Below are 115,343 nucleotides of genomic sequence, written 5' to 3'. Positions count from 1 at the left end.
GTAAGCCGGATCTGATTTCAGGTTCCCGTAAACGTCGTATCTGTGCAGGCTCTGGTTTGCAGATTCAGGACCTGAATCGTTTGCTGAAACAGCATAAACAGATGCAGAAAATGATGAAGAAGATGGGGTCAAAAGGTGGCATGTCTAAGATGATGCGTGGCATGAGTGGAATGCTGCCTCCGGGTATGGGCGGCGGCGGTGGTGGTTTCCCGCCTCGTTTCTGATCACTGACACGTTTTGTCTCTCCCTTTAATCTGTAAAAGCAGCTGCTTAAAGCTGCTTTTTCTTTTCTGAACCGGATACAGAATAAAATCATAGACATAGCAGCAAAAAATCTTGTTTTGTAGGGGGGGATATCTGCTTATTACTGATATCGTGCTCTTTTATACTTGCGTTTCTGTTCATCCTGCCTACAATATCGGCACATTTTCAGACCTGAGCATCCGCCCGGCCCGGTAAATTATATCGAGGTTGTGGTGGAATATTGTGCTTTTATGGTTCCAAAAGCTGGTATTTTCCCTTAGAATATGCCGCCTTTCGGGCCCGAAGGCCATAACGAAAGTCTGTAGCGAAATTCTGAGAACTCCGAACATAGGAACTGAAGGCAATGGTAACCATTCGTCTTGCTCGTGGTGGCTCTAAGAAGCGCCCTTTCTACCATCTGACTGTAACTAACTCCCGTAGCGCCCGTAACGGTCGTTTCCTGGAGCGTGTAGGTTTCTTTAACCCACAAGCTCGTGGTCAGGAAGAACGTCTGCGCGTTGATCTGGAACGTGTTGAATACTGGACTGGTCAGGGTGCAACTGTATCTGACCGTGTTGCTAAGCTGCTGAAAGACGCTGCTGCTGCATAATCCATTTTAAAGAGAGAATAAGACAGACTTATGTCCGATCAGAAAGCAGATTTTGTCGTTCTGGGCAAAATTACAAGTCCTTTTGGTCTTCAGGGCTGGGTCAAGGTTTATTCTTATACCGACCCGATGGACGGTATCTTCCAGTATAAAAACTGGTCTTTATGGCGCGATGGCAAACCGATTGGTGAGTTCGCGCTGGGTAAAGGTCAGAAACATAGCAAGGGCTTGATTGCTCGTCTGAAAGCGGTAGAAAACCGTAATCAGTCGGAAGCTCTGGCAGGTACTGAGATTCGTATTTACAAAGATCAGTTACCGAATCTGGAAGACGGTGATTATTACTGGCACCAGTTAGTGGGGCTGACAGTAATCACTGTGGATGGCGTTAATCTGGGCCGGGTTGATTACCTGATGGATACCGGAGCTAATGATGTGCTGGTTATTAAAGGCACTGAAAATAGCAAAGACAACGAAGAACGTTTGTTGCCTTATCTGGTTGATCAGGTAGTAAAAGAGGTCGATCTCTCTGCTGGCACTATGCTGGTAGACTGGGATCCGGACTTCTGAGAATAATACTGTGTGGTTAGGTGTTGTCTCCCTGTTTCCAGGGATGTTTGATGCGGTTACCGAGTACGGGGTAACCGGGCGGGCAGTTAAGAAAGATCTGCTTCAGCTGGAATTCTGGAATCCTCGTGATTTTGCAACAGACAAACACCGCACAGTGGATGATCGTCCTTATGGCGGCGGTCCGGGCATGCTGATGAAGGTTGAACCTTTGCGGGATGCTATTCTGGCAGCAAAGCAAGCTGCCGGACCGGATGCTAAGGTGATCTATATGTCCCCGCAAGGACGCCCTCTTGATCAGCAAGGGGTGCGTGAGCTGTCCTCCCGTGAGCGAATGGTGATAGTCGCTGGACGGTATGAGGGCATCGACGAGCGTGTTGTGGAGACATTAATTGATGAAGAGTGGTCGATAGGTGACTATGTTCTCAGCGGTGGTGAACTGGCCGCATTGACCCTCATTGATAGCGTTTCACGCCTGGTTCCTGGCGTGCTTGGGCATGAAGATTCTGCCGAAGAAGATTCTTTTGCATCAGGCCTGCTGGACTGTCCGCATTATACCCGACCAGAAGAAATTGATGGTCGACAAGTGCCGGATGTCCTGTTGAGCGGGAACCATGAAGCCATTCGTCGGTGGCGCCTCCAGCAATCTCTGGGTCGGACCTGGTTAAGACGGCCAGATTTGCTGGATAGAATCGACCTGGACGATGAGCGCCAGGCATTGTTGGAAGAATTCATCCGCAATCATGACGGTTCGCGCTAACGCGCAAGTCGAGCGGCTTTAATCTAGGAGCGAGCTAATGAGCAGCAAAAACTCTGTAATTCAGGCTATTGAAGCCGAACAGATGGGTAAAGAAGTACCTGCATTTGGTCCTGGCGACACTGTTGTTGTTCAGGTTAAAGTAAAAGAAGGCAGCCGTGAGCGTCTGCAGGCGTTCGAAGGTGTTGTTCTGGGCAAGCGTAACCGCGGCCTGAACTCTGCTTTCACTGTACGTAAAATTTCTCATGGCGTAGGCGTTGAGCGTACTTTCCAGACTTACAGCCCACTGGTAGACAGCATTTCTGTTAAGCGCCGTGGTGATGTACGTCAGGCTAAACTGTACTACCTGCGTGAACTGAGCGGTAAAGCAGCTCGTATTAAAGAAAAGCTGTCCTGATCCTCGGTATCAGTTCGACTTGCTGAAAAAACGGGTATCCTTAACAGGGCCCGTTTTTTTAGTATTTGCTACCCTTATTTTATACTGACCTTTTCTCTTTTCTCTTTTCTCTTTTGCGCACGCTCTTCTATATGTGTCTCTTCTCATGAGCATAATCTTACTCTGATCTTCTGGTCAGAAGATGAGTCCTGATAGTAAATTTGCTATGGTCCGGATCATTAATAGCACTGGGGCTATAGGGTGAAGCATACTGAAGACATTATTCCGCTATCTGAACAAGATCTGGTGCTGACAAAAAAGTTTCAGCATTACCTGCTGCTTGAGCGGGGCCTGAGTAAAAATACTCTTTTGTCTTACGAAAGAGATCTGCGCCAGTTTATGAGCTGGCTGGTATATAGGGATATCGGGGTTTCATTAAAGGATGTGACAACAGAACATATAAAGGCATTTGTGAAATACAGGCATGAGCAGAAGAAAAACAGTCGCTCTGTTGCCAGAAGTGTCAGTGCTCTGAAAGGTTTTTATTACTGGATGATGGATGAAGGGCTGATAAGTGTTAATCCGGTGAGCCTGCTATCCGGTATTAAGCAGGAAAAAAAATTACCGGGTGTCCTGTCAGAAGATAGCGTAGACACTTTATTGGCTCAGCCGGATACGGATGATCCTGTTGAATCCCGTGATCTGTGTATGCTTGAACTCTTGTATGCTACAGGGTTGCGGGTGACAGAGCTGGTATCTCTCCGGGCCGGACAGGTCAGTTTGCAGCAGGGGGTGGTCAGAGTGACTGGTAAAGGACAAAAAGAACGTCTGGTGCCTATGGGAGAGATAGCGAGAGATCAGATGGCTTTTTATCTGAATAATGTACGTCCTTATCTGCCTGGTTCAGAAGAACCAGACGTTTTGTTTCCCAGCCGAAAAGGTGGTTTTATGACCCGGCAGGCTTTCTGGTATCGGGTTAAGAAGTATGCTCTCAGTGCAGGCATGGCAAAGGATATTTCCCCTCATCAGTTAAGACATGCCTTTGCGACGCACTTGCTGAATCATGGTGCTGATCTGAGGTCAGTACAGCTATTACTGGGTCATAGTAGTGTGTCAACTACACAAATTTACACTCATGTTGCTAACTATCGCCTTAAGCAGCTTTATCAGCAGCATCATCCGCGGGCCTGATACATCTGTTTGACGAAGAAATATCCTGACTCATTCAGGGTATAAATAGAGCCGTTGTTAAGGTCATGTTATCTTTGTCCGGTCTAATGGAATGCTGGAACCATCAGGATACTGTAGTGTCACAGCAAATAGAGCGGAGTTGGGATCTGCTCCTGATATCGGTTAATCTTCCGGGAATTGTATTTATGAAATTACTGAAACACGTTACTACTGGTTTATTGTTCGGTGCGGGACTGATGCTGTCAGCGGCTTCCTGGGCTGAAAATCCGGAAGATGTGATTCTGAAAAAACTTAAAGGTGCAGGTCCAGATATTCCTGTCAGTGAAATACGTAAAGCCAGTGTGCCAGCATTTTATGAAGTTGAGCTGACCAGTGGTGAAATTCTGTATGCTACAGAAGACGGACAGTATCTGTTTTCCGGAGATCTTTACCAGATTGCTGATCAGGGATTCAAAAATCTGACAGAAGAACGACGTATGACAGCAAGGGCTGAGCAGATGGCCAGCCTGGACGAAGATAAGATGATTGTCTTCCCGGCGGAAGGCGATGAAAAAGGGCAGATCACCGTTTTTACTGATATTGATTGCGCTTATTGCCGCAAGCTGCATCAGGAAGTGCCTGAACTGAACAAAATGGGTATTACTGTCAGGTATCTGGGCTTCCCTCGTGCGGGCATCGGGTCCGGATCTTATTACACTATGGTATCGGCCTGGTGTGCTGAAAATCAGTTAGATGCAATGACTAAAGCGAAACGAGGGGAATCCATCGAAGATAAGCGGTGTGATAACCCAATCGCTGAGCAATATCGTCTTGGACAGAAGCTGGGTGTCCAGGGAACACCGGCTATTTTTCTGGATGATGGACGTTTGCTGCCAGGTTATATGCCTGCTGCACGTATCGCCGGCGCGCTGAATATCTGATTTTTAACTTCTGTTCAGGAATTATTGCTGAGCTGAAGTGTGTTTTATACATAAATAAAGCCTGTGTTCCGTTATATTTATCAGAGCATGGGCTTTATTTATTTGTATCTTTCGGATAATGAGTGGTTGCTGATATTTTCTTCTGTTTTAGGTAAAGCCATTGCTTCAGCGGTTTACGCAGGTTTTTCTTGGCACAAAAACAGGCTAATATGAGTGGCTTTTCCGGAGATGCTGCAGCATCTCTGCCGCGCTGTACGCTGCTGATGCAGCAACAATATAACCACAGGAAATATGCAAGAGGGTTAATGTGTTGAAACCGGTAAAAGTGGGTGTGTGTGGATTAGGTACTGTTGGTAGCGGTACTGTAAATGTATTGCGTCGTAACGCAGAAGAGATTACCCGTCGTACTGGTCGCCCGATTATTGTTGAGCAGATTGGTGCCCGTCGTGACAATCCGGACTGTGATACAACAGGCATTAACATTACCCGTGATATTTTTGATGTGGTAAACAACCCGGAAATTGACGTGGTTGTTGAATTGATTGGTGGCTACGACATCGCGCGTGAGCTGGTACTGAAAGCAATTGAAAATGGCAAGCATGTTGTCACTGCGAACAAAGCCCTGATCGCAGTACATGGTAACGAGATTTTTGCTGCGGCCCGTGAACAAGGCGTGGTTGTCGCTTATGAAGCGGCAGTTGCGGGAGGTATCCCTGTGATCAAGGGGATACGTGAAGGTCTGACTGCGAATAAGATCAACTGGCTGGCGGGTATCATCAACGGTACTGGCAACTACATCATGACGCAGATGCGTGATTATGGTCGTGACTTTGCCGATGTATTGCAAGAAGCTCAGGAGCTTGGTTACGCAGAAGCAGACCCGACCTTTGACGTGGAAGGCATTGATGCAGCACATAAGCTGACTATTCTGAGCTCTGTGGCATTTGGTATTCCGCTGCAGTTTGATAAAGCCTATACCGAAGGCATCAGTAAGATCACACCACTGGATATTGAACAGGCCGATGAACTGGGCTATATCATCAAGCATCTGGGTATTGCCCGCCGCACCGATAAAGGTGTGGAGTTGCGTGTGCACCCGACACTGATCCCTAAAGATCGTCTGATCGCTAACGTACACGGCGTACTGAATGCGGTCATGGTACAGGGTGATGCGGTAGGCCCAACCATGTACTACGGTCCGGGTGCCGGTGCTGAGCCAACGGCTTCTTCTGTGATCGCAGATATTGTCGATGTCGCCCGCACCATGAATACTGAATATGGTGAGCGAGTTCCACCATTGGCGTTCACCGAAGAGTCTCTGGATGAAGATTCTGGCATCCTGCCAATGGAAGACGTGGAAACGGCTTACTACTTGCGGCTGCATGCGGTAGATCGTCCTGGTGTGCTGGCCCGTGTTGCCAGTATTCTGAGTGAAAAAGGTATCAGCATTGAAGCGATTATCCAGAAAGAGGATAAAGAGAGCGAAATGGTACCTATTATCCTGCTGACACATAACGCTCAGGAAAAACTGATGAATGAGGCGATTCGTGAGATCGAGTCTCTGGTGGATATCTGCAGTGAAGTGGTACGTATCCGCGTAGAAAGCCTGGACTAAGTCTTACTGAGTCCGTAATACAGGGGCGCTAAGGTGATTGCCTGCTGCCCCCTGTTAAGAGATCAAGCCTGACGATGTTACTTATATTGATTAAATAGCACCATCAGGCATCCTGCTTTGATTGGGTGTTTTGCAAGACCGGTAATAGAACCGGTTCTCCTTTAAGTAGCTTCTTTTAAACAGATAGCTTCTTTCAGGATGATACGTGCAGCGCCTGATCCCAGATAAATAGACGAGAAAAATCGTGCGTTATATCAGTACCCGTGGCCAAGCGCCCGCTCTGAACTTTGAAGACGTTGTACTTACCGGTCTGGCCAGTGACGGTGGCCTGTATGTACCTGAAAATATCCCTCAGTTCTCTGCTGAAGAGATCGCTTCCTGGGCCGGTCTGCCTTATACCGAGATCGCCTTTAAGGTGATGCAGGCCTTTATCGGTGATGAGATCCCGGCCGATAAGCTGAAGGCCATGATCGAAGATACCTACGGTACCTTCAAACATGATGCGGTAACACCTCTGAAACAACTGGATAGCAATCACTATCTATTAGAGCTGTTCCACGGCCCTACGCTGGCGTTTAAAGATGTGGCGCTGCAGATGCTGGGTCGTCTGCTGGATCATTTCCTGGGTAAGCGTAACGAACACGCCGTTATCATGGGCGCAACCTCCGGTGATACCGGTTCTGCGGCGATTGAAGGTTGTAAGCCGTGTGAGCATGTGGATATCTTTATCCTGCATCCACACAACCGTGTATCTGAAGTACAGCGTCGTCAGATGACCACCGTCCTGGCAGACAACGTATTTAACATCGCAGTAGAGGGTAACTTCGACGACTGTCAGGCGATTGTTAAAGCCAGCTTTAACAACCAGGGCTTCCTGGGCGGTAACACCCGCCTGGTGGCAGTGAACTCGATCAACTGGGCGCGTATTATGGCTCAGATCGTTTACTATTTCGTTTCTGCTGTGGCTGTGGGCGCACCACATCGCAAGGTGTCGTTCAGTGTACCATCTGCCAACTTCGGTGATATCTTTGCCGGTTATATGGCGTACAAAATGGGCCTGCCAGTGAATCAGTTTGTGGTTGCCACTAACGCGAACGATATCTTGCACCGTGTGATCAGCAAAAATGATTTCAGCAAGCAGCCGCTGCTGCACACGCTGTCGCCAAGTATGGATATCGTGGTATCCAGTAACTTCGAACGTCTGCTGTTTGATCTGTATGACAACGACGGTGCTGCGGTTGAAGATCTGCTGAACCGCTTTAACAATGAGCCGGTACAGCTGGATCAGGCCCGTTGGGATAAAGCCCGTGAGCTGTTCGACAGTCTGAGTGTGGATGATGACACCACCATCGAAGTGATCAAAGAAGCCTTTGAGCGCACCGGTGAGCTACTGGACCCTCATACTGCAACGGGTTATCGCGCGGCAGAAGCCTGCAACCGCGATAAGTCCGTACCCATGATCACGCTATCGACGGCGCACCCTGCGAAGTTCGAAGATGCGATTGTCAAAGCGGGCTTTAAAGGCGCGCCTCTGCCTCCGCATATGGCCGATCTGCTGGAGCGTGAAGAGCGCTATAGCGTATTGCCTGCCGATGCAGATGCCATTCAGCAGTTTGTTGTGCAGAATAAGCGCTAAGTTCATCTGGCCTGGATTCAGGTAAAACGGCAATCTGCTACAGATCAGAAAAAGGAGCCCCGGCTCCTTTTTTGATTTGTTTTCCCTTGCTTTATTAACGCCAGTCCGGAGTTGTAATGATCCCTGAAATAAGAGCCCGAGAACTGAATCCTGCTATTCTTGAACAAGCTGAGGCCCTGGGTGTCTCCCCCTTGCTGGCAAGAGTACTTGCAGGTCGCCTTAAACGAAGTGATCAGAATCTTAACGCCATTCTCTCTCCGACACTCAGGAATCTGGCATCACCTGAGCAGTTAAAAGATGCCAGAGTCGCAGCAGAACGGATTGCAAGGGCGATACAGCAGGGACAGATTATTGGTGTACTGACTGATTACGATGTTGATGGTATTACCTCCCATGCAGTGATGTATCGGGCGCTGACAGAAATTTGTTCTCATCCTGCAGGCAAAATCCAGAGCCTGATTGGCCATCGTCTGAATGATGGTTATGGTGTCAGTGCCGGGCTGGTTGCCCGTATTCTGCAGCAGGATGTGCTCCCTGATCTGATCATTACTGCGGATTGTGGCTCCAGTGATGAGGCGCGGATTGCACTTCTGAAGCAGTCTGGAATAGACGTTATTGTCACAGATCACCACGCTTTGCCTGCTGAGGGTGTGCCGGTATCGGCCTATGCCATTGTGAATCCTACTCAGCCTGGATGTGACTATCCTGATTCAACGATTGCCGGATGTATGGTTGCCTGGCTGATTATGTCGGCAGTGCGTAACACTCTGGTGGATCAGCAGTGTTTGCCAGTGGATACTCCGAAGCTGGGAGGGTTATTGTCCTATGTGGCTCTGGGAACGGTCGCTGACTGTGTGTCCCTGGGAGACAGTGCAATTAATCGAGCTGTGGTAAAAACAGGTCTGGAACTGATTAATCGGTTTGATCAGCCATGCTGGCGTGCTGTGCGTAAACTTTTGAAAAAAGAAGGGGAAATGTTCACCTCTGATGTGCTGGGTTATCAGTTGGGGCCAAGAATTAATGCCCGTGGGCGGCTTGATGATCCTTATGCTGCACTGCACTTTATTCTGGCCAGTCAGGACTATCTGGCTGAGCAATATCTGGCTGTTCTGGATCAGGATAATGAAGACAGAAAGCAGATTGAGCAGACGATGACACAGCAGGCCCAGAAACTGGCAGCTGCTCAGGCTGATAGGGGATTAGATGGGCTGGCAGTCTATTTAGATGATGGTCATCCCGGTGTGCAGGGGATTGTCTCTTCTCGGGTGACTCAGAAAACGGGTCGACCTTCTGTGGTACTGTGTCCAGCCATTAATCCAGACCACATGACTGGTTCTGCCCGAAGTGTGGATCAGGTTCATATTCGTAATGCCATACAGTGGATTGATGACAGAGACCCTGATGTGCTTGTGAAATTCGGGGGGCACCGAGGCGCAGCGGGACTGACTATATATCGTCATCGTTATCAGGATTTTACCGAACTCTTTCACCTGGCGGTAAAAGAGCAGTTACAAAATGATTCTCTTGGGCCTGTCATACTGACCGATGGTGAACTATTACCAGAGCAGATCAATGAAAAGGCATGGTCGGAACTGCAACAACTGCAACCCTATGGCAGAGAATTTGATCCGGCCAGCTTCAGTGCTGTTTTTCTGGTTGAGCAGCTCAGAGTGATCGGGGCTGATCAGACCCATCTGCAACTGTTGCTGAGTAGCGAATGCCAGCGTTTCAGTTTTCGTGCAATCTGGTTCAAAGCGTTAGCCGCTGGTCAGACTATTGACTTTTCTGAGGGGGATTATGTGACAGCTGTGTTTCAAATGAACATGAATCACTTCCGGGGACGCAGTAATTTACAGCTGATGTTTGACTGGGCACAAAAAATTACGAAATAGTTGTGAACTTTGCCATTGACTGTCGGATACCTCAGAAACGTAACCAGTATTTTATTCGATAGTTTTAATAAATGGGGTTTTCTGCATAAAATAAGCACTTTCAGCGCAATCCGATTGATAGGCGTTCTGGTCAGTAGTATTGATCGGATACCTAATATAAATCAAAAGTCAGTAAATTCATGTAAAAAAGGGCTGATTTGACTATTGCCATGCGCGCGCAGGATGTTTAAAGTAGCTCCTGCGATTGAAACAATAACGGTTTATGGGTGGCTAGTTGACCTGGCTGGCCAACCGAAAATTTTCTGCATTATTGCAGAGCGATTGAGTAGAGAAAGGAAATTAACAAATGAAAAAGACTCTGATTGCTACCGCTATCGCTGGTGCTATGAGCTTCACGGCTGTTGCTCAGGCAGCAGAAGTAGATTACGACCTGTATGGTTCCCTGCGTGTTGCAGTTGTTGACACTGACAACGGTGAGCTGGATGTAGCTGATAACTCTTCACGTATTGGTATTAAAGCATCTACTCAGCTGGACGGTGGTATCACTGGTATCGTTCGTTTCGAAACTTACGTAAACACTGAGTCTGGTGATTTCGGTTCTTCACCAAGCGGTAAAGGTCGTCTGGCATACATCGGTGCTACTGGTGACTTCGGTACAGTAACTGCAGGTCGTCAGTGGACTCCTCAGTACCTGTGGACTTCTGCTAAAGTTGACCTGCTGGACTTCGGTTCTAACCCTACTCACAGCTATGCACTGGCTGGCCGTCAGGGTAACACTGTAGCATACATCACTCCTGACCTGAGCGGTCTGCAGCTGGCAGCAGTTCTGGTTGCTCGTGCAGGTGGTGAAGTTGAAGCTAACACTACTGAAGATGGCGTAGACGCATACAACCTGGCTGCTCACTATGCAATGGGCGGTTTCTCTGTAGGTCTGTCTTCTATCATGTACCAGGGTAACATCGACGAGAACTACACTGCATTCGCAGTAGGTTACGAACAGGGTCCTCTGAATGTTGCTTTCGAGATGACTGACAATGGTATCGCTGATACTGAAACTTTCGAAGTTGCTGGCTCTTACTCTCTGGGTAAAGCAACAGTACTGGCTAACTTCGTAGATTTCGACGATGACAATGGTAACCAGGTTGCTGCTGAAGTTCAGTACAAGCTGGGTGCTAAGTCTCGTGTAGCTGCTACAGTTGTTGCTTTTGACGACGACGCAGAAGATGCAGGTAATGCTGATCAGATCGCTGTAAGCTGGCGTGTAGACTTCTAATCTGATTTTCAGTTAGAAGACTTTACGTTTGAAAACGCTAACCTTCAGGTTGGCGTTTTCGCGTTTCTGAGCTTCATAAATTTTCTTTTTGTTCATTTTTTACTCCTTCCCAATCTCCTGCTTTTCTGTATCTGTATTATGCAGTAATATCCCTCGCCTCTGGTCTGATACTGAATATGAGGCTCTTTTGGCTGCCCCTCGTCCTAAAATTACTACCGATAAGATTTTTGATGGTCTGGCGGAAAAGTTCCGACGGAATGTGTATGGCACATCCAAGGGCTGGTTACGTCAGCAGATTCTTTTCCAGGATTTACAACAGATACCGGGATTGAATGAAACGGGCACAGTATCTGAGCACGCTACGATTTCTGTAATGGATGTCGGTGGCGGACTGGGACAGATGTCTGACTGGCTTGCACAACAAGGTCATCAGGTCTGTTTTACTGAGCCTGCTGATGATATGCGGGCAGAAGCTTCAGCATTGTTTGATCATCAGCAGAGCCAGAACAACTATCACTATCCGGTGCAAGTGCATAATCTGCGTTTACAGCAGATTACGGAACAGCTGCCTCCAGCCGATCTGGTGGTTTGTCATGCTGTACTTGAGTGGCTGCATGAACCGGAAAAAGCACTGTCTTATCTGAATGCTATGATAAATCCAGGTGGATGGTTGTCGTTAATGTTCTTTAACGAACATGGTTTACGTCTCAGTAATATTGTTAAAGGTAATTACGATAAAGCCCTGAGAGATACTCTGGATGGTACCGGGCAGCGTTTACGTCTGACGCCCATTAGTCCGCAGGACCCGGATACTGTGCTGAAAGGCTTAGCAGACCAGGGGCTTGAAATTATTTCAGTGGCGGGTATTCGCGTTTTCAGTGATTATCTCAGGGATAAAGAACCCGATCAGGCTGACATGGATAAGGTGCTGGAACTGGAGTGGCGTTACTGCCATCAGGAACCGTACTGGCGTCTGGGACGTTATATTCATGTGATTGCCCGTAAGGCAGAATAATTTATCCACAAGCGCACAGACCCTAAGGTCTGCATATATTATCCACAAGCCTGATTTCAGAGAGAGTTTATGTCTTTATCGCCTGCCAGTGAACTGATCCTGCGTAACCAGAGTGACCTTAACGGACGAGTGTTATTTGCTCATGTGCCAGATGACGGCATATTGAATCAGTTGAGATTATCTGAGAAAGCGATGGTGCTGACAGATGACTGGCGCAGCTTCCGCTCTCTGGGGTCCTCTGTTCAGGCTGAGCCTTTATTTCATGCGGTGTTACAGAGTGAATCCACAGAGCAATTTGATCAGGTCGTGCTTTATATGCCTAAAGCAAAAGAACAGGCCCGCTTTCTTATTGCCCAATTGGTCAGAGTATTGAAACCTGCCGGGACTTTCTGGCTGGTGGGTGAAAATAACGGTGGCATTAAGTCGGCCGATAAATTGCTGATGCCTTTTACTGATAATGTGGTAAAGCATGACAAGGCGAAAAAATCTCTGCTGTTATCAATGCAGGTGGTTGTGGATAAAGTGCCTGAATTTAATCTGGCTGACTGGCAACAGAACTGGCTGCTGTCTGATGCTTTTGCCGCAGCCGATACGCCCTTTTCTGCTAATGAGCTGGAGTTGATCAGTCTGCCCGGAGTGTTCAGCCATGGTCGCCTGGATGAAGGAACTCTGTTGTTGTTGCAGCATCTGCCCAAAGTCAGACCCTCAGTGGGGCGTATACCGAAAGCACTGGATATGGGGTGCGGGTGTGGTGTCATTGCCATGAGTCTTCTGCAGCGTCAGCCAGAGCTGGAGCTGACAGCCTGTGACGTTAGTGCTATGGCAACAGAAGCGACCCGTATGGGGCTTGAGCATAATCATTTAACCGCGAGTGTTCAGCCCTCTGACATGTGGCAGGATATTGAGGGGCGCTTTGATCTGGTGATTTCCAATCCACCTTTTCACACAGGCTTGAAAACAGATTATGCGCCAACAGAAGCGTTTATCAGTCAGGCGAAAAAGCATCTGAACCGGGGTGGTGAGCTGCGTATTGTCGCTAACCGGTTTCTGAAATATCCTGACCTGATTGAAGCTGTGTTTGGTAATTGTGAGCGTATTGCTGAAACGGGCAAGTTCTGTGTCTGGTCAGCAAGAGTCTTATGATTACTGGGTTATATACTTCATCTGAACCGGAAGCGTAAGTCTCTGATTATCATCCTGATACCTTAATTGATCAGTCCGTTTTCGGGCAAGCATTGAGAATACCATGAAAGAAAACCAGAAAGATGCCATTTTTGCGAATCCGCTGGATAAGGTCGCAACTTTTTCTTTTGATGACCAGGTGGTTCAGGTTTTCCCGGATATGATTAAGCGTTCCGTACCGGGTTACAGTAATATGATAGGCATGACCGGTGTCATCGCGAGTCGCTACTGGCAACCCGGTACCCGAATTTATGATCTGGGATGTTCCCTTGGTGCCAGTACTTTATCCGTATGTCATCAGATCGAAGATGCCAGCCTGGAAATTATCGCACTGGATAACTCTCCGGCGATGATTGAACGCTGCCAGCAGGTGCTGGATCAGGAAGCCAGAATGTCATCGGGAGAACGTCGGCATATCCAGCTGGAATGTGCTGATATCTGTGAATACCCAATTGAAAATGCCTCGGTGGTTATTCTGAATTTTACTTTTCAGTTTTTGCCTGTAGAAAACCGTTTACCTCTGCTGAAAAAAATTCTGTCGGGACTAGCACCTGGTGGTGTACTGGTCTTATCTGAAAAGGTACGCTTTGAACAGGCTGAACAGCAGGATACGCTGTTTGACCTGCACCTGGATTTTAAGCGTGCTAATGGTTATAGCGAGCTGGAAATCAGTCAGAAGCGGGCAGCCCTGGAGAACTTTCTGCAAGCTGAGAGTTTTACCACGCATCAACAGCGTTTTGACGCCGCAGGCTTTGCCCAGAGCTCTGTCTGGTTCCAGTATCTGAATTTTGCTTCTATGCTGGCAATCAAAGCACGTTAACGGATTATAAATTGATCAGATCGGCTTGTTCGACAGAGATGATCCTCAGGAATATATCCTTCATGCCCCGTCTTCAGGTAAATAAAATATGACTCAGGTTGATTTTTATATTCTTCCTGCCTCAGAGCAGGAGAAGCAATTGTTGTTTGCCTGCCGATTGACCGAGAAAGCCTGGCAGAAAGGCCATCAGGTCTTTATTCAGGCCAGAGATAAAGCTCAGGCTGAACATCTGGATCAGTTACTGTGGCAGTTTCGTCCTGACAGCTTTATTCCGCATTTTCTGATCGATGATGACAAGGTGGACTCTGTTCCGGTTGCTATTGGGTTTGACAGCCATTGTGGTCAGCATCATGATGTCATGATTAACCTGTGTGATCATGTGCCGGATCATTTCAGTCGCTTTGAACGGGTTGCTGAGATTGTCTGGCAGCAAGAACAGCTGCTACAAGCGAAGCGTAATGACTGGCGTTTTTATCAACAGCGGGGGTATCAGCTGAATCGTCACGATATGAGACGTTAATTTCCCTGAACCTGTGGTGATACCCGGTTATCACAACCCCCCCAGCCATGTATAATCGACCGAATATTTAGCCCATTTTCTGCTATTTGCCCAAGCCGTTGACGCTATATCGCCAGAACAGGCCTCGCCTCTTCGGCCTCCTGGCAGCTAGCTTATCTAATTAAGTGACGTATTGAGCCTCATGGATAAAACTTACCAACCTGAATCGATTGAACGCGCCTGGTATAAGCACTGGGAAGAGAATAAATACTTCACCCCAAGCGGTGAAGGTGAAGCCTATTCCATCATGATTCCACCGCCAAACGTCACCGGTAGCCTGCATATGGGCCATGCGTTCCAGCACACTATCATGGATGCGCTGACCCGTTACCGTCGTATGCAGGGTCGTAATACACTGTGGCAAGTGGGTACTGACCACGCCGGTATCGCGACGCAGATGGTTGTAGAGCGTAAGCTGGCTGCTGAAACGGGCGAGAGCCGTTACGATCTGGGCCGTGAAGCTTTTATCGAAAAAGTATGGGAATGGAAAGGTGAGTCCGGCGGCACTATCACTAAGCAGATGCGTCGTCTGGGTAACTCCGTAGACTGGGACCATGAACGTTTCACTATGGATACCGGTTTCTATAAAGCGGTACAGGAAGTGTTTATTCGTCTGCACGACGAAGGCCTGATTTATCGTGGTAAGCGTCTGGTGAACTGGGACCCTAAACTGCACACGGCAATTTCCGATCTGGAAGTTGAAAATAAAGAAGTGCAGGGCAAGATGTGGTACCTGCGTTATCCGCTGGCGGATGGCGTAAAAACTGCAGCTGGTGAAGATCACATCGTGGTTGGTACCACCCGTCCAGAAACCATGCTGGGTGATACCGGTGTAGCAGTGAACCCGGACGATGAGCGCTATAAAGACCTGATTGGCAAGTTTATTGAGCTGCCATTTGTTGGTCGTCGTATTCCTATCGTCGGCGACGAGCACGCCGATATGGAAAAAGGCACGGGTTGTGTGAAGATCACCCCGGCGCACGACTTCAACGATAACGAAGTCGGTAAGCGCTGTGGCCTGCCGATGGTAAATATCCTGACGCTGAACGCCGATATCCGTGAAGCAGCGCAGACCTTTAACACTGACGGCAGTGTTAATGACGAGATGGATACTTTCATTCCTGAAAAATACCGTGGCATGGAGCGTTTTGCGGCGCGTAAAGCCATCGTAGCGGATATGGAAGAGGCGGGTCTGCTGGTTAAGATCGAAGAAAACGCCATGACCGTACCTTACGGTGACCGGGGTGGGGTGGTGATCGAGCCGATGCTGACCGACCAGTGGTTCTGCGATGCGAAGACTCTGGCTAAACCAGCTATCGAAGCGGTAGAAAACGGCGACATCAAGTTTGTACCTCAGCAGTATGAAAACATGTACTTCGCCTGGATGCGTGATATTCAGGACTGGTGTATCTCCCGTCAGCTGTGGTGGGGCCACCGTATTCCTGCATTCTACGATAACGAAGGCAATGTTTATGTGGCAGCTTCTGCCGAAGCTGCCCGTGAGAAATACAACCTGGATCTGGAGCTGGAACTGCGTCAGGACGATGACGTGCTGGATACCTGGTTCAGTTCTGCACTGTGGACCTTTGGTACTCTAGGCTGGCCGGAAGATACTGAGCGTCTGAAGCAGTTCCACCCAACTGATACTCTTGTCACCGGTTTTGACATCATCTTCTTCTGGGTTGCGCGCATGATCATGATGACCATGCACTTCTGTAAAGATGAAGACGGCAAACCTCAGGTTCCGTTCAAAAACGTTTATGTTACCGGTCTGATCCGTGACGAAAGCGGCGACAAGATGTCCAAGTCCAAGGGTAACGTACTGGACCCTCTGGATATGATCGACGGTATTGATCTGAAAGATCTGCTGGAAAAACGTACCGGTAATATGATGCAGCCGCAGCTGGCAGAGAAGATCGGCAAACGTACCGAGAAGCAGTTCCCTGAGGGTATTGCGGCACACGGTACCGATGCTCTGCGTTTCACTCTGGCAGCACTGGCGTCTACCGGTCGTGATATCAACTGGGATATGAAGCGTCTGGAAGGTTACCGTAACTTCTGTAACAAGATCTGGAACGCCGCCCGTTATGTACTGACCAATACCGAAGGTCAGGATTGTGGTCAGGACGGTGGCGAAGTACTTCTTTCACTGGCAGATCGCTGGATTATCAGCAGCCTGCAGCGTACTGAAGAAACTGTAACCCGTCATATGGACGAATATCGTTTCGACCTGGCTGCACAGGCTCTGTACGACTTTATCTGGAACCAGTACTGTGACTGGTATCTGGAACTGTCTAAGCCGGTTCTGTGGGACGAAAACGAAGGTGAGACTGACGAAGAGAAAGCTCAACTGGCTGCTCTGCGTCGTGGTACTCGCGGTACTCTGGTACGTGTACTGGAAGCGATCCTGCGTCTGGCGCACCCTATGATGCCGTTTATCACTGAAGAGATCTGGCAGTCCGTAAAAGGCCTGGCTGGTAAAGAAGGTGATACCATCATGCTGCAGACCTTCCCACAGCCTGTGGCTGAGCTGATCGATGAAGCGGCTGAGTCTGACATCGAGTGGCTGAAGCAGGTGATCATCAGCATCCGTAATATCCGTGGTGAGATGAATATCGCACCGGGTAAAGAGCTGCCGGTACTGATTCAGAACGGTAGTGACGAAGATTTCCGTCGCCTGAAAGAGAACTATGTCGCGCTGACCAAACTGGCTAAGCTGAGTGAAATCACCTGGCTGGAAGAAGGCGAAGAAGCACCGATGTCTGCCACTAAACTGGTCGGTAAGATGGAAGTGCTGGTGCCTATGGCCGGTCTGATTGATAAAGACGCTGAGCTGGCCCGTCTGAAGAAAGAGATGGACAAGCTGCAGAAAGAAGTCAGTCGTGTCAGTGGTAAGCTGGGCAACGAGAAGTTTGTTGCCAGTGCACCGGAAGCGGTTGTGGCGAAAGAGCGTGAGAAGTTGGCCAATGCTGAAGCCTCTGTAGCAAAACTGCAGGAGCAATACGGTAAGATTGAAGCACTGTAAGCTTTAGCTTTAAGCTGACAGAGTCTTAGAAAACCGGCCTGGGTTCAGGCCGGTTTTTTTATGACTGATGTGAATGACTGATAAAAAATAGCCTGTATTTCTGAGTAAAAGCACTTCAGCTTTCTCCAGCCGCTGGCAAGAGAACAGAGCTTCTTTCTGGCAGAGATATTTTTTCAGTGACTTATTCTGATTGACGTATTGCTTAGCAAGCCTTCTGAACTGGAAGGAGACAAGACGGGTAGCACAGAGGCATGAGAGAATAGAGCAGGGATCCTTCCCTGGTCTGTGATCCATCACAGGGTCCCGAGGAGTTCTAGCGGGATGGACAGACTGTAAATAGTTTCGCGACAGAATATAACCAGGGAAAACCATAGTTTTTTATGATATTCAGCTGGTTAAGCTTTTACAGGCACAAAAAAAGCGCACATCCTGTGCGCTAATGTTCATTACAGTTTATGGTGCCAGCTTTGGTTTCATATCCCATCTCTCAGTCTTTATTTCCCCCGAAAGAAATAAAGCAACGTACTGGAAATTAAGAAATTTTCTCTTTCGCTTTGCACACTTAATACCATAAGAAAATAAAGGTTTATTGTAAATGTATCTTTTGTTAATTCCTGTATTTTTATAGCCTGGAGCAATGGCTCATATAACAATTGTAATTCGGAATGAAAAAAGCCCGTCGAAACGGGCTTTTAATACTTGCGATGAGTCTTTTATACCTGCTGATGCTCAGGGTGGCAGGCTATAAAGTGGGCCAGAGTTTTGCGCAACACTTCAGCATGAGCGTAGTCTTTTTTACGTTCGGCCTGTTCAATGTCATCCAGGATCATTTTTCTGATCATGGGCTCACCATTATGGCATAGCAAATAACGGCCAAAAGCAGCAGCGATAATCGGGTTCTGGTGTTCATGTTCGGCAATGGCAGCGACTTCATCGATATTCAGGTCACAGAGGCCAACACAATCCTGATAGGCTAACATGGTTTTACCCTCCTGAGCCTTGCGGCTACTCAGCATCAGGTCTTTTTACGTTTCAGTACTTCCCTTTTCTTTCTTGTCTTCAGTATAGAAAATTTAGCGATACAGGTCTGAAGGATCGGAACGAAAAACGATCTGACTCAATAGTCACGAGGATATCGTCATAAGGGTGTCATGACCGTGTTTTCCTGGTACGTTTCTGGCGTGTCTGACAGACTTTCGGCAGATGCTGGCTACTCGTTCAGGCTTTCCAGCTGGGGTGTACCCGCTCGACTAAATAATCCGGATGGGTACTTAGCTCCAGCACTTTACGCCGGATCAGATCCAGACCGGCTCCGGCAGTCATTGTCTGGAATAGTTTACGAGGATAGGGCAGGTAGAGTCGGGCTGCTTCAATGGATGATGAATCCCCCCAGGCCAGCCAGACGGTACCCACAGGTTTTTCATCGCTGCCACCATCAGGCCCGGCGATGCCTGATACGGCAATAGCATAGTCTGCTCCACTTTCTTTCAGAGCGCCTTGTGCCATCTCCCTGACGGTGTGTTCACTGACCGCGCCATGTTGCTCCAGGGTTTGTTCCGACACGCCCAGCATACGGGTTTTCTGTTGATTGGAGTAGGTGACATATCCTGCTTCGAACACGGCCGATGCTCCGGCAACAGAAGTGATCATTGATGCGATCAGTCCGCCTGTACAGGATTCTGCTGTTGTCAGGGTCTTTCCCCGTTCTGATAACAGGCTAACCAGTGCCTGAGCCTGACTATCATTACCGCTACTGGTGATTGAGTCACGGAAAACCGCTAGCAGTTTTTCCAGATAATGTTCACGCAGTTCCGCATCCTGCTTCTTACTCTGAATCTTCACTTCCAGAGTAGGTGCTCCGGCACGGAAGCCCAGCTCCAGTGCATCAGGCCAGTCCGGAATCTGGTCTGTGATCATTTGCTGTAAACGGGATTCGCCAATACCAAAAACGTGAAATCTGTCTCTGGTACTGGCCTTAGCTGGGTCAGCCTGATCGTTTAAAGCAGGAATAATGGTCTGCCTGAGCATTTCACGCAGTTCACTGGGAACACCTGGGGTACAAACTACCAGGCTGTTATTCAGCAACATCTGAAAACCGACAGCAGTGCCTCTGGGATTGGGGATAACTTCACAACCTTCAGGAAGAAGCGTCTGTTTCAGATTGGCCTGATTCAGCTGGGCGCCACGCTTTTCACACCAGGTTGTCAGGTGTTCCAGTGCGATAGCATTTTCCACCAGTTCTGTACCTGTGGCCCGGGCCAGCGCTTCTGCCGTCAGATCATCCCGGGTTGGGCCAAGCCCGCCGTTAACTAACAGTAAGTCAGCACTCTGACTCAGAGAGCGAATCTCGTCGATCAGTGTATTCAGGCTATCTCCGACAGTGACTTTTCGAGTGACAGTAATGCCCAGAGGCTGGAGATGATCGGCAATCATTGATGAATTCGAATCGATAATATCGCCGCTCATCAGTTCATTTCCGGTCATTAATAACTGAATATTCATAGTTTTTCCTTTTGCTGATCACGATGTGGATACTCAGACTTATCCACTGTCTGAAGCATATCTGACTCTGCCTCTGGATGCTGCTTTCTGCGCTCAGAAAACGGATAGAAAATTAATCCGTGACTTTGAATTATGCACAGCTCTGTACTGTGTACGACATGCCGGATTTAATTATGATTAGCTTCAGTTATTAAGGCGACTTTTCTGATCTGTGTGGTAAAGCAAATTTAGCCGATGTGATAGAAAAAATTAGTTGGTATAGCTAGTGTTAATGCTGTTAGCCTTGGTTTCTTATATATAATTTTTATTTCGGAGCAGATATGACTATCGAGCGTATGGGTTCAACTGACCGCATGAGCAGAATCGTAAAGCATAACGGTACGGTTTACCTGTGTGGCCAGACGGCAGGTGATGCCGCATGGGATATTAAAGAACAGACTCAGCGTTGTCTGGATAAAGTGGATGACCTGCTGAAAGAAGCAGGTTCAGAGCGTAACAAGATTCTGTCTGTGACGATTTATATTCGTGATATGAAAGATTTTGCGGCAATGAATGAAGTGTGGGATGCCTGGGTTGCTGATGGTGAAAAGCCAGCTCGTGCCTGTGTCGAAGCTCGCATGGCCCGTGATGTTATTCTGGTTGAATTATCTGTGACAGCAGCATACTAGGATATTGCCTGCAGGCTTTCATCATAATAGCCATTGCTTCTCTGTGATCTGATGTTGCCTGTGCATGAAAAGCGAAGTTTCACTTTTCAGAACAGCCCTTCGGTATTCTGCGGTATCGAAGGGCTGTTTTTTTATCCGGCTTTCATCTCCTGGTAGACCTGATCTGCCCATTCGATGGATTGAGTAAACACCTGATTTACATCAGGTTTATACCAGCGGGATTGTTCCATTTTTTCCCAGTCTCCCTGTTCATATGCAATGACCAGGTCCAGCATCTCTCCCAGAGTACCTTTACCCTGAAGAGCTTCAGCGATCAGAGGTTCCAGTTTCAGCTGGGTCAGCATCTGATCGAACTCCATACCCAGTGCAATATGCAGACTGGAGAGAACACCAACAGTAAAGCTGGAACGAACTTCCGGCACTTGATAGAAGCGGGCCAGATCTTCACAGGCTTTGGCTCTGACCAGAATAACAGGTAACTGAGAGCTGGCTTTAAATGGGCTTTTACTCCATAGCAGCAAACTGACCATAGAACGCAGACGTTCCTGACCCAGAAGCACGACAGCCTGATGAATGCTGGTGATCTCCTGGTTAAACATATAGCCGGCAGAGTTGATATGGCGCAGCAGACGATAGGTCAGCCCCGGATCTTTAATAATGGTAGCGACCAGTTCTTCCACTTCCTGGTCATCTTTATACAGCTGCTGCATCAGATCCATCAGGACCTGCTGGTTGGTATTGGCTTTATGGCCTTTGAAGATACGAGGACGTGATAGAAAAAAGCCCTGAAAGTAATCAAAACCCATTGCTTCCAGTTCTTTAAAATCACGCCAGGTTTCAATTTTTTCAGCGACCAGTTTGACTGGATAAGCTTTTAGTACCTGCACCAGAGTCGCCAGCTCGTCCTGACTGTACTGATGAGTATCCAGTTTTATCCACTGGGCATGCTCAATCAGCGGATGTGTGCTGTCTGTCAGGGTAAAGTCATCCAGTGCAATTGTATAACCTTTTGACTTTAACTGTTTTAGTGAACCGAGTACCTCTGGAGTAACTTCGGTATCTTCCAGTACTTCAAGTACGACTTTACTGGTAACAGCAGGAAACAGCTCCGGCTTTTCCAGCCAGGATTGAGGTACATTAATAGAGATAGGAAAGCCTGAACCCAGATGAGCCGCTCCCAGGTCAAGTAATGCTGTAGAGTATACCCGTGCACTGGCTTCAAGTGGATTATCAATGTGGGCTGTTCTGGCAGTCTGATTCTGACGGTACAGGAGTTCATAGCCAATCAGGTTAAGTTCTTTGTCGGCAATCGCCTGGCGAGCCAGACAAAAAGTGTCGCTGTTTAATGAGGTGTCACCCACTTCCTGTCTCCGGGTAATAAACAAGGAACTATTTTAAGTAATTACTTAAAAGTGGAATAGTGCAGTTTATTCAGAATCAGGGACTTTATCGTGAAGAAATGTATCAGGTTAACTGCATGAATGCCTGTTCTGTCTGACTGGCCCAGATCAGAGCCTGACTGGTTAATTCCGGGGTTTTATCCGGGTCATACCACGGGTGTTGTTGTAGCTGTACCCAATCGCCTTTTTCCCATAGGCGAACCAGGTTAAGTAACTGTGCTCCGGGACCCTGATGAGCAATTAATGCCTGATGCATTTCATCCGACAAAGACATCTCTTTAAGCAGGTGCTCAATAGGCTGATCAAGAGCAACATCCAGCAATGACAGAAAACCCAGAGAGAAGTAACGGTCTGCGGGCGACATTCCCCGGTCACGGGCAATCAGTTCACAGGCTTTAGCTCTGGCCAGTAGCAATGGCAATATGGCCCAGGCTTTATGGCTGTTCCTCGACCAGACCAGTATAGAGACCAGGGTGCGCAGCGTGGTCAGCCCCATATAGACGATGGCCTGATGCAGGCTATCTACCTGATTCGGCAGGTTATATGCTGACGAGTTAACGAATTTCAGCAACCGATAATACAGAGAGGGTTCCTGAGCTATCAGCTCCTCTATCTGCTTAATGTCGCTGTTTTCATCCAGTAAGGTAGTGAGCAGGCGGGACATGATCATCCGGTTACTGCCGGGTTCGGCGGGAGGCAGATTTTCAGGCCGGGCCAGAAAGTAACCCTGGTAATAATCAAAGCCCAGTTTCTTCAGCTGATCAAATGTTTGCCAGCTTTCAATTTTTTCTGCCAGAATTTCAACGGGATAATGGCGAAGAGTGCTGACCACTTGCCTGATGGTACTCAGAGGTTGCTGAGTGGTTTCCACAATAACAATATCGATTAGCGGAAGCAGAGAAAACCTGGGGTCATCATGGCGATAATCGTCCAGTGCCAGCTGATAGCCCTTTTCTTTAATCGCTTTGAGATTTTGTTTTAACTCGTCATCAATACGCACATCAGAGAGGATTTGCAGTACAACCCGGTTACGAATACGCGCCACTGGCAGCAGCTCTTCATGATTCAGCCAGTATTGGCTCATGTTGATATAGATCTGTTGTTTAGGTGCAATCGCCTCCAGACCAAAATCCAGAAAAGCGGTACTGGTAACACGGGCTGTTGCTTCGTTCGGGTCCAGAATGCTGGCAGAGTCCGCATCACCGGATGCCCGGTACAGGAGTTCATAGGCTACCAGGTTAAGTTGCTCATCACAAATAGCCTGACGGGCAATGCAAAAATTGTTGTCTGGTTCCATTATTCTTCTCCTGATACTGAAGAGCTGATCATACCCTGTTGTAGTAATGCTGAATATCAGGAGATACGTGGTTTCGGATTATATTTTAAAATTAAGTAGTTAAAGCATTATTGCAAGGGGCATTGTCAGAAATATCCAGACAAACATGGCCATCAGCCAGCGCACCGTATGACGTACCAGTATTCTGATTCGCTGGCATTTCTGTTTGATAAAAGGGGCCGGGTGGCTCTGGTCTCTATATTGAATAATATAGTTAAACAGACTGATCTGGTGGCTGGATAATTCTCGCTGATTTGCGAAGTGCTCACCATCAATTTGTCGAAACCACTCCGGGTCGGTCTGGCGAATTCTGGTCAGCAGAGAGCGTAAAGCGGCCTGAAAGCGCAGGCCGCATAGTGCCGTCCCGGAAAACAATAGCAACAGTACTGTCAGAGCAATAGTAACCATAGGACAAGCCTCCGGCTCACTCTCCTGAACTGCCTGAATGATCAGGATATTAAGTACTTTGCTGGAAAGTTTTAATCTGTTTCAGCTGGTCTGTCAGGTGCTGGTGCAATTGTTCGAGTTGTCCGATAATCAGTTGCGGATAGTCGTAGCTCTGACAGCGGGCTGTCAGACTGATCAGGTGACGTTCCTGCTCTGCTCTTTCCTGTAACAGAATATGCTGTTCATCTATGACCAGACTTTTCAGTTTGCTCCAGAGATGATGGAAATCTTCCCTGTCGCTATCTGCCGCTCTGGGCCTCAGATGCAGATAACGCTCTGCATCCTGCTCCAGCTGACTCACCAGTTGGCAGCGTGTGTTCATTGCACCATTAAATTCTTCTGCAATTTCATCATGGTGCAGACGCTGGAGATTGTCCTGATAATCATCCAGTGATTCATGAAGGGCTTCTATCAGCTCGGACAGAGCCGCACTAGGCTCATCTAACAGCATAAAACTTCCTCGGCACTGTATTCTGCTTCGATATTATGGCCTGAATTCAGCATCTCCGCTATGGCTGTCAGTATTTCTTTTATAGCTGGTATATCTTTTGCGTTAACAGGTTATGGATAAATCAGAACTGTCACCGGGCCGTCATCAGTGCATGTTAGTTTGCGGCCTGATCTGACTTTGCTGTCAGTCATGATTATGAAGAGGCCTGTTTATGGAGTTGTATTCTCAAACCTGTCCTGTGCTCTCTATGGAAAAAAGCCAGGCTCATGTCCGATACAGTTTATTTGTGCTGGTATTGCCGGTCTTTTTTATCCTGCCTCTGGCGATGTTTTCTTTATGGGAAAGCTGGAGCCTGTTGAATAAGATGCCTGCAGTAAACACGATGAATCTGTATAGTTCACAGTTTTTCCGGGCAGACGGGGCGTCACTGTATGCCTGGAGTCTTCTGATTCAGGGATGTTGTCAGCTAATCTTTGTTCTGCTGACTGTTGCTGGATACTGGCTGGTTAAGCGGTCTCTGACACTGATGGCTTACCTGGTCCTGTTGAGCAGTGTCGTGCTGCAGTGGCAATTGCCCTCGTTAGTGGCTGGTGTATAAAATACACGCTCTGTCAGGGCTGGACAGCAGAACGCCGGAGAGCATCTGATAGCCGGGAGGGCTGTTCCGGGGGGAGGAGGTACTCTCCAGCCAATGGCCAGAGAGCATAGAAGAATATTTGTGTAGGGTATCCCCGTTCACTTTATTCGATTCCGCTCATCAGCATACCGATTGCTTCACTCAGGGCTTCACTGCGATCCGGATTACGGAACTGAGCAATGATCAGAGTTCTTAATCCGGGGACAAAGATAAGGTCCCGGACAATTTTAGTGAAGGCCATTTGTCCGGCGGAGCAGTTAGCCAGGCATTCCAGGTAAAGTACCAGCAGTTCCGGGGATTCCAGGCTCTCCCAGGCCCTGGCAGCAATAACCGTCAGGATCTCAATATCGTATCTGTGCAGTCCTTCCAGAGCAGCCCTTATCAGCTGATCTCTGAGACCGGTTGCCCGCGTGTGGCCAATAGCCCGGATGGCTGCAGCCAGTATCAGAGTATCAGCCTGCTCATCCTGATTCAGCGGCATTACTCTCTGTACAATAGCATCGGCCAGTCTGTGATCGATCTGTTCATTTTCCAGACAACGGCATAATGCACTGAAGGGGATATCAGGAAAACTGGCGATATGCTGACTCAGCGCCTGAGCATTGTCCTGTTTTTCCAGGCGGGCAGTAAAATCTGCAATGCCCTGTAATCCGATATCTTCCCAGTCATCGTTTTCTCTCTGACCGGTAAAATATTCTTCTGCCTGGTCATGAAACCGGGAAGCCGGTTGACCCAGTGCCAGTTTAGCTTTCGCATTAAAGACTGCGATGCGTTCCTGATCCGGAGTAAAAGCCAGGGGATTATCCTTCATCAGATTTCTGGGTTCTTCTGATGGCGCTTCATTTTCTGCGAGCTGTCGGGCGTTCTGCCCAACTGTTTCCAGCAGACGTTTCATAAAGTCATCTCTGGAGGCCTGGATAATAAAGCCCTGTTCGTCCAGAGGGAATTGCAGGAACCAGATGAAATGCTTCTCCGGCGCCTGGGGATACCAGAACAGAATGCCCAGACGTGCATGGTACATGTAGGGTTGCGGGTACGGGATCTCACATTGTTCAAACTTAGAAAATGTTTGAGGAGATACCACAGAAACCCGGCGTCCCATATCAAAAACGCGCAGACTGGCTCCGGTCTGGCTGAGAAAGTCGGTCAGAGTAACAATGTCGGACATGTTCTTCCTGTTTGTGCCTGTCAGTATAGAAGAGAAAGCAGGCTGTGAGGGTAAAGCTTTTATCTGAAATTCTCCAGTATGCAATAGCAGGAATTCAGCAGGGAAAAATGGATTGGTTAAAAAGTGATCAGTTGTGGCCAGAGGCCATGATTACTGAAGCAGGTTTATTTATGCAGAGATTGTCCACAACTGTTTTCAGCATAACTGTGAATTAGCCCTGAAGTGATGATCTTTTGTTCATAGAAAGCTGATTGGTCTGACCTTAAAATGCCCGTCTGGAAGATAACGGATGAAAATCAACTTTCTTTTATTGTAATTATATACAGGTTTAAGTGTGTTCCGGTGAAGATATCCAATCTGCAATCAGAGTTATTAACATCGCTTTTCTGGCAGATTCACAAAAAACTCCCTGCAAAGTCCCAGCTTACTAAAGAGTTATCCACAGAGTTTTTCATTTCCCGTCGGGCTGATAATTGCGTAACCTTATACACAGAAAACCACTTGTGAAAAAGGTGTACTAAGGTGTCCGGAAAAGCACAGCAGAAAGCCAGACAGCACATTCGTATTATTCTGCACGGTAAAGAAGCGCAGAATATTGCACTCCGGGATGCGGTGCGTTTGTTGCGAAGTCATGATTGTATGATTGATGTGCGGGTCACCTGGGAGGAGGGGGATGCCCGGCGTCTGGCCAGAGAGGCCTGTCAGCTGGATGTGGATACTGTGGTAGCAGCGGGTGGCGATGGCACGGTAAATGAAGTGGTCAATGGGCTGATGAGCAAACCACAGACATCCGGGCGTCCTTCTCTGGGGGTTATTCCTCTGGGAACAGCAAATGATTTTGCCCAGGCCTGCCGTATACCTCTGGCACCTCTGGAAGCTCTGTTGCTGATATCTGAATTACCGGCAGAGCCTATTGATGTAATACAGGTTGCTGACCGCTACTTTATCAATATGGCGACAGGTGGATTTGGCACCCAGATTACCACATCCACACCGGAGGAACTGAAAAGAGCTCTGGGTGGCGTGGCCTATTTTCTGACGGGTATGACCCAGTTCACCAGCATTGCTGCCGTTGCCGGTGAGCTGAAAGCGCCGGGATTTCACTGGCAGGGTGAATTTATGGTGCTGGGTGTAGGCAATGGCCGTCAGGCGGGGGGCGGACATGAGTTGTGTCCGGATGCTTTGCTGGATGATGGACTGATGGATGTCAGTATTCTGCCACAAAGTGATCAGAGAACGCTGGCAGATACGATGCAGTACCTGATGCTGGATGGTGGAGCCGCTTTACAGGAGGCGATGATTCATCAGAGAGTACCCTGGCTGGAACTCCGGGCCGCTCAGCTACTGAATATTAATCTGGATGGAGAACCCCTGTCAGACCAGAATATGTCATTCAGGGTCTGTTCAGAGGCTCTGAAACTGCATTTGCCACGACATTCTCCGGTACTGAGCAGAAATGCCGGTAAAGAAAATGAAATAAGCTGAGATATCAGGCTTTTTTATCGGATTCTTTCAGCTTCTGATTGATAAAGGTCACCGCTTCGTCAACGGCCTCGTTAACCTGTTTTTGCATCAGCAGGTGGTCTTCGCTGGAGAGAAAGAACCCCATATCCACTTCAAAGCGAATGTACTGAGTGGGCAGATTGTTGAGCGCAATGCAGGCAATATCTTCAACGTATCCCTGCTCATAGCCGGACATGAAGCCTCTTGATGTCAGGGCTTCCAGAACCAGCTTTTCGTAATAGTTTTGTACGTTCTGAAATAACATGAGAGTTCCTCCGGGCAGATTTCTGATCTTTTCTGACTAAGTGTAAGCTATCCGTTGCTATTCTATCATCTGATCCGACCAATCAGGGCTGAATTGATTCGATGGCAGCATATTCTTTGCTGATCAACTCACCCCCTCTCTTTTTTATCAGCCGCCATATAAACGGGATTCGGCCTGCTCAATGTGATCAGCCATGCCCTGCAGTATGAGAGTATCTCCGCTTTGAATGATAAAATTATTATCCGGAGATTCGATGACTGCGTTCTTGCGATGTACATTCAGTATCTCTACCTGACTGAGTTTAAGGTCGGCAATGGTTTTATTATGAGCAAAACAGGTCGGGCTAACCTGAACCGGATGCAATCTGAGCAACGGATTACCCTGTTTATCAATTAGTTGGGAATGGCCACCATGAAAATAACCATGCAATAGTTGATAACGTTGCTGACGTACGGTCTGAACCATACGGGCGATACGACGAAAAGGAATATGCATCTGAGACATCACGTGGGTGACCAGCATCAGGCTGCCTTCAAGAGCTTCGGGAATAACTTCTGTCGCTCCGGCTCTTTTCAGGTCTTCCAGATGAGAATCATCCCTGGTTCTGACAACCACAGGTACTTGCTGGTTCAGGTCCCGGATCGCCCGGATAATAGCCAGCGATTGCTCATATTCATTTACCGTGACTACGATTAGTCTGGCACGGCTGACGCCGGTAGCTTCAAGCACTTTTCGACTGGAACTATCACCATAAAAGATGTTTTCTCCCCCTCCGGCAGCTTCCTGCACCCGGATCGGATCATTATCCAGAGCAAGCAGTGGCAGGTTTTCTTTTTTCATAAAACGTGCCACAGTCTGACCAACACGGCCAAAGCCGCAGACAATGATATGTCCTTCCAGCTCTGATGTGGCCTCCGCCAGTTCTCTGGTATCGTGGGGCATGGAGGGCTCAAAAGGTTTATCTGGCAAAATCATCAGACTGATACGGCTGTTGAAGCGAATCAGAAAAGGCGTTACGGCAATGCTGACTACAATAATTGCCACAATCAGGCTGGCCAGCCCCGGTTTCAGCAGCTGATTGGCCAGTGCCAGTGTCAGCAGGGCAAAGCCGAATTCGCCCCCCTGAGCCAGTACCAGTCCCGTTCTCAGAGCCGAAGAACGGTCTTTACCCAGCATGCTGGCCAGCAGGCTGATCATGATGCCTTTACTGGCAATCAGCCCCAGACTGCCCAGCACTACCCAGTGCAGGTTGCTGATGAGTACCTGGTAATCCAGCTGCATCCCTACTGTAACGAAGAAAAGTCCTAGCAGGATATCCCGGAACGGACGGATATCGGCTTCAATCTGATGTTTGAAATGACTCTCTCCCAGCATCATTCCAGCAATAAAAGCTCCCAGAGCCATAGATAATCCTATGGCATGAGTAATCCATGCGGCGGTCAGTACTACGAGGAGCACCGTCATGACAAAGAGCTCTTCTGAGCGGGTTTTACTGACTTCATGGAAAATAAAAGGCATCAGCCATTTGCCGGTAGCCAGCATAGCGATAAAAAGTACAAACCCTTTAAGAATAATCAGGCCAATAGCCAGCGAAAAACTATGATCGCTGGTGCCAGCCAGTGCAGGAACCATAATCAGGAAAAGGACTGCTGCCAGATCCTGAAACAAGAGAATACCGATGGCCGAATGACCATGGACGCTGTTCAGCTCATTCCAGCGGGTCAGTTCCTGGGTCACAATGGCAGTCGATGATAATCCCAGAGCGCCGGCAGTAATTAGCGATGCTTCCGAACTCATACCGAATACATAGTGCAGTACAGACCAGAAGAACAGGCTGCACAAAGCAACCTGGGCACTGCCCAATCCAAATACGGTGTGCCTCAGTGCCGTCATCCTGGCCAGAGAAAACTCCAGCCCCAGTGAAAACAACAGAAAGACCAGGCCAAATTCAGACAGAAAATGAAGGTCGTCGGGCCCTGGAACTAATTGCAGGGCATAGGGGCCAATAAGCAACCCAACGATCAGATATCCCAGCACAGGAGGTAGCCGGAAACGACGCAGAAGGGCTGTCGATATCACCGATCCGCTAAGAATGATCATAACCTGATTAAAGTAGCTGGCACTTTCCAATCTGTTATTCCTTTTCATTTTATTATGCCGGATACGCTTGTCTGGCGATGTGTACTGTCCGGCATCTGTGTCCTGTATACTAACACCAGTATCTGGCTCAGTATCTGATACCTGTGCCATTCTGCACCAGTATAACCCTGATTCCCCGGAGGTAGATGTGTCTTCTCAGTATCGATTATCTCAGCTGCTGGATGAGCTGGAAGAAACGATGATGGCTTCAGGGTTATGGCAACAGCCACAACCGGATGCAGAGGCGTTTCTGAGTACAGTCCCTTTCTGTATTGATAGCATGAATTTCTTACAATGGCTGAGATATGTCTTTGTTGCGAGGATGCGAGCCATACTTGATGCGGGAGCTGAGATCCCGTCTCAGGTCAGTATCAGTCCCCTCGCTGAAGAATATTTCCGTACAGCAGCCCTTGATGGAAAACGGGTCACTGAGCTGCTGCGCGATATTGAGCAGGCCATGTCTGGCGCATCATAACGGATATTTTTACTGCAGGCTCTGGTTCGGACAGGGTTTCCTGCAGAACTCTGTCTGTGACCTGATGTAAGAACCCGGAGAAAAGGTTATGTGGTTACAAAAATCGTTTCAGCTAAAAGCCAGGCGTCGGGGGTTTCATCTGGTGACTCATGAGATTGAGCAGGCTATGCCAGAGATCGCCGATTACCGCTGTGGTTTATTAAACCTTTTTATTCAGCATACCTCGGCATCGCTGACTCTGAATGAAAATGCAGATCCGACTGTCAGGCAGGATTTTGAGAGTCATTTCAATCGCTTTGTTCCTGAAGATGCGCCTTACTACAGGCATACTTATGAAGGTAGTGATGATATGCCTGCCCATATTAAGGCCAGCCTTCTGGGGGCCAGTATCATGATTCCTGTACATCAGGGGGCTCTTGCACTGGGAACCTGGCAGGGGATTTATCTGGGGGAACACCGTAATCATGGTGGCAAGCGCCACATTCTGGCTACCCTGCAGGGGGAATGCTTTTGACTGGAGCGATGTGGAATTGAACAATCGTTTTCTCATGGGCCGTTAGATATTTCAGTATCATAAATTGGTACAGGGATACGTCATTAGTCGTGGTTAAGCCTGATTCTGAATGGTGCTAACATGGCGGGATAATTTGTGTTACTCAGTGCATCAGACTGTTATTTCAGATGCAGAACTGAACATCAATAAAAATAAGAATGTTCAGGAGCCTTATAACATGAAGATCTGTCTGGCATGGTAAGAGTTACATCGGTATCCGATGATGTATACCGGATGAAAAGTAAAAACAAATACATACTTCCCAGGGTTGATATGAACAAAAACAATAATTCATCAACTGCTGAACGCATTCTGGATGTTGCCCAGGATCTGCTTCAGCGTAATGGCTATAACGGATTCAGTTATCAGGATATTGCCCACCAGGTGGAAATACGCAAAGCCAGTATCCACTATCACTTCCCTTCAAAATCAGATCTGGTGATACGCCTGTGTGAACGCTATACCAATCAGTTTACGGAACGTCTCGTCTCACTTGATCAGAAATATGATGACAGCCTGTTAAGGATCCGGGAACTGACTCGCTTTTTTGCCCGTATGGTCCGGGATAAAGAAAAATTATGTCCCATGACTATGCTGACGGCAGAAATTGAAGCTTTGCCACCCAACGCCAAGGGACACTTGCAGCGCTTTGTGCAGGAAACAGAGTCCTGGCTGGAGCGAACTCTGGAATATGGCTCTCAGCATAAACAGCTGAGTGTGGCTGGCAGTTATCAGGCGCAATCCCGTCTGATGCTGGCTGCTATCCAGGGGGCTATGCTCCTGAGCCGGGCAACAGGGCAAAAAAGTCATTACCAGGGTATTGCCGATAATCTTCTGAGTCAGCTCCGGGTCACAGAGTCTGTGCGTTTAACGGCCTGAGTCAATTCATCCTGGCTAAGCATCAGTTCTGTTATGATTCAGGCTACTCCGTGTACCCTCCATCGGTTATGATGCTCATTTTTCAGGGTAAAATTGAGGTATCTGATGAGTAATCCGACGGTAGAAATGAAGATTGACTGGCAGAATGCTCTGGTGCAGGACGCTGCTCTGAATCTTTATCAGTCCGGGCGCATTCGCCGGAGCAATGACACTGCTTCTCTGATCGCTTTACTGGAACTTCAGGGTTGCCTGGCAGAAGAGTCCAGAGACCTTTATGCGTTGACTGCCCGTGGGCAGAGTACTCTCCCTAAACTACTGGATGCATTTTATCCTGATTGGGGAGCAAGGGCTGAAGCCAGACAGAGTATGTCGACAGTAGAAGAGGATGAGTTTCATCATAGACTGAATTTTATTCAGAATAATATTCGCTTTGATTTACCACTCTGGATCAATCAGGATAATTATAATTCTCTGTATGGCGGTAGCCCGGCCAGTGATATTAATGCAGAACTGAAAACCCATTTGCCTGATTTTAAGGTCTGTCAGGATACTGAATTGCGCCTGAAAGGCAGTATGGATATGCACTTGAAACGTAAACTGCAGAAGCCGATACGCCTGGGCCCTTTGCAGAAAATGTTCAGTTATGTTTCGGTGCCGCAGCGGGATTTACTGGATATTAATGAGGTAGATGGTGAACAGCCTTATATGGTGATGACGATTGAGAGTCTGCCGATGTTTTATGATCTGGATATTCCGGATCATCTGCTGTTGCTCTGGACCCCTCCTGAGAACCCTGAGCTGGCGATTCACCTGCTGCGCCTGATTCCTCATTATGTGCCCCATATCCACTTTGGTGACCTGGAATCTCAGAGTTTTGCTCTGGCGGAACGTATCGCTGAAGAAACGGGTCGTCCTCTGCGCCGCTTCCTGCCCTCATTCTGGGCAGAATACAGTGAACATTTCTCCGTCGCCTGTGAAGAAAAAGAGGGTAAGGGTTGTCATTGGTATCAACCGGTCAGCTCTGATGAAACGGTACGTAATATAATGCTGAAACGTAGCTGGTTGCCGCAGAATATTCTGTTGCTGGATGCCCGTATGAAGCAGGAACTGCAGGCCTTACTGAACTGATAATATTTCTCTGTTCTGTACACTTCCGATGAATATTGCACGGAGTGTACAGAAAACGGCTCCGAAGCATGATTTTCTTTCCATCTCTTAACAAATTTGTCTGTTGTCCTGAAATCTCTGCCTGATTCTGAATTCAGAAGAGTGACTGCCGAAGGCTGCGACGACCAATCTTTACCTGATCACCTGATTTTTCATTGTAATTATGCTTATATGAAATTTTGGGTTTGTCTGTGAGTGACTGCCCGACGTTCTTGATCTGATGTTTATTTCCGGTAACCGCTAAAGACCTTTTACCCTTTGCCGGAATCAGGTCTATCTTTAATGTTGTGTGGCTGCTATTCCGGGCATGTCTTAATATTTTCGGCAGGTCCGGGTTACTGAATAGCTTTAGGAGACATGAGGATGAGTGAAGGATTTCTGTTTGCTGAGGATGATCAGGCCAGTAATAGCAGGGATGTCGTTGTTACAGATAAACCATGGAAAGTGATGATTGTTGATGATGATCCTGCCGTACATCAGGTGACACGGATGGTTATGTCCGGATTCAGCTTTGACGAACGGCCTGTTCGTTTCCTCAGTGCATACAGTGGCCGTGAAGCAAAGGATATGATTGCCGAAGAGGATGATGTGGCTCTGGTTCTGCTTGATGTTGTGATGGAAGAGGATGATGCCGGGCTGGAGGTCGCTCGTTATATCAGACAGGAATTGCATAACAATGTGACCCGTATTGTGCTCAGGACTGGTCAGCCAGGGCAGGCTCCTGAGGATGATGTCATCCGGAATTATGATATCAATGATTACAAAGATAAAACTGAGCTGACAAAAACTAAACTGGTGACGCTGTTTTATTCTGCTCTGCGTTCTTACCGCGACATCAGTATGATTAATGAGAGCCGGGGTGGCCTGAGTCGTGTCATTCAGGCAATTAACAGCGTTCATGATCCGGACTCCATGAAGCAGTTTGCCTCTGCAATTCTGGAACAAATTCTGAATCTTCTGGGTTTGCAGGGGGATGCAGTCTTTTGTCATTCGCTAAGTACTTTTTCAGATACCGGTAATAATAGTTTCAAAGTGATGGCCGCTACCGGTGAGCTTAATGAGCTGCTGGACGATGATTTTTCTGTGGTTGATCCGAGAATTGCGGCCGCTTTTGGCGAGGCGATGGAGATGCGCCGTGGCCATTATGGTGAGGGTTACTTTATCGGTTTCTACCAGACTGCCAGAGGCAGTGAAAGCCTGTTATATGTCCGGGCTGAACGGGAAATTCCATTGGCGGATCGTCAGTTACTGGAGATGTATGCTGATAATGTTGCTAATGTTTATGATGGCCTGTTATTAGCAGAAAAATCCCGTCAGTCTCAGAAAAGCCTGCTGCATCTTTTATCCGGAGCGATTAATACGCGTTCAGTTAATCCTGTGGATCATGTGAGAAAGGTGGGCGATCTGTCAGCTATGCTGGCAGCTGAATCCGGGCTGAATGCATTTGAGGTCGAGCTGATACGTATGGCCGCTCCTTTACATGATGCAGGTAATGTTGTACTGGCTGATAGTATTCTGCTGCATCAGGGGGCCTATTCTGAGAGTGAGCGACAGCAGATGCAGCAGCATGCGGAGGCCGGAGCTGCGTTGCTGGTACAGTCGGATGACCAGGTTATGCAACTGGCGTCAATTATTGCACAACAACACCATGAAAACTGGGATGGTAAGGGGTACCCTGAAGGAATTCAGGGCAATGACATACATATTGCCGGGCGTATTACGGCTATTGCTGACACCCTGGATGCTTTATGTCGTGATAGGCCTGATCGCAAGGGTGTTTCTGTGCAGGAAGCTCTTGAACAGGTTCGAGGGTTGTCAGGGCAGCGTTTTGATCCTGTTCTGATCGAAATACTGATAGCAAATCAGGATCAGGTGACTGCAATTATGTCCTCTGATAATAATGAGTAGCTGAATCAGGCTGATGACACACTTCGATAGAGGTATCTCTGATGGCAGAAGATCAAGGGGCTGACGGCGTTGTTGAACAGGAAACCGAGTCATTACATCGCCAGCTAATGGAGCAGGAAGCTCTGGCTTCTATCGGAAGTATGGTGCCAGGAGTTACTCATGAAATAAACACCCCTCTGGGAGTGAGTGTAACCAGCCTGAGCTTTCTGAGAAGTGAGCTGTCTGAGCTACAGGATATTTTTGCCAGAGGAGAACTGACAGAGCAGAACCTGACAGACTTCCTTGATAATTGTGAAGAAGTCACTTTGTTGCTGGATAAAAACTTGCGACGTGCAACCCGGCTGATTCAGAGCTTTAAAGCGCTGGCAGCAAATCAGGCTGTGGTTGAAATCAGTGTTTTTTCTCTGGTTGAACTGCTTCAGGATGTCGTCAGCAGTCTGCGTCACGAAACGAAACGTTTTGTCAGCTCTGTACACGTAGACTGTCCTGAGGATTTACAAATTACCAGTGATGCTGGTGCTTTAACTCAGATTATCAGTAATCTGGTGATGAATAGTATCCGGCACGGTTTTGATGAACATCATCCATCGCCAGCTCAGGGCAAAATATCGATAGAAAGCCGGGTTGAGGGAGACACTCTGGTTCTGATATACCGTGATAATGGCAAAGGCATTCACCCGGATATTTACAGCAGGATTTTTGAGCCTTATTTTACGACCCGAAAAGGGCATGGTGGAACTGGTCTGGGGCTATGTATTGTAAAAGATCTGGTTGAAAACCGGCTGCATGGCTGTATTGAGTATATCCCGGAAACTTCCGGAGCCTGTTTCAGGATAGCCTTCCCTTTAGCTGCTGAAAAAAATATCCAGCGTCCTCCGGTTTAAACTTTTGGTTCGTTATTAAATAGTTAGCTATTGTTATAGTAATGTATTTCTGATCAGCTCATACCAAAGCATTAGACAATTGGTAGGGAGTATGGTTATCTGAATCTCCTTTCATAGTGTATTGAGGCAAGGAACGTCATGAGGCAGTGGTTTATGATTGCTCTGCTTCAGAGTAAAAAACATGGACAGGGTTCATCAGACTGTTATTCCCGGTCTGCATCTTTTGAGCCTGATCGTGAGATGCATTCTGATAAATCAGAATGGGCTATGTCTATATTATCTCTACGTCAGACCATTACGATTATTCTTATTGTTCTGACAACCATCATGACTGCAATCTGGTTTGTGCTTGATGGAAAGGAAAAGGCTGCAGGCATCACTGGCAGTTCCTTGCTGCCGGATGAGTGCCACTTTATGAAGCATCTGCATCTGGGGGCATCATCCTATCAGGCTATTATGCCGGGCAGACTGGCTTGTATGAGTCCTGTGCGCTATTTTGGTTCTCAGAAACAGCATGCCATTCGTTACACGGCATCCGGTTCCGTTGTTGGTATTGATGAAATGCGCTTATCTTTACGGCTGGGAGCTTTTGAGCAGCAGCATGCCATCAATGAGCTGGCTCGTTTTGGTAACAGTCTGTCATTACCTCTGACCGGGAGGGCCTTGCCTTTTTCTGTGATACAGGCTCTCAGAGAAGGCAGTACCGGATACTGGGATCTGGGTAAGGTCCGATTAGATCTTGAGCGGCAGATACTATCCCCATCTTTACATGAAATACAGCTGGTTATGCATCGAAAAGCCTATCAGTAGACGGCTTGTGTTGATGCTTTAATCTGCAGGCGGCGGAATATGAGACGCGGCCTGCAGCCTGTTCTGCCCATGTTATTTCTTCTGTTCTCTCTCTTTTTTACTGGCCAGAGTACCCAGACCATGATTAACGGCCTGAGACAGGCTTCTGAAGGTACCATAAGAGGATGGCGTTAGTTCTTTATCTCCATCCCGGCTATCGGCATAAAGAATTCCGGATGGCACCCCTCGAATACTGATCGTTGCCAGCATGAATTCATCGGGGTGTTCCAGGGCATCCCAGAAAGGCGCCGGAATCTCTTTGGCGTATTTTGCTGCTTTGTCGGGTTGAACCCAGAGTGCGGATGGTTTGCTTAACAGCTTGCCCAGTAAGTGATCGGCGTCTGCCAGCAGCTCCATAGTGGCAAACGGTGAATTATCGGTAAAGCCCTTAGCATACACCCCCTTGATAGCCCCTTTTTGGCTGCGGGATTTCATAAACAGAATACACCGGGTCAGCCCCAGATCAAAGTGCAGCACCTGACTGGCTCCGTCCATCAACTGGTGAATAGAAAAGACCTGTTGCTGTTTAACCGTTTGCAGATAAAACAGTTTGAACAGAGCCGTCTGTACCTCGCTCAGAGGCAGAGGTGGTCTTTTATCCTTTCTTACCTTCTGTTCTGCTGACGCAGCTCTGACAGGTTTAAGCTCAGCTTTCTTTCGAGTGTCCGATGACAGATCTTTGCGTACTCTCGCCTGTCTGGCTTCAACAGCTGACTTTGCCTGTTTTGCAGGGGCTGTTGGCCGGCCCGGAACATTTAATGCTGATCGTCTCGGTAATGGAGGATGTAATAATCGGGTGGCCGGAGCCAGTACACCAGGTAATGGATGGGCCCGGCTGAACTTGACAGCATCAATATGCAGTGCGGTAATCACTTCTTCTAATGGCTGATGCAGATAGGCTGAAACCATGCGAATCGTACGTCCGGTTTGTTGACTGTACCAGCTGACAGAGGCATTCATGGCCAGCCAGTGAGCCAGTATTGCACCATAGCCCGGGGTTTGCATAAACAGGCCCTGTGCTCTGGGTATCTCCGGCGCAACGGTCTCTGTCCAGGCGCAGTGGCTCAGCTTACCCAGCATACGGGGTGAAGGCGACAACAGCTGTTTCAGATTCTGGGCCGTAAATTCACTCAGTCTCCAGTAAGGCAGCATCGCCTGGGTCAGTTGCTGAGTGGTGCACCCCATAATATCTTTTTCAGCATGTGAACGACTTTCTCCCTGTTGAACACGTTGTTCTATCGCATGATAAGTTTTGGGAGAAGCAAGAGATAGGTACCAGTAAACAGAGCTTAGCCTGAGAGAGGTCCAGTAGCTGGCTTCACCGCTGCCCGGTATCTTCTTTTCGGCCCAGCCATGAGCGAGACTGGCTGCATGCAGGCTGGTACTCAGAGCTTGCAGGAAGGCATTATGCGCCACTTTTTCCGGGGAAAACTGAATATACTTAACATTTTTTAGTATGAGACGCAGCTTATCCATTCCCATTAACGACATACCATGGGATAAAGAAAGAACATCGTTATCCTTACTGGGGTTCATCTTATTGGCATGAGACAGTATCTGGAAAGATAACACTGGATCTTCGCCGATAATTTTTTCCAGATCGCTCAATGAACAGTCGGGCTTTTGCAATGCCTGGGTTATCAGTTTGCCTGTTCTTGCCTGAGCAGGTAAAGATACCTGAAGCAGTTGCTGACGCCATCCGGCAAGTCCTTTCGGCTGACTGTTTGCTTGAGCTTTTGATGTCGCGGCCATGAATACATCCAGTTAATCAGTTGCAGAATTCTGTCCCGGCGGAGCAAAGTATGTCCATTATGCTGACCGGACAAACTATAACTCTGATAAATTGTAACCTGGATTAAGGCAGGCTTTCAGTTAAGGTTATGAGTTTTTAAGTCACAAAAAAAGCCATGAGATTGTCATGGCTTTAAATGAACGGGAGTGTTGTGATCTGCTTAACAAATTCAGCACTCTTTTGACCGCTTTATAGCAGGCTGTAAAGCTGGCTGAATTGCTTTGGTCTCATCGTATCTGTGTGATCAATGTGTTGATTGAACCTTCATATCTGAGCAGAGCATTCGAAAGTGCAGGGGTTGCTGTATTGCGACAATCGATGCAGAACGGCACTTTATAAATTCGCGTCCGGCTCTTCTTGCAAAAAGCTCTGTTTTTCAGGAGAGAGCGAGTCGAGGCTTAGTGCTGTCGGCGAATTTGTCCGGGAGTTGTCTGATAGTATTTCTTAAACGCATTCGTCAGGGCGCTCTGGCTGGTGAAGCCTGTCTGAGCTGCGATATCGTTGACACTGACAGATGAGTTATACAGCAGATGATAAGCTTCTTTCAGGCGAGCCTGAATCAGATACTGATGAGGGGTCAGTCCGATGGTCTCCCTGAACAGCAGGTGAAAACGACTTTCGCTGATACAGGCGATTCTGGCCAGTTGGGCGACAGTAATTTTATCCGACATATTCTGTCTTATGTAATGATTGATCCTGTCTATGTTCAGTGTCAGTCGATCCGTTGGCTGAAGAGGTGGCAATTGACGAAAAATACGTTCGTGCAGGCGATGCATCAGGGCAAAGCTCAGAAAGTCAGAAGTTGATGGATCGTTACCAAATGCATCTATTTCTTTCAGCATAAAAGACAGGAACAGCTTCAGGTTGTTATCAATATTGAAATAACCCGGAGAGTCAAACAGGCGATTCAGCGCTGTCATTCTGCCTTCCAGTAACGGATGTTGTCTGGGCAAATCGATAATCAGGTGGGTATTGCTGCCAATACCTTCATAAAAGTGGGTATGCTCAGAGGGCACCAGGCAGCCTTTAACCGGACTGACCTGACCACAGCTGCCTTCTATCTCAAATTCGGCTCTGCCACTCAGCCCTATTACCAGCTGGTGATACTCGTGATCGTGACTCAGGCAGTTATTTGGCAGATGATTGACACGGATTGCGGTATTCATGATATCACCTTGCAGCCTGTTTCAGGCCGACGAGTCACAAAGTATTCTGAATGAAGGTTTTCAAGGCGGCCTATTGTACGGTTTAAGGCGTCAGCGTAAAGGACTTATTTGTGAATTATTCTCATTTGATTGAGGCTTGAGACGATCAGGCCTGAAACGAACTATCTGATTGTAGCTGTCTTAGAATCAGCTCCAGTTGCTTCAGACCTTCCCGGGTAAACATGCCACCGGGTTTTCCCAGCTGGACAGGGTGCCCTTTGTAGTATTCGGCTTCAATCGAAACACAGGCCTGTCGGAGTGTTTCCAGCTCCGGGTCATGACGAACCGGAAGATGAATAATACTACTCCACTGATCATAATCGGCCTGCCCGCTCAGAACCGCCTGCAGCAGAGCGATATAGTCCTGACGGTCATGGTGAAATTTAGGCGCATGGCGAAAGCTGGCCAGCCAGAGACTGATGATCACTATCACCAGACTCAGTATTACGGTGGTGATAAACAGGGCCATGGTAGAGGGCCTCCCGGTTTATTTTTATGACAGTTAATTTTTATGATGGTACGGACTGAATTGTTACCTGCTGATTTAAAAGACTTTCCATTATCCTGACTAAAAAGCTGAGTTTTTTATTCATCTAATTTTGTACTCAGAACGTAATGTTTTATTGACAGCTCTGTACTTCGTCTATGCTGTAAATGTGACCTGAGAGTTTTTGGTACCGCAGTACATAGTTACAACTCCCGCTGTCACGGCTGTATTGTAAGGAGGCCATATTATGAGCATCTTCAGTCATGTACAAAACCGTTTTGATCGGGTTCAGCAGGAAGAGTACAGCCTGCAGGAGTATCTGGACATCTGTAAAAATGATTCAATGGCCTATGCCTCCGCCGCAGAGCGTATGTTGAAGGCAATAGGTGAACCAGAAGTCATTGATACCGCAAAAGACCCGCGTTTAAGTCGAATTTTTTCTAACAAAGTAATACGTCGTTACCCGGCGTTTTCCGAATTCCATGGAATGGAAGAAGCTATTGAACAGATCGTATCCTATTTCCGCCACTCTGCTCAGGGACTTGAGGAAAGTAAACAGATTCTCTATCTGTTAGGCCCGGTTGGTGGTGGTAAATCGTCTCTGGCAGAACGCCTTAAAGCACTGATGGAGAGAGTACCTTTTTATGCGATTAAAGGTTCTCCTGTATTTGAGTCGCCTCTTGGATTGTTTGATCCGGAAGAGGATGCAGAAATTCTTGAGCAGGAATATGGTATTCCCAGACGATATATAAGTACCATTATGTCGCCCTGGGCGGTCAAGCGTCTGAAAGAATTCGGCGGTGATATTTCAAAATTCCGTGTCGTGAAACTATATCCATCGCGTCTGGATCAGATCGCAGTAGCGAAAACAGAGCCCGGCGACGATAACAATCAGGATATCAGTGCCCTGGTGGGTAAAGTGGATATCCGTATGCTGGAAGAGTTTGCACAGAATGATCCGGATGCTTACAGCTTCTCGGGTGGTCTGTGTCGGGCAAATCAGGGCCTGATGGAGTTTGTTGAGATGTTTAAAGCACCTATTAAGGTGCTGCACCCGCTGTTGACTGCGACTCAGGAAGGTAACTACAACAGTACAGAGGGTATGTCTGCTATCCCTTATCAGGGCGTTATTCTGGCACACTCCAATGAGTCAGAATGGACGACATTCAAAAACAATAAAAACAACGAGGCCTTCCTGGATCGTGTTTATATTGTCAAAGTGCCTTACTGTCTGCGGGTGTCGGAAGAGGTCCGAATCTATGAGAAATTGCTGGAGAACAGCTCTCTGGCTAATGCTCATTGTGCGCCTGATACTCTGAAAATGCTGGCTCAGTTCTCGGTGCTTTCTCGCCAGAAAGAGCCGGAAAATTCCAGTATCTACTCAAAAATGCGGGTCTATGATGGTGAAAACCTGAAAGATACCGACCCTAAAGCCAAATCGATCCAGGAATACAGGGATAGCGCTGGTGTCGATGAAGGTATGGAAGGCCTGTCGACCCGTTTTGCCTTTAAAATTCTGTCTAAAGTTTTCAACTTTGATGCGGTTGAAATTGCTGCTAATCCGGTGCATCTGCTTTATGTACTGGAAAAACAGATTGAACAGGAGCAGTACGCGGCTGATATCAGAGAGCGTTATCTGCGCTTTATTAAAGAATGGCTGGCACCAAGGTATGTGGACTTTATTGGTAAAGAGATTCAGACCGCCTATCTGGAATCCTATAGCGAATATGGTCAGAACATCTTTGATCGTTATGTCACTTATGCTGATTTCTGGATTCAGGATCAGGAGTTCAGGGACCCCGAAACAGGCGAGCTCTTTGATCGTCAGTCTCTGAATGAAGAGCTTGAAAAGATAGAAAAACCCGCAGGCATCAGTAACCCTAAAGATTTCCGTAATGAGGTGGTGAATTTTGTTCTCAGAGCCAGAGCCCAGAATAATGGGCAAAATCCATCCTGGCTGAGCTATGAAAAACTGAAAACCGTGATTGAACATAAAATGTTCGCTAATACAGAAGAGTTGCTGCCAGTTATTTCCTTTAATGCTAAGGCTTCTTCACAGGAGCAGAGTAAGCATGAAGACTTCGTTGCACGTATGAAGCAACGTGGTTATACAGAGAAACAGGTGCGCTTATTGTCGGAATGGTATCTGCGGGTGCGTAAATCCCAGTAAGAGGCGAAATGCAGACGATTCAGCCGTCATTGACCTGTAACGGCTGACTCTTCTTTCACAGCATCAACGTCTGCCTGTCAGGCTGGCGTTGATGATGTGTTTGCCGATGCAGAAGGAGAATCCGCATGAGTTTTATTATCGACCGACGCCTGAACGGCAAAAACAAAAGCGCGGTTAATCGCCAGCGCTTTCTGCGCCGCTATCGCGACCACATTAAAAAAGCGGTCACCGATGCGGTTAACCGGCGCAGCATCACAGACCTGGAGCATGGAGAAAAGATCAATATCCCGACTAAAGATGTCAGTGAACCCGTTTTCCAGCAGGGGCAAGGGGGGCACAGAGAGTTTGTCAGTCCGGGTAACAAAGAGTTTGAAAAAGGTGATCGTTTTAAGCGCCCTCAGGGTGGTGCTGGTGGTGGCTCTGGTGATGGCAAAGCCAGTAACCAGGGGGAAGGAGAAGATGAATTCTCTTTTTCTATTACAAAAGATGAGTTTCTGGAGTTCATGTTTGATGGACTGGAGCTACCGAATCTGGTTCGGAAAGAATTCCGGGACATGGAAGCGGTAAAGCTGGTCAGAGCGGGTATTGTCAAAGATGGCACACCTGCCAAAATGAATATTGTGCGCTCTATGCGTAATGCCCATGCCCGTCGCCTGGCTATGACAGGTAAAAGCCGTCGTCGCCTGAAAGAGCTGCAGGCTGAGCTGGAGCAGGAAGTCAGTAAGGATGAACTGCTCAGGAATCCGGTACGCATTGAGGCACTGGAGCAGGAGATTGCTCAGTTACAGCAAAAAATTGAACGGGTTCCTTTCCTGGATACTTATGACCTGAGATATAACAATTTCAGGCAGGAACCTCAGCCCAGTAATCAGGCGGTAATGTTCTGTCTGATGGATGTGTCCGGTTCTATGACTCAGGCCCATAAGGATATGGCAAAACGCTTTTTTATCCTGCTGTATCTGTTTCTGGAGCGGAACTATCAGAAAATTGAAGTGGTGTTTATTCGCCACCATACCAGCGCTAAAGAAGTGGATGAGGAGGAGTTCTTCTACTCGAGAGAAACGGGTGGCACGATTGTTTCCAGCGCGATTCGTATGGCTCAGGAAGTGATTGCTAAACGTTTCCCGACCAATGAGTGGAATATTTATATTGCCCAGGCATCCGATGGCGATAACTGGGATGATGATTCGACGAACTGCAGTCAGATTCTGATTAACGAGCTGATGCCTCTGGTGCAGTATTTCGCTTATGTCGAGATTACACCTCATGCCCACCAGGCGCTTTGGGAAGAATATACCGGCGTTATGGGGCGCTTTCCTGATCAGTTTGCGATGGAGCAGATTGTCAGTGAAGCGGATATTTATCCGGTATTCCGTGAACTGTTCAGGAGGAAAGAGGCATGACTGATAAAAAAAGAGAGCCGATCTCCACCGGATCAGAATGGACCTTTGAATTACTGGATGACTATGATCGTGAAATTAAGCGCATTGCCCGGGAATATAAGCTGGATACTTATCCTAATCAGATTGAGGTCATCACTTCAGAGCAGATGATGGATGCGTATTCATCAGTAGGGATGCCTCTTGGCTATAATCACTGGTCTTTTGGTAAACAATTTTTATCGGTGGAGCAGGGATATCGCAGAGGTCAGATGGGGCTGGCTTATGAGCTGGTCATTAATTCTGATCCCTGCATCGCCTACCTGATGGAAGAAAACACCATGATGATGCAGGCGTTAGTGATTGCTCATGCCTGTTATGGTCATAATTCTTTCTTTAAAGGCAACTATCTGTTTAAAACCTGGACTGATGCCGGGGCCATTATTGATTATCTGCTGTTTGCCAAAAAGTATATTACTCAGTGTGAAGAGCGTCATGGCGTTGAAGAAGTCGAAGCGTTACTGGATGCCTGCCATGCGCTGCAGAATTATGGTGTTGACCGTTATAAGCGGCCTGCCCCCATTTCTGCAGAAGAGGAGCAGAAGCGTCAACAGGAACGGGAGGAATATTTGCAGCAGCAGGTGAACCGTCTCTGGCGCACGATCCCTTTCAAGAAAGGCAGTGACGATAACGATGGCCTGGGACATGCCCGTTATCCCTCAGAACCGCAGGAGAATATCCTGTACTTTATCGAAAAAAATGCTCCCCTTCTGGAGCCCTGGCAGAGAGAGGTGGTGCGGATTGTACGCAAAGTGGCACAGTATTTTTATCCTCAGCGTCAGACCCAGGTGATGAATGAGGGCTGGGCGACGTTCTGGCACTATACCATCATGAACCATATGTATGACGAAGGTCTGGTCACTGATGGCTTTATTCTGGAGTTTTTACAGTCACATACCAGTGTCGTATTTCAGCCGTCTTATGACAGCCCCTATTACAATGGGATTAACCCCTATGCACTGGGTTTTGCCATGTTTACAGATATCAAGCGTATCTGCCAGGAACCAACTGAGGAGGATAAACACTGGTTCCCGGATATTGCGGGCAGTGACTGGTTGAAGACTCTGCATTTTGCTATGCAGAACTTTAAGGATGAGAGCTTTATTCTCCAGTTCCTGTCGCCAAAAGTGATGCGGGATCTTAAGCTTTTCTCTGTTGTTGATGACGATAGGGATTCGGAGCTGGAAATTGCAGCGATCCATAATGAAGATGGTTATCGCCATATCCGTGAACAGCTGGCTGCTCAGTATAATCTGGGTAATCGAGAGGCTAATATTCAGGTATTTGAAGCCAATATTCGAGGAGACCGGTCACTGACTCTGCATCATTATGCTTATAACCGCCGACCTCTGGATGACAATACGGAATCCGTGTTGCGATATATTCATCAGTTGTGGGGATTCCCTGTACAGCTACAGACTATTTCTGAGGGAGAGCTGAAAAAAACATGGCACTGGCCGGTTAAGGCGTCTGCTGAAAGTGAGAAACAGTCTTCACCTCCGGGTTATAGCAGTGTGATATAGCTAAGCCTGAATAATACAGAGTATAAAAGCCCGGTCTTCCGGGCTTTCTTCACTTATCTGATGCCGTAATGATGTTGCGGGTTCAGGGCAACTTATTCGTTGTTCTGACGGATTGAGTTCAGGGGAATATATCCTCCACTGTCTGAAGCGGGGGATATTGCAGACGGTGAATGTAAATGGGTTCCGGATTTCAGCTGCCACTGATCACACCAGCCAGAGGGACTGACGCTGTATTCGGGAAATAAGCTGCACCAGGCGTCCAGTGTGCGGAAACGGTCACAATTAAGACACTGCTGACCACCAATGTAGCGGGGATGGCGAACACGTCTCGCATCCTTCCGGTAACGGTATAATCTGGCCTGACGATGTTGTTCAGACAGAGCAGGAAACGCAGCCTGAACAGGCTGGCTGGCAAAGGGTACCAGAGGCAGGCTGGCAACCCATATCAGGCATTTTCGACGTGATAGCTTCACATGAACTCTCCTGTCAGTGATTTCTTTAAAAGGGCGTTGCCCGGTTCACTCTGTTCTGGTCAAAGGGATAACCCGTGTCATGTATGAAAGATAAGTAAGCTGCCATAACGTAAAAGGTCTGACACCTGGCCAGACCTTTCAGTTCCGGGAGTCATGAAACTCCGGATAAACTCTCAGACAATGAATTATTTCAGAGAGCTGTAGTATGCTGCCAGGTTCGCGATATCTGTATCGTTCAGAGGGGCTGCCATCCCGGTCATAATTGCAGACTGACCACCTTTACGCTGACCTGCTTTGTAAGCTTTCAGAGCGCTTTCCAGGTATGCTGCATTCTGGCCAGCCAGATTCGGGTAAATTGGTGCTGTTGCTTTACCGTCCATACCGTGACAAGCGGCACATACAGCGGCTTTGGCTTTACCAGCAGCGGCATCAGCTGCCAGAGCAGAGCCAGAGGCTGCCATTGCTACAACACCTGCAATTGCAAGGATTTTTTTCATCAGGTTTCACCTTATCGTTATGGTTCCAAGCTCAATCCAGCCAGTGCAATCAGTGCTGCTGGCTTTTCTTTTTTTAATAATGTCCGGATGATAGCCAGATCTTTTGCCTGTCTGCATTGGTGCAGATCATATTCTTCAGAAGAATACCCTGTTTGGCTCTGAAAAACAGCGACCTTTTGCCGCACCTGCTGTCAGTATCATTTTATTCGGATGCTTCGGTCTCCCGAATCAATTCATTGGCTTTCAGTAATACCGGGCCATCTTTCAGTTCTCCCTGAGTGGATGGCTCTGACTCCTGAGCGGCATTGGGCAGCAGACGATAGGACTGCATTGCCTGACGAGATATCCAGCTTTCAGCCAGAGGGGTGCCATCAATACCCAGTCGGAAACTCTGCAGTCCCTCAGGTTGTACGTAATAACGGAAAGTTCCGTTTGTATCCAGATGGTATTGTTCAATAAACCATACCGGTGTGACTGCAATACCTTCGTATGGAATCAGACGGTACGGATTGACGATATGCCCATTGCTATTTATTAACAACTGGTCGGTCATACTGTCCCGGTATTCTTTCTTCAGTTGCATGATCGCTGTCAGGTTCTGCTGGCGTTGTATATCTGTCAGATAGCGCAGACCAAGAGCAGAGGAAGGATGGTCGATAAACAATGTCTGAAAATTCTGCGCCAGAAAAGGGGCTGACTCGGGACGAGCATTAATATGAGTGACCTGGCTCAGATCGGGCGATACACCATAATGGAACTGACCAAAATACAATCGGTATTCTTCAGTATCGGGTTCAAAGTTGATCAGGACTTCTTTTAATTCTGTGCCGGGCAGTGTACGCAGAATGAAACTGTCTGACTGGGCATTTTCGGGAGATTCATTAAATAAAGGTCTGAAAACCAGTTCTTCAGGGCCGGTAACATACGCTCTGACCAACAGGGACTCGCCATCCCCCAGAGGATTAAATACCCGTTCTACTGTTGCTCGTGTCGGATTAAGCTGCTCATTAAGAAGAACTCTGAAATCTTTCAGGGGATCACTTTTATGATCACCGGTATCCCGTTTAAACATGTCCTGTGCCTGCGCAGACAATGGACAGATAATCAGTAAGATAAACAGATAGATCAGACGTAGCATGGCCATCACACAGCAGATGTATTTGCTCATTGACTCTACCCATTCTATCAGCGTTAGGCTAGCGATAATTAGCGTCTGGCCGGTATTTATTACAGTTAATATGATCTGGACACTGCTCTGAGCATTCCATGAGTCTGCTCTGGTATATTATGTATGGAATCTGATGCAGGAGGGACAGGCAATGATCAGTATTACCCGTTTCGGTGCCGCTCAGGAAGTCACCGGATCCTGCCACTTGTTGCAGGTTGGGCATTATCGGATATTGCTGGATTGTGGGTTAATTCAGGGAAGCTACAGGGATGAGCAGAGAAATACTGAGGACTTTCCTTTTGATCCGGCATTATGAGTTAATTGTCTGGTTACAGAAGTTTGATAAGGTTGCTGATGTCCGGCTGGTTCATGGTGAAAGCAGTGCTCAGCAGGCGCTGCAAAGTGAAATTGAGCAGCAATGTGGCTTCCGGCCAAAGATTATGAACTATGGTGAATCTGTTGATCTGATACATATGTTTGATCGGGAATAGACGCGCAGAAGGGTACAGGGAGGTACTGTGAAACAATATTCGATAAAAATCAGGGGACTGATGCTGATTAGCATACTCCTGGTTGCTGGCTGGGGTTATCTGGAGCTATTTCATAACCGGTACAGGATGACCGGTGGTTTACCGGAAGAAACTGGCGATAGCTGGAAGGACAGATATCGTGTGCTGAGGAATCAGGATTTTATCCTAGGATATTCTGATCTGCGCCTGAATCCGCTCTGGGTCAGTTATCGGATCAGGAAAATACCACCCAGGGTGAGTAAAAGGTCCTTTCCAAGACCTGGTCGCTTTCGTAAAGACTGGCGATTAATCTGGCCTGTCGAGCACAGTGACTTTACGGCTTCGGGCTATGACCGGGGGCATCTGGCACCTAATTATGCTATTTCCCGTTTATACGGTCGTGACGCTCAGCGTGATACTTTTCTGGTGAGTAATATCTCCCCTCAGAAACCCGATCTGAATCGTAAGCTCTGGCAGCGACTGGAAGAGTTGGCAATTACTGGTTTTACCCGCCGCTTTGATACTGTTGATGTGATCACTGGGCCTGTTTTTGATACGGATACTCAACGGCTGAAATCCTGGATCGAAATACCAGATCAATTCTACAAGATTTTTTTGGGTATTGATGAAAGTGGCCGGGTTAAGTCTGCACTGGCTTTTCTAATGCCGCAAAGTGCTACAGGGCGCGAGCCGCTAACAGAGTTTGTGGTGAGTATTGATGATATTGAACAGCAGACAAAGCTGAACTTTCTGACACAACTACCAGCAACTTCCGAGGAGCGTCTTGAAAAAAATACAGATTACTCATCATGGATGTCTGATGAAGAATCGAAAAAACAATCAAGATATTAACTTTAAAAGGGTAGTTCTGAAAAAAGAAAGGATCTTTTAGAAAGGATTGGTGCCCAGAAGAGGACTTGAACCTCCACGGCCATACGGCCACTAGCACCTGAAGCTAGCGTGTCTACCAATTCCACCACCTGGGCATAACACAGGTCCTAACCTTAACGGTTATCAGGATTATCCTGACTTAACACTGAGACATTTAATGGTGCCCAGAAGAGGACTTGAACCTCCACGGCCATACGGCCACTAGCACCTGAAGCTAGCGTGTCTACCAATTCCACCACCTGGGCGTCTCAGCGATGGGTGCGTATTATACGTAGGGGTTCGGGTAATGCAACTGTTTTTTTTAATAAAAATGCAAAAAGAGTAAAAAGTATCTCTATGCCTTATAATCACAGGCAATTTAAGCCCTTTACAGCGATGCTTACGTATAACGGCAAAACAGATTTCATTAAATTAAGGCGAAATATATGAAACCCTGGTCAGTAAAGCAGGACCCGCATGCTGATAGAGAGTCGGGTAAATATGATAATCCGGTGCCAAGCCGGGAATTTATCATGGACTGGCTCAGTAATTATGGCCGTCCTATGACGCATATACAGCTATGCGAGCGTATGGGGCTGGAAGATGATCAGGATATTGAAGCTTTACGCCGCCGCCTGAGAGCTATGGAACGTGACGGTCAGTTACTGAGTAACCGTAAAGGGGCGTATGGTCTTGTATCCCGTATGCAGCTGGTCAAAGGGCGCGTGGAGGCTCATGCTGATGGCTATGGTTTTCTGATACCGGATGATGGTTCTGATGACCTTTTCCTGGCTGCTCCTCAGATGAGAAAGGTGTTTCATGAGGATGTGGTGCTGGCTCGGGTGACTGGTACTGATCGCAAGGGACGTCGGGAGGGGAATATTGTTGAAACCCTGCAGCATAATACTCATAAAGTGGTCGGGCGTTACCTGGAAGATAATGGTATTGCCTTTGTCAGGCCGGATAATCCGAAAATTCACCACGATGTACTGATTCCTCCCGGAGAGCAACTGAATGCTGAAGCCGGACAGATGGTCAGTGTAGAGATTACCCAGCAACCTCAGCGCCGAATGCATGTTCAGGGCAAAGTAACAGAAGTACTGGGCGATGAAATGGCGCCGGGTATGGAGATCGATATTGCTATTCGCCAGCATGGAATTCCCCATGAGTTTCCGCAAGAGGTGCTGGATCAGATTGCAGGTATGTCTGCTCAGGTGGCCGAGGCAGATAAAGAGCGTCGGATTGATTTGCGTCATCTGCCCTTTGTGACGATTGATGGTGAAGATGCAAAGGATTTTGATGACGCGGTATTCTGTGAGAAGAAACGCTGGGGCAGCTGGAAGTTGTATGTCGCCATTGCCGATGTCTCTCATTATGTGGGGGTAAATACGCCGCTGGACCATGAGGCCCATCGTCGGGGGAACTCGGTTTACTTTCCGGGGCAGGTCGTCCCCATGTTGCCAGAGCTTCTGTCCAATGGTCTCTGTTCTCTGAACCCTCATGTTGATCGTCTGGTCATGGTATGTGAAATGAGCATCAGTGCAAAAGGACAGATCAGCCGTTATCGGTTCTGTGAAGCTGTGATTCGCTCCCATGCCCGGCTGACTTACACTCAGGTCGGGGCTTTGCTGGATAATCCCGAACATCCCGATGCAGTGATATTTAAACAGCCGGAATATCAGGGACTGGTAAAAGATATCCACACGCTGTACGACTTATATAAATTGTTGCGTATTGCCCGTGGTGTGCGTGGAGCGATTGATTTTGAAACCACTGAAACCCGAATTGTTTTTGATGATCAGCGTAAGATTGAGCGCATTGTGCCTGTTGTGCGCAACGATGCTCATAAGCTGATAGAAGAGTGCATGTTGTGCGCCAATGTGGCTTCTGCCCGTTTTCTGGAGAAGTACACATTGCCCGGATTGTTCCGGGTACACCAGGGGCCTAAGTCCCAAAGACTGGATAAACTGAAAACCTTTCTGGGTGAGCTGGGCCTGGAACTCGGTGGCGGGCTTAAGCCAGCACCGGAGGATTATCAGACTATCCTGCAGGCGATTGAGGGTCGAGCGGATGCTGAAACGATTCAGACGATGCTGTTGCAATCTCTGTCTCAGGCGGTTTACACCCCACAGAATGAAGGCCACTTTGGCCTGAATTATAAAGCCTACACACATTTCACATCCCCGATTCGTCGTTATCCCGATCTTTTGTTGCATCGGGCAATTCGGGCCTTGTTGCGTAGTGAACAGGAGTCTAATCATCTTCTCAGAGCAGAGGATGCCGTGACAGAGCCGCGCAGCCGCTGGTTGCCTTACTCAATGGAGCAGATGCTGGAGCTGGGTGAGCATTGCTCTATGACAGAGCGTCGAGCTGATGAGGCAACTTATGATGTGCTGGCCTGGCTGAAGTGTGAATATATCTCTGCTCATCTGGGAGAAAGTTTCTCCGGTAAGGTGACCGGGGTAACAGGGTTTGGGTTATTTGTGCGCCTGGACGAGGTCTATGTCGAAGGCCTGGTTCATGTGACGGGGCTGCCCTCTGATTATTACCAGTTTGATGCTGCTAAAGCCCGTCTGAGAGGAGAAAGAAGTGGACGTAGCTTTGGCCTGGGGGATGAGCTGAATGTGATTGTTGCCCGGGTTGATCTGGATGATCGCAAGGTGGATTTTGAGCTGGATCAGAGTGTTGCTGTAACTGCCGGGAAAAAACGTAAGCCCCGTAAACGTCAGATTTCACCAGAAGAACTGTCTCTGGCAAAAAGCATTGCTGAAGATATTGCCAGGGAGACAGATAAAAAGCCGAAGAAGAAAAAGTCAGATAGAAACAGCCGTAAAAAGAAGCTCAGACCGGCTGAAAAGGGACGTTCAGGCTTTAAGGGTAAGAGAGACAAGACCGGGATAAAAGATAAAGTCGGGGTAAAAAAGAAAAACGGTAAAAAACGACCTGCTGGTAAAAAAGATCGTAAGGCCAGTCAGTAATATTTATCGCAGATTCTCCGGTGGAATCTGTCTGGCCAGTTTGTGCGGGCTGGCCAGACAGATATAGATTAAAGATCAGGTCATCCCGGTATACTGCATATCAAAGGCCGGGGACTGCAATATTAACCCTGCCGGACTGGCAGAGTTATCAGGAATCATCAGAACGTGAAACATCAGAATGATCAGGGGCGTCAGCCACGAAAACATCAGGGCAATAAATCTCATAAGCGCAATGACCGTCGACAGGGGGATAAGCGTCCAGCGATAGAAGCTGCATTTGGTATTCATGCCGTCACCAGTATGCTGAAACGTCAGCCTGAGCAGATTATTGAGCTGAAACTGCTTGAAAACCGGGATGATGAAAAGATTCAGTATATTGTAAGCAGTGCAGAACAACTGGGGCTGAAGCTGAGCTATGCAGAGCGTGACCAGTTGGATGACCTGGCCGGAGAAGGGGTACATCAGGGGGTTGTTGCAATCTGTAAGCCTCTGAAGGCTTACACTGACAGCTGGCTGATGGCTATGCTGGAACAGACTGAGCAGCCTTTGCTGGTTATTCTGGACGGTGTGACGGATCCTCATAATCTCGGAGCCTGCCTGCGTACTGCCGACGCAGCCGGTGCCCATGCTGTGATTGTGCCAAAGGATAAGTCTGCCAGCCTGAATGCGACTGTACGAAAAGTCGCCTGTGGCGCAGCAGAAGTGATGCCTCTGGTGATGGTGACCAATCTGGCCAGAACTATGAAAGAGCTGCAGCAGGCCGGTATCTGGATTATAGGTACAGCGGGAGAAGCAGAGCAGAGTCTGTATCAGGCTGATCTGAAAGGGCCTGTTGCCCTGGTGATGGGGGCGGAAGGTAAGGGGATGCGTCGTCTGACCCGTGAGCAGTGCGATCAGCTGGTTAAACTGCCGATGGCTGGCGAAGTCAGCAGTCTGAATGTGTCTGTTGCAACCGGTGTTTGTCTGTATGAAGCGGTACGTCAGCGGCAGATTTGTGATAGCTGAACATTACATCGTCTTTTAAAGACTGATTTTGCTGTTTTAAAAGTCAGATGGCTGTTTGACTGAAATATTACTTGTATGCTCCGAGGGGTATCTGTATAATCCCGCGGTTCTTTAGAACAATGTTTCTTTCCACTCCTTGCTTTTCCGGGAATTTACCCTTTGGAGAAGCTGTAAAACCGTAAGGAGCTATAATGCGTCATTACGAAGTTGTGTTCATGGTTCACCCGGACCAGAGCGAACAGGTTCCAGCTATGATCGAGCGTTACACCAGCCTGGTACAGGAAAATGGTGGTGCGGTTCATCGTCTGGAAGATTGGGGTCGTCGTCACCTGGCTTACCCGATTAACAAAATCCACAAAGCACACTATGTTCTGATGAACATTGAATCTACTAGCGAAGTAGTAGATGAGCTGACTGGTATTTTCCGTTACAACGATGCGATCATCCGTAACCTGGTTGTTCGTACTAAAGACGCTGTAACCGAAGCATCTCCAGTTAAAGCTGAAGCCTCTCGCGAAGATCGTCGTGACGAGCGTAAAGCTGAGCGTGCTCCAGAAGCTGTTGAATCTAACGAAGACGAAGCTGACGAAGCTGCAGATTCTGAAGAGTAATCATTAAAGACTTTTGGGGAGTATATCCATGGCACGTTTTTTCCGTCGTCGCAAGTTCTGCCGTTTCACTGCTGAAGGTGTAGATCAGATCGATTATAAAGACATCGAAACTCTGAAAAGCTACATCACTGAAACTGGTAAGATCGTTCCTAGCCGTATTACTGGTACTAAAGCACGCTATCAGCGTCAGCTGGCTACCGCTATCAAGCGCGCCCGCTACCTGGCTCTGCTGCCATACACTGACAGCCACCAGTAATTCTGAAACGATATAAGGCAGGTGCATGCGGTTTATCGCAACATATGCACTGACATCGCGAACTAACGCGATTATCGCTACAGCGATGGGTGCAGCTATACCCATGTGTTTCTGGGTTGCTGCAGCTGTAGTTGGTTTGATTACCCTGAGAAAGGGGAGTCAGGAAGGCAGCACTGTGATGCTCTGGGGCTCACTGCCTGCTGTTTTCTGGTTAAGTCAGGGCGATCCAACCCCCGCACTGGTCATCATAGGCGTTATGCTGATGGCTATGGTGCTGAGGAGCACAGTCAGCTGGTCTCAGACTCTGGTGGCTGGTGCCGTGATGGGAGCTATAACCGGCAGTACAGTTGAATGGTTGCCGCCTGAGATTATGTCTCAGCTTGCAGAGCTGGGGCGTGAAATGATCAGTGGCAGTGAAGGGCTGGCTGAACAGGCCGGTATTCAGCTTGATCAGTTTCTGATCAATACCTTTACCGGTATGATTTCTGCTTTCCATACTCTGGTGATGGCGTTAAGCCTCATTCTGGCTAGGTGGTGGCAAGCAAGAGAGTTTAATCCCGGTGGCTTCCAGCTGGAATTCCATCAGCTCAGATTATCTGTATGGAGTGCACTGACTCTGGGAATCGTGATTGTTTTTGGCGCAGGTGTGACACCGGAGGCGCTGAAATGGATTCCCTCTCTGACTATACCGCTGGCGTTGGCCTGTATCGCTTTAGTCCATGGTGTTGTAACGATCAAACAATTGAGTAAGACCTGGTTAACTGTTTTCTATGTATTACTGTTTATCATGGGACACTCACTGTACGTATTTATGATTTTTGTGGCTTTTCTGGACAGTGCTCTGAATTTTCGTCAGAGGCTGACGACAGGTAAAACTGACCTGTAGCCATAAAATAAAGAGAGGTTTACGAGATGGAAGTTATCCTGCTCGAGAAAGTTGGCAAACTGGGTGGCTTAGGCGACAAAGTATCCGTTAAAGCCGGTTTTGGCCGTAACTTTCTGCTGCCTTATGGCAAAGCTGTAATGGCAACGGCAGCAAACATTGCTGAATTTGAAGCACGTCGTGCTGAACTGGAAGCTCAGGCTGCTGAAATTAAAGCAGCTGCTGAAGCTCGCGCTGAAGCACTGGAAGAGATCGAACTGTCTATCGTTGCTAAAGCAGGTGACGAAGGCAAACTGTTCGGTTCTATCGGTACTCGTGATCTGGCTGACGCAATCTGCGCAGCAGGCATCGATGTAGCTAAGAGCGAAGTTCGTCTGCCAGAAGGTCCTATCCGTACTGTTGGCGAATTTGACGTTGCTATCCAGCTGCATAGCGATGTGACTACTGCTGTTCGCATTATTGTTGAAGCAGAAGACTAAGATCAGATTATCTGATTCTTAAAAGGCACATGGCGTAAGCCATGTGCCTTTTTTTATCGCTGATCTTTGGTAGCCAGAGATGATTCTCTGAATACTTCCGGCTAAACTTCCACTGCACTTGCCCTGTCAGGGCCTCCTTGTCTGTATAACTCCCGGAGAAGTTCTGTCTCATGTCTGAGCGATCATCTGTCGATAATCAAACAGAAGCACTGAAAGTCCCTCCTCATTCACTGGAAGCTGAGCGTTCAGTGCTCGGTGGCATGCTACTGGATAATGAAGCCTGGGATGGTGTGGCTGAACGTATTACAGCCAATGACTTCTATCGTAAGGATCATCAGCTGATTTTTATGGCGATGGAAGGACTGGCTGAGAAGGCTCAGCCTTTCGATGTGGTGACGATTTCAGAGATTCTGGATCAGAAAAATGAACTGGAGCAGATTGGTGGGCTGGCCTATCTGGCAGAGCTGGCCAGAAACACGCCATCCGCCAGTAATATTGTGGCATATGCTGAAATTGTCCGTGAGCGTTCAACCCTGCGTCAGCTGATCAGAGCATCCAATAAGATTGCAGAAAACTCTTTTGATACTCAGGGGCGAACGTCTGATGAGTTGCTGAATGAAGCTGAGCGTCTGGTATTTGAAATTTCTGAATCCCGGCCAAAATTTGGCGGCCCTGAGGGCATGGTCAGTATTCTGAAAAAGACGGTTGAGAAGATTGACGAGCTGTATAAGCTCGACTCAGCCATGACAGGTATCAGCACTGGCTTTAAGGATCTGGATGGCATGACTTCCGGGTTGCAGCCATCTGATCTGGTTATCGTCGCCGGTCGTCCTTCTATGGGTAAAACCACCTTTGCCATGAATATTGTCGAGAATGTGGCGCTCTCTCAGGATAAGGTGGTTGTCGTTTTCAGTATGGAAATGCCCAATGATTCCCTGATGCTGCGTATGCTGTCCTCTCTGGGGAGGATTGATCAGAGCAAGGTACGTACTGGTAAGCTGGGAGATGAAGACTGGCCCCGCCTGATGTCTGCCGTGAACCTGTTACAGGAGCGGCCGATGTTTATTGATGATACGCCAGCACTGACACCGAATGAAATGCGTTCCCGTGTGCGCAGACTTTATCGGGAAAATGGTGACATCGGTCTGGTGATGATCGATTACCTCCAGTTAATGCGGGTTCCAGGGTTATCTGATAATCGTACGGCAGAGATTTCTGAAATCTCCCGTTCTCTGAAGGCTCTGGCAAAAGAGTTTAACTGCCCGGTAATTGCTCTGTCTCAGCTTAACCGGAGTCTGGAGCAGCGTCCGAATAAGCGTCCTGTCATGTCAGATCTGCGTGAATCCGGAGCGATTGAGCAGGATGCGGATGTTATTGCCTTTATCTACCGGGATGAGGTGTATAACAAAGAAGATGAGAATAATAAGGGCCTGGCAGAAGTGATTATCGGTAAGCAGCGTAATGGACCTATTGGTACGGTTCATCTGGCTTTCCGGGGACAGTTTACCCGTTTTGAAGATCTGGCACCGGAGCATTACAGCCAGTACGCTGCGATGAGTGGTTCAGATGAATAAATCGTCTATGCTTCATTTTACGGTTTAACTATTTGTCGGGTAAACAGAGTGAATTCAGGGTAAAACCTTGTCTGTTTATAAATACACTCTATAATCCCCTGCCTTAATTTCAGATGAAAACTAACAGATGCTGAGGAATCTTCATGGCTGGTAACTTCCGCGGTGGGCGTCGGGCCCGTACTCCAAAACTGCAGGGCAAGGGAACACTGGAATCGGTTTCGACGGAAGGGCCTTTCCAGGAATGGCTGGGGATGCCTGAGCTTTATCGCCATACCCTGCAAGTGGATGGCGAAGAGTTTTCCTATCAGACTGAAGAACCTGAACTGTCAGTATCTGTTGGTGATATTGTCGTTTTTCGTTATAAAGAAACGGCCAAAGGCCGCTGGATTGATCGTAACTCCCTGGGCGTATGGATTGACCCTGCTACCTATAATCAGTGATCGGATGCGTTTTCTGAATAAAAAAGCCTGCCATCTGGCAGGCTCTTTTATATCGTTCATCTGAACCCGTGCCACGACCTGACCGATAATCAGGATAGCGAACGTCCCTGCTGACGCCATGGATGAGGCTTATATGTACCCAGAATACGAATATCCTGGGCAAAAAATGCCAGCTCTTCCAGGGCGTTAATCATTCCCTGGTCCAGCTGATGGGCCTCTACATCCAGATAAAAAGAGGTGGCCTGGAAGCTGCCTGTATCCATGTAGCTTTCCATTTTGACCATATTGATATTGTTGGTTGCAAAGCCTCCCATCGCTTTATACAAGGCTGCAGGCAGGTTGCGTACGCGGAACATCAGTGAGGTCACATACTTCTGACCTGGTTGATAATCCGGTGTAGCCGCTTCACGGGACAGAATGATAAAACGAGTGGTATTGCCATCATGATCCTGAAAATTCTCTTTCAGAATATCCATCTTGTAAAGCTCGGCAGCCAGAGACGATGCAATCGCAGCCCGGCTCTTATCCTGCAGCTGCATAATTTCGTGAGCCGCACCGGCGGTATCTGATTTAACATCAGTCTCCAGACCCAGTTTCATAATATTGTTATCACATTGTGCTAAAGCTTGTGGGTGGGAGCAAACTGTGCGGATTTCATCCAGTGTGCTGCCTTTCAGTCCAATCAGACAGTGGTTAATACTTTCAAAATGTTCACCGATAATAGACAGCTGAGTTCTGGGCAGCTGGCGATAAATTTCTTCAACGCGTCCTGCTGTAGAGTTTTCGATAGGAATCATGGCCAGGGCCGCCTCCCCTTTCTCTACTTTCTGCATGGCTTCGGTAAAACTGCCGCATGGAATTGGGGTCATTCCTGGCCGGGCTTTTCGGCAGGACAGATGTGAATAAGCCCCCGGATGGCCCTGAAAAGCGATGATCTGATCGGCGTCGGCGGTAGAAATATTGATCTCTGACACGGAAATCTTCCTTGCTAGAACTTAGGTTACAAGACCCATACAAAAAACAAAGCCTGCTCTGTTCTTTTTTATGTACTTTGGTACAAGAATAACCGGGCTTGTAATATGTATGCTAAAAACATTATTAAATAACCCAATGACTTTTCAATCATATGGGTCTAAAACAAATATCAAATAATAAAAAAATTGCGCTTAATCAAATAATCATGCGGAGAGCAATATGAGTCAATCCTCCCCGGGAATATCAATACAGACCAAAATTACGGTCGCTCTGCTCCTGGTCTTTGCGATTGTGTTTGTAGTATCTATGGTGTTCAGTGTCAGGAATGAACGAGCTATGGTCGAGGAAGTGATTCTGCAGCACACGCAGGATACTGCAGATTCATACTTTGATGCCGTCAACATCATGATGATTACAGGTACATTGCAGAACAGGGATATTTTGCGAAAAAAGGTGATGAGCCAGCCTGATGTGGTGGATGCACGCATCATTAGAAGTGAAGAGGTCAATAAAGTATTTGGTCCGGGTTTCCCTGAAGAAAAGATATCTGATGATCTGGATCGCAGAGCCATTTCAGGTGAAAAAATTACGCAGATATCAGAGGGAGACAGTGGTCGTGTGCTGACGGTACTGAATCCTATTATAGCAAGTAAAGACTACCGGGGAACAAACTGTCTGATGTGTCATATTGTACCGGAAGGTACTGTGTTAGGTGCAGTCAGGGTCAGTTATTCGCTTGGCACCCTGGATAGTCATATCAGTGCCAATCTGATGCGTCTGGGCATCACGCAGGTTTTGCTGTTTACTGCAGGCTTTATCGTTATTCTGTATTTGCTGCGTCGTTTAATCGTAAAGCCGCTGAATAACGTCAGAGAAGTGATGCAGCATGTGGAAAGAAATTCAGACCTGTCGCTAGAAGTACAAAATACCAGCACTAATGATGAGATTGGCGCACTGGCCTCTGCATTTAATAACATGCTGGGTCGCTTCCGGGGAAGCATGCAGCAGGTTGCAGGTATGACGCACCAGCTTAAGTCTGCTGCGGAAAGTATCTCTCAGGTTGCAGAAATGACAGTATCGGCTGTCGATAGTCAGCGCAGGGGCACGGATACTGTGGCCAGTGCAATGCAGCAGGTCGAGACTAATGCTTTTGAAGTGAAGTCTTATGCTGAGAGTGCTTCAGAAGCCTCTGCCAGTGCAGACCAGCAGGCTCAGATTGGCAATCAGATGACAGAGAGAGCAATTCAGGCAATCAGCCATCTGACTGGAGAGATTGAACAGGCTTCTCAGGTTATATCTAAAGTTGGAGGTTACAGTACAGAAGTTGGTACGGTGCTGGATGTGATTACATCTATTGCAGAGCAGACTAATTTGCTGGCTCTGAATGCTGCAATTGAAGCTGCCAGAGCGGGTGAGGCAGGGCGAGGCTTTGCTGTAGTGGCCGATGAGGTACGTTCTCTGGCGAACCGGACCCATGAATCAACTCTGGAGGTACACAAAACCATTGAACAGTTGCAGCAGGAAGTTGCAGAGGCTGTTCAGGTTATGGAAGGTGCCCAGAAGAGTACGCATTCCAGCGTTGAAGAAGTGCAGAAGGTTTCTGATGCGTTGAGTGAGATTGCAGAAGCGGTATCAGGTATTAATGCTCTGAATAGTCAGATGACTATATCGGCACAGCAGCAGGAGCAGGCTTCTGCTGAAGTGAATAAAAGTGTTCAGGAGATTGGCCTGATTGCCGAACAGACTTCCAGTGATGCTCAGCAAGGGGTGGCGGTAAGTGAGAGCCTGTTGCAGCTGGCTGTTCAGTTGGAAAAAATGGTAAGCCAGTTCAGATTGAAGTAAAGCAGGCTTTAACCATGTAATGAAAAAACGAAACGGAGCAGAATGCTCCGTTTCTGTTTCTGGATGATCCGATGAATTCGTCTGATAACCCTGATGTGAACCAGCCGTTACTTTCCACCTTCAGCCGATAGCTTTTTTCGACTGGGTTTAATATCCCGTGCTTTGATAACACCAGGGCCACCGCCAACCCGTTTTGTTCTGACAATAACGCGCTTGGCAGGCTTATAAGTTGTACTCTGGCTGGCATTTGTCATCTGTTCTGGTTGAGCTACTGGATAGCTTTCCCGATCGATCTCTTTACCCAACAGAAAATCGGCGCAGGCATACATATCTGATGACATAAAGCGGAAAACGTCCATGCCACCAAACTGCTGGTACACTCGCTTTTTATAAGAGTTAAAGTGTCGTGTAATGGTCTGTATCAGTTGTTCTGAAAACAGAATATTAGAAGAGTTGATTCCGTTACCCTGCAGGCTGGACTTAGGTGCCTGAATAAACATCAGCTCAATTGGCAGGCCATCGAAGTTTTTCTGCACACCGTTGTGTTTGCTCATAATATCTTCGGTGTGTTTTACCAGATAATCTCTGAGCGCTTTACTGACGTGCTTATACAGTTCTGTAGGGTTTTCCAGAGGAATATCTCTGCCTTTTACGCTGCGTGACCATTCCTGACGATAGTTCACCTCAATCTTACCATACAGCGTCCGGCTGTTTATCAGGGTGATGCCATAGGTATGAATTACCGCCTGATCGACAGTAATTTTCCGATCATAAACATCAACAACCAGGTTGTTGATTACGATGTGATCCTGAACGTCGTTATAGGCCTGTTTCAGCTTTCTCGCGACATCGGCGCAGTTCTCTTCAGCCAGGCTGTCTGTGTCGGGACGAAAGGTATAATCAGTAAGAATCATATTCTTTACTCGAAGATTCGGTCATTGATACCCGGTTATACATACCCGAACAAAGCATTTCGGTACTATCCTGTTTATCGCAGGAGAGTGCGACAACTTTGAATAGCAGAGAAGCTTGTGCTCAGATGATCAGTCAGATACCGGAAGAAAAGAGTATACAGGGATTATCGGCCGATGCTGCTATATCTGAAGAAAACCGGACAGATAGTGCTGTAAGAATAAACAGATGTTAGACTGATATCAGAGTTTTTAACCTGTTATGGATTATATTCGCCAATGAGCGCACAGATAAACCACGAGGGTGTCGAGCAGATTTCGCTTAAGCAGTACACCGAAAAAGCCTACCTTGATTATTCCATGTACGTGATTCTGGATCGGGCACTACCCCACATCGGGGATGGCCTCAAGCCTGTTCAGAGACGTATTGTTTACGCGATGTCGGAACTGGGCCTGAAAGCCAGTGCCAAGCATAAAAAATCAGCACGTACCGTAGGCGATGTACTGGGTAAGTTTCACCCTCATGGCGACAGTGCCTGTTATGAAGCTATGGTGTTGATGGCTCAGCCTTTCTCTTATCGTTATCCGCTGATTGATGGCCAGGGCAACTGGGGATCGGCCGATGATCCCAAGTCATTTGCAGCGATGCGTTATACCGAAGCGAAGCTGGCGAAGTTCGCTGAGTTGCTGTTGTCAGAGCTGGGGCAGGGAACCGTCGACTGGTTGCCTAATTTTGACGGTACTCTGTCTGAGCCTGCCGTACTGCCATCACGCGTGCCTCATGTACTGCTCAATGGCTCTACCGGTATTGCTGTCGGTATGGCTACAGATATTCCGCCACATAACCTGAAAGAGGTGACCCAGGCCTGCATCCATCTGCTGCATCATCCTGAATCCGATGTAGCAGACCTGATGCGGTTTGTGAAAGCACCGGATTATCCGACCGATGCTGAGATTGTTACGCCATCTGCTGACTTGCAGAAAATCTATCAGACCGGACGTGGCGGTGTCCGCATGAGGGCTGTCTATCAGGTTGAGGATGGCGACGTCGTCATCACAGCTCTGCCTCATCAGGTTTCCGGAGCAAAAATCCTGGAGCAGATCGCTGCCCAGATGCAGGCGAAAAAGCTGCCAATGGTGGTTGACCTGAGAGATGAATCCGATCATGAAAACCCGACTCGTCTGGTCATAGTACCACGTTCAAACCGGGTTGATATTGAAGAGCTGATGGCTCATCTGTTTGCCACGACAGACCTGGAAAAGAGCTACCGTGTTAACCTGAACATGATTGGCACGGATGGCAAGCCTCAGGTGAAAGGCCTGGTTCAGATTCTGACGGAATGGCTGAATTTCCGCCGGGTTACGGTGCGTCGTCGTCTGGAGTATCGTCTGGAGAAGGTACTGGACCGCTTGCATATTCTGGCGGGCCTTTTGATCGCTTTTCTGAATATTGATGAGATTATTGAGATTATTCGTCATGAAGATGAGCCTAAACAGGAGCTGATTCAGCGATTTGATCTGACTGAGCGTCAGTCTGAAGCCATTCTGGAACTGAAACTGCGTCAGCTGGCTAAACTGGAAGAGGTGCGTATCCGGGGCGAGCAGTCAGAACTGGAAGATGAGCGTAAGCAGCTGGAACATCTGCTGGGTTCAGAGTCAGCGCTGAATAAGCTGATTGAAGATGAACTGTCGGAGGATGCGGATAAATTCGGTGATCTGCGACGCTCACCTCTGGTTGAGCGTATGGAAGCAAAAGCACTGGATGAAACTGCTCTGGTCAGCGCGGATCCGGTCTCTGTCATTCTGTCAAAACAAGGCTGGGTACGGGCGGCGAAAGGCCATGATATAGATCCTGAAGGTCTGAATTATAAAGCCGGGGATGGCTACCATATGATGTGTCGGGGCCGTTCTAATCAGCAGGTGGTCTTTATTGACAGCAGTGGACGAAGTTATTCGTTGCCAGCCCACACGTTACCATCAGCCCGTGGGCAGGGTGAACCTCTCACAGGAAGAATTAATCCACCTTCGGGTGCGACATTCCAGGGACTGATTGTGGCCGAGGAAAAGCGCCGTTTTGTGATGGCCAGTGATGCCGGTTACGGTTTTGTCGTTGAATCCTCTGATATGCTGGCGAAAAATAAAGCGGGTAAAGCGCTGCTGACAGTTCCTAAGGGATGTGAAGTCCTGCCTCCTGAAGCAGTGCCAGCCGATGATACCGATGCCAGAGTTGCCGTGGTGTCCACAGAAGGACGCTTACTGTTGTTCCGTATGGATCAGCTGCCTGTGCTAAGCAAAGGTAAGGGCAATAAGATGATTGATATCCCTACAGCCAAATCTGCTGGACGTGAGGAGTTTGTCAGGGACTTTGTGGTACTGGCTAAAGACGATCAATTGGTAGTTCATGCTGGTAAACGTCACCTGGTGCTGAAGGCTGCAGATCTGGAGCACTACCAGGGGGAACGGGGACGCCGGGGAAATAAACTGCCCCGTGGTTTCCAGAAAGTGGATCGGATAGAGATCCGCTCTGAAGACTAACCTGCATTCATGTGCTGATAATAAAAGGCTGATCCCTGCCTTTTATTATCAGCCCTTCTTGCTTCAGCCTGCTGGATTTCTGCTTTCTCTGTATCCGTTTTTGTTATCTGTCCTGGTTGTACCGCTTTTTCATACCGCTTCCTCTCATAGCGGAATAATGAGTGCTGAAGACGATGACCGATGTTCATGACAGGGCCACCCGTTCTAAAAATATGAAAGCGATCCGGGCTGAAAATACCCGTCCGGAAAAATATATTCGCAGCTTACTACATCGACAGGGCTTCCGTTTTCGTATCCATTGTCCTGAGCTGCCTTCTAAACCGGATATTTACCTTCCTCGTTATAACGCGGTGATCTGGATACACGGTTGCTTCTGGCACGGCCATGATTGTCATCTGTTCAAATGGCCCAAAAGTAACCCCGAGCGCTGGCGCGAGAAAATTCAGGGTAACCGTCAGAGAGACCGGAATAAACGTCTGGCTCTGCATGAACAGCATATCCGGATACTGACCGTCTGGGAGTGTGCACTTAAGGGCAAAGAGCGTCTTTCTGAACAGGAGCTGGTTGCCAGGCTGGAAGAGTGGTTACTGAATATTGATCATGACTGTGATATCAGTGGTGAGGGATTGTTTCAGACTGATGTAGTAGATTGATTTTTATCATAATTATTTTTCGTTTGTTCTGCTGTCATTTCTCAGACATAAAAGCTTCAAAAAACAGTTACTTCTCTGTCAGAAAGTGTCGCTTAAGTATTAGCCGAGCTTTTACTCAATCGCATTACATACCTGAACAAAAGTATTTCGATGCTATCCAGTTGTTGGCTGGAGAATACAGCAATCTTTTACAAATACATGGCTGTTCCGGTGCTTAATACGTTTGCTGTAATGATTTTCTGATGAATCCGAAGGATCTGTTATGCCTCTGTGTGCTAAAAAACTAATGCTTCCTCTGGCAGTATCCGCTGTACTGGCCGGATGTAATGGTAGTGGGTCAGATAATAATGATGACAACACTGCTTCTCCACTATCCATGACGCTGTTACACATGAATGACCACCACTCTCACCTGAGAGCAGATTCTTTTGATTATGACGTGTCTGCACTGGGGCTGTCTGCGACTACTGAGAGTGGGGAAAGTATCTCTGAAATTGAAGTCAGCTACGGGGGCTTCCCGATGCTGAAGAGTTTGTTTGACCAGAAAACGTCAGAAAGCAGCAATGTACTGAAGATTCATTCAGGCGATGCGATCACAGGTACTCTGTATTACACCCTGTTTAATGGTTCCGCTGATGCCACCATGATGAACCAGATCTGTTTTGATGCGTTTGCTCTGGGGAATCATGAGTTTGATGGTGGTGATGCCGGGCTGGCAACCTTTCTTGATAGCCTGAATTCTGGCAGTTGTGGTACCCCGACTCTGGCTGCAAATGTTGTGCCCGCTCAGACATCGGCTATTCGTGAAGGATATATTCAGCCTTATGTGGTGAAAGAGATTGAGGGCGAGAAAGTGGGCCTGATCGGCCTGGATATCGCTCAGAAAACAAAAGAATCGTCACGCCCGGATGACGGCACTGAGTTTCTGGATGAACAGATCACCGCTCAGCAATATATTGATGAGCTGAAAGGGCAGGGCGTTAATAAGATTATTCTGGTCACTCATGTTCAGTATGAGAAAGATCGTGAGCTGGCCCGTAACCTGAGTGGCGTGGATGTGATTGTCGGAGGTGACTCACATTCTCTGTTGGGTGACGACACTTTTACTCAGCTGGGCTTTAATACTGTGGGTGAGTATCCGACGATTGAAACCAATGCCGATGGTGATCGGGTCTGTGTGGTGCAGGCCTGGGAATATGCGCACCTGATGGGGAAACTGGATATTGACTTTGATGCTGAAGGGAAAGTCACATCCTGTTCCGGTATGCCGATGATGCCCATTGAAGCAAGCTACCGTTATGAATTTGCGGATGACGATACCCGAATACTGGACAGCGCTGATACTCTGCGAGTGAGTCAGGCATTGACCAGTCATGATGAACTGGTTGTCGTAACGCCGGATAATGCGACAGAGCAACTGCTGGTCAGCTTTGACAGTGAGCTGGATGCTCTGAAGCAACAGGTCATTGGCACTGTATCCGATAATCTGTGTCTGGAGCGCTGGCCCGGACAGGGACGTTCTTCGCTGTGTAATGTTTCTGAAACCTATACCAATGGCAGTGATATCTCTAACCTGGTTGCGAAAGCGTTCCTGACAGTGACGCCCACAGCGGATATTGCCATTCAGAATGGCGGTGGTGTGCGGGTTGATGTAGCTAGTGGTGATTACACCATTGCTGATGCTTATACTCTGTTGCCTTTCTCTAACACGCTGGTGACTCTGGAAATGACAGGCGCTCAGATTGTTCAGGTGCTGGAAGAAGCTCTGGCAAATACACTGGATAATGGCGGATCGTCAGGTTCTTATCCTTATGCATCGGGCCTGCGTTTTCATATTGATGCGTCAGCTCAGGGACGCAGGGTTTCTGCCGTTCAGGTTAACTCCCGGATAGCCGGGCTATGGACAGATATTGATCTTAATGCGACCTATACTGTGGTGACGAACGACTTTATCGCTTCAGGGCGTGATGGTTATGATACCTTTGGTACGGTATACAATGCCGGTCACTTCACTGATACCTATACCGAGTATGCACAGGGCTTTGTGGATTACATGAAGCAGCTGACGGAGCAGGGGCAGACACTGACTAAGCTTCCGGTATCCGAGTATAGCACTCAGAGTTACACCGGGCGGGATGGTTGTAACCATAGCCTGCAGAGTGATTGCTCCGGTTATTAATACGGCTGAATTTTCCATTTATCAGGCGTGGGTCATCAGATCCACGCTTCTGATTGTTGTAATCTCCGTTGTCATATTGTGATGGCTGTTTTTTCTGTCTCCGGCTACTTCGTTTATCACCTTTCATTATTTTTTCAATCGGATATTGATTATTATCTGAAGCCTGTCTGAATATCCCAGAGTTTTTTGATACCGGGATATCTGAACAATAGAGTCTGAATATTTTTCTGCTACTGGCAGGAAAATACTACGATGTCTGGCAGAGAAGCTTTTGTTCTGTTGTATATGTGAGTCTTATGTCTGATTTATCTTATCTGAAGGGATATCCCGAAAATATCCTACTGCAAGCCCGTAAACTGATCGATCAGAATAAACTGGATCAGTATCTGCTGAAACGTTATCCGCAGTGTCACGATATTGTTTCTAATGAACGCCTGTATGAATACTCGATGTCGCTGAAAAAGTGCTATATGAAAAAAGCGCCACCTTTAAACCGGGTATGTTTTGACCCTTCCGTAAGTGTCATTCATCATGCATTAGGTATTAACGCTCATATTACCAGGGCTCATGGGGGCAAGCTTAAAGCCCGCCGTGAAATCCGTATTGATTCTTGTTTTAAACAGTGCCCGGAAGATTTTCTTCGAATGATTGTTGTGCATGAGCTGGCGCACCTGAAAGAGCGGGAGCACAATAAAAGTTTTTATCAGTTATGCCAGCATATGGAACCGGAGTATTTTCAGCTGGAGCTGGATCTCAGATTGATGATGACATGGCAACAGATTTACCAGACAAACCTCTATATTAAGGATTAATTTACCAGGATATACAAAAAAACATATATTTTTGCTTGTACCTGCCTACAACTAAAGAGGTATATTGCTCAAATCACTGTACTGTCACAGGAATAAGATATCTTCTTTATTTTGTCCTACGCTTTAAATAAGCTGATATTTGAAATGCAGTGAACTAAGGGAATAAACAGGACGAAAATAACCAATAAAAAAAGGATCCATCAGGGAGGATGCGTAACGCAGCAAATAGATCTGAATACAGGTTGAGCCTTATGAAAGTTTCCCAGAAAGTCGCCCTTCTGGCGTCCGTGATAGTTGTTCTTACCTTTGCTATATACTCCTGGCTGCAATATCACTCTGTCAGGGATACCCTGATGGAAAAAACGCAGCAGTCCACTCAGGAATCTGCTTCTGTACTGGGTTTTCAGATTACGAACTGGCTGAATGCCAAATTGCGCCTGATTGATATGATGGCAGAAAACATTGATCAGAATTTTAGTGCAAAGACGATCCAGAGTACGTTTGATCTGCCTCTGCTGAAAAAAGAATTTATTCTGATTTTTGGCGGCCTGGATACCGATGGTAAACGCATTACTAATGACCCGGACTGGAACCCACCGAACTGGGATGCCCGTAAACGTCCCTGGTATCCGTATGCAAAGAGTAATAAACAGGCTGTACTGACAGACCCTTATGCGGATGCTGCAACTAAAGAGATCCTGATCTCTGCTGTGGCTAATCTGTACGACAAGGGCCGCTTTATGGGGGCTTTTGGCGGTGATCTGAGCCTTAAAACAGTCTCCGATGCGCTTAATAAGCTGAATTTTCATAACTCAGGCTATGCTTTTCTGGTCAGTGCTGATGGCAATATCATCAGTCATCCCAATGGGGATATGAATAGTAAGGATTATTCTGAACTCTTTGGTGGTCAGGCGCCTGCGATGACGACTGAACTTAAGGAAGCGTCTTCAGCAGGAGTAGATGTACTGACCGGCTTTTATCGTCTGGAAGGTTTGCATGGCAGTGACTGGCTGGTTGGTGTGGTGCTGGAAAAAGATAAGGTCATGGCAGAAGCCAGTGAGCTGGGTATGATGGCGGTGATTGCGACTCTGGTCAGTGCTCTGGTGTGTAGTGTGGCTCTTTATGCTGCCGTTACCCGGCAACTGTTACCTTTGCAGCATCTGAGACAATCATTGCAGGATATTAACCGCGGTGAAGGAGATCTGACCCGACGTCTGCCGATAGAAAGCAACGATGAATTCGGTCAGGTGTCTTCAGATTTTAACCAGTTTATTGAGTATCTGCAGAACCTGATCCGACAGGTGAAAGAGATCACCTCTGAAGTGCGTAGTAACAGTGATATGACAGCCTGTGCCGCTTCAGATGCTTCTAACTGCCTGACATCGCAATTGCATGAACTGGACCAGCTGGCAACAGCGATGCACGAAATGTCCGCCACCGCCCATGAGGTTGCACAGAATGCTCAGAACGCAGCAGATGCTGTGAACCGGGCTGATGAAGCAGCTGCTGTAGGGGCTGATGTGGTATCCCATACGACCAGTGCGATTGCTTCGCTGTCTGAAGATATGGACAACGTGGTACAAACCATTAATGAGCTGGCTGGTTACAGTAATAATATCGAGTCTATTCTGACCGTGATTACGGATATTGCTGAACAGACCAATCTGCTGGCGCTTAATGCTGCCATTGAAGCTGCTCGTGCTGGTGAAATGGGGCGGGGCTTTGCTGTGGTAGCGGATGAAGTTCGTGCGCTGGCATCCCGAACTCAGGAGTCTACAGAAGAGATCAAGAATATGATCCAGCAGCTACAATCCTGTGTTCGGACCGCCGAAAACACTATTGCTAAAGGCCGGGATAAAGCTCAGCAGACTCAGCAGGAAGCCAGTGAAGCCAACGAAGTGCTGATTAATATCCGGGGTAATATCTCTGAGATCAGTCAGATGACCATTCAGATTGCTACGGCAGCAGAAGAGCAGAGTGCAACGGCTGAAGAGATTAACCGGAATGCGTCCAATATCCGGGATCTGGGGCAATCAGTTGCTGATGGGGCAAAAGCTCAGGAAGGCAATTGTGTCACCATGGCAGAACTGACCGCACGTCAGGATACTGAACTCAGTAAATTCAGAGTCTAAGCCGCCATCATGCAGAGGCCGGTATTATACCTGCCTCTGTTAGCAGCCATTATCAGAATGGTGAGTGTTGCATCAGGACGCTGATAAAGGCTCATATTACCTGTTTTTCCGGGCCTTGCAGTAGGTTACCAGGTCATCAAAAGGTAATGGGCGAGAATAAAAGTAGCCCTGGATTTCATGGCATCCTGCTTTTTTCAGAAACTCCATCTGTTCCTGATACTCAACACCTTCTGCTGTAACGGCCAGGCTAAAATTCTCAGCCAGGCTGAGCATTGCTTTGACAAGGGCTATGCTGTCGTTGTCATGCGGGAGGCCATCAACAAAGGACTTATCAATTTTAAGCCGGGTAATTGGCAGTTTTTGCAGAAAGCTCATAGCGGAGTAACCGGTACCAAAATCATCAATTGCCAGTTGTAATCCCATGTTCCGGATTGTTTGCAGGATCTGTATCGCTTCTTGCTGGTCAGAAGCAATAAAACTTTCTGTCATTTCCAGTTCAAGTTGCTCAGGAGTAATACCTGTATCGGCGATCATCCCTTTCAGCTCCTGCAGAAAATCCCGGTGATTCAGCTGGATATTAGACACATTGATACTGATATGCTGCAGATGAATTCCCATGGACTTCAGGTGGATAAAATCCTGGCAGCCCTGTTTTAATACCCATCTTCCTAGAGCATTAATCAGGCCGGATTCCTCCGCCAGAGGGATGAAACGATCCGGTGGTATGAAGCCATGCTCAGGACTGACCCAGCGTACCAGTGCTTCCACGCCGGTTATCTGGCCGCTGACAGGGGAGATCTTCGGCTGATAATGAAGTACAAACTGATTTCCATCCTGAACAGCCTGTCGTAGTGCTCTATGCAGCCGGGCTTTTTCCTGAATATGTCTGGACATGTCTTCGGAGAAGAAGCAGAAGTTATTACGTCCGGCTTCTTTGGCCTGATACATGGCGATATCGGCATGTTTGATCAGGTCGGTTGCTGTATCGCCATCCTGGGGATATACCGCAATACCTATACTGGACGAAATCGACAGCATCTGTCCGTTAATATTGAACGGACTGCGAAACACATCCAGTAACTTTCTGGCTGTGCCGGATAAGTCCTGTAATATTTCCTGACGTTCAATCAGAATATTGAATTCATCACCACCAATTCGGGCGAGAGTATCCGTTAATCCAACATTGTCTCTGAGTCTCTCGGCCACCTGAGCCAGTAACAGATCACCCACATGGTGACCCAGAGTATCGTTGACCTGTTTAAACTGATCCAGATCCAGGTACATCAGTGCCAGTTGATGTTTATCTGTTCTGGCCTGTTCCAGAGCATAGCTGAGCCGGAATGAGAAAAATCGGCGATTGGGCAGCTGGGTCAGTACATCATGGTTAGACAGATACTCCAGGCGAGCTTTGGAGGTTTCCAGGGCGTTTTCTCTGTCCCGGATTGTATCGGCCAGCTGGTTCAGTTTGATCGAGATCGCTTCCAGCTCATCACCTGTTTCAAGTACATCCTGACCAGAATAATTCTGTTGTTCAATATGATGTATCTGTTGCATTAATGCTCGCAGAGGGCGCTGCAGGCTTCTGTTTACGGCCAGATAGACAAAGAACAGGCTGAGTAGTGCCAGAGTAATCAACAGTAACAGGAAACGATGGCGGTTATTCTGTAGCAGTTCGACCAGAGGGGCTTTTTCCATATAAGCCAGGGTATAAACCGGATCTTCCAGCCCGGAGAGCTGATAGCCCCCAATGTAGTACTCATCTGTTGTCAGTAAAGGAAAAAGAGAGTCTGTGTCTATTTCTGTCAGTTCTGGCAGGGCACTGAAACCAGAAGGGAGTTGATCTGTCAGGTGTAGTTCCAGGTTCAGGTTGGCAGATAGTTGATTAAAAAACTGACTGCCTAGTAAGCGACTCATCTCAATATGAGCAACCATTTTTTCCGGATGATCGGGGTTGGTAATACTCAGATGAGAGGTCATCATCAGACCATCAGGGTGACTCCGGTATGTGACCAGGCTGTTTCTTTTTACCTCGTCGCCGGGATACAGAAACTGATGTTGCAGGTCGATGCCATCCTGTTCCGCTCTGTTAAGCGGGACGGCAACATATTGGTGTCCCAGTTCCTGTTTTCGGTACAGTACTCTGCTGCCATCATGATACGAGATAACGTTCAGGCTGAAGCCCAGTGCTGTGCGGCGTACATAAGCGACCAGATCACCATTCTGATCATACAGGCATATGGTATCGTTAAATGATAATTTGACCCGGCTCAGTAATTCTTCCGCTAATAGTTTCTTTTCTTCGTCAATCAGAAAGGCATTGTAGCTGTGTTTATCCTGATAGTTGTTGATCAGCTCAATGGCTGCGATGCTGGTGTCATGACTGCGGATAAAGAGTATGCCTTCCTGTAATCCGGATTCAATCTGTCTGAGATTGTAGGCCAGACGCTGAAAACCATACTGCATTCTGATTTCTGTATTACGCAGAAAGCTTTGTTGCAGAAAGTGCTCAAAGTAAATACCCAGGGCCAGTAAAACAATCATACCGGCCAGGGTGACTAACATAGAGAATCGACTGGATAGCCGGTTGGAATATTTTTTCAGCCAGGAAAACGTACCCACAATATCCTCGTATATTTTTATGCTGCTCAGATCGCCCGGTTAAGATTCAGAACACGGGGGCTATATCGGGTGCATTGTCCCGTGTTACCAGAAGATCTGCGCCAATCAGATATTTATGGGCTACGGGCTGGCCTCTGATAATTCTGAGGGCCGCATCTATTGCTGCTTTTCCTCCCAGCGGAAAATAAACTGAAGCGGTTTGCTCTCCTTTCAGAATGGCGGCTTTCGCTTCCGATATGTAGTCGCAACCTACAGTAATAATAGAGGATGGCGAGATATGGTGTTTGTACAGAACGGCCCGAACACCACTGAGCATGCTGTCGCTCTCTGAGAAAATAGCATCGACTTCAATACCATCGTTTAACAGCTTTTCTGTTACTCTGAGGGCATCTTTGCGTAGAAAATTGCCCGTTCTTTTTATCACCTGAATCTCCGGGTAGTAAGACATTGCCGTCATAAATCCTCGGGTACGCTGATGGGTAACATCGGCAGACTGTATACCTTCCAGCAACAATACTTTCCCTTTCCCCTGGAGCTGATCTGCGATATAACGGCCAGCCAGATGACCGATTGCCGTATTGTCGGAATGAATAAAGGTAGTGTACTGGTCTGTATTCACTCCCCGGTCCAGAATAATCACTTTGATACCGGCCTGATGGGCTTTTTCGACGACGGGTACCACTGCCTGAGCATCGTTAGTACCGATGATGAGAACATCAACCTGTTGCTTGATATAGGTCTCGATCTGGTTTATCAGCAGTGATGTACGCCCTCTGGCATCCGAATAAATAAAACGTATTTCCGGGTAATCTGCCGCTGTTTTCCGGGCTTCCAGCACCTGATGTTTCCGGAAATCATTGGCCAGCGTATCCTGAGCAAAAGCAACAACGGCGGGTTGAGCGGCAAAGACCGGTAAGGTCAGTGGAAGCAGAAAAAGCAGCATCAGGGACAATATACGCATAACGGACTCTTATGGTTGGTCAATGTTGCAGCGTTTTTGTCTGAAGGAGCTGCAGGCTGACCGATTTTACATGTCGGCAATAGAATTTAATCAGATGGTTAACATTATAGGTATATTGGTTGCATGTAATGTAGTGAAAGTATATTTCTTAAGCGTGATTTGTGACTTGCATCAAACATCTGCGGGAGAGAGGGCTTCAGGGTACGGCAGAGCGTACAGCTCCATACATTATTCTGACATGGACAACGGGGCTGAAATAGCCCCTTGCACATACTTACATCACACTTCTTTCAGAACCAGTCGCGGCTCTGTCAGTTATTGAACAGATCTTGCTGTACCTGACTGAGAAACAGAGCGATATTCTGCTCCAGCCGGGAGAGTTCCGGGCTTATTGCTTCGACTCCTTTTTCTCTGACGGCTCCTTCCAGTCGGGTCAGTTGTTCTGTCAGTTGATCGGCTGAAACGTTTGCCAGCATGCCTTTACTCTGATGTAAGACTCTCAACAGGTTTTCAGTATCATTGTTATTCAGGTGCAGGCGAATTGAGGTCAGCTGAGCAGGCAGATCCTGCAGTACAGGTTCGATCGCAGCCTGCATCAGTAAAGGGTCTGCCAGCATGCGCTCCGAAAAACTACTGAAGTTAAATACTGGCAGATAGGGCTCTGAGTCACTGGTAACGGCAGATGTCACTTCTGATTCTGTTTCAGGCAACCACTGCTGCAGCATGGACTCCAGAGCACTTCGCTTAACGGGTTTGGACAGAAAGTCATTCATGCCAACCTGAATGCAGCGCTCAGATTCAGCAGCCATCGCGTTGGCGCTGAGCGCAATAACAGGCACATCAGCAGATGTAGCCGCCTGATTGAGCTGGCGAATATGCTGAGTTGCCTGATAGCCATCCATTACCGGCATCTGGCAATCCATAAAGATCAGATCAAAAGCCTGCTCTTTAACTCGTTCCAGTGCTTGCTGACCGTGTTCTGCTACCTGTACTGTCAGCCCATACTTCTCCAGAATACCCCGTGTGACAATCTGATTGGTTATATTATCTTCCACTACCAGTATTTTTCCAGAGAACTGAATACCCGGTGTTTTTTCTGTCTCTGTATTGAGGGGTGGAAGAACGCCGGTAACCTGAATCAGGCTGTTAAGAAGTTCGGATGGAATAATCGGATGCCGGATGACTGCATCGTATTTCTGATAAAAGTGACTATCCTGCAGGATGGCCGGATGACTAAGCAGAATACACCGGAGTCCGGTACAATCGGTCTGATTAGTGATCTGATCAATCAGACGCACTGTCTGCTTCTGTTCTGTTTTTTCATCTGCGAGAATCAGGTTGAAAGGACGGCCTGATAGACGAGCATTATCCAGTACTTCAAGCGCGGCGTCATAACTGGAAGTAACCTGATGGGCAATATTCCAGTGATTCAGTAGCTCATTCAGCAGCTGTTGATAACAGCTATGGCTGTGCATAACCAGTACTCTCAGATCCTGCAGTGAATCCGGGATACTAATTTCGGGTGACCGGGCTTTTTCCAGTGTCAGGGTAAACCAGAACGTTGTGCCTGTGCCAGGCTGACTATAAACCTCGATATTACCGCCCATTAACTCAATGAGTTGTCGGGAGATGGTCAGCCCCAGACCGGTTCCCCCATACTGGCGGCAGGTGCTTTGCTCCGCCTGCCCGAAACGCTGAAAGAGTTCAGATGTTTGTTCATCGGTCATACCGATGCCCGTATCGGCGACAGAAAACCGCAAGGCTAATTGATGTTCCGATTCGGAGATAATGTCTGTACTGACCCTTACCTCACCCTCAGACGTGAATTTTATCGCATTAGATAACAGATTGTTCAGCACCTGACGAATCCGCAGAGCGTCAGCCCGTACATGGCTATGGGCGATAAAGTTAGCTGGACAGATCAGATCCAGTTGTTTTTCTTCGGCTTTTATCGCATACACTGAAGCGACATCTGCCATCAGTTCCAGCAGGTTAAACTCGGTATAATCCAGTTCAATCTTACCAGCTTCGATTTTCGACAGATCAAGAACGTCGTTGAGAATACCCAGCAGTGATTCGGAGTTTTTCAGGGCCAGGTTAATCAGACTCTGCTGCGCCGGGTTCATACCGGAATCCTGCAGGAGTTCAAGCGTGCCGATAATTCCGTTAAGTGGTGTCCTTATTTCATGGGACATATCAGATAAAAAAGCCGTTTTATTTTCTCCGGCAACCTGCAATTGTTTGATCTTCTGACGTAACTCAAGCTGGGATATCACTTCACGGCTCAGAATCTCCAGAGCATTGCGTTGCTGATCATTAAGGATCTTAGGCTTATCACTGATGGTACAGAGGGTGCCTATCGCATATCCCTCCGGAGTGATCAGCTGAGCACCGGCATAGAAACGGATATTAGGTTCGCCTGTGACCAGAGGGTTGTCATGGAACCGGATATCTTGTGTCGCGTCGGGTATCTCGAAAATATGCCGCTGATGAATAGCATGTGCGCAAAAGGCAATATCCCGTGATGTTTCAGATGCATCAATCCCTCTGGCTGATTTAAACCACTGACGTTCCGGATCAATCAAACTGATCAGTGCAATTGGCGTATCACATATTTCAGATGCCAGTCGGGTCAGGTCATCGAAGACCTTTTCTGCTTCTGTATCAAGGATATCGTAATCAAACAGTGCCTGGAGCCGCTGTTTTTCGTCTGCAGGAAGGTCTGCCCTGATCATAAATGCTGTCCTGATATGTTACTGACGTATGAAGTGACCGGATCACTACATTCTGGAAGTCATATTTACTGTGTTTCTTACCTTATGTTAGCAGAGGCCCTGCCGGTTAAAGAATATAGCGTTTTGGCGTATATGACTTACCTCCGTTCTGATTCACACATTCGTAACATTGTAAGCTTGTGTTTCAAATAAAAATCATTATTATTTGCATTGCATTCGTAACTGTTTGAGAAAAATCAAATATATTAATAAGGCTGCTTTTAATATTTTTGCTTTATATCATTCGGTAATACCCATTCCAAAAAATATAAAGAACGATTCATGATGCAAAAAAAGCTGTTAGTAACCATGATCTCTGCCGCTTTGGCCGGCATATCATATAATGCGCAGGCAGACTCACATGAGCCTGTATTTAATGTAAGTGGTCTGGCCGAGGTGGCTTTAGCCTCTACAGATGAAGATGATGGCAAAACAGATCTGTATCTGGATGCTGTTGAGTTGACAGTAGATGGTACAGTTAATGAGTTTATTAGCTTTTCTACCACACTAAAATATGAAGATGATCCAGACAGCGACTCAGACTTTAATGTCGATGAGGCTATCATTATTCTGGGTGAAGAGGGTGGTAATGTCAGCCTGACGCTGGGTATGACAGGCATTCCATTCGGCGTGATTGATGGCTCAACGTGGACAGGTCCTCTGACAGATGACTTCTCTGATAATACTGATGATATTGCGATTCTGACGCTTGGTGCCGGTGCCTTTGGTCTTGAAGCCTACGCGTTCAAAGCAGATCAGGAAAATGATGACAATATTGAGAACTTTGGTGCCAACATTGGTTTTGAACAGAACGGGCTGGTTCTGGGAGCAGGTTTCCTGAATAACATTGGTAACACGGAAGCGTTCGGGCAGACTGAGAAAAGTGCTGCTTTCCGCATAAATGCATCTTATACCATGGGCGATATCATGGTTTCTGCAGAGCATCTGCAAGCCAGTAAATTTGATGATCTGAATGGCGCTAAGCCTTCAGCCAGCCATATTGCACTGGATGTTGGTACTGATGTAATCGGTGCTCCCGGTGTGATTGCTCTGGGTTACAGTACAACAGATGATGCTGAATCAATGGATCTGGGTGAAAGCTTACTGGTAGCTTCTGTAAGCCGTGAGCTGGGTGACAATGCTGAAACTATCCTAGAGTTTACCCGGGAAGAGCCATATGGAAATGGTGATGCGGTTAATACCGTAAACTTGGTACTATCTGCGTCTTTCTGATCAGATAGTCAACAGATTGCAGAGCTATTTCTTCGGAGCATATATCAATCGCATCGCATGGCCAGTTTTTTACTGGCCTGCTTCCTTTCTCTCTTATATGTTCCGGGGAATATCGGTCTGTACGAGGTGCTGCCAGATCCTGAGCTGGCACATCCCGTTGAAACCAGATTCGATCTGGCAAGATACTGATTGTTTTTCAGTGTTATCAAAAGTGTTTTTCAAGCACCGCTGTCCCCGGCTATGAGTTTTAAAACCAGGGCAGCGGCAGATTATCACTCTCAGACTGATCTGAGATCAGAATCAGTATTCAGCGTTGTGATAAACGTTCTGTACGTCATCCAGGAAGTTCAGCATTTCCAGGAATTTTTCCATCACTTCGATATCATCACCGGAAATCGGTGTTGTCGCGTGAGGGACGAACTGGATCTCTTCAACCTCAAAATCCACACCTTCAAAGGCAGCCTGCAGTGCAGTCTTAGCTTTAAAGTATTCAGTATGCGGCGCAAAGACGGTGACTTTACCATCTTCACATTCGATATCTGTCACATCGACATCTTCCATCATCAGTGCTTCTAATACCGCTTCTTCATCATCTCCGGCAAAAACAAAAATAGCACTGTGATCAAAACCATGACTGACACTGCCTTGTGAACCCAGCTTCGCTTTGGCTTTGTTGAAACAGGTACGCACATCACCAAAAGTACGATTCGGGTTATCTGTCAGGCAATCTACGATAACGGAGCAGCCACCCGGACCAAAGCCTTCATAACGTGCCGGGGAGAAATCTTCACCGCCACCGCCTTTGGCCTTATCAATCGCCTTATCAATAACGTGTCCTGGTACCTGATCCTTTTTCGCCCGGTCTATCATGCTGCGCAGTGCCAGGTTGCCATCAGGATCTACACCACCACTTTTAGCGCACATGTAGATTTCACGGCCGTACTTACTGTACACCTTGGTTTTAGCGGCGGCCGTCTTCGCCATGGATTCTTTACGGTTCTGAAAGGCTCTGCCCATTACCCTGTCCCATTTCTTACGGTTAAAAGCTTAATTCTACCTCTTAAGCCAGGGGTCTGGGAATATGCAGACAGGCTGCTGATCCGTATTGATCTGATTTCATTCACTGTCGGAGAAACAGCATACACTTATACATTGTCCCAATAATCACGTTACAATGCCGGAAATTTCGCTATGAGAAGGCTGAACAGACATATGAAAGGGCTGGAAAAGTTTTATCTGACTAATCTCTATACGCCGGAGAATAATAAGGTTCTGGCGGAGATCAGTACTATTATTCAGCCTCGCTATATGGATGTGGTCGATGTTTTCTACCGTGAGCTGCTGGGGGATACTTCTGCCCGCCAGTTTCTGGACAGTGAACAGGTTGAAAACCGTCTTAAGGGTAGTCTGAAAGACTGGCTGGCAGATATTCTGTCTCCTAAAGAGCGCTATGAAATGGAACATCTGATCGAGCGTCAGCTGCAAATTGGTCAGGTGCACGCCCGGATCGACGTACCCATGCCCCTGGTCGATAACGCCATGCTGATGGTGAAGAACGGTTGTTTTGAGATTCTGGTTGAGTCTGATATGGACCGGGAACATCTGGCAGAAGCTATTCGCCTGGTGAACAGTATTCTGGAATCCAGTCTGAGTATGATTAATCAGGCTTATATGCATGATATGGTCGAAAATGAGCGCAATGCGATGTCTCTGCGCCTGAACCTTTCAGGGCAGGATATTGCGCTGGAGATTGAGCGTATTCGCTCTGACCTGTTTAACTGGCTCAGTGATAGTATTTTCCAGGTGATGTCCGCTCAGGGACTGGCAGAAGACTCTTTGCAGCGTTCTGAGTTTGGTTTATGGGTGAATCACAAAATGGACCTGATCACACCTCAGGCAGATCTTTCCGGTAAAATTAAGCATCGGATGGATCTGCTGTCGGCTGATATTCGCCATCTGACTCATCAGGCGGATGATCCGGTTCAGCGGCAGAAAGAGATCTGTAACCAAATGAGTAAAGCGGCTAATGAAATTGGCTGGCTATTGTCTGAACTGGCTAACTCACTGTTAGCCAATTCTTCAAAAGAGGATTCTCTGACCCGGCTGATTGAGCGCAAACATATGGCCCCTGTGCTGCAAAAGGAAACCCAGATGGCTCTGGCTACGGGTAATGATTACTCTTTGATCATGTGTGATATTGATCATTTCAAGCGAATTAATGATATCTACGGTCATGCTGCTGGCGATCTGGTGCTGGAGCAGGCCGCGAAAGTAGTACGCCACGCGGTTCGGGTCAGTGATTACAGTTTCCGTTATGGCGGCGAAGAGTTTTTGCTGGTTCTGCCGGAAAGTTCGGCAGAGCAGGCTGCTGAAGTGGCAGAGCAAATTCGACAGAAAGTTGAGAAGCTGGTGGTTGAGCTGGAAAGTCAGCGTTCAGTTAATATATCAATGTCATTTGGGGTGGCACAATTTAATGGCCATCCTGATTATATGCGTAGCCTGAAAAATGCTGATATGGCGCTCTACTCGGCTAAGCATCAGGGGCGCAACCGGGTTGTTATGGCCTGAATCAGTATTTCAGGCCAAGGGTAAAGCTGCTCTTCGTCACAGTTGCTCAGGACTCACAGAGTGCCGGGTAACTGTTTTTCCATATTTCATAACCACCGTTCAGGCTGTAGACATCGGTAAAGCCCTGTTCAAACAGAACCTGAGCCGCACCCTGGCTGCTGTTACCATGATAGCAGCAGACAATAACCGGCAAACTTTTATCTGTATTTTCAATAAACTGCTGAACATTGTCGTTATTCAGAGCCTGCGCTGAGGTGATTCTGCCCATAGCGAAGCTGTTCGGGTCCCGGATATCAACGATCACGACAGGATCCTGGTTTTCTATGCGGGTATTCAGTTCATCCGGGTTTATAAATTGAAAGCTCATATGACACCTTTGGCAGGGATGTGAAAACTAAGTGTGAGTATCGAAGTCCGATAATATCTCTGACCTCTGTACTACTGATAGTGATTTACAGAGGGCAATGGCTCGTTCTGCAAATGATGTCTGGATTATAGAAATACCGGGCGGGAAAACCAATATTAGTATTGTCTTAGGTTTTGAAGGGTTATTATCCGGGCAACCCGTGCCGGGCTGCCAGGGTAAATGTTTAGTAATCAGTCCCGGTTCAGAGTGCTCTGATCAATGGCATTTTTCAGGCGATCAAACTCAATCAGGTTGTCTGGCAGAAAGTACAGAGTATAAAAAACCTTCTCAAACAGATGGCGTTTGCCATCGGCTCCTTTGATTTTCTCTTTTGAGCTGCTGAAATTACTGCTCATTGTGAAATGCAGCACTCGGGTTGCAGGCGGTATGGCCAGTATAGAGCCATCCAGCTGCTGGAGAGTTTTGGGTTCTTTCAGGGTATACGACGAGATTTCGGTGACCAGTTGCAGATTAACGTAGAAGTGGCTGGAGACGGGGGCAATCACCTTTTTACCGCTCTCATTATTCTGCATATAAATGCCGCAGTTTTTGCGAACTTTAACAAACATTTTACCCTCCCATAAGGGGTATGTCATAGATATGATCGAAGCGTCGTGAATATGGGTAACCTGAGTTACAGGCAGCACAATAAGACAGATATATGATGTTATTGTGACAATCCCCAGGCATAATCTTAATTGACGGGTATTTGTCAGGCTTATATTGGCCTGAGGCAGATAAATGGTAAAAAAATGTTTTTTTTACTGTCATATTTGCCATAGTCATTGTGCCGTCATTCAAACTGACTACAATATGCTGCACAGGCGAGGTAGCTAACCATTTCGGGCCGGAAGAGAGAGTAGGAATTTGCGAGTCATCAGAAAATACGCCAACCGCAGGCTGTATGACACTTCAGAAAGCCGCTATGTCACTCTGGAAGATATTAAGCAGCTGGTGATCAATAAAGAAGAGTTTCGTGTTGAAGACTCTAAAAGTGGCGACGATCTTACGCGTAATATTCTGTTGCAGATTATTACTGAGCAAGAAAATACTACTGGCGGTGGCAGCAACCCCATGTTCAGTAATCAGGTGCTACAGCAACTGATCCGTTTCTACGGTGATAGTATGCAGGGCACAATGAGTAATTATCTGGAAGAGAGTATCAATACTTTCCTGGAGCAGCAGAAATTGCTGCGTGACCAGATGCAATCGGCTATTACCAGTAATCCGATGACTTCGAATCCAATGGAGCTGATGCGCAGAGTGGCTGAACAGAATATGAAAATCTGGCAGACCTTCCAGCCTAAATCTCCGAAAAGCGATGACGATTAATCCATCTTATCGTCAGCAGATGCTTTAATACCAGATCCCTGTCGGAAGACTCCGTCAGGGATTTTTTATGCTTTCCGGTACTCTGGATATTCACGGACTATTGCGAGTGTCTGTGGTGTAGGGGGGGAGGGTGAAGCCTGACTGGCAGATATAAATATAAGCACCCAAAAAAGCTTCTTTTTAGCAGAAGGTTGCATTCCTCAGCCATTGGCTGAAAATATCGAAACACTTTTGTATAAGTGTGTACATTCGCACTGGTATGCAGAGGCGGGTTGTGGATATCCCTGAACAGAATAGGGAAGAGTAAGACACAGAATCCTTGGTAAGGGAGGCGAGAAAAGACTCTGTGCCTTACAGTGTGATACTTTGCCCGGAAGGCAGGGAGGCACTGTACCCCGCTATGCCTGTGGCGATTGAACACAGGGCAAGAATGTCTGAACTATCCTTCCAGAAAAACAGATTTTTTCATTTTAATTGTCAGATTTTTTCGATGATTTGTTCGCAGGTGCATTCTGAAGAATAGTCCGAATGGCCGGATGAATCGGGTCTGGCGTGCGGGTAATCGCAAAGTGCTCTACAAAGACAGACTGGATTTCCCCTGCTTCTTCTACCAGATATTGTCGGCAGACCTCATCTTTAATAACTGTTGGTGCGGCGAAGATTCCCATGCCTTCCCGGGCAAAAATTTTAATCAGAGCGCTGTCGCTGATCTCGGCAGAAACATTCATGGATACATTATGCCCGGATAACCACTGAGTCAGTTCAGAGAACCAGCCGGTCTCTGTATCGTTTGTCAGTAAAGGTTGTTGTTGTAATGATGCCGGGAAATTATGTTGTAATTTCCTGGCCAGTTCCGGAGCGGCAAACAAAGAGAGTGGCGAGCTGAGCAAATGGGTGCTGTGCAGATCCTGAATATCATCTGATAAAGGCTGATCACTGATGACGATATCAAGAGTCTGGCGTTTAAGGTCTTTCAGTAAGTTCGGAAAGCGGCCGCTGACGATTTTCAGTCGTATGGGCTGCGGGTCTGCTATAGCCGGTGTGATCAGATGGTAGGCGATCATTTTATGTACTGAAGCGGCAAACCCGACAGCCAGATCCAGAGGTTGGGTAATATCCGGTTGTTTCAGCACCTGATCCAGTTCGCCTGCCAGAGTAAAAATCTGACTGGCATAGTGACGAACCTGATCTCCTAGCGGAGTCAGCCTGAGTCCCCTGCCTTTGCGGAAAAACAGAGCTCCTGTTCTTGCCTCAAAAGCAGATAGCTGGCTACTGAGTGTTTGTGGTGCCAGGTCCAGCTGATCACTGGCTCGGGCAATAGATCCGGATTCTGCGATAACCCAGAAATAATAGAGATGTTTCAGGTTGAGGTCTTTCAGCATAGTCAGAAAGTTCTGATTCAGGATTTTTCTTGTTCAGTGTATCAGTAATGTCCCTGCAAAGGCACGGATAACGCTCTTTCAGGCCAGGCCAGAAGGCATCAAATTATTGCAGTTGATAAAAGTTTACTGCAGCGATATGCCAAAAAAATCTCAATATTTCCGCTATGAAGCAAGCAGGAGAACTATGCTGAATAAGTTATAGGCACAAGGGAGAGCAGGAGTTTCAATCATGCAGGAAAAAAAAGTGATAGCAATTGCAGATGATGATCCTGACACGCTGGAGTTGTTGCAGGAATTTCTGGGCGATTATCAGGTGAGATGTTTTCAGAGACCGGAAGATCTGCTTTTTGCACTGGAACCCGACAATCTGCCTGATCTTATTATCTCAGATGTCATGATGAACCAGATGGATGGCTATACTTTATGCCAGATGGTGAAAAAACGAGATGAATTGAAACATATCCCTGTATTACTCATCAGTGGATATGGAGATAAGGTTGATTTCCGTAAAGCTATTGAATGTGGAGCTAATGAGTATCTGGAAAAACCCGTCGCTATAGATGTGTTAAAGCGTCGAGTCTGCGAGCATCTCAGGGAATAAACAGGCCTTTTGATTGTCAGCCCGTTGAGCTGACAATCATCGCGATTGCTGTGGTTGTCAGTCACGCAGGGAAGGTCGGTATATTGGTGTCACCCGGTATCTTGTTGGTTGAGAGCGGCGCTGCCCCATACCAGAATGGCTATGAGTATGGGGATAGAAGTAATGATTATCCGGCAGTTGGCTATGTTTATGTTCTTTGTAAAGCAACGGCGCGTAGGCTTTATTGGCAGGTACCATATGACTATGGGCAGAGGGGGCATGATACCGGGGCTGGCTGGCGCAGCCTGCCAGAAACACTATCGCGGATATTGTCAGTGTGATAACTGACTGTTTTTTTGTAATCATGATTTCCTGCCTCCTGATCACGGTATTAAACAGAGCTGTGAAGGATGTGGGTGATATTTAAGGATTTTATCGTAATCAGAGGGATACTCAGAGAATTTATTAGTATTAATTTATACCTTGTTCTGCTTTACAGGCTGTGCTGTAAGTCTGATGCAGTCACAATCAGGAGAATCATATTTATGGCTAAGGTGAATAAAGTAGTCGCTGTTGTTGACGATGATCCTGATACTCTGGACTTTCTTGAAGAAGTACTTTGCTCGTATGTGACGGTATGCTTTGCCTGTTCAGAAGATCTGCTGACCTGGCTGGCCGGAGGGCATTTACCAGAACTGATTCTGAGTGATGTCATGATGGAAGATATTGATGGCTATGAACTGTGTCGCCAGCTTAAAAGCTCAGAAAAATATGCAGCGATTCCTGTGGTGCTTATGAGTGGTATGACGGCCGATATCGACTTCAGACTGGCGATAGAATCCGGGGCAGATGAATATATCGAAAAACCTGTTCGCCGCAAGCGTTTACTGGAGGTATTACAGAATAAGTTATGTGAACATTGTCTGCTTGATGATTGTCCGGCACCTATGAATCAAGAGTCTGACTCCCTTAAACCCTGTACCGGTTCAGATTGATCTGTCTCAGAGGTGAACATGCCTTTGTTAATAAAAGATATATCCCAGCGAAGTGTATAGTCTGCTTTACCGCAGGCAGATATGTTCACCAATCACGTTGGCGACAGAGCTTTTGGCCTGTGACAGGTTAAAGGGGATTATTTGCACTGAGAAGACCTGTTTTTTGACTTTTCCGTCATTGCTATGGGCAGTCTGTTTTTTTGCCAGTATGATCGCGCCCACAAAATCGTTGTTTATTTATTATGGTTCATGCCCTTGTGTGAATCCCGGAAACCGATGAGGGATCATCGGTTTTTTTTCGCTGCTTTGCCTGTAATGAGGCGACAGATAGCTGACGCTTCATTTCATACTGGTTCTGCACTGACTATAAGGGTAGTTGTCAGGTATGCAGCCCCAGTTGCTGCATCCGCACTTCTGTCATCTGGTCAATCCAGTGCATGACTTCTTCGCTGGCTTCTTCTGAGCCTCTCATGGCGGTCACAATATCGTCTCTGATCGATTCATGCTTGTGCCAGTTAAGATCCAGCAATTCAAGGGCCTTATGTACGCTGTTGTGTACCCGGCTATGAGGGTCTTCCAGAGCCTGATAAGCCTGGCTGTGCACCAGCTTATCCTTACCTTCACTTTCGTAATACCATTTGCCCAGGCGACACTGGGTATGGTTGATCATGACTGCATTGTATTCCTGTCCTTTATTCTGTTCGCCCAGAGCCACATAGGCATTCTGTTTATAAATGACGTGATCCAGTTTGACCAGGGAGTGATAAATAACCGTTGCAATCCCTTCAATCTGAGTTGCTGAATGCTCAGATGTCGTTGCCAGCTGATTGAAGCGCACTTCAAATTCACTGACCAGCTCTTCCATCTGGCTGGTGACCTCTTTAGAGTGCTCTGATACTTTACTGACTTCCGCAACACGCTGGCTGAAACCGGACAGAATACGATCTACAGATTCAGCGGCTTCTTTGGTTCGTTGAGATAACTGTTTGACTTCATCTGCTACCACTGCAAAACCACGGCCTTGATCTCCGGCTCTGGCGGCTTCAATCGAGGCATTCAGTGCCAGTAGATTAGTCTGATCTGCGATATCTTTAATGGTCATCAGCGAATCAGCAACCTGGTCACTGTCTTTGCTGAGAATGTGAACCACATCAGTAACCTGGCTGACGGTTTCAGCGATATCACGGATAGAATGGCCGATGGTTTCTACAGCTGTCAGTGAGGCTTTGGCTTCGGAAGCGTTCTGGCTGGCTTCATCACCGACGCGTCGGGCATCTGCATCGATATGCGTCAGATCCTGCTGAGCCTGCTTCAGATTTTTGATTAGATTGCCGGTATTCAGTTTATGTAATTGAGATGCCAGGCTATTGCTGTTCAGAAGTTTTTTGTTTTCTTTCATTGCGTCAATGGAATGAGTGATGGAACGCAATGATGATCCCATTCGGCCAGGCAAACCCGGACTCAGAGGAGGTCGGTGGAAGTTACCCTGCGATACCTGGGTGAAAGCCGTATCAACTTCTTTAAAGTAGCTCTCGACCTGATCCAGCAAATCATTCAGAGCCCAGGCAACTTTTCCCAGTTCACCTAACCCCCTGGTATTGTGAATTCTGTGGTGAAGTTCTCCTTTTATACTCATATTCAGAGTAACGTTGAGCCGTTTCAGGGTTTCTATCATGCGCAGAGCCTGAAGGATCTGCAGGCCGAGAATAGTGCATACAATAATGCCTCCGGCAACATGCCACAGATCCAGACCGTATTGCCAGGTAGAGTAGACAAAAGTCAGACTGATAATGACGTAACAGAACAGGCTGCCCCAGACGAACTGGGTCTTCAGAAAAGGAATACCCTGACTGGTTTCATTCTTAATGACGGACATAAAGTTACTCCTGAGGCTGACCGGTCTGGTAGAGTTGAATCATGGCATGGCAATAATCCATCTCTATTGTCTCCAGCCAGAGTTCAACTTCTCGTACAGACTGATCAATTGCACTGCTGCCTTGCCCATTTGCTTCAATTGACAGCATTTTCTTATATAGAGGTTCGATAATATTTCGGATCGTTTCCGGTGCTGGCTTACGTCGGACGGAGTAGAATCCCTTAACCTGGCCATCCAGATCAATATCCGGTGTGATATTGGCAAATACCCAGTAATAGGAGCCGTCGGCACACAGGTTTTTAACATAGCCGAAAAACTCATTGCCCTGTTGTAGTGCTTTCCACATCATGCGGAATACCCCTTTAGGCATATCCGGGTGGCGGATCAGATTATGGGGTTTATCAAGCAACTCTTGTTCTGAGAAGCCAGAAATCGCCATAAACTTTCGATTTGCGTAGGTAATTTTTCCTTTAGGGCAGGTTTTACTGACAATCAGATCATTGTCATTCAGAAAAACTTCATGGTTACGTGGGGTGATCGTGCGGGACATGGCAGGGCAACCTTGTTAACAACGGGTACAGACGTGCATGTAATATTCTTAATATTAAACTGTAAATATAAGTAACCAGGTTAACAAGATAAAATGTAATGTTTTATTGCTTTATGCACTGCTTTTTACTGATTCGTAAAATAGTCGCAGAGAATTCTGGGTGCTGAAAAATTATATTTTCTGGTGGAGATCTTCTGTGATGCTTTGATCCCTGAGCGGGATTGAGTAAAAGGTATTTGGCGCTGGGCTTGTAATGGATGATATATGATGTGATATACCGCGCAGTTTTCAGGGCTAACCGCTATGATAGAAAACAATATGATGACATATTACGAGTTCTGAATTTCCTTTACATTGGTTTGTTCTGTACAGAGAGGCTTCTATGAGAAAGATAATAACAGGTTCACTGGTTTATATTGTCCTTCTGTCGCCAGTATCTGTATTGGCTGCGGATAATGGAAGCCCCGCTATGATGTCTGAACAGGCGTTCGCTGGGATGACTCCTGTGCAGATGAAATTGTACCAGGCCCGACAAAGAGTCATTCAGGCTCGTCTGGAGCAGGAGCAAAGGGTCAGACAAGCCCGCATAGCCACTGATCAGAGAGTGCGTCGTTCCCGTGCAGAACAAACGACGCGGGTTCAGCGTGATCGACAACAACGATTACAAAAAGAAGCGGCATTCCGGACGGCAGAATTTGATCGTGTCAATCAGGCTAAGACGGCAAGAATGCAACGGGAAGCTCAGTCAGGTCATGGGTTAAGAAACCGTGAGTATGCTTTTTACCGTGATCAGAAACGAAGGGTTGAGCGGACCAGGGTGCAGGAGAAGCAACGGGTTGCTCATGCCCGTATGACTGAACAGCAAAGAGTCAGCATGGCTCGTATGCAGCAGCAACAGCGGGTTAATCAGGCTCGTCAGATTCAGGCTGGTAAAGAACGTGTGATGCTGGAGCAGCGCATGCAGCGGGAATATAAAGCCCGTATGGACAGTCAGCGTAGAAAAGAAGCGCTGAGTAAAGAGATGATTCTGCCCTGGAGCTGATCTTTATTCTGATTGGTTACTGCCAGTAAAGAGCAGAAATACATCGTCTGCTCTTTGCTGAAAATGCTGTGTTTCTGTATAAGGCAATGGCCAGAGGTTGAACGGGAGTTCAGCCCTGCTCAGTAGTAATCTCCATTCGGATCAACCAGTGTAATCTGGCCTTCATCAATCAGCTGCTCAACCAGTGCAAAGAAATCTGAATAAGCCTGCAGCGCATCTCCTGGTTTGATCTGCTGATCATACAGCACATCACTTTCAATCGCCTGGCGATTACGTTTTGTGATATAGGTCATCAAACGGTTTTCCAGCTTGGAGGCCTTCACTGTGCGCAGAATGTTAACCAGCAGATCCCGTGATGCCAGGTGCATCAGGTGCTGCATACTACGCTGATCCATATGCGTCAGGACCAGGAGCAGCTTCCGGTACAGGGCCAGAAAATTAGGTTGTCCCTGGGATAATGGGGGGTTCATACCTAACTGCTCATCCAGCTTTGACATCAGACGTACAGAATCGACCAGATCCAGCTGGGTAGAAAAGAACTCTTTTTCAAGGCGGAAATGATGTTCGCCCACTTTACGTACATTAAAACTCATATCTGCTCCTGTCAGGTCAGAACCGGTCCGGAAGGGGGCGGAGTGGAAGGTTTTTTATTTTGCAGGTTTTTCACTACATCAACGATCAGCTGAGCGGTTTTTTTTGCATCAGCCGGAGTGATACTGGATGGTTTAGCCGGGTGTAACTTGTCCCGTGTATTTTCAGGAATCAACTGGTTAAAGCGGGCAGGCATACTGCCTTCAGGCAACTCTTCGATGATTAGCCAGAGTTTTGCCAGTTCTCTGGGCGGTGTCTGCCGGAAAACGGCCATCAGTGCTTTATCCGGGAATCCATCCAGTTTATTCAGTACCTGACGTATAAAGCTGGCTTCCGGGGCATGGCTTAATTTTGCTGCAGCCTGTATCCGGGTAAGATCCGGCATCGGTGGAGGCTTGATCTCCCCTTCATCTTTCATACGCTCTATGGTTCGTACCAGAGCACTCATACGCAGGTTGACTTCCCATAGGGGTTTCAGAGGAAGACGTTCTCCTTCAACCACCAGACGATCAATCTCTTTACGCCCCAGAGCCGTTTCCAGTTTCTTCAACAGCGTAGTCATCGGACGATTCTGACAAACCCTGTACAGGAGGACAAAGTCAAATTCCCGTATTAACAGGGCCAGATCGTTATCGGTGAATTTCTCCAGATGTTCCAGAGCAGGCAGCAGCTGCTGGAATTCGGTTCTGGCTTCTTCCCAGTCAGCAGAGGGATAGCGGGAGAAAGTTTCTATGCTGTGAGATAATGCATCCCGCATCTCCCGACAATCGGATTCATCGAGCACTAAGCGGGTTTTATCCAGTCGTATTTCATAACGATGGCCGCCGATCGGCTTAACCTTGATCTGCATGTGATCCTTTCCTGAAAGCGGTATATAAAATTATTTTTTATGTTATCTGGATTATAGACCGCACAGTGCATTGATTTCACCGCATAAAACACATTGTTTGGTTACGAAAAGCAATTTAGGCCTTACCATCTCTGGCAGCTGAGAAAGGGATTGGTTAAAATTGATCGCTTACATATCTCTTATCTGATGGATTTCCCTGGAAATGTTAGAAGTTAATCCAATCGTTACCCTGATTAAGGATCTCTCTGAGCGTACAGATGTCCTTAGGGGGTATCTTTGACTACGCTGAAAAGAAAGACCGTTTAGAAGAAGTTAACCGCGAACTGGAACAGCCAGAAATCTGGAATGAGCCGGAAAAAGCTCAGGCTCTGGGTAAAGAACGCTCTTCTCTGGAGATGGTAGTGAATACCATCGAGAATATGGATGCAGGCTTGTCTGATGCTCAGGATCTGCTGGATCTGGCGGTAGAAGAAGACGATGAAGGCACAGTAGAAGAGGTTCAGTCCGAACTGGATAATCTGCAGGCTCAGCTGGAAAAGCTGGAATTCCGTCGTATGTTCTCCGGTGAGATGGACGACAGTAACGCTTTCCTGGATATCCAGGCGGGTTCTGGCGGTACTGAGGCTCAGGACTGGGCTAATATGATGCTGCGTATGTTCTTGCGCTGGGGCGATGCTCATGGCTTTAAAACGGAACTGATTGAAGTCTCTGCTGGTGATGTGGCCGGTATCAAGAGTGCGACCATCCGTTTCGAGGGTGAGTATGCTTATGGCTGGCTGAGAACAGAAACCGGTGTACATCGTCTGGTACGTAAATCACCGTTTGATTCCGGTGGTCGTCGTCATACCTCTTTTGCCTCGGTCTTTGTGTCTCCGGAAGTGGATGACAGCTTTGAAATTGAGATCAATCCGGCAGACCTGCGTACGGATACCTATCGCTCGTCAGGCGCGGGTGGTCAGCACGTTAATACCACGGATTCTGCGGTACGTATTACCCACGAACCAACCGGCGTTGTGGCGTCCTGTCAGACAGAGCGTTCTCAGCATGCTAACCGCGATCGTGCGATGAAGCAGCTGAAAGCAAAACTGTATGAGCTGGAGATGCAGAAGCGTAATGCCGAGAAGCAGGCTCTGGAAGATACGAAATCGGATATTGGCTGGGGTAGCCAGATCCGCTCTTATGTACTGGATGATTCCCGTATTAAGGATCTGCGTACCGGCGTAGAAAACCGTAATACCCAGGCGGTTCTGGATGGTGATCTGGATCGTTTTATTGAAGCAAGTCTGAAGCAGGGCCTGTAACCCCCTCCTGCAGGTGACAACAGGAAAACAGAGTATTCTGTTTTCTCTGAGAAAGCGGTTGCTCAGGTAAGCCTGGCCCGCTCTCTCAACGGTATGTCACGTTTTATATTGTGTATGGTTCGGAATACGGACTCTGAGCGGGCTGGCACATAATATGTGTTTCCCCCGAGCAGTCCTGATTATCATTTTCCGAATGCAATGAACTTATCTGAACGAATGGTTGAATAACGAATGGCTACTGAACAGCAGCAAGATACTTCAGTTGACGTGGCAGCGGCCGCTGCCGAAGAAAATAAGCTGATCGCCGAGCGTCGTGCCAAACTGACGCAGCGCCGTGAAAATGGCGTGGCTTTCCCGAACACTTTCCGCCGTGATGCACTGGCTTCTGAACTGCAGGCTGAGCTGGGCGATAAGGATAAGGAAGAACTGGAGCAGCTGGACCGTAAAGCGTCTGTTGCGGGTCGTATCATGCGTATGCGTGGCCCGTTTATCGTTATTCAGGACATGAGCAGCCAGATTCAGCTGTATGTGGATAAAAAAGCGCTGCCGGAAGAAGTGCGTGCGGATATTAAAAGCTGGGATTTCGGTGATATCGTTGGTGCAACCGGCCCTGTACACAAGTCCGGTAAAGGTGACCTGTACATCTACATTGAAGAGTGTGAGTTGCTGACAAAAGCACTGCGTCCTCTGCCGGATAAATTCCACGGTCTGAGTGATCAGGAGATGCGTTACCGTCAGCGTTACGTGGATCTGATCATGAATGAAGAGTCCCGTAACACTTTCAAAATCCGCTCTCAGGTCGTCAGTGGCATCCGTAATTACCTGAGTGAGCGTGGCTATATTGAAGCTGAAACACCGATGTTACAGGTGATTCCGGGTGGTGCTACTGCACGTCCTTTCGTGACGCATCATAATGCACTGGATCGTGATATGTATCTGCGTATTGCACCAGAGCTGTATCTGAAGCGTCTGGTGGTCGGTGGTTTCGAGAAAGTATTCGAAATTAACCGTAACTTCCGCAATGAAGGCCTGTCTACCCGCCATAACCCTGAGTTCACCATGCTGGAGTTCTATCAGGCGTATGCTGACTATAAAGATCTGATGGATCTTACAGAAGATATGCTACGCACCGTTGCTCAGAACGTGCTGGGCAGCAGCGTGCTTGAATATCAGGGTGATACCTATGACTTTGGTCAGCCATTCATTCGTATGACTCTTGTCGAGTCGATTCTGAAATACGGTGAAGGCATTGAGTTGTCAGATGTGGACTCTCTGGAAGCGGCTAAAGCGACGGCAGAAAAACTGAAGATTGACGTAAAACCAATCTGGGGACTGGGTAAAATCCAGACTGAAATTTTTGAGTCCGTAGCAGAGCATCGCCTGATGCAGCCAACTTTTATTACTGAGTACCCGGCAGAAGTATCTCCTCTGGCGCGTCGTAATGATGATAACCCGTTTGTGACGGACCGTTTTGAGTTCTTCGTGGGTGGTCGTGAAATTGCGAATGGTTTCTCGGAGCTGAATGATGCTGAAGATCAGGTCGAGCGTTTCGAGCAGCAGGTAGCCGAGAAAGATGCGGGTGATGATGAGGCCATGTATTTCGATCAGGACTACATCCGTGCATTGGAATACGGCCTGCCACCAACAGCCGGTGAAGGCATTGGTATCGACCGTCTGGTCATGCTGTTTACCAATGCGCCATCGATCCGGGATGTACTGCTGTTCCCGCATATGCGGCCAGAAGGCGAAGCTAAGTAATAATAAAACCCCGGATCTCATTGATTTCCGGGGTTTTCTTTTTCAGGCTGGATGAATAAACATCATCATGCAATCATTTAAGTGATACTATTGCGCTTCTGATGGATTGCTCTGGAGACTCCCCATGAAAATGCTCAATCGTTCTGCGATGACTGTAAAGCTGACACAGGACTTTGTTGACTGGATTAACGACCTGGACGTTGACAGTGAACAGATCAGCCTGCAGGAAGTGAATGAAGAAGCGACGGTTTATCTGATTCCTGAGATTGAAGATGAGGATCAGCTGAATGAAACCGTGGAAGAGTTTTATCTGAATGTTCTGGAGAATGAGCTGAAATCCTGGGAAGAGGATGAAAGTCGGTGGCCAGAGCCTCTGGATATAGCGCTGTTTAAGCGTTTTATTCAACTGGACCCTGCTGTGATGGTGTTTGATCTGGATTATGGTAGTGGCCTGCAGTCTGCCAGTATTGATGATCTGGAAGAGGGTTTCTGAACCCCCGATCATTTTAATGAATAGCTCACCGGTTAATGCGACGATATTATCATTCAGATAACATCATCGGATTAGCCGTGATCTTATGGTATTCCTGATCATAAGATGTCTTCTGTCTTATCCGAAAGAGATCGCTTGAGTCTTATCTGAAAAAGGATAGCCCCATATGTCCAATGGAATTCTGCTGGGGGTTGTTCTGCCTGTAGCCCTGTTTGTGATCATGCTGGGTATGGGCATGACCCTGAAACTGGCTGACTTCAGCCGGATTTTTCAGTTACCTGTTGCAGTCCTGACCGGACTGGCCGGACAAATGCTACTGGTTCCGCTGCTGGCTTTTGTCGTTGTGTCTGTTTTCACTTTACCTCCGGAACTGGCCATTGGGCTGATGATTCTTTCCTTTGCTCCGGGGGGCGCTACATCAAATATGATGACTTTTCTCAGTAAAGGCGATGTAGCGCTATCGATTACTCTGACTGCCTTTGCCAGTTTGCTGACGCCTTTTACGATTCCCTGGCTGAGCCAATGGGCACTGGATCACTGGTTAGGAGAAGTCCGCAGTATTGATCTGCCTGTATTACAAATTATGATGCGCCTTATTGTGATTACTGTAGTACCTGTATCTCTGGGAATGTGGTTGTATCGGAGTAAACCAGATCTGGCCGCTCGTCTGGTCAGAGTCGTTAAACCTCTGTCGATTGCTTTTCTGATGTTTGTGATTGTCAGTATCGTGATTAAGAACTGGCAACAGATGCCTGAATTTCTGGCTGCAGTTGGTCCTGCTGCAGTGGCATTGAACGTAATGGCACTGGCATGCGGTTATCTGATTTCTGCCGTGATGAAGCTCCCTGTCAGGCAGCGGATTACTAACAGTATTGAGGTCGGGGTACAGAATGGTGGCACTGCTTTACTGATTACCGGTGGTGTGCTGGGAAATACCATGATGTCGGTCTCTCCTGTGATCTATGGCATCCTGATGCTAGTACCCAGTTTATTGTTCGGCATGTGGTGGGGTAAATACCTGCTGAAAAAGGAACACCGGGAGTTGCATCATGGTTGATTCTATTCGCTCTTCTTCTGCTATTGCCCGTTATCTGGGGCTGGCTGGCGTTGATCCATCAGAGAATATATCTGCACGACGCTGGGGGCGCAGGCTGGAATGGCCCATGCTGTTTCTGGCCTTATGGATGCTGATTAGCTGGTATCTGTCAGCGGTTGAAAATGATGATCATGAAATCCATCATGTTACAGATGTTGTGATCTGGCTGTTTTTTCTGACAGAAACCCTGTTACTGGCCCGGTTGGTTGATAATACCCGACGCTATCTGCTGACTAACTGGATGAACCTGGTCATTATTATCATGGGTATACCGGTACTATGGGGGGAGGACGCTTTTATCAGTGTGTTGCGTATTCTTCGGGTAATTCTGATTCTGACACTGCTGTTGCCGCTGGGCAGTACCGTCAGAGATATTCTGTCCAGAAACCATCTGGGGACAACATTGTTGATTAGTGCGCTCTTTGTCGGGGTCAGTGGTACTTTTATTTCCGTCATTGATCCGGCGATAGGTACCCCGTGGGATGGTATCTGGTGGGCAATTGTCACTATCACAACGGTTGGGTATGGCGATATTGTTCCTGCCAGTACAGCAGGTAAGATATTCGGTACGATACTTATTTTGTCAGGGATAGGGCTGTTTTCCCTGCTGACGGCCAGTTTTTCAGTCTTTTTTCTGTCCCGTGAGGAAGAAGAGGTCGTCGATAAGGAAACAGAGCTATTACAGCGTATTGATGGCCTGGAGACGCGGATGTCTGCTCTGGAGCTTAATATCTCACGTATGCTGGATAATCAGCAGGCCTTGTTATCCCGGACCTCTTTACTGGATAAAAGCCATTCCGCTAATACCGGGAAAAAAGGGGAGTCCGATGGTGAGGCACCGATATTATAGTAAGGATTCAATGAACAAATATGCTGACTTAAGGCCGCAAAGCGGCCTTATCTTCTGATTGATACTATGCACATGGGCAATTAATCATCCAGGTCAAAATCGTAATAGTCGTCGTCAATATTCTTGTGAAGACGCCTTTCTTCCAGGCGATTTTCGATTAAACGACGCTTATCCATCGACTTGCCCTTTTTGACCTCTTTCGCCTCATCTTCATCGGAAAGATTGTCCTGAGCATCATCAAACACTTCATCATCAGAATCAAAGGATACGTTCTCACGGCCCATTGATAATAATCTCCAGAAATAAAGTTGATATTCAGATGCTTATATAGATTGTTTTTTTTTCCGGGTAAAGAAAAAAATAAAGCTGCGGCAGAAAAAATTCTGCTGCAGCTCTATTCAGGTTATCAATCTGTCATGACATATGACGTGTTATCGGGCGCTCTGGCGTTCAGATTATCAATCTACGATAAAGGCGTCTTCAATATCTTTGGACTCAAAGTGGCCAGGGACCTGGAACGATTCTCCTGGTATGGTTAACTCTTTTACTTCCGTCAGATGGTACTCATCAGCGGCACTGGCCGGAAACTGCCGTTTAATAGAGACCGGTAAGCTATCGGTGCTGTTCATTACAAACAGCAGTTCTGTTGCATCACCCGGATTCAGTTGCTGATGAACGCTGTTAGAAAAATGGTGGAATGAAGACAGGGTGGCCATAACGTCTTCAGGTATGCCGACCTTACTTGCCTTAGCAACGCAGAGTGTTGCCTGCTCCTGATTATTCACCAGAGCTTTAATCTGCTGGCAGGGATAACCATTAATCGTATTGTGCTGTTTCTCAGGCTGATAGCTGACAATGTCTTTCTTAGATGTCTTAGACAGTTCTGTGATTTGTTCCAGTATTTCAGCCATCTGAGCTTTTTCTTCCGGGCTGGCGTTTTTGATACCGGCTTCCAGCTCTGCAATAATAGCCCGACGAGTGACATCAATCTGCTCGGACAGGCTTTCCAGTGTTTCTCTGTCCAGTGTGGTATAGCTCCGGCTGTTGCCATCGACCAGAGTCATCATTTGACGCTGGGCGTCATAGAGCATGAAGAAGTCTGGTGCCATAGGGTTTTCAAAGCGAATGTAGTCTGTGCCCACCAGAATTGTACTTCGATATTCAGGTGTTTCTGTAGACTGATAGGTCAGGCTGATATCCGACAGAGCCGGACCCGATAAAGACAGTGCCAGCCAGCCAGTGGCTGCAGAGAAAAGTGTGCGGATTTTCATAGTATTATCTAAGTACCCTTATAACGGTTCATCCCTGAGCATTGCCAGATTGCATCGCATCAGATGGATATCAGGCCGGTCTGCTGATATCGGCCATTATGTCCAGCCATCAGGACCTGTATGGGTTATGTTACTTTAAATGTTTCGGACAGATAAAGGGATAGCTGTGTCAGAAAAGTGATAAATTGGTATTTTCGCCTCTTTATACGCGACTTTTCGTTCCAGTGTGTGACCTTTTCTGATATTCCTTTTTTGTGCAGATACTCTGGAGCCGGGTATTTTTCAGACAGGATTTTGCTGTGCAGATTGAATTTAATCATACCCTGGGGTTGTTAGCTGTAGCTCTGTTTCTGGGATTGCTGATTGGTGTTGAGCGGGGCTGGAAATATCGCAGCCTGAAAGATGGCAGCCGGATTGCCGGTTTGCGGACCTATGGCCTGATTGCTTTACTGGGCGCTGTAGCCGTTATGCTGTCAGAGCAGGCCGGAGCTTATCTGATTGGCGTTATATTTTCTGGTCTGTGTGTTGCGCTGACAGCCTCTTACTTCGTCAACCATAATCAGAAAAATATCTCTCTGACATCACTGATTTCTGCTTTGCTGGCCTTTAGTTATGGCGCTCTGGTAATGCAGGGTTATGTGACAGAAGCATCGGCTATGGCGGTTATCACGACCGTGTTATTAAGCCTGAAAGGTGAGTTACATCGCTGGTTATGGTTGTTGGAAAAAAAGGAACTCTGGGCGGCCCTGGAGCTACTGATTATTTCTGTTGTGGTGTTACCTATCTTACCGGATCAGGCTATGGGCCCCTGGAATGCACTGAATCCTTATGAGATATGGTGGATGGTCGTACTGATTGCTGCTATCTCGTTTATGGGCTATTTTGCCATGAAAATTGCTGGTGCAAGAAAAGGCATCATGCTGACAGCCCTGTTTGCCGGTTTGGTGTCATCCACGGCATTAACACTGCAATTTTCCAGAATGGGACGGGAATCCAGAGAAGCCTGCCCCTTGCTGGCTGCTGGTATTCTGTTCGCTTGTGGGACCATGTTCCCCAGAATTCTGCTGGTGGCCGGGGTCATCAATCCGAATCTGATTCATTTACTGGTGTGGCCTGTTCTTGTTGCCAGTCTGACGATCTACCTGCCAGCCTTCTGGTTCTGGTATCAGGGGAATCAGAGTGTAGCTGAAGATATTGCTCCGCCATCTTCTCCTTTATCTCTGACCTCGGCGTTGGGGTTTGGTGTATTACTGGCGGCTATTTTGCTGTTGAGCAGCGCTTTACAGGATATTCTGGGAGAGGCTGGAATTCTGATTCTGGCTGCGGTATCGGGAGTGGCGGATGTGGACCCCATTAATCTGTCATTGTCAGGCATGAGCCGGGATGGGTTGGCAGAGAGTACGGCCGTTCTGGGAATTATTATTGCAGCAGCGGTGAATTCTGTTCTGAAAGGAGGCATGGCAGGTGCCATTGGAGGCCGTGAAGTCGCAGTCAGAGCGACTTTCCCTCTGGTATTGTCAGCGGTGCTGGCTTTGCTCACGATTGTTTTTATTTAGTAATGCTACAGGCTGAAAAGATAACTGACTGAAATAAATAATATATTTTATAACTCATTGTTTTTAATAGACTATAAATAAGAAAGCCGCTTCTTTATAAAAGAAAGAAGCGGCTTTTGTATTCCATAATACTGGTAAGGTTATCAGGATGCAGCCATGACTTGCACGGGCAGCTCATTATCCTGTAAATCCAGTCCCAGTAAGTTCCGGATATCAGCCGGATTGCGAAGTAGATCTTTTAGCGTATATTCATCGACGACCGCCAGAAAAGCATCTCTTGCCTTTTTCAGCATAGGTTTCATGTCACAGGCACCTGTCAGAGGACAGATCAGCTTGTCACAATCCACAATTTCCAGAGATGTTTCAAAGTCCCGGACCATCTTGCCGATAGAGATATCTGCTGGTTCCATATTGATCCGCATGCCGCCGTATTTGCCGCGCACGGTCTGGATATAACCCAGTTGCCCTAATTTGTGGACAATTTTCATCAAATGATTGCGTGAAATCTCAAAATGATGCGCAATATCGCTGATGGTCACCAGTTCGTCAGACTGCTGGACACCAAGAAACATAAGTACTCGAATGGCATAGTCTGTTTGACGGGTGAGTTGCATGTGCACGACCCCCTGTTAATTCCTGTTAGACCCTGTGTTCAGACCCGCTGCATCCTTGCGGGTAATACTCACTTTCATTACTGATAGTAACACAGGTATTGCTGTCTAATTTGTATATCTTTGCAAGTAAATGCTGTTTTTTATGTACAACATGACCAAGTAGTAATGTCAGATATTAACAGAAAACAGGGCAAAAACTCTAACCTGGTTCACAAAAGGATCTATATGTGACTTTGCGTAATGTTATTTTATTAGCGTTTGCCTCTGCAATGGCGATGTCTCTGGCACCTGCAATGGTTTTTATCGGGGGTATTATTGGAGGCGGGCTTGCTTCAGATTCAAGACTGGCGACTCTTCCAGTCGCATTTATGGTCGTCGGTACAGCTTTGAGCACGATACCGGCCGCCATGTTGATGCAGAAACTGGGGCGAAAGCGAGGTTTTATTCTGGGGGCTACCGGAGGGATTCTGGCTTGCTTAATGGCTTCTCTGGCAATATATGTGCAGTCTTTCTGGCTTTTTGTGCTGGCATCAGCCTGTACCGGTTTTCATCTGGCTTTTGTACAGCAATACCGTTTTGCGGCGGCAGAGAGTGTAGCCCCTGAGCAGGCAGGTAAAGCGATCTCATTTGTTCTGGTGGGGGGAGTGATTGCAGCATTTGTCGGCCCTGAACTGGCCAGAGCCTGTGCAGACTGGCTGGATGTTCGTTTTGCCGGTTCCTTTCTGGCTATGGCATTTTTAATCGCTGGTGCTCTGGTTTTATTACTGACGTTGCAAGAAGAAGCTGATATGTCTCAGAAAGCAACGTCAGAAACGCATAAACCTGTTTCTGCCCTTACACTATTCAGTCGTACTGGGTTCTTGATAGCCGTTACCGGCGGGGTTGTATCTTATGCGGTGATGAGCTTTATTATGACCGCTACCCCAATCAGTATGCATGTGATGGATGGTCACTCTCTTGATATGACGGCCAGAGTGATTCAGAGCCACGTGGCTGCTATGTATCTGCCATCATTGTTGACTGGCATGATCATAGGTTCTCTGGGGATCAGAAATATTATGTCTCTGGGAACCCTATTACTACTGGCCTGTAGTGGCATCGCCCTGATGGGAAATGAGCTGATGCATTACTGGTGGGCTCTGGTATTACTAGGGATAGGCTGGAATTTCTTGTTTGTCGGATCAACAACCCTACTGACCAGACAGTATACGTCGGAAGAGCGATTTAAGGCTCAGGCTGTTAATGATTTTGCTGTATTTAGCTTACAGGCCATCGCGTCTTTATCGGCAGGACCTGTGATTCACCAGCTGGGCTGGCAATGGGTCAATCTGTTGCCCATACCGGTGTTGCTGGTAATACTTTTGCTATTATTCAGAATGAAGTCAGAAAAAACTGACACCGCTCAACAGGGAAAAGTCTGATGATCCCGGATTCTGGTATACACTGATATTATTAATAAAAGCTCTGACGCCGCTCAGATATTCAGAGCTTTCCGGTTCTCTGAGGTGCAGATAAATGGTATGTTTACCCTCAGATATTCACAGGGGTGGTGCATGGCAAAAAATGGCGTATGCATCCGGCGTATTTACAGGAGAGACTGATGTCTGGTCAAAAGTTCCGACTGGTTACCCGCAGTGACTTTGACGGTCTGGTTTGTGCGGTGCTGCTGAAGCACCTGGATATGATTGACGATATTCTGTTTGTGCATCCTAAGGACATGCAGGACGGAAAAATTGAGATTACAGGTTCGGATATCACCACCAACCTGCCTTATGTTAAAGGGTGCCATCTGGCGTTTGACCACCATCTGAGTGAAACTCTGCGTAATGATGGTGATATCGACAATCATATTATTGACCCTGAAGCGCCGTCAGCTGCTCGTGTAGTCTATGACTATTACGGGGGTAACAAAGAATTCCCACTGAGTTGGGATGATATGATGGAAGCGGTAGATAAAGGTGACTCCGCTCAGTTTAACCAGGAAGAGATTCTGAAGCCGGAAGGCTGGGTACTGATGAACTTCCTCATGGATGCCCGTACCGGGTTAGGGCGTTTCCGTGACTTCCGTATTTCTAACTATCAGCTGATGATGCAGCTGATTGATTACTGTGCAAACCACAGCATTGATGACATTCTGCAACTGGAAGATGTCAAAGAGCGTGTGGACCTGTACTTTGATCAGGAAACGAAAGCGGTAGAGCAGATTAAACGTTGCAGTACTGTTTATGGCAATCTGGTGGTACTGGATCTGCGTGAAGAAGAGACTATCTGGGCAACAAACCGTTTTATGATTTATGCCCTGTACCCTGATTGTAATATCTCGATTCATCAGATGTGGGGCCTGAAAAAACAGAACACGGTATTTGCTGTGGGCAAGTCCATTCTGAATCGCAGCTCCAACACTAATGTAGGTGAACTGTGCCTGCAATATGGCGGTGGTGGCCATCTGAATGCGGGGACGTGCCAGGTTGACAATGACACGTGCGAACAGTCTCTGCAGGAAATTGTTGCTAAAATTAATGCTGACGGCTGATCTTTTGCCTGTCTGAGATTGATGAAACCCTGGTTATGATACCGGGGTTTTTTTATGCTTTCTGTTGTATCTTCAAATGTTTGAGCGCTCTATGCCGCTGTTTCGCTTTTATCAGAAATGAGTCCCTGATTTTGTGAAATGGGCAGAAAAGAAAAAGGAGACAAGATGTCAAAACCAGCAGCAATGAATGTGGGCAAGCCCAGAGTTGAAATCCGCTTTTGTACCCGTTGTAACTGGATGCTGCGAGCGTCCTGGATGGCCCAGGAGATTATGTACACTTTCAGTGACGATCTGTGTGAAGTAGCTCTGGTTCCAGATACCGGAGGGCTATATGAGATCTGGCTGGACGAGCATAGAATCTGGTGCAGAAAAGCTGATGGTGGTTTCCCTGAGGCAAAAGAGATAAAACAGCGTATTCGTGATCAGATTGATCCAGAGCGTTCTTTGGGGCATTCTGACCGGAAGACCAGTGATGTCTGATGTTTCAGGTTTTTTTCAGGTGTTCGATCTGATTCAGCCCTTCACCGGATAACGCAAATGCCTGGCCAAATCCTCTGACATAGGTAGCCCTTTCCGGTGTCAGGCGCATCATATAAAAATCATCCAGACCGCTGAGCAGGTCGATGATCTCACCGAATTTATCTTTCATCTGAACCAGCCTTGCAGAAAAGACCTCATCATTGCGGACGATTGTCTCAGCCCGCCCTGTACAGATAAGGCGCTTACGGGCGAAAAGCTGGCGGGTATCCTGTTCATCGGCAATCAGCATCCAGGACACTTTGCCATTATCCAGTAAATGCCGGGTATGGGCAGCCAGTTCGCTGATCAGTACGTAGAAATTTCCCTGAGTATCTTCGATAAAAGGTGTATAGCTGGCTTCAGGCCATTGTTCCTCATTCAGTGTTGCCAGTATCAGCGTCTGACACTGACTGCGGAATTCGTGCTGTTCTGTCTGAACTTCACTCAGGCTGAGGGACATCGTTTTCTCCGGCAGGTGTGTATCTTTCAGTGTTGTTAAGCATACCTCTTCAGGTAATGCTTGCCCATAGGTGACAAGTTGTGAAAAAGGATGGATGATAGCGCTCATTTCTAGTGGCAGTATCTGTTACAGCAAGAGTGTGATGGCTGTTTTTTCTGTCAAATTAAGAACAAGCCATATCCTGTTATGGTTTTATTCTGAGGTCGTTATGTTTCATGCTTTTTCTGAATCTGGTGAAAAGCAGGCGCTGATATATGCGTTGTCAGCTGTGGCAATGTGGTCAACAGTAGCGACTGCTTTTAAGGTCGCACTGGGTTATCTGTCTCCCGAGCAGCTATTGCTATGGGCTGCTTTATTTTCTGCTCTGGTACTGACCTTTGTGATCAGCTGGCAGAAAAAGTGGCATCATCTGAAATCCCTGTCGTCATCTCAGCTAAGAGCCTCCGTGCTGTATGGCCTGTTTAATCCGGGGATCTATTATCTGGTATTGTTTGCCGCCTATGATCGTCTGCCTGCTCAGGAAGCTCAGGCGCTGAATTATACCTGGGCACTGACGCTGACATTTCTGGCAGTGCCTTTTCTTGGGCAGAAACTGCGTCGACAGGATATTCTGGCCGGTGTTATCTGCTATGGTGGTGTTCTGGTGATTGCGACTCGTGGACAGTTATTGTCTCTGGAGTTCGGGGATCTGACCGGTGTCTCTCTGGCACTGTTCAGTACTCTGATCTGGGCTGGATACTGGATCGCTAATACCCGGGATCAGCGAGAGCCTGTTATAGGCTTATGGCTGAACTTTCTGTTTGCTTTGCCGTTTCTGTTACTGGTTAATCTGTGGTACAGCAGTCTGCACTGGCCTGAATGGCAGGGCATAGCTGCGGCGATGTATGTTGGTATTTTTGAAATGGGGCTTGCTTTTGTCTGCTGGCTGCAGGCGATGCGGCTGACCCGGCATACTGCCCGGATCAGTAATCTGATTTTTCTGTCACCGGTGATTTCTCTGGTGCTGATCTATACCATTCTGGATGAAAATATCTATATTTCGACACTGGCAGGGCTGGTGATGATACTGGCTGGTTTATGGGTTCAGCAACGTAAAATGCGCCAGCCTGATCAGAGTGAGTGACATTGCAACTCAGAGCTATTTCTGAGTTTTCTGTTCTTTGAGGAGTACCTTTATGGCACAAACGACAACACTGGTTCCCGGGATCTATCAGCACTACAAAGGACCTGAATATCAGGTACTGGCTGTTGCCCGTCATAGTGAGACCGAAGAAGAGCATGTGGTTTACCGCGCTTTATATGGTGAACGTGGACTCTGGATTCGCCCTTTATCGATGTTTACCGAGCGGGTTGAGATTAATGGTGAAGCTGTGCCTCGTTTTGCTCTGAAAGAAGCCTGTGATCCTGAACTCTGATTTTTATTCTCTTGCCCTGGATCAGGTTAAGGGCCTGAAATGTAAAAAAACTTGATTTTGTTATGTTATCACATTATTGTATCAGGCCCTTCATGCTATTTCCTCTGAGTCATTGATTTATGTGACTTTTTAGTCATTTTTGATCAACTGAATGTTTTTTCTCGCTTTCAGGCCAGTCGTTGCGGGATATAAGGGTGTCGCTTTCGGGCACCAGGCCAGGCCGGGCTACCGATATCGTTGCAAATTCTTAGACAAGAATAAATAAAGTAAGGAGCAGCGTATGTGTAGTTCTTCTAACCGTGGAGTGGTGTACAAGGGCGCAGGTCAGGTCGGTGTTGAATCCATCGCTTTCCCTGAACTGGCACTGGGTAACCGTAAGTGTGATCATGGGGTTATCCTGAAAGTGATTACCACTAATATCTGCGGTAGTGATCAGCATATGGTTCGTGGCCGGACCACAGCACCAGAAGGTCTGGTACTGGGCCATGAAATTACAGGGGTTATTCTGGAAAAAGGGCGTGACGTTGAATTTCTGAACGTCGGTGATATCGTTTCCGTACCCTTCAATATTGCCTGTGGCCGTTGTCGCAACTGTAAAGCCGGTCTGACGGGTATCTGTCTTAATGTTAACCCGGCTCGTCCAGGGGCTGCGTATGGTTATGTGGATATGGGCGGTTGGGTTGGTGGTCAGGCAGAATATGTCATGGTGCCTTATGCCGACTTCAACCTGCTGAAATTCCCGGATTCTGATCAGGCGATGGAAAAAATTCGCGACCTGACACTTCTCTCTGATATCTTCCCGACCGGTTTCCATGGCTGTGTTACCGCAGGTGTGGGTCCAGGTTCAACAGTTTATATTGCCGGTGCCGGTCCGGTTGGTCTGGCGGCGGCAGTGTCTGCTCAGTTACTGGGAGCGGCCTGTGTGATTGTGGGTGACATGATTGGTGACCGTCTGGAGCAGGCGCGCAGCTTTGGTTGTGAAACCATCGACCTGCGTGAAGAAGGCGATATGGAAGATAAGCTGGAAGTGATTCTGGGTGAGCGCGAAGTGGACTGTTTTGTCGACTGCGTTGGTTTTGAAGCTCATGGCTGTGGTTGTAACCACGGTAAAGAAGCACCTGCAACCGTATTGAACTCTGCAATGCAGATTACTCGTGCTGGTGGGCAGATCGGTATTCCGGGCCTGTATGTGACAGAAGATCCGGGTGCAGTTGATGAGGCTGCTCGAGTGGGTGCTCTGAGCATGCGTTTTGGTCTGGGCTGGGCAAAATCCCACTCTTTCCACACCGGTCAGTGTCCCGTAATGAAGTATCACCGTAACCTGATGCAGGCGATCCTGTTCAATAAAGTGGATATCGCTAAAGCGGTAAATGTTCAGATGATCAGTCTGGATAACGCACCTAATGGTTATGCCGACTTTGATGGTGGTGCGGCGAAGAAATTTGTGATCGACCCTCACGGAAGTGTTGCTGCCTGATAGCTGCCCTGCCCGGGTCTGCTATTAATTTGCCACGCCTTTGGGTGTGGCTTTTTTACAGGTCTGCATTGTTCTGCAGGCCTGTAAAAAGTATTCTCTCCTTCCTGTATCTACAGGCTAAAAGCTGATGGGCCAATACAGGTTATTATCTGATTAAGTGGTTCTGCGTTTAATGGCATTTAGCTCCTGATTCCAAGTTCTTTTAAACGCTTGTACAGCGTATTGCGGCTAATGCCCAGAGCCTGCGCTGTTCGGGAAATGTTTCCCTTATGCAGGGTGTAAGCTTTCAGCGTTTCATCAGCAATACTGTGCTGTAACTGGTTCGCCTGTTGCAGCAGAGCAGGGTTTGTTTCCTGGTCTGCTGAAAGATATGGTGTTTCTGTTATTGTACTGATCCGGGCTGGCGTTTGTGTTTCTGTTATAACTGTCTTATCAGTCATCCCGGTGGATAAATCACGATTAGCCGGTTCGGTTAATACATCATCCGGCAGATGCCAGGCTTCAATTTCATCGTCTCCGGCCATAGCCAGAGCGATCTGTAATACATTGAGTAACTGGCGGGTATTGCCAGGCCAGGCCGGGCGAGTAAGCAGGCTGAGCACTTCTTCACTGAGATACTCGGGCTGGCTGCTTTCTTTGCAAGAACGATGCAGGTGGTGGATCAGTGCTATCTGATCTGTGCGCTCTCTTAATGGCGGCAGTTCCAGATTCAGGCCGCTGATGCGGTAATAGAGGTCTTCTCTGAGCTGTCCAGTGGTCACCTGGGCTTTTAGTGAGGTTTTGCTGGCCGCGATAATACGAATATCCACGCTCCAGTTCTGACCAGTATCCGGGCAGGTGACTTTTTTCTCTTCTAACACCCGGAGTAATCGGGTCTGGGCGCTCATGGGCAATTCAGCGGGTTCTTCAATGTAGAAGGTGCCTTTATGAGCTTTACGGATCAGGCCAACAGAGCCTTTATCCGGGTTCTGGTAGCCAAACAGTTCGGCTTCAATCTCATCTTCCGGGATCACTGCACAGTTCACCGTGATCATCGGGAAAGCACTGCGCTGGCTGGCATGATGAAAGGCGCGAGCAAAGGTTTTCTTACCGGTGCCGGTTTCACCCTGAATCAGCAGGGGCATCTCTTTCCCGGTCACCGCTTTTGCCATACGGGTACAGCGTTCAATCCGCATATCGCCCAGAGCCAGCTGTTCCAGTGTGGGACCGGCATAGGTTTCGGTCTGTACCGGTAAGCGGTCCCGGTAATCCGGGGCCAGTGCCATAGGGTTTTCCGGACGTTTGACCATGGCGTACATTTTGTATTTGCCCAGAGCATTCACCAGAACGGGCTGGCCTTCAGGCTGATTTTTCAGTTCGAACAGCCGGATACCAAACACTTCTTCGACACTGGCCAGCGCCAGTTCAAAACGCAGCAGCATTTCAGCACGACGGTTGGCAGAGATAATGGTGCCATTTTCATTAAACGCGATCAGTCCGGCCCACTGGCTATCCAGGTTATCCACATTGGTATTAAAGGTCAGCAGAAACTCTTCCTGACCGAATTTACTGATAATCAGGCGGTTTTCTACCGACTGGGACATCATACGCACCATGCCAAGGGTATGCGCCTGAGGCAGATAGGCATCACTGGATACATCCAGCACGCCCAGCAGCTCGCGGTTGGTATCATAGATAGGGGCGGCAGAACCAATCATAAAGCGATTGGCCTTCAGATAGTGTTCATCCCGTTGCACCTGAACAGCCTGACCTGTGGCCAGTGCCGTACCAATTGCATTGGTACCATTGACCTTTTCTGACCAGCGGGCTCCGTCATCAAAACAGCGTCGCTTCTGAATGGCCATGAAGCGGCGATCACCCCAGCAGTTCAGCACCTGACCTTTCTGATCGGCCAGCATAATAAGGCAGCTGGAATTAGCGAGAATATTTTCATAATAGGGCAGTACTTCACTGCCTGTGGTGTTGATCAGAAAGTTATGATGATACTGGAGATCGCGCACTTCGCCCTGGGAGACGATTGCATCTGCCGGGGTCGTTTCCTGGTCCAGGCCATATTTATTACATCTCTGCCAGGATGCCTGAATCATCAGGTCGTGACTCAGAGATTTGCGGGTGCGGGGCGGATGTGTCCGGGGATTATCTGACGGTTGCATGGGCCATCTCCGATGTCTCAGGGACATCTTTTTTGTTGTTTTCCTGTATTCCCTGCCTGATTTCCTGACTGCCTCGGAGCACTGTTCAGTGTTCACGGTCGGTCAGTATATCTGTTCAAAAGTGTTCACCGCCAGTCGGTTAGTGAACAGTTTTTTCGTATTTGATCAATTTGTATAAATAATGATCTGAATCCATTCTTAATGAAAATTCTTTTAAAAACAAATGGTTAGTTTGTTTTGTTAAATTTGTGTTGCGGTTTTTTTTCACTGAGTGCGATGATGCTGCTTCGAATTCGAACATCTCTGCGTTGACAGATCAAGCAGAAAAATAAGATCTGCCGGATGTTGGAATTCGCCTGTTGTCCGGTTTGACCAGATCGGACGAAGGGGCCGATTAAAAGAATAAAAAGGACAACAAGATGTCTTTAACTCTTCAGAATGTCACGCGCATTGTGGATGGTGAATGCCATATCGACAATGCCTGCCTAACGCTGGAGCCAGGTTCGTTCAATGTACTTCTGGGACGAACACTGGCAGGGAAAACATCCCTGATGCGTTTGATGGCCGGGCTGGATAAGCCTACCGAAGGCCAGGTGCTGATGAACGGGGTCGATGTGACCGGTGTTCCTGTTCAGCAGCGCAATATCTCCATGGTGTATCAGCAATTTATCAATTATCCGAACTGGACCGTATACGAGAATATCGCCTCGCCGCTACGTCTGGCGAAAGTTGCGGAAGGTGAGATTCGTAAGCGGGTTCATGAAACCGCTGAAATGCTGCATATCGATCCTTTCCTTGAGCGACGTCCGCTGGAACTGTCCGGTGGTCAGCAGCAACGTACCGCTATGGCGCGGGCTCTGGTAAAAGATGCCAGCCTGATTCTGTTTGATGAGCCGTTAGTTAATCTGGATTACAAACTGCGTGAAGAGCTGCGTCAGGAGATTCGAGAGCTGCTGAAAGCCCGTAACTCCATTGCAGTGTATGCCTCAACAGAACCCAACGAAGCACTGGCATTAGGTGGTGTAACCACTTTGCTGCACGAAGGTAAGGTGATTCAGAGCGGGCCGTCTTCTGAGGTGTACCGCTATCCGGTGAACATTGATGCCGCAGAGCTGTTCAGTGAACCGCCGATCAATCTGATTCGGGGCACCGTATCGGAAACGGAAGTGACGTTCGACAGCACAGTACACTTCCCGCTGAATCAGGATATCCGGGGACTGAAACCCGGCGAATATTTCTTTGGGGTGCGGCCGAGTCATATCGGTCTGGTGCCTCATAACGATGATGATCTGGAAGTTTCTGTGCTGGTGGAGCTGGCTGAAATCAGTGGCTCTGAAACCTTTATGCATGTGAAGAACAATCACTTCAATCTGGTTCTGCAGTTGTCCGGCGTACATGAATATCACACGGACACACCGATTAAGGTGTATCTGCCCACCCATAAGCTGTTTGTGTTTGATCTGGACGGCAGGATGCTGCAAGCGCCAGGGCGTTTGTACCAGGGAGATGCTGCGATGGAGGTGACCCATGGCTGAGATTCATCTGAAATCACTGGCGCATAGTTATAGCCCTGCCCCTCAGTCGCCATCTGATTATGCTATTCGAGAGATGGACCATGTCTGGCACCAGGGGGGCGCTTATGCTCTTTTAGGTCCTTCAGGCTGCGGTAAAAGTACCCTGCTGAATATTATCTCGGGCCTGTTATCGCCTTCAGAAGGCGATGTACTGTTTGATGGTCAGCGGGTGAACGATATTCCACCGGAAGAGCGCAATATTGCTCAGGTGTTCCAGTTCCCTGTGGTTTATGACTCCATGACGGTGTTTGATAACCTGGCCTTTCCGCTACGTAATATGAAAGTGGATGAAGGCAAGGTACGCGCTAAGGTACTGGAAATCGCTGAAATTCTGGAACTGCAGGAGCTGCTGGACAGAAAGGCCAAAGGCCTGACCGCAGATGAAAAACAGAAAGTCTCTATGGGACGCGGCCTGGTACGTGATGATGTATCGGCCATTCTGTTTGATGAGCCTCTGACGGTGATTGATCCACACCTGAAATGGAAGCTGCGTCGTAAGCTGAAGCAGATCCATGAACAGTTCAATCTTACCATGGTGTATGTGACTCACGATCAGCTGGAAGCTGCGACATTTGCAGACAAGATTGCTGTGATGTACGGCGGCCAGATCGTGCAGTTCGGTACACCCCGTGAGTTGTTTGAAGAACCGAACCATACCTTTGTTGGTTATTTTATCGGCAGCCCGGGAATGAATATCCTGGAAGTCACCCGTGTTGAAGGCGGAGTGATGTTTAAGGATCAGTTTATTCCTCTGTCGGACCATCTGTGTCAGTTCCTGAACCAGAACCCTTCTGCCAATGTAAAAGTGGGCATCCGTCCGGAGTTTGTGCATGTCTGCGATGAAGCCATTAAAGGCGCTTATTCCTGTGATGTGCGCCATGTGGAAGATCTGGGCACTTACAAAATTCTGACTATGGAGCTGGAAGGTCAGATTCTGAAAGCCCGTCTGGATGAAGATCAGGCGGTGCCGGAAAATACCGCATGGATCAGTTTTCCGTCTCAGTGGCTGAAACTGTATGTGGATGAATATCTGGTACCGGATGAGCCTTCAGCCGATCAGGATGCTGCAGATTCACAGGATCGTTCTGATTCAGATCCCTCTCAGACAACCGAGGTACGTCAGGCATGAACAAGACTGAAAATAACAAAGCCTGGTTTTTAGTGCTGCCGGTTTTCCTGCTGGTAGCCTTCTCTGCTGTGATCCCCCTGATGACAGTTGTTAACTATTCCGTACAGGATATTTTTGACCAGAATACCGCTTACTTTGTCGGTGCTGAATGGTACCGGGAGGTACTGCAGGACCCGCGTCTGCATGATTCTCTGATCCGCCAGTTTATCTTCTCCGGCTGCGTACTGTTGATTGAAATCCCTCTGGGAATCGCAGTGGCACTGATGATGCCAACGAAAGGTAAGGCGGCGTCGCTGAGTCTGATTCTACTGGCCATTCCTCTGCTGATTCCCTGGAACGTAGTGGGCACGATCTGGCAGGTATTTGGTCGTGAAGATATTGGTTTGTTTGGCTGGGCACTGAACAGTATCGGCATTGATTATAACTACGCCTCTAATCCGGGGGATGCCTGGTTCACCGTACTGTTGATGGATGTCTGGCACTGGACCTCTCTGGTGGCGCTGTTGTGCTACTCCGGTCTGAGAGCTATTCCTGAGGCTTACTATCAGGCGGCACGTATCGACCGTGCGTCTAAATGGGCCATTTTCCGCTATATCCAGCTGCCTAAGCTGAAAAGCGTGCTGGTGATTGGCATTCTGCTGCGCTTTATGGACAGCTTTATGATCTACACCGAGCCGTTTGTTCTGACCGGTGGTGGTCCGGGTAACTCAACAACCTTTTTGAGCCAGACCCTGACCAAGATGGCGATTGGACAGTTTGATCTGGGACCGGCAGCAGCCTTCTCTCTGATCTACTTCCTGATCGTACTGCTGGTGAGCTGGTTGTTCTTTACCAGTATCTCTCACCTGGATAAGTCGGAATAAAGGGGCCTGTTATGACAAGCATGACTCAGAACACCGCCAGTCAGACGGCTGGTGCCGGTAGCACACAACAGCCTAAGCGTTTTGTGTTGCCCGCTAATGCAAAACGCCGGGTGAATACTCAGCGACGTAAGAATATTGGCATTACCGCGTACATTCTGTTTGTACTGGTGCCGATTTACTGGCTGCTGAATATGTCGTTCAAAAGTAACGAAGAGATTCTGGGAGGCCTGACACTGTGGCCGCAGAATTTTACCCTGGAAAACTACCAGGTGATTTTCAGTGATCCCAGCTGGTATATGGGTTACGTCAATTCTATGACCTATGTATCGCTGAATGTGATTATCACTCTGATGGTGGCACTGCCAGCGGCCTACGCTTTCAGTCGTTACAAGTTTACCGGTGATAAGCACCTGTTTTTCTGGCTGCTGACTAACCGTATGGCACCGCCTGCAGTATTTCTGTTGCCGTTTTTTCAGCTGTATTCATCAGTGGGTTTGTTTGATACCCATCTGGCCGTTGCTCTGGCGCACTGTCTGTTTAATGTGCCGCTGGCGGTATGGATTCTGGAAGGTTTTATGTCCGGTGTTCCCCGTGAGATTGATGAAACGGCGTATATCGATGGCTATAAGTTCCACACCTTCTTCCTGAAGATTTTTCTGCCACTGATCCGTTCAGGGATCGGTGTGACGGCTTTCTTCTGCTTTATGTTCTCCTGGGTAGAACTGCTGCTGGCCCGAACGCTGACTTCGGTAGAAGCCAAACCTATCGCTGCCATTATGACCCGAACGGTCGGGGCGACGGGGATCGACTGGGGTGTGCTGGCTGCGGCGGGTGTGCTGACCATTATTCCGGGCCTGCTGGTGATCTGGTTTGTCCGTAACCACGTGGCGAAGGGCTTTGCCCTGGGCCGGGTCTGATCGGGAGGTGTAATCATGAGCTGGATGGCCTGGACATTACCAACGGCAGTCTTCTTCTCTGTTATTGCTGCAATTTTAGTATGCATGACCGTATTCGAACTGCGTTCACCCTGTGTAGAACGAAAAGGCTTCTTACCGATAGAAACCACACGGGGTGACCGTTTGTTTATCGGTCTGCTGACAAGTGCCTATATCCATCTGATGTATGTCGGTCTGACCGATATGACGTTGTGGATTGCACTGGGAATTTCCTGCGTATGGCTCTTTATCGTTATGCGATGGGGATAAAACAGTCCTCTGACTGAGGACACGCTCCTGGCCGGAGTGACGAAGCAGAACTGCCTGTGTTCGACCCTGAATAAATTGACCTTTGTTCAAACTGAGCCCGCTTTGCCCCCGGCCACTTTCACTCAAGCTGGAAGGAAAGGTAACAGCCCTTTGAAGGGGAACTGTGCCTGAAATAAAACCAGAAGCTTCTCTTATGAGGTTGGAAATGAAAAAAAATAAAAATTGGCCCAAAGCACTTCTTCTGAGTCTGTCTGTATCTCTGGCAAGTGGTTCCGTTTTTGCGGACCAGTACAGCGATGCAGCTGAAAAATGGTTATCTCAGGAGTTCAGTAAGTCCAGCATTTCTCAGGACGAGCAGATGAAAGAGCTGTCCTGGTTTACTGAGGCCGCTAAGCCATTCCGTGGCATGAGCATTAATGTGGCATCTGAAACCATCGCAACTCACGAATATGAGTCCAAAGTTCTGGCAAAAGCCTTTGAAGAGATCACGGGTATTAAAGTGACCCATGATCTGATTCAGGAAGGTGATGTGGTTGAGAAACTGCAGACTCAGATGCAGTCAGGCCGTAACATCTATGATGCCTATATCAACGACTCTGATCTGATTGGTACGCACTTCCGTTACGGTAAAGTGGTGCCAATTTCTGACATGATGAAAGGTGATGGCAAGGACTACACTCTGCCAACACTGGATCTGAATGACTTTATCGGTCTGGACTTTACTAAAGGGCCTGACGGTAAGCTGTATCAGCTGCCGGATCAGCAATTTGCCAACCTGTACTGGTTCCGTGCTGACTGGTTTGCCCGTGCGGATCTGAAGAAACAGTTCAAGGATATATATGGCTATGAACTGGGTGTGCCTAAGAACTGGTCTGCTTACGAAGACATTGCTGAGTTCTTCTCTGTACATGTGAAAGAGATTGATGGCGAGCGTGTTTACGGCCACATGGATTACGGTAAGAAAGATCCATCTCTGGGCTGGCGTTTCACTGATGCCTGGTTCTCTATGGCGGGGGCGGGTGATCCGGGACTGCCAAATGGTCTGCCAGTGGACGAATGGGGTATCCGTGTAGAAGGTTGTAAGCCGGTTGGTTCCAGTGTTGAACGTGGTGGTGCAACCAACGGTCCTGCTGCGGTTTACGCCACGACCAAATATGTGGACTGGCTGCGTAAGTATGCACCACCACAGGCTCAGGGCATGACCTTCTCTGAAGCGGGTCCGGTTCCGGCACAGGGTAATATTGCTCAGCAGATTTTCTGGTACACCGCCTTTACCGCCAGCATGACCAAAGAAGGTCTGCCGGTAGTTAATGCAGATGGTACGCCAAAATGGCGTATGGCACCGTCTCCTAAAGGTCCATACTGGCAGGAAGGCATGAAACTGGGTTATCAGGATGCTGGTTCCTGGACATTCCTGAATTCTACTCCGGATGATCGCCGTCTGGCAGCCTGGCTGTATGCTCAGTTCACGGTATCTAAAACGGTATCTCTGAAGAAAACCCTGGTGGGGCTGACGCCGATTCGTGAATCGGATATCAACTCTGAAGTGATGACCGCTGAAGCGCCTAAGCTGGGTGGTCTGGTTGAGTTCTATCGTAGCCCGGCTCGTACTCAATGGACACCAACAGGCACTAACGTTCCGGATTATCCGAAGCTGGCTCAGCTGTGGTGGCAGTACATCGCAGAAGCTGCCAATGGTGAAAAATCACCTCAGGAAGCTCTGAATGGTCTGGCGGCTGCTCAGGATAAAGTACTGAAGCGTCTGGAGCGTGCCGGTGTGCAGGGCGATTGTGGTCCTGAGCTGAACGCTAAGCGTGATGCGGATTACTGGCTGAGTCAGCCTGGCTCACCAAAAGCTAAGCTGGCAAACGAGAAGCCTCAGGGTGAAACCGTTGCTTACGAAGACCTGCTGAAAAGCTGGAAACAATCAGCTAACTAAGCGGCTGGATTCTGATTAAGAATCTGCAAACGGACCAGGGCAGGTTTGAGCGGCCTGTTCTGGATATACGCTGTTCCGATATAGTGTATGTCGGCTGGAAGGCTCTGTGCTCAACTGAAAATGCGATAAGGCCTGATGGCCCGGATGCCCTGTTTGTACTCTGATAGTTCTCTATCCGTCGTACGCTCAGGGCATTTTTTTCGCCGGTTAAACCATATTACAGATAAGCCGTCATACTGTTATGGTACTTTAAATATTGATGCCGGACTTGTCTGGTTATTGTGAATGAGAGGTGTCTATGTATGCTGTTCCTGAACTGAAACCCTGTCACTCTTTTTCCCGTATTGCTGTTCTGACCAGCGGCGGTGATGCCCCTGGTATGAATGCAGCGGTTCGGGCAGTAGTGCGTACGGCAATTGCACGGGGTATTGACTGTTTTGGCGTACATCGGGGGTATTCCGGTCTGGTGGATGGTGATATTCGCCCTATGACATCCCGGTCGGTTAAAAATATTATTCAGCGTGGCGGTACGATTCTTAAAAGTGATCGCTGTCTGGAATTTAAAGAACAGGCTATACGCTGGCAGGCTTATGAAACGCTGACCGAAATGGGTATAGAAGCTCTGGTTGTGATTGGCGGCGATGGTTCACTGGCCGGAGCCAGGCTGTTTGCGAAGGAAACCGGAATGCCGGTGATCGGTCTGCCAGGCACGATTGATAACGATATTCCTGCTTCAGATGACACCATAGGGTTTGATACGGCGGTGAACACCGCTCTGGATGCGATCGATCGTATCCGGGATACGGCAGACTCTCATGGCCGGGTGTTTCTGGTGGAAGTGATGGGGCGTAATTCCGGGCATATCGCCTCTGAGGTTGGGATTGCCGGTGGTGCTGATTTTGTGGTGTTGCCAGAGACTGAAGTTAGATCCGACACCTTTCAGGAGCTATCAACGGAGCGTACCCGTTTTGAAGAAAAGAGTGCGCTGATTATTGTGGCTGAAGGGGAGAATGAACAACGTATTCATCAGATTGCCGGTGATCTGAAACAGCAGGGGCATGAACCCCGGATCTGTATTCTGGGTCATACCCAGCGTGGCGGTTCGCCAACAGGCCATGATCGTGTGCTGGCTTCGGGAATGGGAGCCATCGCCGTTGAGTTTTTACTGGCAGGCTATGGTTGCCATATGGTGGGGGTACGTTCTGGAGCTTTCTTTGCCTGCCCTCTGGATGAAATTCATCTGGCTCATCCGGAGTCTGCTGCAGAGCAGAGCTTTGATTCGCTCTGGCGTTTATTGAAATAAACTGCAAAAGCGATACATTCATCATTGATGCGTATGTCCGGGGAGTCAGGTTGCAGAGTATTCTGTCTGGAGGTACTCAGAAAGTATTGCGCCAGGTGCAATGATAGCGGTTAACCGGAAAGCGTTTATTGATCAGGTCATCCATATTAATTGCCACTTCAGACCACTTGGAGTGACCGTGGTTTTTCAGGAAGTCCAGATTGATCAGGGTTGAACGATATGCTCGTCTGGCAGCAACGCATCGGCTGATTTCTTTACTTTTCGGTGAAAAATTATAAGCCATCAACAACACCCTGGAGGCTTTGGTGTTGACATCTTTTCTCAGCCACTCATATGTACCTTCTTTGATGGTGTTATTACGAAGTCCTGATAAGTTTCCCTGACTGTATGGAATTTCCAGAAGGTTCAGTTTGTCGCCGGGGTCGATATTTTCTTCAAACAGCCTGACGGGGGCTCCGGACAGATACACCATCGCATCCAGCTGATCTTTTTTTACCTGATCAAGTGCGGCATAGGGTGTCAGGTTGACCTCTTTAAACTCAATGCCTAACGACTTAAACAGATTGCGGGCTACCAGGTAAGTGCTGCCTGCCGGTAAACCAATCGAGATCGTCTTACCCTGCAGCTGATCGACATGGGTGATATTCTTGTTTGCAATAATGTGCAGGTCACTGGTATGCAGTGGCAGAACATAGCGCAGGTTTTCCAGTTTGGTATTGCCCTGCTTCTGCAGATAATTCAGATAATACTCTTCAGCCATCGCCAGTTGTG

Annotated in this window: 106 protein-coding genes and 2 tRNA genes (2 of these 108 only partly in view); 71 read left to right on the top strand and 37 right to left on the bottom strand. The window is 47.7% G+C overall.

The features are described from left to right. The 16 genes from ffh to H4O21_RS01435 all read left to right on the top strand — a co-directional run. Positions 1-224, top strand: the 3' portion of a protein-coding gene (ffh, locus tag H4O21_RS01510; protein WP_182807063.1) for a signal recognition particle protein. 1,165 nt of this gene lie to the left of the window's left edge; the window shows 224 of its 1,389 coding nt (coding positions 1,166-1,389); its start codon lies off the left edge, out of view; the stop codon is at positions 222-224. Positions 225-607: 383 nt separating this feature from the next. Continuing rightward, entirely contained in the window at positions 608-853 is a 246-nt protein-coding gene (rpsP, locus tag H4O21_RS01505; RefSeq protein WP_182807062.1) for a 30S ribosomal protein S16, read from the top strand. A gap of 30 nt (positions 854-883) precedes the next feature. Further along, positions 884-1,417 (top strand): ribosome maturation factor RimM, encoded by a 534-nt coding sequence (gene rimM / locus H4O21_RS01500; RefSeq protein WP_182807061.1) that lies wholly within the window; start codon positions 884-886, stop codon positions 1,415-1,417. Positions 1,418-1,427: 10 nt separating this feature from the next. Then, positions 1,428-2,174, top strand: coding sequence for a tRNA (guanosine(37)-N1)-methyltransferase TrmD (gene trmD / locus H4O21_RS01495; protein ID WP_182807060.1), 747 nt, complete (start codon positions 1,428-1,430; stop codon positions 2,172-2,174). A 37-nt stretch (positions 2,175-2,211) separates the two neighbouring features. Continuing rightward, positions 2,212-2,568 (top strand): 50S ribosomal protein L19, encoded by a 357-nt coding sequence (gene rplS / locus H4O21_RS01490; protein WP_182807059.1) that lies wholly within the window; start codon positions 2,212-2,214, stop codon positions 2,566-2,568. 240 nt (positions 2,569-2,808) lie between these two features. Next, positions 2,809-3,738 (top strand): site-specific tyrosine recombinase XerD, encoded by a 930-nt coding sequence (xerD, locus tag H4O21_RS01485; RefSeq protein WP_182807058.1) that lies wholly within the window; start codon positions 2,809-2,811, stop codon positions 3,736-3,738. Between the two features lie 185 nt (positions 3,739-3,923). Then, positions 3,924-4,658, top strand: a complete 735-nt coding sequence (locus tag H4O21_RS01480) for a DsbC family protein (protein ID WP_182807057.1) — start codon at positions 3,924-3,926, stop codon at positions 4,656-4,658. A 310-nt stretch (positions 4,659-4,968) separates the two neighbouring features. Further along, positions 4,969-6,273 (top strand): homoserine dehydrogenase, encoded by a 1,305-nt coding sequence (locus H4O21_RS01475; RefSeq protein ID WP_182807106.1) that lies wholly within the window; start codon positions 4,969-4,971, stop codon positions 6,271-6,273. A 244-nt stretch (positions 6,274-6,517) separates the two neighbouring features. Continuing rightward, positions 6,518-7,909, top strand: a complete 1,392-nt coding sequence (gene thrC, locus H4O21_RS01470; RefSeq protein ID WP_182807056.1) for a threonine synthase — start codon at positions 6,518-6,520, stop codon at positions 7,907-7,909. Between the two features lie 116 nt (positions 7,910-8,025). Next, positions 8,026-9,801 carry a single-stranded-DNA-specific exonuclease RecJ gene (gene recJ, locus H4O21_RS01465; RefSeq protein ID WP_182807055.1) on the top strand — a complete coding sequence of 592 codons (1,776 nt, stop codon included), beginning with the start codon at positions 8,026-8,028 and terminating at the stop codon, positions 9,799-9,801. A 346-nt stretch (positions 9,802-10,147) separates the two neighbouring features. Next, positions 10,148-11,074, top strand: coding sequence for a porin (locus H4O21_RS01460; protein ID WP_182807054.1), 927 nt, complete (start codon positions 10,148-10,150; stop codon positions 11,072-11,074). A 187-nt stretch (positions 11,075-11,261) separates the two neighbouring features. Next, positions 11,262-12,089, top strand: coding sequence for a methyltransferase domain-containing protein (locus H4O21_RS01455; protein ID WP_182807053.1), 828 nt, complete (start codon positions 11,262-11,264; stop codon positions 12,087-12,089). 69 nt (positions 12,090-12,158) lie between these two features. Further along, positions 12,159-13,232 carry a methyltransferase gene (locus H4O21_RS01450; RefSeq protein ID WP_182807052.1) on the top strand — a complete coding sequence of 358 codons (1,074 nt, stop codon included), beginning with the start codon at positions 12,159-12,161 and terminating at the stop codon, positions 13,230-13,232. 103 nt (positions 13,233-13,335) lie between these two features. After that, the gene (gene cmoA, locus H4O21_RS01445; protein WP_182807051.1) at positions 13,336-14,091 is read left to right on the top strand and encodes a carboxy-S-adenosyl-L-methionine synthase CmoA; all 756 of its coding nucleotides are present in this window, start codon (positions 13,336-13,338) and stop codon (positions 14,089-14,091) included. 88 nt (positions 14,092-14,179) lie between these two features. Beyond that, positions 14,180-14,611 (top strand): DNA polymerase III subunit chi, encoded by a 432-nt coding sequence (locus H4O21_RS01440; RefSeq protein WP_182807050.1) that lies wholly within the window; start codon positions 14,180-14,182, stop codon positions 14,609-14,611. A gap of 181 nt (positions 14,612-14,792) precedes the next feature. Further along, positions 14,793-17,675, top strand: coding sequence for a valine--tRNA ligase (locus tag H4O21_RS01435; protein WP_182807049.1), 2,883 nt, complete (start codon positions 14,793-14,795; stop codon positions 17,673-17,675). A gap of 713 nt (positions 17,676-18,388) precedes the next feature. Here the strand turns inward: H4O21_RS01435 and H4O21_RS01430 are convergent. Both H4O21_RS01430 and H4O21_RS01425 read right to left on the bottom strand, forming a co-directional pair. Beyond that, complete coding sequence (locus tag H4O21_RS01430) at positions 18,389-18,655, bottom strand: hypothetical protein (protein ID WP_182807048.1); 267 nt, start codon at positions 18,653-18,655, stop codon at positions 18,389-18,391. Between the two features lie 238 nt (positions 18,656-18,893). After that, a complete protein-coding gene (locus H4O21_RS01425) occupies positions 18,894-20,177 on the bottom strand; it encodes a CinA family nicotinamide mononucleotide deamidase-related protein (protein WP_182807047.1) in 1,284 nt (427 codons plus the stop codon). A gap of 320 nt (positions 20,178-20,497) precedes the next feature. On the opposite strand from H4O21_RS01425, the gene H4O21_RS01420 reads away from it, so the two are divergent. Continuing rightward, entirely contained in the window at positions 20,498-20,845 is a 348-nt protein-coding gene (locus tag H4O21_RS01420; protein WP_182807046.1) for a RidA family protein, read from the top strand. Positions 20,846-20,976: 131 nt separating this feature from the next. On the opposite strand, the gene H4O21_RS01415 is transcribed toward H4O21_RS01420, so the two are convergent. The 4 genes from H4O21_RS01415 to H4O21_RS01400 all read right to left on the bottom strand — a co-directional run bounded on the left by H4O21_RS01415 (position 20,977) and on the right by H4O21_RS01400 (position 24,479). Then, complete coding sequence (locus H4O21_RS01415; protein WP_182807045.1) at positions 20,977-22,206, bottom strand: EAL and HDOD domain-containing protein; 1,230 nt, start codon at positions 22,204-22,206, stop codon at positions 20,977-20,979. A 103-nt stretch (positions 22,207-22,309) separates the two neighbouring features. Next, on the bottom strand, positions 22,310-23,542 hold the full coding sequence (locus tag H4O21_RS01410; protein WP_182807044.1) for an EAL and HDOD domain-containing protein: 1,233 nt from the start codon (positions 23,540-23,542) through the stop codon (positions 22,310-22,312). Positions 23,543-23,641: 99 nt separating this feature from the next. After that, positions 23,642-23,989 (bottom strand): hypothetical protein, encoded by a 348-nt coding sequence (locus tag H4O21_RS01405; RefSeq protein ID WP_182807043.1) that lies wholly within the window; start codon positions 23,987-23,989, stop codon positions 23,642-23,644. 49 nt (positions 23,990-24,038) lie between these two features. Then, on the bottom strand, positions 24,039-24,479 hold the full coding sequence (locus H4O21_RS01400; RefSeq protein ID WP_182807042.1) for a hypothetical protein: 441 nt from the start codon (positions 24,477-24,479) through the stop codon (positions 24,039-24,041). 211 nt (positions 24,480-24,690) lie between these two features. Here H4O21_RS01400 and H4O21_RS01395 point away from each other — a divergent pair, with 211 nt between their 5' ends. Continuing rightward, positions 24,691-25,077 carry a hypothetical protein gene (locus H4O21_RS01395; protein ID WP_182807041.1) on the top strand — a complete coding sequence of 129 codons (387 nt, stop codon included), beginning with the start codon at positions 24,691-24,693 and terminating at the stop codon, positions 25,075-25,077. 142 nt (positions 25,078-25,219) lie between these two features. Here H4O21_RS01395 and H4O21_RS01390 read toward each other — a convergent pair whose 3' ends face one another. Then, a complete protein-coding gene (locus tag H4O21_RS01390) occupies positions 25,220-26,284 on the bottom strand; it encodes a DUF3549 family protein (RefSeq protein WP_182807040.1) in 1,065 nt (354 codons plus the stop codon). Between the two features lie 522 nt (positions 26,285-26,806). Here H4O21_RS01390 and yegS point away from each other — a divergent pair. Further along, complete coding sequence (gene yegS, locus H4O21_RS01385) at positions 26,807-27,769, top strand: lipid kinase YegS (protein WP_368737506.1); 963 nt, start codon at positions 26,807-26,809, stop codon at positions 27,767-27,769. 4 nt (positions 27,770-27,773) lie between these two features. Here yegS and H4O21_RS01380 read toward each other — a convergent pair whose 3' ends face one another. Together H4O21_RS01380 and H4O21_RS01375 are read right to left on the bottom strand one after the other, a co-directional pair. Then, a complete protein-coding gene (locus H4O21_RS01380; protein WP_182807039.1) occupies positions 27,774-28,052 on the bottom strand; it encodes a late competence development ComFB family protein in 279 nt (92 codons plus the stop codon). Positions 28,053-28,199: 147 nt separating this feature from the next. After that, a complete protein-coding gene (locus tag H4O21_RS01375; RefSeq protein ID WP_255487075.1) occupies positions 28,200-30,302 on the bottom strand; it encodes a monovalent cation:proton antiporter family protein in 2,103 nt (700 codons plus the stop codon). Between the two features lie 37 nt (positions 30,303-30,339). On the opposite strand from H4O21_RS01375, the gene H4O21_RS01370 reads away from it, so the two are divergent. The 7 genes from H4O21_RS01370 (at position 30,340) to H4O21_RS01340 (ending at position 36,867) form a co-directional block, all read left to right on the top strand. Beyond that, positions 30,340-30,666, top strand: a complete 327-nt coding sequence (locus H4O21_RS01370; RefSeq protein WP_182807038.1) for a YqcC family protein — start codon at positions 30,340-30,342, stop codon at positions 30,664-30,666. An 88-nt stretch (positions 30,667-30,754) separates the two neighbouring features. Then, positions 30,755-31,180, top strand: a complete 426-nt coding sequence (locus H4O21_RS01365; protein WP_182807037.1) for a secondary thiamine-phosphate synthase enzyme YjbQ — start codon at positions 30,755-30,757, stop codon at positions 31,178-31,180. 312 nt (positions 31,181-31,492) lie between these two features. Continuing rightward, the gene (locus H4O21_RS01360; RefSeq protein WP_182807036.1) at positions 31,493-32,098 is read left to right on the top strand and encodes a TetR/AcrR family transcriptional regulator; all 606 of its coding nucleotides are present in this window, start codon (positions 31,493-31,495) and stop codon (positions 32,096-32,098) included. 105 nt (positions 32,099-32,203) lie between these two features. Further along, positions 32,204-33,226 carry a hypothetical protein gene (locus tag H4O21_RS01355; protein ID WP_182807035.1) on the top strand — a complete coding sequence of 341 codons (1,023 nt, stop codon included), beginning with the start codon at positions 32,204-32,206 and terminating at the stop codon, positions 33,224-33,226. Between the two features lie 402 nt (positions 33,227-33,628). Further along, entirely contained in the window at positions 33,629-35,173 is a 1,545-nt protein-coding gene (locus H4O21_RS01350) for a DUF3369 domain-containing protein (protein WP_182807034.1), read from the top strand. A 41-nt stretch (positions 35,174-35,214) separates the two neighbouring features. Continuing rightward, entirely contained in the window at positions 35,215-36,057 is an 843-nt protein-coding gene (locus tag H4O21_RS01345) for a sensor histidine kinase (RefSeq protein ID WP_182807033.1), read from the top strand. Positions 36,058-36,324: 267 nt separating this feature from the next. After that, positions 36,325-36,867 (top strand): hypothetical protein, encoded by a 543-nt coding sequence (locus H4O21_RS01340; RefSeq protein WP_182807032.1) that lies wholly within the window; start codon positions 36,325-36,327, stop codon positions 36,865-36,867. 72 nt (positions 36,868-36,939) lie between these two features. On the opposite strand, the gene H4O21_RS01335 is transcribed toward H4O21_RS01340, so the two are convergent. The 3 genes from H4O21_RS01335 to H4O21_RS01325 all read right to left on the bottom strand — a co-directional run bounded on the left by H4O21_RS01335 (position 36,940) and on the right by H4O21_RS01325 (position 40,372). Next, positions 36,940-38,658 carry an HDOD domain-containing protein gene (locus H4O21_RS01335; RefSeq protein ID WP_182807031.1) on the bottom strand — a complete coding sequence of 573 codons (1,719 nt, stop codon included), beginning with the start codon at positions 38,656-38,658 and terminating at the stop codon, positions 36,940-36,942. 438 nt (positions 38,659-39,096) lie between these two features. Further along, positions 39,097-39,864 (bottom strand): helix-turn-helix domain-containing protein, encoded by a 768-nt coding sequence (locus tag H4O21_RS01330; protein WP_182807030.1) that lies wholly within the window; start codon positions 39,862-39,864, stop codon positions 39,097-39,099. 145 nt (positions 39,865-40,009) lie between these two features. Beyond that, positions 40,010-40,372 carry a hypothetical protein gene (locus tag H4O21_RS01325; RefSeq protein WP_182807029.1) on the bottom strand — a complete coding sequence of 121 codons (363 nt, stop codon included), beginning with the start codon at positions 40,370-40,372 and terminating at the stop codon, positions 40,010-40,012. A 265-nt stretch (positions 40,373-40,637) separates the two neighbouring features. Here H4O21_RS01325 and H4O21_RS01320 point away from each other — a divergent pair, with 265 nt between their 5' ends. From H4O21_RS01320 to H4O21_RS01310, 3 genes are all read left to right on the top strand, one after another. Then, on the top strand, positions 40,638-42,560 hold the full coding sequence (locus tag H4O21_RS01320; RefSeq protein WP_182807028.1) for a PrkA family serine protein kinase: 1,923 nt from the start codon (positions 40,638-40,640) through the stop codon (positions 42,558-42,560). Positions 42,561-42,685: 125 nt separating this feature from the next. After that, entirely contained in the window at positions 42,686-43,963 is a 1,278-nt protein-coding gene (locus H4O21_RS01315; RefSeq protein WP_182807027.1) for a YeaH/YhbH family protein, read from the top strand. Continuing rightward, on the top strand, positions 43,960-45,522 hold the full coding sequence (locus tag H4O21_RS01310; protein ID WP_182807026.1) for a SpoVR family protein: 1,563 nt from the start codon (positions 43,960-43,962) through the stop codon (positions 45,520-45,522). The genes H4O21_RS01315 and H4O21_RS01310 overlap by 4 nt, the downstream gene beginning before the upstream one ends. A gap of 92 nt (positions 45,523-45,614) precedes the next feature. On the opposite strand, the gene H4O21_RS01305 is transcribed toward H4O21_RS01310, so the two are convergent. The 3 genes from H4O21_RS01305 to H4O21_RS01295 form a co-directional block, all read right to left on the bottom strand. Then, on the bottom strand, positions 45,615-45,995 hold the full coding sequence (locus H4O21_RS01305) for a high-potential iron-sulfur protein (RefSeq protein WP_182807025.1): 381 nt from the start codon (positions 45,993-45,995) through the stop codon (positions 45,615-45,617). A gap of 185 nt (positions 45,996-46,180) precedes the next feature. Next, a complete protein-coding gene (locus H4O21_RS01300; RefSeq protein ID WP_182807024.1) occupies positions 46,181-46,492 on the bottom strand; it encodes a c-type cytochrome in 312 nt (103 codons plus the stop codon). Positions 46,493-46,694: 202 nt separating this feature from the next. After that, a complete protein-coding gene (locus H4O21_RS01295; protein WP_182807023.1) occupies positions 46,695-47,660 on the bottom strand; it encodes a hypothetical protein in 966 nt (321 codons plus the stop codon). Between the two features lie 151 nt (positions 47,661-47,811). On the opposite strand from H4O21_RS01295, the gene H4O21_RS01290 reads away from it, so the two are divergent. The 3 genes from H4O21_RS01290 to H4O21_RS01280 are packed head-to-tail and all read left to right on the top strand — an operon-like array spanning position 47,812 to position 49,021. After that, positions 47,812-47,976 carry an MBL fold metallo-hydrolase gene (locus H4O21_RS01290; protein ID WP_182807022.1) on the top strand — a complete coding sequence of 55 codons (165 nt, stop codon included), beginning with the start codon at positions 47,812-47,814 and terminating at the stop codon, positions 47,974-47,976. Next, positions 47,960-48,151, top strand: coding sequence for an MBL fold metallo-hydrolase RNA specificity domain-containing protein (locus H4O21_RS01285; RefSeq protein WP_182807021.1), 192 nt, complete (start codon positions 47,960-47,962; stop codon positions 48,149-48,151). Before H4O21_RS01290 ends, H4O21_RS01285 begins: the two co-directional genes overlap by 17 nt. 60 nt (positions 48,152-48,211) lie before the next feature. Continuing rightward, a complete protein-coding gene (locus tag H4O21_RS01280) occupies positions 48,212-49,021 on the top strand; it encodes a DNA/RNA non-specific endonuclease (RefSeq protein ID WP_182807020.1) in 810 nt (269 codons plus the stop codon). Between the two features lie 47 nt (positions 49,022-49,068). Here H4O21_RS01280 and H4O21_RS01275 read toward each other — a convergent pair. After that, positions 49,069-49,155 (bottom strand) — tRNA-Leu (locus tag H4O21_RS01275). A 63-nt stretch (positions 49,156-49,218) separates the two neighbouring features. Further along, positions 49,219-49,305: transfer RNA gene (locus tag H4O21_RS01270), tRNA-Leu, on the bottom strand. A gap of 180 nt (positions 49,306-49,485) precedes the next feature. Between H4O21_RS01270 and rnr the strand changes: the two genes are divergently transcribed. The 8 genes from rnr to H4O21_RS01230 all read left to right on the top strand — a co-directional run bounded on the left by rnr (position 49,486) and on the right by H4O21_RS01230 (position 57,265). Beyond that, positions 49,486-52,017, top strand: coding sequence for a ribonuclease R (gene rnr / locus H4O21_RS01265; RefSeq protein ID WP_182807019.1), 2,532 nt, complete (start codon positions 49,486-49,488; stop codon positions 52,015-52,017). 264 nt (positions 52,018-52,281) lie between these two features. After that, the gene (gene rlmB, locus H4O21_RS01260; protein WP_368737507.1) at positions 52,282-53,022 is read left to right on the top strand and encodes a 23S rRNA (guanosine(2251)-2'-O)-methyltransferase RlmB; all 741 of its coding nucleotides are present in this window, start codon (positions 52,282-52,284) and stop codon (positions 53,020-53,022) included. Positions 53,023-53,213: 191 nt separating this feature from the next. Beyond that, positions 53,214-53,633, top strand: a complete 420-nt coding sequence (rpsF, locus tag H4O21_RS01255; RefSeq protein ID WP_182807018.1) for a 30S ribosomal protein S6 — start codon at positions 53,214-53,216, stop codon at positions 53,631-53,633. A 28-nt stretch (positions 53,634-53,661) separates the two neighbouring features. Further along, positions 53,662-53,889: a 30S ribosomal protein S18 gene (gene rpsR / locus H4O21_RS01250; RefSeq protein ID WP_182807017.1), complete on the top strand. Its 228-nt coding sequence runs from the start codon at positions 53,662-53,664 to the stop codon at positions 53,887-53,889. A 25-nt stretch (positions 53,890-53,914) separates the two neighbouring features. Continuing rightward, positions 53,915-54,775: a hypothetical protein gene (locus tag H4O21_RS01245; protein ID WP_182807016.1), complete on the top strand. Its 861-nt coding sequence runs from the start codon at positions 53,915-53,917 to the stop codon at positions 54,773-54,775. A 26-nt stretch (positions 54,776-54,801) separates the two neighbouring features. Next, a complete protein-coding gene (rplI, locus tag H4O21_RS01240) occupies positions 54,802-55,251 on the top strand; it encodes a 50S ribosomal protein L9 (protein ID WP_182807015.1) in 450 nt (149 codons plus the stop codon). A 170-nt stretch (positions 55,252-55,421) separates the two neighbouring features. Further along, positions 55,422-56,825 carry a replicative DNA helicase gene (gene dnaB / locus H4O21_RS01235; RefSeq protein WP_182807014.1) on the top strand — a complete coding sequence of 468 codons (1,404 nt, stop codon included), beginning with the start codon at positions 55,422-55,424 and terminating at the stop codon, positions 56,823-56,825. Between the two features lie 143 nt (positions 56,826-56,968). Next, positions 56,969-57,265: a hypothetical protein gene (locus H4O21_RS01230; RefSeq protein WP_182807013.1), complete on the top strand. Its 297-nt coding sequence runs from the start codon at positions 56,969-56,971 to the stop codon at positions 57,263-57,265. A gap of 89 nt (positions 57,266-57,354) precedes the next feature. Here H4O21_RS01230 and H4O21_RS01225 read toward each other — a convergent pair whose 3' ends face one another. Beyond that, positions 57,355-58,239, bottom strand: a complete 885-nt coding sequence (locus H4O21_RS01225) for a prephenate dehydratase (protein ID WP_368737505.1) — start codon at positions 58,237-58,239, stop codon at positions 57,355-57,357. A gap of 220 nt (positions 58,240-58,459) precedes the next feature. Here H4O21_RS01225 and H4O21_RS01220 point away from each other — a divergent pair, with 220 nt between their 5' ends. Further along, positions 58,460-60,082, top strand: a complete 1,623-nt coding sequence (locus H4O21_RS01220; RefSeq protein WP_182807012.1) for a methyl-accepting chemotaxis protein — start codon at positions 58,460-58,462, stop codon at positions 60,080-60,082. 107 nt (positions 60,083-60,189) lie between these two features. On the opposite strand, the gene H4O21_RS01215 is transcribed toward H4O21_RS01220, so the two are convergent. Next, the gene (locus tag H4O21_RS01215; protein ID WP_182807011.1) at positions 60,190-60,996 is read right to left on the bottom strand and encodes a nuclease-related domain-containing protein; all 807 of its coding nucleotides are present in this window, start codon (positions 60,994-60,996) and stop codon (positions 60,190-60,192) included. A gap of 276 nt (positions 60,997-61,272) precedes the next feature. On the opposite strand from H4O21_RS01215, the gene parC reads away from it, so the two are divergent. The 5 genes from parC to H4O21_RS01190 all read left to right on the top strand — a co-directional run bounded on the left by parC (position 61,273) and on the right by H4O21_RS01190 (position 69,304). Then, positions 61,273-63,528, top strand: coding sequence for a DNA topoisomerase IV subunit A (gene parC / locus H4O21_RS01210; RefSeq protein ID WP_182807010.1), 2,256 nt, complete (start codon positions 61,273-61,275; stop codon positions 63,526-63,528). A 161-nt stretch (positions 63,529-63,689) separates the two neighbouring features. After that, the gene (locus tag H4O21_RS01205; protein WP_368737504.1) at positions 63,690-64,181 is read left to right on the top strand and encodes a very short patch repair endonuclease; all 492 of its coding nucleotides are present in this window, start codon (positions 63,690-63,692) and stop codon (positions 64,179-64,181) included. A gap of 262 nt (positions 64,182-64,443) precedes the next feature. After that, on the top strand, positions 64,444-66,360 hold the full coding sequence (nadN, locus tag H4O21_RS01200) for an NAD nucleotidase (protein ID WP_182807009.1): 1,917 nt from the start codon (positions 64,444-64,446) through the stop codon (positions 66,358-66,360). A gap of 296 nt (positions 66,361-66,656) precedes the next feature. Further along, on the top strand, positions 66,657-67,172 hold the full coding sequence (locus H4O21_RS01195) for a YgjP-like metallopeptidase domain-containing protein (protein ID WP_182807008.1): 516 nt from the start codon (positions 66,657-66,659) through the stop codon (positions 67,170-67,172). Positions 67,173-67,423: 251 nt separating this feature from the next. Then, on the top strand, positions 67,424-69,304 hold the full coding sequence (locus tag H4O21_RS01190) for a methyl-accepting chemotaxis protein (protein WP_182807007.1): 1,881 nt from the start codon (positions 67,424-67,426) through the stop codon (positions 69,302-69,304). 96 nt (positions 69,305-69,400) lie between these two features. Here the strand turns inward: H4O21_RS01190 and H4O21_RS26230 are convergent, their stop codons facing one another. The 3 genes from H4O21_RS26230 to H4O21_RS01175 all read right to left on the bottom strand — a co-directional run bounded on the left by H4O21_RS26230 (position 69,401) and on the right by H4O21_RS01175 (position 75,619). Further along, the gene (locus H4O21_RS26230) at positions 69,401-71,923 is read right to left on the bottom strand and encodes a putative bifunctional diguanylate cyclase/phosphodiesterase (protein ID WP_182807006.1); all 2,523 of its coding nucleotides are present in this window, start codon (positions 71,921-71,923) and stop codon (positions 69,401-69,403) included. A gap of 46 nt (positions 71,924-71,969) precedes the next feature. Continuing rightward, positions 71,970-72,884, bottom strand: coding sequence for a substrate-binding domain-containing protein (locus H4O21_RS01180; RefSeq protein WP_182807005.1), 915 nt, complete (start codon positions 72,882-72,884; stop codon positions 71,970-71,972). A 311-nt stretch (positions 72,885-73,195) separates the two neighbouring features. Then, positions 73,196-75,619, bottom strand: coding sequence for a response regulator (locus tag H4O21_RS01175; protein WP_182807004.1), 2,424 nt, complete (start codon positions 75,617-75,619; stop codon positions 73,196-73,198). Between the two features lie 321 nt (positions 75,620-75,940). On the opposite strand from H4O21_RS01175, the gene H4O21_RS01170 reads away from it, so the two are divergent. Further along, positions 75,941-76,891, top strand: a complete 951-nt coding sequence (locus tag H4O21_RS01170) for an LbtU family siderophore porin (RefSeq protein WP_182807003.1) — start codon at positions 75,941-75,943, stop codon at positions 76,889-76,891. Between the two features lie 300 nt (positions 76,892-77,191). Here the strand turns inward: H4O21_RS01170 and H4O21_RS01165 are convergent, their stop codons facing one another. Continuing rightward, positions 77,192-77,908 (bottom strand): YebC/PmpR family DNA-binding transcriptional regulator, encoded by a 717-nt coding sequence (locus tag H4O21_RS01165; RefSeq protein ID WP_182807002.1) that lies wholly within the window; start codon positions 77,906-77,908, stop codon positions 77,192-77,194. Positions 77,909-78,082: 174 nt separating this feature from the next. On the opposite strand from H4O21_RS01165, the gene H4O21_RS01160 reads away from it, so the two are divergent. Next, positions 78,083-79,459 (top strand): GGDEF domain-containing protein, encoded by a 1,377-nt coding sequence (locus tag H4O21_RS01160; RefSeq protein ID WP_182807001.1) that lies wholly within the window; start codon positions 78,083-78,085, stop codon positions 79,457-79,459. A gap of 46 nt (positions 79,460-79,505) precedes the next feature. On the opposite strand, the gene glpE is transcribed toward H4O21_RS01160, so the two are convergent. Beyond that, positions 79,506-79,826, bottom strand: coding sequence for a thiosulfate sulfurtransferase GlpE (glpE, locus tag H4O21_RS01155; RefSeq protein WP_182807000.1), 321 nt, complete (start codon positions 79,824-79,826; stop codon positions 79,506-79,508). A gap of 230 nt (positions 79,827-80,056) precedes the next feature. Next, positions 80,057-80,434 carry a hypothetical protein gene (locus H4O21_RS01150; protein WP_182806999.1) on the bottom strand — a complete coding sequence of 126 codons (378 nt, stop codon included), beginning with the start codon at positions 80,432-80,434 and terminating at the stop codon, positions 80,057-80,059. Positions 80,435-80,732: 298 nt separating this feature from the next. Between H4O21_RS01150 and phaR the strand changes: the two genes are divergently transcribed. Then, positions 80,733-81,197: a polyhydroxyalkanoate synthesis repressor PhaR gene (gene phaR, locus H4O21_RS01145; protein ID WP_182806998.1), complete on the top strand. Its 465-nt coding sequence runs from the start codon at positions 80,733-80,735 to the stop codon at positions 81,195-81,197. 470 nt (positions 81,198-81,667) lie between these two features. On the opposite strand, the gene H4O21_RS01140 is transcribed toward phaR, so the two are convergent. Next, the gene (locus tag H4O21_RS01140) at positions 81,668-82,579 is read right to left on the bottom strand and encodes a LysR family transcriptional regulator (protein ID WP_182806997.1); all 912 of its coding nucleotides are present in this window, start codon (positions 82,577-82,579) and stop codon (positions 81,668-81,670) included. 229 nt (positions 82,580-82,808) lie between these two features. On the opposite strand from H4O21_RS01140, the gene H4O21_RS01135 reads away from it, so the two are divergent. Further along, entirely contained in the window at positions 82,809-83,180 is a 372-nt protein-coding gene (locus H4O21_RS01135) for a response regulator (protein ID WP_182806996.1), read from the top strand. A 57-nt stretch (positions 83,181-83,237) separates the two neighbouring features. Here the strand turns inward: H4O21_RS01135 and H4O21_RS01130 are convergent, their stop codons facing one another. Then, positions 83,238-83,525, bottom strand: a complete 288-nt coding sequence (locus H4O21_RS01130) for a hypothetical protein (RefSeq protein ID WP_182806995.1) — start codon at positions 83,523-83,525, stop codon at positions 83,238-83,240. A gap of 179 nt (positions 83,526-83,704) precedes the next feature. On the opposite strand from H4O21_RS01130, the gene H4O21_RS01125 reads away from it, so the two are divergent. Next, positions 83,705-84,154 (top strand): response regulator, encoded by a 450-nt coding sequence (locus tag H4O21_RS01125; protein ID WP_182806994.1) that lies wholly within the window; start codon positions 83,705-83,707, stop codon positions 84,152-84,154. 379 nt (positions 84,155-84,533) lie between these two features. Here H4O21_RS01125 and H4O21_RS01120 read toward each other — a convergent pair whose 3' ends face one another. After that, entirely contained in the window at positions 84,534-86,030 is a 1,497-nt protein-coding gene (locus H4O21_RS01120; RefSeq protein WP_182806993.1) for a methyl-accepting chemotaxis protein, read from the bottom strand. A gap of 4 nt (positions 86,031-86,034) precedes the next feature. Beyond that, positions 86,035-86,580, bottom strand: a complete 546-nt coding sequence (locus H4O21_RS01115; RefSeq protein WP_182806992.1) for a PAS domain-containing protein — start codon at positions 86,578-86,580, stop codon at positions 86,035-86,037. Between the two features lie 382 nt (positions 86,581-86,962). Between H4O21_RS01115 and H4O21_RS01110 the strand changes: the two genes are divergently transcribed. After that, a complete protein-coding gene (locus H4O21_RS01110) occupies positions 86,963-87,622 on the top strand; it encodes a hypothetical protein (RefSeq protein WP_182806991.1) in 660 nt (219 codons plus the stop codon). 119 nt (positions 87,623-87,741) lie between these two features. On the opposite strand, the gene H4O21_RS01105 is transcribed toward H4O21_RS01110, so the two are convergent. Both H4O21_RS01105 and H4O21_RS01100 read right to left on the bottom strand, forming a co-directional pair. Further along, on the bottom strand, positions 87,742-88,215 hold the full coding sequence (locus tag H4O21_RS01105) for a FliG C-terminal domain-containing protein (RefSeq protein WP_182806990.1): 474 nt from the start codon (positions 88,213-88,215) through the stop codon (positions 87,742-87,744). Positions 88,216-88,226: 11 nt separating this feature from the next. Further along, positions 88,227-89,063, bottom strand: a complete 837-nt coding sequence (locus H4O21_RS01100; RefSeq protein ID WP_182806989.1) for a hypothetical protein — start codon at positions 89,061-89,063, stop codon at positions 88,227-88,229. Positions 89,064-89,265: 202 nt separating this feature from the next. Here H4O21_RS01100 and prfB point away from each other — a divergent pair. The 5 genes from prfB to H4O21_RS01075 all read left to right on the top strand — a co-directional run bounded on the left by prfB (position 89,266) and on the right by H4O21_RS01075 (position 94,561). Continuing rightward, positions 89,266-90,364 (top strand): peptide chain release factor 2 gene (prfB, locus tag H4O21_RS01095; protein WP_182806988.1). Its coding sequence is split into 2 segments (ribosomal slippage): positions 89,266-89,340 and positions 89,342-90,364, totalling 1,098 coding nucleotides; the frame shifts between segments, so codons are not numbered across the junction. Positions 90,365-90,595: 231 nt separating this feature from the next. Beyond that, positions 90,596-92,122: a lysine--tRNA ligase gene (gene lysS, locus H4O21_RS01090; RefSeq protein WP_182806987.1), complete on the top strand. Its 1,527-nt coding sequence runs from the start codon at positions 90,596-90,598 to the stop codon at positions 92,120-92,122. Between the two features lie 124 nt (positions 92,123-92,246). Continuing rightward, the gene (locus tag H4O21_RS01085) at positions 92,247-92,615 is read left to right on the top strand and encodes a hypothetical protein (RefSeq protein WP_182806986.1); all 369 of its coding nucleotides are present in this window, start codon (positions 92,247-92,249) and stop codon (positions 92,613-92,615) included. A gap of 166 nt (positions 92,616-92,781) precedes the next feature. Next, entirely contained in the window at positions 92,782-93,672 is an 891-nt protein-coding gene (locus H4O21_RS01080; protein WP_182806985.1) for a bile acid:sodium symporter family protein, read from the top strand. Beyond that, positions 93,665-94,561 carry a potassium channel family protein gene (locus H4O21_RS01075; protein ID WP_182806984.1) on the top strand — a complete coding sequence of 299 codons (897 nt, stop codon included), beginning with the start codon at positions 93,665-93,667 and terminating at the stop codon, positions 94,559-94,561. Before H4O21_RS01080 ends, H4O21_RS01075 begins: the two co-directional genes overlap by 8 nt. An 80-nt stretch (positions 94,562-94,641) precedes the next feature. Here H4O21_RS01075 and H4O21_RS01070 read toward each other — a convergent pair whose 3' ends face one another. Further along, positions 94,642-94,845: a PA3496 family putative envelope integrity protein gene (locus H4O21_RS01070; protein ID WP_182806983.1), complete on the bottom strand. Its 204-nt coding sequence runs from the start codon at positions 94,843-94,845 to the stop codon at positions 94,642-94,644. 174 nt (positions 94,846-95,019) lie between these two features. Further along, on the bottom strand, positions 95,020-95,832 hold the full coding sequence (locus H4O21_RS01065; protein ID WP_182806982.1) for a hypothetical protein: 813 nt from the start codon (positions 95,830-95,832) through the stop codon (positions 95,020-95,022). Between the two features lie 299 nt (positions 95,833-96,131). On the opposite strand from H4O21_RS01065, the gene H4O21_RS01060 reads away from it, so the two are divergent. Further along, positions 96,132-97,388, top strand: a complete 1,257-nt coding sequence (locus H4O21_RS01060; RefSeq protein WP_220495451.1) for an MgtC/SapB family protein — start codon at positions 96,132-96,134, stop codon at positions 97,386-97,388. 143 nt (positions 97,389-97,531) lie between these two features. On the opposite strand, the gene H4O21_RS01055 is transcribed toward H4O21_RS01060, so the two are convergent. After that, positions 97,532-98,002 carry an RrF2 family transcriptional regulator gene (locus H4O21_RS01055; RefSeq protein WP_182806981.1) on the bottom strand — a complete coding sequence of 157 codons (471 nt, stop codon included), beginning with the start codon at positions 98,000-98,002 and terminating at the stop codon, positions 97,532-97,534. Positions 98,003-98,229: 227 nt separating this feature from the next. On the opposite strand from H4O21_RS01055, the gene H4O21_RS01050 reads away from it, so the two are divergent. The 3 genes from H4O21_RS01050 (at position 98,230) to H4O21_RS01040 (ending at position 101,015) form a co-directional block, all read left to right on the top strand. Beyond that, positions 98,230-99,423 carry an MFS transporter gene (locus H4O21_RS01050; protein ID WP_182806980.1) on the top strand — a complete coding sequence of 398 codons (1,194 nt, stop codon included), beginning with the start codon at positions 98,230-98,232 and terminating at the stop codon, positions 99,421-99,423. A 179-nt stretch (positions 99,424-99,602) separates the two neighbouring features. Further along, positions 99,603-100,535, top strand: coding sequence for an exopolyphosphatase (locus tag H4O21_RS01045; protein ID WP_182806979.1), 933 nt, complete (start codon positions 99,603-99,605; stop codon positions 100,533-100,535). A gap of 165 nt (positions 100,536-100,700) precedes the next feature. Continuing rightward, a complete protein-coding gene (locus H4O21_RS01040; protein ID WP_440590216.1) occupies positions 100,701-101,015 on the top strand; it encodes an Rdx family protein in 315 nt (104 codons plus the stop codon). A 4-nt stretch (positions 101,016-101,019) separates the two neighbouring features. On the opposite strand, the gene H4O21_RS01035 is transcribed toward H4O21_RS01040, so the two are convergent. Further along, complete coding sequence (locus H4O21_RS01035) at positions 101,020-101,514, bottom strand: HugZ family pyridoxamine 5'-phosphate oxidase (protein ID WP_182806978.1); 495 nt, start codon at positions 101,512-101,514, stop codon at positions 101,020-101,022. Between the two features lie 208 nt (positions 101,515-101,722). On the opposite strand from H4O21_RS01035, the gene H4O21_RS01030 reads away from it, so the two are divergent. The 3 genes from H4O21_RS01030 to fdhA all read left to right on the top strand — a co-directional run bounded on the left by H4O21_RS01030 (position 101,723) and on the right by fdhA (position 104,406). Continuing rightward, on the top strand, positions 101,723-102,637 hold the full coding sequence (locus tag H4O21_RS01030) for a DMT family transporter (protein WP_182806977.1): 915 nt from the start codon (positions 101,723-101,725) through the stop codon (positions 102,635-102,637). Between the two features lie 52 nt (positions 102,638-102,689). Further along, entirely contained in the window at positions 102,690-102,929 is a 240-nt protein-coding gene (locus H4O21_RS01025) for a DUF1653 domain-containing protein (RefSeq protein WP_182806976.1), read from the top strand. Between the two features lie 280 nt (positions 102,930-103,209). Then, positions 103,210-104,406 (top strand): formaldehyde dehydrogenase, glutathione-independent, encoded by a 1,197-nt coding sequence (gene fdhA / locus H4O21_RS01020; protein ID WP_182806975.1) that lies wholly within the window; start codon positions 103,210-103,212, stop codon positions 104,404-104,406. Positions 104,407-104,585: 179 nt separating this feature from the next. Here fdhA and H4O21_RS01015 read toward each other — a convergent pair whose 3' ends face one another. Then, positions 104,586-106,559 carry a sigma-54-dependent Fis family transcriptional regulator gene (locus tag H4O21_RS01015; protein WP_182806974.1) on the bottom strand — a complete coding sequence of 658 codons (1,974 nt, stop codon included), beginning with the start codon at positions 106,557-106,559 and terminating at the stop codon, positions 104,586-104,588. Between the two features lie 419 nt (positions 106,560-106,978). Here H4O21_RS01015 and H4O21_RS01010 point away from each other — a divergent pair, with 419 nt between their 5' ends. The 7 genes from H4O21_RS01010 to pfkA all read left to right on the top strand — a co-directional run bounded on the left by H4O21_RS01010 (position 106,979) and on the right by pfkA (position 114,572). Continuing rightward, a complete protein-coding gene (locus H4O21_RS01010) occupies positions 106,979-108,094 on the top strand; it encodes an ABC transporter ATP-binding protein (RefSeq protein ID WP_182806973.1) in 1,116 nt (371 codons plus the stop codon). Further along, the gene (locus H4O21_RS01005) at positions 108,087-109,262 is read left to right on the top strand and encodes an ABC transporter ATP-binding protein (RefSeq protein ID WP_182806972.1); all 1,176 of its coding nucleotides are present in this window, start codon (positions 108,087-108,089) and stop codon (positions 109,260-109,262) included. The genes H4O21_RS01010 and H4O21_RS01005 overlap by 8 nt, the downstream gene beginning before the upstream one ends. Next, on the top strand, positions 109,259-110,125 hold the full coding sequence (locus H4O21_RS01000; protein ID WP_182806971.1) for a carbohydrate ABC transporter permease: 867 nt from the start codon (positions 109,259-109,261) through the stop codon (positions 110,123-110,125). Before H4O21_RS01005 ends, H4O21_RS01000 begins: the two co-directional genes overlap by 4 nt. Before the next feature lie 11 nt (positions 110,126-110,136). After that, positions 110,137-111,042: a carbohydrate ABC transporter permease gene (locus H4O21_RS00995; RefSeq protein WP_370463905.1), complete on the top strand. Its 906-nt coding sequence runs from the start codon at positions 110,137-110,139 to the stop codon at positions 111,040-111,042. 15 nt (positions 111,043-111,057) lie between these two features. Continuing rightward, positions 111,058-111,330: a DUF2160 domain-containing protein gene (locus tag H4O21_RS00990; RefSeq protein WP_182806970.1), complete on the top strand. Its 273-nt coding sequence runs from the start codon at positions 111,058-111,060 to the stop codon at positions 111,328-111,330. A gap of 205 nt (positions 111,331-111,535) precedes the next feature. Then, positions 111,536-113,269 (top strand): ABC transporter substrate-binding protein, encoded by a 1,734-nt coding sequence (locus H4O21_RS00985; protein ID WP_182806969.1) that lies wholly within the window; start codon positions 111,536-111,538, stop codon positions 113,267-113,269. Between the two features lie 298 nt (positions 113,270-113,567). After that, the gene (gene pfkA / locus H4O21_RS00980; RefSeq protein WP_182806968.1) at positions 113,568-114,572 is read left to right on the top strand and encodes a 6-phosphofructokinase; all 1,005 of its coding nucleotides are present in this window, start codon (positions 113,568-113,570) and stop codon (positions 114,570-114,572) included. Positions 114,573-114,648: 76 nt separating this feature from the next. Here pfkA and H4O21_RS00975 read toward each other — a convergent pair whose 3' ends face one another. Further along, positions 114,649-115,343: the 3' portion of a TAXI family TRAP transporter solute-binding subunit gene (locus tag H4O21_RS00975; RefSeq protein ID WP_182806967.1), read on the bottom strand. Its footprint extends 268 nt past the window's final position; only the last 695 of its 963 coding nucleotides appear in the window; the start codon falls outside the window, past its right edge — the gene reads right to left on this strand; its stop codon occupies positions 114,649-114,651.

The sequence above is a fragment of the Oceanospirillum sediminis genome (assembly GCF_014164585.1).
Classification (GTDB): Bacteria; Pseudomonadota; Gammaproteobacteria; order Pseudomonadales; family Halomonadaceae; genus Oceanospirillum; species Oceanospirillum sediminis.
The sequence above is the reverse complement of the archived record's forward strand: the minus strand, read 5'-3'. Positions and strand labels throughout refer to the sequence as shown.

Coding starts and splice junctions, on each gene's coding strand:
- H4O21_RS01080 (WP_182806985.1), top strand. CDS start 92,782: ATGTCCAATGGAATTCTGCTGGGGGTTGTTCTGCCTGTAGCCCTGTTT.
- H4O21_RS01430 (WP_182807048.1), bottom strand. CDS start 18,655: ATGTTAGCCTATCAGGATTGTGTTGGCCTCTGTGACCTGAATATCGAT.
- H4O21_RS00990 (WP_182806970.1), top strand. CDS start 111,058: ATGAGCTGGATGGCCTGGACATTACCAACGGCAGTCTTCTTCTCTGTT.
- rpsP (WP_182807062.1), top strand. CDS start 608: ATGGTAACCATTCGTCTTGCTCGTGGTGGCTCTAAGAAGCGCCCTTTC.
- H4O21_RS01440 (WP_182807050.1), top strand. CDS start 14,180: ATGACTCAGGTTGATTTTTATATTCTTCCTGCCTCAGAGCAGGAGAAG.
- H4O21_RS01105 (WP_182806990.1), bottom strand. CDS start 88,215: ATGAGTTTTAATGTACGTAAAGTGGGCGAACATCATTTCCGCCTTGAA.
- H4O21_RS01030 (WP_182806977.1), top strand. CDS start 101,723: ATGTTTCATGCTTTTTCTGAATCTGGTGAAAAGCAGGCGCTGATATAT.
- H4O21_RS01005 (WP_182806972.1), top strand. CDS start 108,087: ATGGCTGAGATTCATCTGAAATCACTGGCGCATAGTTATAGCCCTGCC.
- H4O21_RS01075 (WP_182806984.1), top strand. CDS start 93,665: ATGGTTGATTCTATTCGCTCTTCTTCTGCTATTGCCCGTTATCTGGGG.
- H4O21_RS01055 (WP_182806981.1), bottom strand. CDS start 98,002: ATGCAACTCACCCGTCAAACAGACTATGCCATTCGAGTACTTATGTTT.
- H4O21_RS01460 (WP_182807054.1), top strand. CDS start 10,148: ATGAAAAAGACTCTGATTGCTACCGCTATCGCTGGTGCTATGAGCTTC.
- H4O21_RS01025 (WP_182806976.1), top strand. CDS start 102,690: ATGGCACAAACGACAACACTGGTTCCCGGGATCTATCAGCACTACAAA.
- H4O21_RS01130 (WP_182806995.1), bottom strand. CDS start 83,525: ATGATTACAAAAAAACAGTCAGTTATCACACTGACAATATCCGCGATA.
- H4O21_RS01405 (WP_182807043.1), bottom strand. CDS start 23,989: ATGGTTACTATTGCTCTGACAGTACTGTTGCTATTGTTTTCCGGGACG.
- H4O21_RS01100 (WP_182806989.1), bottom strand. CDS start 89,063: ATGCAGATCAAGGTTAAGCCGATCGGCGGCCATCGTTATGAAATACGA.
- H4O21_RS01160 (WP_182807001.1), top strand. CDS start 78,083: ATGAGAAGGCTGAACAGACATATGAAAGGGCTGGAAAAGTTTTATCTG.
- H4O21_RS01310 (WP_182807026.1), top strand. CDS start 43,960: ATGACTGATAAAAAAAGAGAGCCGATCTCCACCGGATCAGAATGGACC.
- nadN (WP_182807009.1), top strand. CDS start 64,444: ATGCCTCTGTGTGCTAAAAAACTAATGCTTCCTCTGGCAGTATCCGCT.
- H4O21_RS01315 (WP_182807027.1), top strand. CDS start 42,686: ATGAGTTTTATTATCGACCGACGCCTGAACGGCAAAAACAAAAGCGCG.
- H4O21_RS01345 (WP_182807033.1), top strand. CDS start 35,215: ATGGCAGAAGATCAAGGGGCTGACGGCGTTGTTGAACAGGAAACCGAG.
- H4O21_RS01070 (WP_182806983.1), bottom strand. CDS start 94,845: ATGGGCCGTGAGAACGTATCCTTTGATTCTGATGATGAAGTGTTTGAT.
- pfkA (WP_182806968.1), top strand. CDS start 113,568: ATGTATGCTGTTCCTGAACTGAAACCCTGTCACTCTTTTTCCCGTATT.
- H4O21_RS01360 (WP_182807036.1), top strand. CDS start 31,493: ATGAACAAAAACAATAATTCATCAACTGCTGAACGCATTCTGGATGTT.
- H4O21_RS01320 (WP_182807028.1), top strand. CDS start 40,638: ATGAGCATCTTCAGTCATGTACAAAACCGTTTTGATCGGGTTCAGCAG.
- H4O21_RS01400 (WP_182807042.1), bottom strand. CDS start 24,479: ATGCTGTTAGATGAGCCTAGTGCGGCTCTGTCCGAGCTGATAGAAGCC.
- H4O21_RS01065 (WP_182806982.1), bottom strand. CDS start 95,832: ATGAAAATCCGCACACTTTTCTCTGCAGCCACTGGCTGGCTGGCACTG.
- H4O21_RS01010 (WP_182806973.1), top strand. CDS start 106,979: ATGTCTTTAACTCTTCAGAATGTCACGCGCATTGTGGATGGTGAATGC.
- rimM (WP_182807061.1), top strand. CDS start 884: ATGTCCGATCAGAAAGCAGATTTTGTCGTTCTGGGCAAAATTACAAGT.
- H4O21_RS01425 (WP_182807047.1), bottom strand. CDS start 20,177: ATGAATATTCAGTTATTAATGACCGGAAATGAACTGATGAGCGGCGAT.
- H4O21_RS01035 (WP_182806978.1), bottom strand. CDS start 101,514: ATGTCCCTCAGCCTGAGTGAAGTTCAGACAGAACAGCACGAATTCCGC.
- H4O21_RS01480 (WP_182807057.1), top strand. CDS start 3,924: ATGAAATTACTGAAACACGTTACTACTGGTTTATTGTTCGGTGCGGGA.
- H4O21_RS01220 (WP_182807012.1), top strand. CDS start 58,460: ATGAGTCAATCCTCCCCGGGAATATCAATACAGACCAAAATTACGGTC.
- H4O21_RS01410 (WP_182807044.1), bottom strand. CDS start 23,542: ATGGAACCAGACAACAATTTTTGCATTGCCCGTCAGGCTATTTGTGAT.
- H4O21_RS01190 (WP_182807007.1), top strand. CDS start 67,424: ATGAAAGTTTCCCAGAAAGTCGCCCTTCTGGCGTCCGTGATAGTTGTT.
- recJ (WP_182807055.1), top strand. CDS start 8,026: ATGATCCCTGAAATAAGAGCCCGAGAACTGAATCCTGCTATTCTTGAA.
- H4O21_RS01390 (WP_182807040.1), bottom strand. CDS start 26,284: ATGTCCGACATTGTTACTCTGACCGACTTTCTCAGCCAGACCGGAGCC.
- H4O21_RS01290 (WP_182807022.1), top strand. CDS start 47,812: ATGATCAGTATTACCCGTTTCGGTGCCGCTCAGGAAGTCACCGGATCC.
- parC (WP_182807010.1), top strand. CDS start 61,273: ATGAGCGCACAGATAAACCACGAGGGTGTCGAGCAGATTTCGCTTAAG.
- rnr (WP_182807019.1), top strand. CDS start 49,486: ATGAAACCCTGGTCAGTAAAGCAGGACCCGCATGCTGATAGAGAGTCG.
- H4O21_RS01380 (WP_182807039.1), bottom strand. CDS start 28,052: ATGTTATTTCAGAACGTACAAAACTATTACGAAAAGCTGGTTCTGGAA.
- rplI (WP_182807015.1), top strand. CDS start 54,802: ATGGAAGTTATCCTGCTCGAGAAAGTTGGCAAACTGGGTGGCTTAGGC.
- H4O21_RS01245 (WP_182807016.1), top strand. CDS start 53,915: ATGCGGTTTATCGCAACATATGCACTGACATCGCGAACTAACGCGATT.
- lysS (WP_182806987.1), top strand. CDS start 90,596: ATGGCTACTGAACAGCAGCAAGATACTTCAGTTGACGTGGCAGCGGCC.
- H4O21_RS00995 (WP_370463905.1), top strand. CDS start 110,137: ATGACAAGCATGACTCAGAACACCGCCAGTCAGACGGCTGGTGCCGGT.
- H4O21_RS01280 (WP_182807020.1), top strand. CDS start 48,212: ATGCTGATTAGCATACTCCTGGTTGCTGGCTGGGGTTATCTGGAGCTA.
- H4O21_RS00985 (WP_182806969.1), top strand. CDS start 111,536: ATGAAAAAAAATAAAAATTGGCCCAAAGCACTTCTTCTGAGTCTGTCT.
- H4O21_RS01040 (WP_440590216.1), top strand. CDS start 100,701: ATGTCAAAACCAGCAGCAATGAATGTGGGCAAGCCCAGAGTTGAAATC.
- fdhA (WP_182806975.1), top strand. CDS start 103,210: ATGTGTAGTTCTTCTAACCGTGGAGTGGTGTACAAGGGCGCAGGTCAG.
- H4O21_RS01365 (WP_182807037.1), top strand. CDS start 30,755: ATGTGGTTACAAAAATCGTTTCAGCTAAAAGCCAGGCGTCGGGGGTTT.
- H4O21_RS01125 (WP_182806994.1), top strand. CDS start 83,705: ATGGCTAAGGTGAATAAAGTAGTCGCTGTTGTTGACGATGATCCTGAT.
- H4O21_RS01085 (WP_182806986.1), top strand. CDS start 92,247: ATGAAAATGCTCAATCGTTCTGCGATGACTGTAAAGCTGACACAGGAC.
- rpsF (WP_182807018.1), top strand. CDS start 53,214: ATGCGTCATTACGAAGTTGTGTTCATGGTTCACCCGGACCAGAGCGAA.
- H4O21_RS01325 (WP_182807029.1), bottom strand. CDS start 40,372: ATGGCCCTGTTTATCACCACCGTAATACTGAGTCTGGTGATAGTGATC.
- H4O21_RS01335 (WP_182807031.1), bottom strand. CDS start 38,658: ATGGCCGCGACATCAAAAGCTCAAGCAAACAGTCAGCCGAAAGGACTT.
- rplS (WP_182807059.1), top strand. CDS start 2,212: ATGAGCAGCAAAAACTCTGTAATTCAGGCTATTGAAGCCGAACAGATG.
- H4O21_RS01295 (WP_182807023.1), bottom strand. CDS start 47,660: ATGAGCAAATACATCTGCTGTGTGATGGCCATGCTACGTCTGATCTAT.
- H4O21_RS01115 (WP_182806992.1), bottom strand. CDS start 86,580: ATGTCCCGCACGATCACCCCACGTAACCATGAAGTTTTTCTGAATGAC.
- H4O21_RS01140 (WP_182806997.1), bottom strand. CDS start 82,579: ATGCTGAAAGACCTCAACCTGAAACATCTCTATTATTTCTGGGTTATC.
- H4O21_RS01355 (WP_182807035.1), top strand. CDS start 32,204: ATGAGTAATCCGACGGTAGAAATGAAGATTGACTGGCAGAATGCTCTG.
- H4O21_RS01450 (WP_182807052.1), top strand. CDS start 12,159: ATGTCTTTATCGCCTGCCAGTGAACTGATCCTGCGTAACCAGAGTGAC.
- H4O21_RS01375 (WP_255487075.1), bottom strand. CDS start 30,302: ATGGCACAGGTATCAGATACTGAGCCAGATACTGGTGTTAGTATACAG.
- H4O21_RS01330 (WP_182807030.1), bottom strand. CDS start 39,864: ATGAATACCGCAATCCGTGTCAATCATCTGCCAAATAACTGCCTGAGT.
- H4O21_RS01340 (WP_182807032.1), top strand. CDS start 36,325: ATGTCTATATTATCTCTACGTCAGACCATTACGATTATTCTTATTGTT.
- H4O21_RS01045 (WP_182806979.1), top strand. CDS start 99,603: ATGTCTGGTCAAAAGTTCCGACTGGTTACCCGCAGTGACTTTGACGGT.
- H4O21_RS01015 (WP_182806974.1), bottom strand. CDS start 106,559: ATGCAACCGTCAGATAATCCCCGGACACATCCGCCCCGCACCCGCAAA.
- cmoA (WP_182807051.1), top strand. CDS start 13,336: ATGAAAGAAAACCAGAAAGATGCCATTTTTGCGAATCCGCTGGATAAG.
- H4O21_RS01175 (WP_182807004.1), bottom strand. CDS start 75,619: ATGATCAGGGCAGACCTTCCTGCAGACGAAAAACAGCGGCTCCAGGCA.
- H4O21_RS01350 (WP_182807034.1), top strand. CDS start 33,629: ATGAGTGAAGGATTTCTGTTTGCTGAGGATGATCAGGCCAGTAATAGC.
- H4O21_RS01120 (WP_182806993.1), bottom strand. CDS start 86,030: ATGTCCGTCATTAAGAATGAAACCAGTCAGGGTATTCCTTTTCTGAAG.
- H4O21_RS01000 (WP_182806971.1), top strand. CDS start 109,259: ATGAACAAGACTGAAAATAACAAAGCCTGGTTTTTAGTGCTGCCGGTT.
- H4O21_RS01165 (WP_182807002.1), bottom strand. CDS start 77,908: ATGGGCAGAGCCTTTCAGAACCGTAAAGAATCCATGGCGAAGACGGCC.
- H4O21_RS01230 (WP_182807013.1), top strand. CDS start 56,969: ATGGCTGGTAACTTCCGCGGTGGGCGTCGGGCCCGTACTCCAAAACTG.
- H4O21_RS01300 (WP_182807024.1), bottom strand. CDS start 46,492: ATGAAAAAAATCCTTGCAATTGCAGGTGTTGTAGCAATGGCAGCCTCT.
- dnaB (WP_182807014.1), top strand. CDS start 55,422: ATGTCTGAGCGATCATCTGTCGATAATCAAACAGAAGCACTGAAAGTC.
- H4O21_RS01435 (WP_182807049.1), top strand. CDS start 14,793: ATGGATAAAACTTACCAACCTGAATCGATTGAACGCGCCTGGTATAAG.
- H4O21_RS01395 (WP_182807041.1), top strand. CDS start 24,691: ATGGAGTTGTATTCTCAAACCTGTCCTGTGCTCTCTATGGAAAAAAGC.
- H4O21_RS01180 (WP_182807005.1), bottom strand. CDS start 72,884: ATGCGTATATTGTCCCTGATGCTGCTTTTTCTGCTTCCACTGACCTTA.
- H4O21_RS01195 (WP_182807008.1), top strand. CDS start 66,657: ATGTCTGATTTATCTTATCTGAAGGGATATCCCGAAAATATCCTACTG.
- rpsR (WP_182807017.1), top strand. CDS start 53,662: ATGGCACGTTTTTTCCGTCGTCGCAAGTTCTGCCGTTTCACTGCTGAA.
- H4O21_RS01215 (WP_182807011.1), bottom strand. CDS start 60,996: ATGATTCTTACTGATTATACCTTTCGTCCCGACACAGACAGCCTGGCT.
- H4O21_RS01150 (WP_182806999.1), bottom strand. CDS start 80,434: ATGTTTGTTAAAGTTCGCAAAAACTGCGGCATTTATATGCAGAATAAT.
- H4O21_RS01420 (WP_182807046.1), top strand. CDS start 20,498: ATGACTATCGAGCGTATGGGTTCAACTGACCGCATGAGCAGAATCGTA.
- H4O21_RS01135 (WP_182806996.1), top strand. CDS start 82,809: ATGCAGGAAAAAAAAGTGATAGCAATTGCAGATGATGATCCTGACACG.
- H4O21_RS01170 (WP_182807003.1), top strand. CDS start 75,941: ATGATGCAAAAAAAGCTGTTAGTAACCATGATCTCTGCCGCTTTGGCC.
- glpE (WP_182807000.1), bottom strand. CDS start 79,826: ATGAGCTTTCAATTTATAAACCCGGATGAACTGAATACCCGCATAGAA.
- H4O21_RS01110 (WP_182806991.1), top strand. CDS start 86,963: ATGAGAAAGATAATAACAGGTTCACTGGTTTATATTGTCCTTCTGTCG.